Genomic DNA, 115,343 nt, shown 5'->3' with positions numbered 1-115,343 from the left:
CCGGCGAGGACGCAGGCGAGCGGCGCGTGCAGCAGCACGGCCGCCAGCACGACGACGCCCGAGGCGACGCTCCCGACGAGGCCGACGAGCAGCAGCGCGCGGGGGTCGAAGCGGCCGACGAGGGGGGCGTTCAGCGAGCCCGTGGCCACGACGCCGAGCGCGTTGAGACCGACGACGGAGGAGTACTGCTGCGCCGAGAGGCCGTAGCCGTCCTGCAGCGCGAACGCCGACCCTGCGAGGTAGGCGAAGACCGCGCAGTTGGCCAGGGAGCCGGCGGCGAGGTAGGTCATGAACCCGCGCATCCGGGCCAGCCGGCCGAACGCGCGCAGCGTCGCCTGCAGGCCCGCCTCGCGGCGGTGGGCCCGGTCGAGGGTCTCCGGCAGCCAGCGCGCCACCACCGCCAGCGACACGGCGCCGAGCACAGCCAGCCCGACGAAGATCCCGCGCCAGGGCACGCAGCGCAGCGCCTGCGCACCGAGCACCGGCGCGAGGACCGGGCCCGCGCCGGTGATCAGCGTGAGCAGCGAGAACGCCCGCGCGGCGTCGGCGTCCCGGGCACGGTCGCGCACGACCGCCGCGCCGACGCAGGTGGCGGAGCCGAGCAGGCCCTGCAGGAGGCGGAAGACGAGCAGGGAGGCGCCGGACCAGGCCAGCGCGCACAGCGCCGACGACAGCACGAAGCCGAGCAGCCCCACCAGCAGCGGCGGGCGGCGCCCGTAGCGGTCGCTCAGCGGGCCGGCCACCAGCTGGCCGACGGCCAGCCCGGCCATGCAGGAGGTCAGCGAGAGCGCCGCGCCGGCGTGGGTGGTGCCGAGGTCGGGCGCGATCGTGGGCAGCGCAGGGAGGTACGCGTCGATGGCCAGCGCCGGCAGCATCGTCATCGTGCCGATGACCACGAGCAGGCGCAGCGGCAGCGCCTGCTGCGCGGCCGCGGCCGGGACCGGGGCCGGGAGGCGGGGCTGGACAGGGGCGGTGGACTGCGGCACGACCTGTTGTCGGGCGCAGCACCCGCGCGCTGAAGCGCTGCGCGGCTACCGGGGGCGGCGGCCTACCGCAGCGCGCGCGACCAGGCTCCCGGGCCCGGGCGCAGCGGTGCACGCACCAGTGCCGAGCGGTCGGCCCAGCCCGGCGAGGTCGGCGCCGGGCGCCGCTCGCGGGCGCCCTGCCCTCGCGTCACCAGCACGGCCACGAGCGCGGCCAGCTCCTCCGGCTCCGCGTCGCCGCGCACCACCGACACCGGCTCCACGCCGCCGTCCTCGCTGCCGCTCACAGGGGGATGTTCCCGTGCTTCTTCGGCGGCATGCTCTCCCGCTTGGTGCGCAGCAGCCGCAGGGCCTTCGTGATCGCCGCGCGCGTCTCGGACGGCGCGATCACGCCGTCGATGTGGCCGCGCTCGGCCGCGACGTAGGGGTTGGCGAAGGCGTCCTCGTACTCCTCGACCAGGCGCGCGCGGTCGGCGTCGGCGTCGGCGGAGTCCTTCAGGGCGCGCCGGTGCAGGATGTTGACCGCCCCCTGCGCCCCCATGACCGCGATCTGCGCCGTCGGCCACGCCAAGTTGAGGTCGGCCTTGAGGTGCTTGGAGCCCATGACGAGGTAGGCGCCGCCGTAGGCCTTGCGCGTGATGACCGTCAGCTTCGGCACCGTCGCCTCGGCGTACGCGTAGATCAGCTTCGCGCCGCGCCGGATGATGCCGTCCCACTCCTGGGCGGTGCCGGGCAGGAAGCCGGGCACGTCGACCAGGGTGAGGATCGGGATGTTGAAGGCGTCGCAGGTGCGTACGAAGCGCGCGGCCTTCTCGGAGGCGTCGATGTCGAGCGTGCCGGCGAAGTGCGTGGGCTGGTTGGCGACGACGCCGACGGTCCGGCCCTCGACCCGGCCGAAGCCGATCTTGATGTTGGGCGCGAACCACTGCTGGATCTCGACGAAGTCGCCGTCGTCGACGATGGCCTCGATCACGGTGCCCATGTCGTAGGGCACGTTCGGCGAGTCGGGCACGAGGGCGTCGAGCTCGAGGTCGTGCTCGCCCGGCTCGAGGTCGACCGGCGTCGCGAAGTCGGGCGGGTCCTCGAGGTTGTTGCTCGGCAGGAACGAGAGCAGGGCGCGGACGTACTCGAGCGCGTCCTCCTCGCTCTCGGCGAGGTAGTGCGAGTTGCCCGAGGTGGTGTTGTGGGTGCGGGCGCCGCCGAGCTCCTCGAAGCCGACCTCCTCGCCCGTGACCGTCTTGATGACGTCGGGGCCGGTGATGAACATGTGAGAGGTGCCGTCGACCATCACGGTGAAGTCGGTCAGGGCGGGGGAGTAGACCGCGCCGCCCGCGCACGGCCCGAGGATCACCGAGATCTGCGGGATGACGCCGCTGGCGGCCACGTTGCGGGAGAAGATCTCGCCGAACATCGACAGGGCGTCGACGCCCTCCTGGATGCGGGCGCCGCCGCCGTCGTTGAGGCCGACGACCGGGGCGCCGGTCTTGAGCGCGAGGTCGAGCAGCTTGACGATCTTCTCGCCGTGGCGCTCGCCGAGGCTGCCGCCGAACGCGGTGAAGTCCTGGCTGTAGACGTAGACGAGGCGGCCGTCGACCGTGCCGTAGCCGGTCACGGCCCCGTCGCCGTAGGGGCGCTTGCGCTCGAGCCCGAAGTCGGTGGCGCGGTGGCGCGCGAACTCGTCGAGCTCGACGAAGCTGTCCTCGTCGAGCAGCAGGGCGATGCGCTCGCGGGCGCTGAGCTTGCCGCGGGCGTGCTGGGCCCGCTCGGCCAGGGCGCCGGCCTCGCGCACCGAGGCGCGCCGCGCCTCCAGGTCGGCGAGGCGTCCGCGGGTCGAGCGCGGCTCGGGCGCGTCGGAGAGGCCGGGCGCACCGGCGGGCGTCGTCATAGGTCCCTTAGCGTATCCGCGTGCCGAGCGCCTCCCGACCCCCGATCGACTCCTCCGCCGTGTCGCGCGCCCTCGAGGCGGCCGGCGCCGGGCACTGGCGGCTCGCCGTCGTCGCCGAGACCGGCTCGACCAACGACGACCTGGCAGCGGCCGCGCGGGCGGGCGAGCCGCCCGGCGCGGTGCTGGTCGCCGACCTCCAGACGGCTGGCCGCGGCCGGCTGGGCCGGCGGTGGGCAGCACCCGCCGGCTCCTCGCTGGCGGTCTCCGTGCTGGTGCGCCCGGGCGTCGCCGCCGACGCGTGGGGCTGGCTGCCGCTGCTGACCGGCCTGTCGGCGGCCGAGGCCGTCGCGAGCACCACGGGGCTCGACGCCCGGCTCAAGTGGCCCAACGACGTGCTGGTCGGCGGCCGCAAGCTGGCCGGGCTGCTCGCTGAGCGGGTGCCGTCCCCGGCCGGCGACCTCGCCGTCCTCGGCATCGGGCTCAACACCGACCTCGGCGCCGACGAGCTGCCCGTGCCGACGGCGACCTCGCTGGCGCTCGAGGGCGCCGCGGTCACCGACCGCACCCCGGTGCTCGCGGCGCTGCTGGTCGCGCTCGCGCGGCGGCTCGCCGCCTGGGAGGGTGCAGCGGGCGACGCGGTCGCGTGCGGTCTCGCCGACGCGTACGCCGCCCGTTGCGACACGCTGGGCCGCCGCGTACGCCTCGAGCTGCCCGGGGCGCCGGCGCGGGAGGGCACGGCGGAGGGCGTCGACGCCGACGGCCGGCTGGTCGTCGACGGCACGGCCTACGCTGCCGGTGACGTCACGCACCTGCGCTGAGAGGCCAGGAACCGCGGATTTCACGGGCCCACAACATCCCGGACACATCGTCGGGTCACCGTGACACCCTTCGGACGAGGGGAGCTGCCATGTCGGGCGACGTGGAGGAGCGGCCGCTGAGCGCACCGGCGCCCGGCGGGGTGTTCGCCGGCACGCGCACGATGGGCGTGGAGGAGGAGTTCCACGTCGTCGACCTCGCCACCCGCGAGCTGGTGGGGCGCGCGCCCGAGCTGCTCGAGCGGCTGCCGGAGCAGTCCTACTCGGCCGAGCTGCAGGCCAGCGTCGTCGAGACCAACAGCGGCGTCCACACCACGCTCGCCGGCCTGCGCGCCGACCTCGTCGCCCTGCGCGCCCGGCTCGCGCAGGTGGCCGAGGAGAGCGGCCTGGGCGTGGTCGCGGCCGGGACGGTGCCGCTGGTCGACGCCGAGCGCAGCGCCATCACCCGCACGGCGCGGTTCACGCGGATGCTCGAGGACTACCAGATGCTGGTCCGCGAGCAGCTGATCTGCGGGGCGCAGGTCCACGTGCAGGTCGACGACCGCGACCTGGCCGTCGCGGTCGCGCAGCGCGTCGCCCCCTCGCTGCCGGTGCTGCTCGCGCTCACGGCCAGCTCGCCCTACTGGATGGGGGCCGACAGCGGCTACGCCAGCGTGCGCAGCCTGGTCTGGCAGCGCTGGCCCACCGCGGGCTCGCCCGGGTCGCTGGCCTCGGCCGCCGACCACGACCGCCTCGTCACCGACCTCGTCGCGAGCGGGACGATCAGCGACCCCAAGATGATCTACTTCGACGTCCGGCCCTCGCCCCACCTGCCGACGCTCGAGCTGCGGGTGTGCGACGCGTGCCCCGACGTCGACGACGTCGTGATGCTGGCCGGGCTGTTCCGCGCGCTCGTACGCCGCGAGTGCGACGCCCTCGCGGCCGGGCAGCCCGCCGTCGTGCCCGAGCCGCCCCTGCTGAGGGCGGCCAGCTGGCGGGCCGCGCGCTCCGGTCTCGAGGGCCAGCTCGTCGACCTGACGGGCACCCCGCGCCCGGTGCCCGCCGAGCTCGCGGTGACCGGTCTGCTCGAGCGCCTCGCGCCCTACCTCGAGGCCGACGGCGACGAGGCGCTGGTGAGCTCGCTGGTCGAGCGCGCGCTCGCGCGGGGCAGCAGTGCCGCGCAGCAGCGCCGCGCCTACGAGCGGCGCGGCCGCCTCACCGACGTCGTCGACCTGCTGCTGGAGCAGACCCGCGGCGAGGCCTCGCCGGAGGCCGAGCGCCCGGCGCACGGGGGAGGTGCGCTCCACGCCGCGTACGCAGCGGCCGGCGACGAGGTGTTCGAGCCCTCCGGCACCGTCCGGGCGCCCTACCGCGCGGTGGTCGACGCGCTCACGGCCCTCGGACCGGCCGGGATGCGCCAGCGCGAGGCCGCCCGGGACGAGGAGCAGCGGACGCACGGCGTCACGTTCACGCTCTCGGGAGAGGCCGGCACCCGGCTGTTCCCGGTCGACCTCGTGCCCCGGGTCGTGCCGGCCGACGACTGGGCGATGCTCCAGCGCGGGCTGACCCAGCGCGCCCGCGCCCTCGACGCCTTCCTGCACGACGTGTACGCCGGGCGCGAGATCGTGCGCGACGGCACCGTGCCGGCCTGGGTCGTCGACAGCGCTCCGGGGCTGCGCCCGACCGGCGCGCTCGCGCACCACCAGCGGGTGCGGGCGCACGTCTGCGGCATGGACCTCGTGCGCGACGAGCGCGGGTGGTACGTGCTGGAGGACAACCTGCGCGTGCCCTCCGGGCTCGGCTACGCCGTCCAGAACCGCCGGCTCACCCGCGCCGTGGTGCCCGAGCTGGCCGTACCCGCCGAGGTCCTCGACACCGAGCCGGCGCCCAGGCTGCTGCTGAGAGCGCTGCAGGACGCGGTGCTCCCGGGTGCGGGCGACGATCCCGGCATCGTGCTGCTCAGCGAGGGCCCGGCGGGCTCCGCGTGGTTCGAGCACTCGCTGCTCGCCCGCGAGATGGGCGTCCCCGTCGTCGTCACGACCGACCTGGTCGTCGAGGAGGGCCGGGTGCTGCTGCAGCAGCACGGCGTGCGCACGCCGGTCGACGTGATCTACCTGCGCGTCGGCGAGGAGACGCTGCTCCACTCGCCGGGCGGCGACGGCCGGCCCCTCGGGCCGCCGCTCTGGGCTGCGCTCGACGCCGGTGCCGTCGCGCTGTGCAACGCGCCGGGCAACGGCGTCGGCGACGACAAGGCGGTCTACAAGTACGTCCCCGAGATGGTCCGCTACTACCTCGGCGAGCAGCCGGTCCTGCAGAGCGTGCCGACGTTCCTCTGCGGGGTCGAGGCCGACCGCGCGGAGGTGCTCGCCCGGCTGCCCGAGCTGGTGCTCAAGCCGGTCGACGGCTACGGCGGCGAGGGCGTGCTGATCGGCCCGACGGCGAGCGGGGAGGAGATCGACACCGCGCGGCGCCAGATGCTCGCCGCCCCGCACCGCTGGATCGCCCAGGAGACCGTGCAGCTCTCGACGCACCCGGCCTTCGACGGCGAGCGGCTGGACCCGCGCCACGTCGACCTGCGCGCGTTCGTGCTGCTGGGCGAGGAGAGCGTGGTGGCCCCCGCGGCGCTCAGCCGCGTCGCGCCCGCCGGGAGCATGGTCGTCAACTCCTCGCGCGGCGGCGGCTCGAAGGACACCTGGGTCGTGGGCGCCGCGGGCGCTGCAGGAGCATCGTCGGCGTGAAGGTGCCTGCGTGAAGGTCGTCGTCCCCCACCCCTCCGAGCACCTGCCGGAGGACGTCTACGGCAGCTGGTCGCCCGCCGCCGACCCCTCGGGCGGGCGCGTCGCCTTCGTCTCCGACCGCGGCGGCACGCCGCAGGTGTGGCTGCGCGAGCTCGTCGACGCGGGCTGGCGACGGGTGCCCACCGGGCTCGAGCGGGTGTCGACCGTCTCGTGGTCGCCCGACGGTGCCTGGCTCGCGTGCACCGTGGCGGCGCACGGGTCGTCGCGCACCGAGGTGTGGGTCGTGGCCGCCTCGGGCGGCACGGCCCGCCAGGTGGCCGGCCACGCCACGACGACGGCGGGGCTGGGCCCCGGCTCTCGGCACGGGTGGAGCGCCGACGGCCGGCTGCTGCTCACCGAGACGACCGGTTCGGACGCGGTGTGCTCGCTGCTCGACCCGCAGACGGGTACGCGGGAGCCCGTCGCCCGCGGCACCCTGCTCACGCTGCTCGACGTCAGCGCCGACGGCTCGCGGGCGCTGCTGCGCTGCGGCCCCCGCGGCCGCCGGGAGCTCGAGGTCCTCGACCGCGCCTCGGGGGAGCGGCGTGCAGTGCTGCCGGCCGACGAGGGCGGCTCCACCGACAGCGGCGTCCTGTCGCCGGACGGGCGCACCGCGTACGCCGTCACGACGGTCGGGCGCGAGCTCGCCGCGCTCGTCGCCGTGACCGACGGCGAGCCGCCGCGCACCCTGGCGCAGCGCGAGGACGCCGAGCTCGAGCAGGTCGCGCTCTCGGCCTCCGGGGCGCGCGCGGTGCTCGTGTGGAACGTGCTCGGCGGGCGCAGCGCCCTCACCGTCGCCGAGCTGCCCGGCGGCGAGCAGACCGAGCTGGCGCTGCCCCGCGACGTCGTGCGCGAGGCGTGGTTCGCCGGCGACGGCTCGCGCATCGCGGTCACCGCCGAGAGCTGGTCGGACCCGCGCGGCGTCTGGCTGCTCGACCTCGAGGGCGGTGCCACGCCCGTCAGCAGCGACGGCGGCCACGTGCTGGTCGCGTCGCCCGCGGCCACCACCCGGCGGGTCGACCCCGACGTGCTCGTGCCGCCCGAGCTGCACGGCTTCGTCTCGCCGGACGGCACGGCGGTGTCCGGCTGGCTCTACCGGCCGGCCGGCGAGGGACCGTGGCCCGCGGTGGTGTGGCTGCACGGCGGGCCGGAGTCGCAGGAGCGCCCGGTCTACAACTCGCTGTTCCAGTCGCTGGTCGCGGCCGGCATCGTGGTCTACGCGCTCAACGTGCGCGGCTCGTCGGGCTTCGGGCGCTCGTTCGTGCACGCCGACGACCTCGCGGGGCGCTACGGCGCCATCGACGACGTGGCGGCGGCCGCTGCGTACCTCGTCTCGAGCGGCACCGGTGCGCCAGGGCGCCTCGGAGTGATGGGGCGGTCCTACGGCGGCTACCTGACGCTCGCCGCGCTGGCCTGGCACCCCGACCTGTTCGGCGCCGGGGTCGACGTCTGCGGCATGAGCAGCTTCGCGACGTTCTACGCCCACACCGAGCCCTACATCGCGGCGACGGCGGTGAGCAAGTACGGCGACCCTGTGCGCGACGCCGAGCTGCTGCACGACCTCTCGCCCATGACGAGGGTCGACGCGATCCGTGCGCCGCTGATGGTCGTCCACGGCGGCGACGACACCAACGTGCCGCTGGTCGAGGCGACCCAGCTCGTCGAGGCGCTGGCCGAGCGCGGGGTCGAGCACCGGTTCGTGCTGTTCGAGGGCGAGGGCCACGAGCTGCTCGCGACGCCCAACCGCGTGCGGTTCGTCAACGAGACGGTCAGCTGGCTGACTCGGCACCTGGCCGGCTGACCAGCTCGCGCTCGGCCTCCTCGATCACCGGGAACACGAAGCGGCGGTAGGCCCAGAAGCGGAAGACGGTGGAGATGCCGAGGCCCACCACGTTGCCCGATACGTTGAACGCCAGCCGGGAGTCCATGTCGAGCACGTAGCGGGTGAAGGCGACGCAGGCCAGGGTGATCAGCAGGCCCACCAGGCTGATGGCGAAGAAGCCGACGAACTCGCGGTGGATCTGGCTGCGCGTGCGGTGCCGGAACGTCCACTGGCGGTTGCCGACGTAGTTGAAGACGATGGCGGCGACGACGGCGATGCCCTTCGCCGTCAGCGGCTTGTGCGGCATCCAGCTGAGCAGCAGGTTCGAGAGCCCGACGTCGATCACGACGCCGCCGGCACCCACGACGCCGAACTTCAGCAGCTCCCTGACGACGTGCCCGAACGAGTAGTAGAGCCGGAGGACCGGGCTTCGTTCGGGCAGCGAGGGCACGCTGGGAGGGTACCCACTCCCTCTGGGAGCCGCCTGTGCCACGGCTACGCTTCCCGGCGTGCCGAACGCCTCCTCCCTGCCGCCCGGCTTCCCGACGGTCGGCATCGTGGGTGCCGGGCAGCTCGCCCGGATGACCGCACCGGCGGCCGCCGCCCTCGGCGTGCGCCTGCGGGTGCTCGCCGGCAGCCGCGACGAGAGCGCCGCCCAGGTGGTGCCCGACGCCGTGATCGGCGCGGCCGACGACCTCGACGCCTTGCGCCGGCTGGCCGAGGGCTGCGACGTCGTGACCTTCGAGCACGAGCACGTGCGCCCCGAGCACCTCGAGGCGCTGCTCGCGGAAGGCGTCGTCGTGCGCCCCGGGCCGCAGGCGCTGCTGCACGCCCAGGACAAGGCGGTGATGCGCGCCCGGCTCACCGAGGCGGGGCTCCCGTGCCCGCGGTGGGCGGTCGTGTCCAGCGCCGACGAGGTGGCCGGCTTCGCCGACGGCACGTGGCCGGTGGTGCTCAAGGCGGCCCGCGGCGGCTACGACGGCCGCGGCGTGTGGGTCGTCGGCTCGGCCGCCGAGGCCGAGCCGGTGCTGGCCGAGCTCGCGTCCCGCGGTGTCGCCTGCCTCGCCGAGGAGAAGGTCGAGTTCGTCCGCGAGCTCTCGGCCCAGGTGGCGCGCTCGCCCCACGGCCAGGCCGTCGCCTACCCCGTCGTCCAGACCCTCCAGCTCGGCGGCATCTGCCGCGAGGTCGTGGCGCCGGCGCCCGGACTGGTCGACGACGAGGCCGTGGCCGCGCAGGACGTCGCCCTGCGCATCGCCGGGCTCCTCGACGTCGTCGGCATGATGGCGGTCGAGCTGTTCGAGACCGCCGACGGCCGGGTGCTGGTCAACGAGCTCGCCATGCGCCCGCACAACTCCGGCCACTGGACGATCGAGGGCGCGGTCACCTCGCAGTTCGAGCAGCACCTGCGTGCGGTGCTCGACCTGCCGCTCGGCTCGCCCGCGGCGCTCGCGCCGCTCGCCGTGATGGCCAACGTGCTCGGCGGCGACCACCCCGACATGTACGCGCCCTACCGCCACGTCTTCGCCCGCGACCCGGGACTCCGGGCGCACATGTACGGCAAGCAGGTGCGGCCCGGCCGCAAGATCGGCCACGTCACGGTGGTCGGCGACGGTCCGCTCGAGCCGCTGCTCGACCGGGCGCGCCACGCGGCCGGCTACTTCATGGGGGAGATCCTCGAATGAGCCCGTCAGCCAACCCCGTCGTCGGCGTCGTGATGGGCTCCGACTCCGACTGGCCGGTGATGCAGGCCGCCGCGGAGGCGCTCGAGGAGTTCGGCGTCGCCTACGAGGCCGACGTCGTCTCCGCCCACCGGATGCCTCGGGCGATGGTGGAGTACGGCGCGTCGGCCGCCTCCCGCGGCCTGCAGGTCGTGATCGCGGGGGCCGGGGGAGCGGCGCACCTGCCGGGGATGCTGGCCGCCGTGACCCCGCTGCCGGTCATCGGCGTCCCCGTGCCGCTCAAGCATCTCGACGGCATGGACTCGCTGCTCTCGATCGTCCAGATGCCCTCGGGGGTGCCGGTCGCCACGGTGTCGATCGGCGGGGCGCGCAACGCCGGCCTGCTCGCGGTGCGGATCCTCGGCGCGTCCGACCCCGCCCTGCGCGACCGGATGGCCGAGTTCCAGGGCTCGCTCGAAGCGCTCGCCCGAGCCAAGGGCCAGGCGCTGCGCGACTCGCTCTCGAGCTAGGCGGGTCAGGCGAGGCTGCTGGGGCCCAGCGTCGGCCAGTCGATCTTGGGGCAACGGTCCATGACCATGGTGACGCCGACGGCCCGCGTGCGGTCGTAGGCCGCCTCGTCGACGACGCCGAGCTGGAACCACACGGCCTTCGCGCCGATCCGCACCGCGTCGTCGGCGACCGCGCCCGCCGCCGAGCTGCGGACGAACACGTCGACCACGTCGACCTCGAACGGGATCTCGGCCAGCGTGCGGTAGCCCTGCTCGCCGTGCACCGTCTCGGCGCGCGGGTGCACGGGCACGATCCGCTTGCCCTGCTGCTGCAGGAACTTCGCCACGCCCCAGGCGGCGCGGGAGGTGTCGTTCGAGAGGCCCACCACCGCCCACGTACGCGTCTGCTCGCCGAGGACCTGCGCGACCGTCTCGTCGTCGCCCCACTGCTGCGCCATGCCCCCATGGTGCGGGTGCCGCGACACGCCGACGCGCGCGGGGTCGTCTCCGCGGGAGGTTGGTCCCGCGGCCGGGCGGGGTAGCAGTTCGATCAGGTTGAGAAGGCAGCCGTGTCCGTCGCCCCTGCGGCGGGCCGGGGACGCCCACTCGACCGACTCGGAGGTTGCACGTGTGACCACCACGGGAGCCGAGTCCGGTGCCGCGCCGGCCCATGGCACGTCGCTGTGCCTTCTGGGCGAGTTTCACATGGAGCACGAGGGCAAGCCCGTCCAGGTGAGCGTCGCGGGCCAGCGGCTGATCGCCCTGCTGGCGGTGCACGGCCGGCCGGTGCGTCGCGCGAGCGTCTCGGCGGTGCTCTGGCCCGACTCGGACGGCACCCGAGCCACGGCCAACCTGCGCTCGGTGCTCCACCGGCTGCCGAGCGGGGGCGGCAAGCCCCTGGTGAGCGCCTGCCGGGAGAGCCTGGAGCTCGCCGACGACGTGTCGGTCGACCTGCACGCCTGCACCTCCCTGGTGCTCGCGCTGTGCGAGGACGAGTCGAGCTACGCCCTGCCAGAGCCGGTCGATGACGGCGACGCCGTCAGCGGCGGGCTCGTGCGTACGCTGCTGCGCGACCTGCTGCCCGACTGGTCCGACGAGTGGCTGCTGGTGGAGCGGGAGCGCCACCGTCAGATGCGCATGCACGCGCTGGAGCTGCTGGCGACGCGGCTGCGGGCGGCGGGCCGCTACACCGCGGCGCTCCACGCGGCCCTGTCGGCGGTGGCCGTCGAGCCGCTGCGCGAGAGCGCCCACCGCGTGGTCGCGCAGGTGCACATCGACGAGGGCAACGTCGGCGAGGCGCTTCGGCAGTACGACATGTGCCGCCGCCTGCTCGACGAAGGGCTCGGCATCCGGCCCTCGGCCTCCTTCCAGCAGTTGGTCTTCCCGCGCGTCCACTGAGGCTCCTCGGGCGGTGTCGCCCGGTGCGACGCGGCTGTCACGCCGCTGTCACGGGCGGTCGGTAGGACACCTGCATGTGCTGCTCGGAACGTCCGGTCGACCAGGTCGGGGTGCTGCTCGTCCGGGTCTGGCTCGCGACGGACGCCGGGCTCTGCGCCCGGGTCATGACGGCCGAGGGCCCGCTCGCCGGTGAGGCGACGTGGGCGACCTGCACCGGCACGGACGCGACGGTGCGTGCGGTCCGGTCGTGGCTCGAGCAGTGGTACGACGACGCCCGCCCTCGCGCACGGGACGGGCCGGCGTCCCCGCAGCCGCCGCAGATCAGTTAGATGCCTCAACGCGCCACATCAGTCCACCCCATGCCACCTAGGGCATGTACACCCGAGGAGCCCGCATGTTCAAGCACGTCCACGAGCTGCAGTACGAAGCCAAGCCCGACGCGCCGGACCCCGCGTTCGCCCGTCGCTTCCAGGAGGTCCTGGGCGGCAAGTGGGGCGAGATGACCGTCGCGATGCAGTACCTCTACCAGGGGTGGAACTGCCGGCTCCCCGGCAAGTACAAGGACATGCTGCTCGACATCGGCACCGAGGAGCTCGCCCACGTCGAGATGATCACCACGATGATCGACCGCCTGCTCGACGCGGCGCCGTTGTCCGAGAGCGAGGCGAAGGGCCCGATGGAGAAGCACTTCGACCACTCGAACCCGCAGCACACCATCGTCAACGGCGGCGGCGGCTACCCGGCTGACAGCACGGCGTCCCGTGGTCCGGTGCGTTCGTCACCGCGAGCGGCAACCTCTACGCCGACTTCATGCTCAACGCCACCGCCGAGATGCAGGGCCGGCTCCAGGTCGCGCGCCTGTTCCACATGACCGACGACAAGGGCGTGCAGCAGCTCATCCGCTTCCTCGTCACCCGCGACCACATGCACCAGATGCAGTGGCTACGCGCGGTGGAGGAGCTCAAGGCCGACGGCCTGGACAAGGTGCCGGTGCCCGACGCCTTCGACCGCGACGAGGAGCTCGACGAGTACGCGCGCCTCTACGTCCACGCCTCCGACGGTCCCAACGCCACCGAGGGCGGCTGGGCGCAGGGCGAGGCCTACGACGGCAGCGGCCAGATCACGGTGCAGCCGGAGATTCTCGCGACCGGTGCGCGCCCGACGCTGCCTCCGGGTGACCCCCGCCTCTACGGCACGCCGCCCACCAGCCCCACCGGGCTCGTCCAGAAGGTCAAGGACCTGCTCTAGGCCGGTCCGGGTCGCCCGGGCCGTGCGCCCGGGCGACCTGACCTCCCTGCCTCGAGAACCGTGCGAACCGTCCTGCCCGATCGAGCAAAGACCACGCCTGTCCAGTCCCCGAGTGCGGAGCCCTCGCCATGTCGACGTCTGCAACGAAGTCTGCGCTGCCCTGCTGCTACGCGGCCGCCACGTCGGTCGCGGTGTTCTCCGGCTCCGCCTCCGCGTCGCTCGCGGGGACGGGGCTGCTCGCCTACGTCGTCGGGCGCGCCGCCTACCGGGCGCGCCGGCACCCGGGCCAACGGTCGTGACGGTCGTCGACGCGGGCCTCGAGCTGCCCCTGCCTCGTACGCGGCGGCCGCGGTCCGCCCGCGCCGCCGTCGGGTCGCTCGGGCCGGCGTTCGTCGCGGCCGTCGCCTACGTCGACCCCGGCAACGTCGCCACGAACGTCACGGCCGGGGCGCGCTACGGCTACCTGCTCTGCTGGGTCGTCGTGGCGGCCAGCGCCACCGCCATGCTCGTGCAGTACCTCTCGGCGAAGCTCGGCATCGCCACCGGCGCCTCGCTGCCGGTCCTCTGCCGGCGCCGGTGGTCGCGCCGCACCAGCACCGCGCTGTGGGTGCAGGCCGAGTGCGTGTCGATCGCCACCGAGCTGGCCGAGGTCATCGGCGGTGCCGTGGCGCTGTGGCTGCTGTTCGGGATGCCGCTGCTCGCCGGCGCCGTCACCACGACCGTGGCCTCCATGGCGGTGCTGGCCCTGCAGAAGCGCTCGCGGCAGCACCGCTTCGAGATCGTCGTCACCGCCATGCTGGCCGTCTGCGCCGTCGGCTTCGTCTTCACGGCCTGGCGCGCCGGCCCGAGCCCCAGCGCTCTCGCGGCGGGCGTCCTGCCTCGCCTGCAGGGCGCCGACAGCCCTGTTGCTTGCCGCCGGAATCCTCGGCGCGACGGTCATGCCGCACGCGATCTACCTGCACTCCGCGCTCGTGTGCGACCGGTTCAACCTCACCGGCCCGGCGTCCGGGCCGGTTGAGCGCTCGTGGCGCCGGGGCCTGCTGCGCTCGACGCGGCTCGACATCACCGTCGCGCTCTCGGTCGCGGCCGTGGTCAACCTCTCGCTGGTGGTCGTCGCCGCGGCCGGCTTCCCGGGGCAGGGCATCGACTCGATCGAGGGCGCCTACACCGGCATCGCCAGCGCGCTCGGCACCGCGTCAGCCGTGATGTTCGCCTTGGCCCTGCTGGCCTCCGGCCTCGCCTCGTCGTCCGTCGGCGCCTACTCCGGCGCCGTCGTGGTCGAGGGCTTCGCCGGCCGGTGCATCGCGCCGGCGCTGCGCCGCCTGATGACCGTGGTCCCCGCCCTCGCCGTGGTGGCGACAGGGGTCGACCCCACCACGGCGCTGGTGCTGAGCCAGGTGGTGCTGTCGTTCGGGGTGCCGTTCGCGCTCTGGCCGCTGGTCGTGCTCACGCGGGACCGGGCGGTGATGGGCGAGCTGGTCAACCGCCGCACCACCCACGTGCTGGCCGTGTTCGCCGCGACCGCGATCAGCGCGCTGAACCTGGGACTGCTCGCCCTGCTCGTGCTCTGAGCGGTGTGCCCCGAGCCGCCGAGAGCCGGCTCCCGCTGGTGCGGAGGGCCGGCTCTCGGGCTGTGCGGGACGGGGTCAGGGGCGGCCGAGCGAGCGGTAGTGCCAGCCGGCACCGCGCCAGGCGTCGACGTCGAGCGCGTTGCGGCCGTCGACGATGTTGCGCTGCTCGACCATGGTCGCGACCTGCACCGGGTCGAGCTCGCGGAACTCCTTCCACTCGGTCAGGTGGAGGATCACGTCGGCGCCGGTGATCGCCTCGGTGGCCGAGTCGACGCAGCGCAGCGTGGGGAAGACCCGCTTGGCGTTGGCGTTGGCCTCCGGGTCGTAGACGACGACCTGGGCGCCCTGCAGCTGCAGGGAGGCCGCGACCGCGAGCGCCGGGGAGTCGCGCACGTCGTCGCTGTCGGGCTTGAACGCGGCGCCGAGCACGGCGACACGGGCGCCCAGGACGGTGCCGCCGAGCAGCTCCTTGGCCAGGTCGACCGTGCGGGTGCGGCGGCGCATGTTGATCGCGTCGACCTCCTGCAGGAAGGTCAGGGCCTCGCCCGCGCCGAGCTCGCCGGCGCGCGCCATGAACGCGCGGATGTCCTTGGGCAGGCAGCCGCCGCCGAAGCCGAGGCCGGCGTTGAGGAAGCGGCGCCCGATGCGGGCGTCGTAGCCGATCGCGTCGGCGAGCGTGACGACGTTGCCGCCGGCCGCCTCGCACACCTCGGCCATGGCGTTGATGAACGAGATCTTGGTCGCCAGGAAGGAGTTCGCAGCGACCTTGACCAGCTGGGCGGTCGCGAAGTCGGTGACGACGACCGGGGTGCCCTCGCCGATCGGGGTCGCGTAGACCTCCCGCAGCGTCTGCTCGGCCTTCTCGGAGCGGACGCCGAAGACCAGGCGGTCGGGGTGCAGCGTGTCCTCGACGGCGAAGCCCTCGCGCAGGAACTCGGGGTTCCAGCACAGCTCGGCGTCGGCGCCGGCCGGGGCCAGCTCGGCCACGCGGTCGGCCAGGCGCTCGGCGGTGCCCACGGGCACCGTCGACTTGCCGGCGATCAGGCAGGGCCGGGTCAGGTGGGGTGCGAGGCCGTCCACGACGGCGTCGACGTAGCGCATGTCAGCGGCGTTCTCGCCCGGCTTCTGCGGGGTGCCGACCCCGATGAAGTGGACGTCGCCGAACTCGGCGACCTCGGCGTACGAGGTCGTGAAGCGCAGCCGCCCCGTCGCGAGCTGCTCGACCAGGAGGGTGTCCAGTCCTGGCTCGTAGAAAGGAAGTTGGCCGGCGGCCAGAGCTTCGACCTTGGCTTTGTCGACGTCCATGCCGAGGACCTCAAAACCGAGTGCCGCCATGCACACAGCGTGGGTCGCGCCGAGATAGCCCGTGCCTAGCACGGTGATACGGGGTGCGCTCATGGGGGCGAGACTATCGGCCCCGGCACCGCCCCGGCGACCCTCGAACGGGGGTCGACTGCGTCACTGCGCGCCTGGCGGTCAGGTGCAGGCGGTGTCGGCGGCCGTGCGGGTCTGCACCGCGGGCGTGCCCGACGCGGTGGCGCTGGTGCGCCTCGGCGTGACGAGCTTCACGCTCTGCGCACCGCTCCACGACGACCCGGCGACGACCTGGAAGGTGCCGCCGAGCCCCTTGACGGGCGTGAGCGTCGCCGCGGGCAGCGCCGCCTGGAGCGTCTTGAGCGAGGTCGACCAGCGCGGGTCGTAGCGGATGACCGTCTGGGCGCCGGTGGCCGTGGCGGCGTTCCCGGTGCCGGCAACGGCGAACCCGGCCTTGCCCAGGTCGCCCGCCGCCCGGGCCGCGAGGCCCTTGACCCCGGCGCCGTTGAGCACCCGCACGCGGACCTGCGAGGGCGGGGTGGTGGCGCTCACCGAGGACGACGACGACGGCGCGGGCGTCGCCGCCGGGCCGACGGGCTCGTCCTTGCTGATGGCGTTGAACAGCTGCTGCGCCTGGGCCTGCTCCCACAGCACCGCGGCGGCGACCGGGCCGGGCGGGTTGTAGTTGTCGTCGGCGACCGGGATGGAGGCGAAGGTCACCTTCGAGGGCGAGAGCCCGTTGAGCCGCTTGGCCAGGCTGATCATGTCGCCCTGCGAGAGGTCCTTGTCGACCTTGATCGACTCGAGCGCCGCACTGACCAGCCGCTTGAGCTTGAACGGGTTCGAGAGGGTGCCCGCGCTCGTGACCTTGCGCAGCAGCGACGCGAGCAGCTTCTGCTGCCGGCCGATGCGTCCGAAGTCGCTGTCGATGTGGCGGGCGCGCGCGTACTTCAGCGCCGTCTCGCCGTCGATCTTGTGGGTGCCGGCGCTGAGGTCGAGCCCCGAGTCGTGGTCCTTGAGCGTCTTCGGCGTGCAGACGGTCACGCCGCCGACGGCGTTGACCATGCGCTCGAAGCCGAGGAAGTTGATCTCGACGTAGTGGTCGATGTGGATGCCGGTCGCCTGCGCCACCGTCTCGATCGCCAGCGCGGGACCGCCCTCGGCGAACGCGTCGTTGATCTTGTTCTTGGCGGCGGGGACCGTCTGGCCGGCGGAGCCCCGGTGCGCGGGGATCGTCACGTAGGAGTCGCGGGGGAAGCTGACCATCACGGCCTTGCCGGTGCCCTTGCCGATGTGCAGCAGGATCATCGTGTCGGCGCGCTCGCCCGCCGCGCTGGCCGTGGTGCCGACGTGCAGCCGGGCGGTGTCGTTGCGGCTCATGCCCTCGCGGCTGTCGGAGCCGACCAGCAGGAAGTTCTCGGCGTCGGCCGACAGCTTGGCCGGCTGCGTGACGCCGCCGTCGGCGGCGAACGGGTCGATGCGCGTGAGCTTCGAGTTGCCCCACGCGTCGAGGCCGTAGAGCGTCGCCGCCCCCGCCACCACCAGCGCCGAGAGCGTGGCCGTGACCCGCACCACGACCCTGCGGCGCCGCCCGCCGCCACCGCGCCGGGGACCGCGCGGGTCGAGCTCGGGCGGCAGGACCGGGGTCGCTGCGTACGGCTCGGCCGGGCGTCCGGGGTCCGCGGGGTAGGTCATGGGGGCGGGTGCCTGCTCTCTCGAGAGGGAGGGTGGGTGCGACGTAGGGGCCAACGCACGGCTGCTGCGTACGGATCCCTGTCGGACGGCGACGGCGCTCACCTCAGCGTACGTCGGGCACGGATGTCCGGTCTGTCGGCACGCCGCCCCGGGGGCCAGCCGGTACGGTGGCGGGCGCCATGCAGAGCACCCCTCCTCGTCCACCCGCCTCTGCGGGCGTGCCGGCCGTGTCGGTCGTCATGCCGGTGCTGAACGAGGAGCGGCACCTGCGCACGGCCGTGCGCCACGTCCTGGAGCAGGACTACCCCGGCGAGATCGAGCTCGTCCTCGCGCTCGGGCCGTCGAAGGACCGCACCGACGCCATCGCCGCCGAGCTGGCCAGCGCCGACGCGCGCATCCGCACGGTGCGCAACCCCAGCGGGCGCACCCCGGCGGGGCTCAACGCCGGCATCGCGGCCGCCAGCCACGACGTCGTGGTCCGCGTCGACGGCCACGGCATGCTCGGCCCGGGCTACATCGCCACCGCGGTCGAGCTGCTGCAGGCCACGGGCGCCGACAACGTGGGCGGCGTCATGGCTGCCGAGGGCGAGACCGCCTTCCAGCAGGCCGTCGCGCGGGCGATGACCACCTGGCTCGGTGTGGGCGGCGCCCGCTTCCACACCGGCGGGCAGGCCGGCCCGGCCGACACGGTCTACCTCGGCGTCTTCCGCCGCGCGACCCTCGAGCGGCTGGGCGGCTACGACGAGTCGTTCCAGCGCGCCCAGGACTGGGAGCTCAACCACCGCATCCGCGAGGCGGGCGGCCTGGTCTGGTTCTCGCCCGAGCTGCGCGTCTCCTACCGGCCGCGCGCCGACGTGGAGGCGCTGGCCAGGCAGTACTTCCACTACGGGCGCTGGCGCCGGGTGGTCATGCGCCGGCACTCGGGCACCGCCTCGCCGCGCTACCTCGCCGCGCCGGCCGTGCTGGTCGCGGTCAGCGCCGGCACGGTGGTGGGCATCCTCGTCCACCCCGTGGGCTTCGCCCTCCCGCTCGGCTACGCGGCGGCCCTCGTCGGCGGTGCCGCGCTCACCGGGCGCGGGCTCCCGCCCCGCGCGCTCGCGCTGCTGCCGGTGGTCTACGCGACGATGCACCTGGCCTGGGGCGCCGGCTTCCTCACCAGCCCGCGCTCGCTCGTGCCGCCCCGCTGGGAGCCCTACCCGCGCCGCACCGGCGCAGCCGGCTCCGCTGCACCCGGCGGCGCGTAGTGCGCGTCCTCATGCTGGTCACCTCCGACGTCGCGAACGACTCGCGGGTGGTCCGCGAGGCGACGACGCTGGCGGGCGCCGGGCACTCGGTGCACGTCGTCGGCCGCGACGTGCCGGCGGGCTGGGCACCCCCCGCGGGGGTGACGGTGCACTCCGCCGGCGGCGGCACGGGGCTCCGGCGCGGGGGAGCGCAGCCGCGTACGCTGCCGCCCCACCTGCGCGCCGCCCGCTGGGCGCTGCTCCCGCGCCACAACGCCGGGGTGCTGGCGCGCTGGACCGCCGCGGCCGAGACGCTCGCGCGCGGCATCGACGCCGACGTCGTGCACGCCCACGACTTCAACACCCTCGCGCTCGGCGCCCGGCTGGCCGCCGCCAAGGGCGCCCGGCTGGTCTACGACACCCACGAGTTCTGGTCGGGGCGCCCGCGCACCGCGCGGCCCACGCCGTGGGCGACCCGGCGAGACCTGACCGCCGAGAAGGCGCTGGGCGCGCGTGCCGATGCGGTGGTCACCGTCGGGCCGGGGGTCGCCACGCTGCTGCGCCGGCGCTTCGGCTGGGAGCACGTCACGGTCGTACGCAACACGTTCCCCGCGCTCGAGAGCCCCCTCCCGCTGGCCGCGGCGCCCGTCGGCGCGGTCTACGCCGGGCGCATGGCGCCCTACCGCGAGCTCGAGACGATCGCCGCCGCGGCTCGCTCCCTGCCCGAGCTCGAGGTCACCTGCATCGGGCCCGCCGACGAGACCTGGCTGGCCTCCTTCGACGCCGGCCCGGTGCGCGTGCGGCCCAGCGTCCCGCTGCCCGAGGCCGAGGCGCTGCTCGCCTCGGCCGGGCTCGCGCTGGTCACGCACTCGGCGCGCTGGCTCAACCACCGCGTGGCGCTGCCCAACAAGCTGTTCCTGGCCGTACGCGTCGGCGTGCCGGTCGTCGCCACCGACGTCGACGAGCTGGCGGGCGTCGTGCGCGCGCACGGGCTCGGCACGCTCTACGCCCCCGGCGACTCCGCGGGCCTCGTGCGCGCGGTGCGGGAGGCGGTCGAGCGCTGGCCCGAGCTGGTGGGCAACGTCCGGGCGGCCCAGCACGCGCTCTCGTGGGAGACCGACGGCGCGGCTCTGCTCGGCGTCTACGAGCGGCTGGGCCAGTAGGATTCGTCAGTCGTCCGTCCCCAGCCGTCCGTCACCAGCAGCGCGAGGAGCGAGCCGCCGCATGGCCGAAACAGCGCTCGAGCGCCACGTCTACGAGCCGCACAAGGTCGGTCTGCCGCCGCTGGGGCGCTACTTCCGCCAGCTCTGGGCGCGTCGCGAGTTCGCGGTCGAGTTCTCCCGGGCCGAGCTGCACACTCAGAACGTCGACACGGTGTTCGGGCAGCTCTGGCTGGTGCTCAACCCGCTCCTGCTGGGCACCGTCTACTTCCTGCTCGTGCGGGTCCTCAGCCACAGCAGCGCCTCGGCGAAGCCCTACTACTTCGCGCACCTGCTCGCCGGGCTGTTCGCCTACTACTACGTCACCGGCTGCCTGAGCCAGGGCGCCCGCTCGGTCACCAAGAGCGGCAAGCTGCTCATCAACACCGCGTTCCCGCGGGCGCTGCTGCCGCTGTCGTCCACGCTGGTCGCGTTCTGGCGCTTCCTGCCGACGCTGGTCGTCTACGCCGTCGTCCACGTGATCCAGGGCTGCCCGATCGGCCCGCACCTGCTGCTCGGCGTCGTGAGCATCGCCCAGATGACCGTGATGGGCGCCGGGCTCGCGATGTTCTTCGCCACCCTGCAGGTGTTCGTGCGCGACACGTCGAGCTTCCTGCCCTACATGATCCGCATCTGGCTCTACCTCTCGCCGGTGCTGCTGACCGTCGAGCGGTTCCCGGGCTGGACCCACCCGCTCAACCCGCTCTTCTACGTCATGGCGTGCTGGAGCGAGCTGCTCGTGCAGGGCGACGTCCTGCCGCTGAGCTGGTGGCTGGCCGGCACCGCCTGGGCGCTCGCGATCTTCGTCGTCGGCGGGCTGTTCTTCGTCTCCCGGGAGCGTGAGTTTGCTTTCCGTCTCTGAGCTGCAGGCCCGGCGCACGACCCACGAGCCGGCCATCAGCATCCAGGACCTGTCGGTCACCTACCGGGTCTCGGTCGAGGCGCCGCAGCTGACGCGGGCCGAGCGCGCCCGCCTGGGCAAGCAGGACCTCCGCGCCCGGCTGGCCGCGCAGGTGCGCCGCCGCCGGCGCGAGGTCTACGAGGTCGAGGCGCTCAAGAACGTCTCCGTCGACGTCATGCCCGGGGCGGTGCTGGGCGTGGTCGGCGCCAACGGCGCGGGCAAGTCGACGCTCATGCGCGCCGTCGCCGGCATCCTCCCGCCGAGCAAGGGCCGCATCGTCGTCAACGGGCGCGTCTCGACGCTGCTGGCGCTCGGCGTCGGCTTCAACGGCAACCTCTCCGGCCGCGAGAACATCCTGCTCGGCGGGCTCGCCGCGGGGCTGTCGCGGGCGGCGATCGAGCGCCGCTTCGAGGAGATCGCCGACTTCACCGGCGTCGACATGCACATCCTCGAGCGCCCGATGCGCACCTACTCCTCCGGGCAGTACTCCCGCGTCGCCTTCGCCGTGGCCGTCCACATGGAGCCCGACGTGCTCATCGTCGACGAGGCGCTCTCGGCCGGCGACGCGAAGTTCAAGCAGCGCGCCGAGGCCAAGATGCGCGAGCTGGTCGTCGAGGACACCTCACGCACGGTGCTGCTCGTCACCCACGGGCTCGCGAGCATCCGAGCGATGTGCAACGAGGCCATCTGGCTCCACGAGGGCCGGCTGATGAAGTGGGGGCAGCCCGGTCACATCGTGCGCGCCTACGAGGAGTTCATGGGGGTGCAGAAGGGCGGCTCGGCGGTCAGCGACGAAGACCTGTGAGCCGACGACCTGGAAGCCGACGACCTGGAAGCCGTCCCGACGTCTCCCTCGTCACCTCCGGCCACGACGTGGCCGACGCGCGCCTGCACCGCCACGTCGCCGCGTTCGTGCGGGCCGGGCTCTCCGTCGAGGTGCTCGGCCTCGGCGACCCGGCGGGCGCACCCGCCGGCGCGGCCCGCGTCACCACCCACCCGCGCGGCTCGCTGGCCCGGCGCGGGCTCGACGCGCTGCTGCTGCCGTGGCGCTCCCGCGGCCGGGTGCTGATGGTCGTCGACCCCGACACCCTGCCCGCCGCGTACGCCTGCTCGCTGCTGCGCCGCCGCCCGCTCGTCGCGGACGTCCACGAGGACTACGCGCGGCTGCTCCGCGACCGCAGCTGGGCCCGCGGCGCCGTCGGGCTCGTCGCGCGCGCGGTGGTGTCGGCGGCCAACGCCGTCGCCGGGCGGGCCGACGTGACGGTGGTCGCCGACGAGCACGTGCCCCCGGCGGCGGCGCGCGACCGGCGGGTCGTGCGCAACCTGCCCGACGGCGGCTACCTGCCCGAGCCGGGCCCGCCCGAGCCCGCCCCGCGCGCTGTGTCCGTGGGCGACCTGCGCCGCTCGCGCGGGCTGTTCACGATGCTCGACGCGCTCGCCGACGCGCCCGGCTGGACGCTCGACCTGGTCGGCCCCGTCGCGCCGGCCGACGCCGCGGCCCTCGACGCCTGGCTGGCCGACTCGCCGGCTGCCGACCGTGTCCGCCTGCACGGCCGCCTGCCGCCGCGCGCGGCCTGGGCGCTCGCGGCCGGCGCGTGGGCGGGGCTCGCCGTGCTCGACGACACCCCGGCGTTCCGCGACGCGGTGCCGACCAAGCTCTACGAGTTCCTCGGTGCCGGGCTCGCGTTCGCCGTCACGCCGCTGCCCCGGATGGTGGAGCTGGCCGGGGAGTCCGGCGCCGGGGTCGTGGTCGCCGACTCGGCCGGGCTCGCCGCTGCGCTGCGCGGCTGGGCCGAGGACCCCGGCTCGCTCGAGCGCTCCCGCGCGTCGGCCCGCGAGTGGGCGGCCGCCAACCTGTACGGTCCCTCCGCCTACGACGATCTCGCCGCCGCCGTCGCGCGGCTGGCTCGGAAGGACGCCACGTGAGCGACGCGCCGCAGCTCGTCACCCCGCTGCTCGTGACCGTCTGGGACGCCCGGCTGGGCTACGACGACGACGCCGCCCTGGCCCGCTCGCTGGCGCGCGCCGCCGGCTGGCGCACCGCCTCGGTCTTCGTGACGGGGGTGGGGTCGCGCGCCACCGGCACGACCTCGCAGGGCGAGCAGTGGGTACGCCTGCCGCCCCCCGCCGCGCCGCCCCACCCCCAGGCCACCCAGCTCAAGGCGCTCGCCGACCGGCTGTTCGCGCTCGACGAGCAGCGCCGCGCGCTCGAGGCGAGCGGTGCGTCGCGGCGCAGCCCGCGCCGCGTCCAGGCGGTCGCCGAGGGCAAGGCGCTGCGCCGCGTGCGGGAGCGCGTGCGCGAGCAGCCGCTGCCGTACGCCGAGCTCGTGGCCGAGCTCGACCTGCTCACCGCCTACGCCGAGGCGCTCGACGTCGAGGTCGCCCGCCTCGACCCGGCCGTCGTGGTGGCCTGCGGCGCGGAGGCCCTCGTGCTCGCCGCCTCGCTCGGGCTGCCCACCCTCTACGTGCCCGGCCCGGCGCGCACCGGCGTCCGTGGCGAGGCGGTCGAGGTGGCCGAGCGCCGGTGGCGCCAGCGCGCGGCCGCGGTGGTCCCCGCCGGGGCCCAGGCGGCGGTCTGGGGTCCGTCGCTGCGCTCGGTCGGGATCTCCGCAGCACCCGACGCCCTGCCCGCGCCCGACCCCGAGCCGGGCGAGCCGCTGCCCGGCGTCCGCCTCGGCATCGGGCCGGCCAACTTCGCCGGCCAGGGCTGGGCGTGGGGCAGCGCGGTGCGCGACCGCCTCGACGCCGCCGTCGACGTGGTGGCCGTGCAGCGGCCGGGCTTCGACTTCCCGGCCGACGTGACGCCCACCGCCGAGGAGTGGGACTCGCTGGAGTGGCAGGTGGCCCACCTGCCGCGCGCCCTCTCGTGGACCCACGCGCTCTCGGAGTCGCTGCGCCCGCTGCTCGGCCTGCTCAACGGCTCGGTCGTCTCCGGCGACCTCGCCGCCTTCCGGCGCGCCGGCGTCTCGCTCGCCGTGCTGTGCCACGGCTCCGAGGTCCGCTCGCCGCGTGCGGCCGCCGCGCTCTACGAGCACGCCCCCTTCGGCCCGCAGTGGCCGGACAACGCTGCCCTGCAGGAGACCTCGGACCGCAACGTGCGGCTGCTGCCCGGCATCGGCGGCCCGGTCTTCGTCGCGACGCCCGACCTGCTCGACTCGGTGCCGTTCGGCGTCTGGCTGCCGATCGTCGTCGACGAGTCCGACTTCGCGCCCGCGCCGCCGGTCCTCGAGCGCGAGGTCCCGGTCGTCGTGCACGCGCCGACCAACCCGCGCTACAAGGGCACCGACGCCATCGAGCCGGTCCTGGCGGCGCTCGAGGCAGAGGGCCTGCTCGAGTACCGCCGCTACGGCTCCCTGCCCCCCCGCCGAGGTGGCCGGCGCGCTGCGCGAGGCCGACGTGCTCATCGACCACGTGGTCATCGGCAACTACGCGACGCTGTCGATCCAGGCGATGGCCGCCGGCCGCGTGGTCCTGGGCCACGTCCACGACCGCGTGCGCCGCCGCATCCCGCTCGAGGTGCCGGTCCTCGAGACGACGCCCGGCACCGTGGAGCGGGTCCTTCGAGGAGTGCTCGCCGACCGCGCCGCCGCGCGGTCGGTGGCGGCGCGCGGGCCGGCGTTCGCGCGTACGTTGCACGACGGCCGCCTCGCCGCGCAGGTGCTCCGGGGCTGGCTGGGGGGCGGAACCGGACAAAGGTGACGTAGCGCACGATGCTGTGTCACTCTGTGGGTCCTCGTCGTCGCACTGCGCGACACCAGCCGCCCCGCCCGCTCCTGGGCCGGAGCACCTCCCGGAGGTCCCTGTGGCTCGACGCTCCTCGGCTCGTCCTCTGACCGCTCTGCTGCGCCGCCTCGCGCCGGCCGCCGCCGCGGCCGCCCTGGTCGGCGCCGTCGTGGCACCGCCCGCGTCCGCCGCACCCTCGCCGGTCGGCCTCGCGCACCGGTCCCACAAGGTCTGCAGCAGCCCGGCACCCGGGTCCGCCGCCTGCCACGCCCTCCTGCGCGACGACGTCAACGGCAGCGCGCCGGCGTCCCGTGCGCCGGACGGTGCGACGGCGACCCGGCCGTCGGGCTACGGCCCGGCCGACATCCAGTCCGCCTACCGCCTGCCGGCCACCACGGCAGCGACGCCGAGCGGACCGGTCGTCGCCATCGTCGACGCCTACGACGACCCGACGGCGGAGAGCGACCTCGCGACCTACCGCTCGACCTACGGGCTGCCCGCGTGCACGACGGCGAACGGCTGCTTCCGCAAGCTCGACCAGCGCGGCGGGACGTCCTACCCGCGCAGCAACGGAGGGTGGGCGCAGGAGATCTCGCTCGACCTCGACATGGTGAGCGCCACCTGCCCGAACTGCCGGATCCTGCTGGTGGAGGCCTCGTCGGCGTCGTTCACGAACCTGGCGGCGGCGGTCAACACCGCGGCTGCCAAGGGTGCCACCGCCATCAGCAACTCCTACGGCGGCAGCGACAGCGCGTCGAGCAGCGCCTACGACCACCCGGGAATCGCCATCACCGCGTCGACCGGCGACAACGGCTACGCCATCTCCTCGCCCGCGTCCTACCGCTCGGTGGTCGCTGTGGGAGGCACCGCCCTGAGCCGCGCGTCGGGGACCTCGCGCGGGTGGACCGAGAGCGCCTGGACGGGCGCCGGCTCCGGCTGCTCCACGCTGAACGCCAAGCCGGCGTGGCAGACCGCCGCGACGCAGTGCTCGGGCAAGGCGACGGCCGACGTCGCCGCGGTGGCCGACCCCAGCACGGGGGTCGCGGTCTACGACTCGACGAGCTACCAGGGCTACAAGGGCTGGCTGGTGTTCGGCGGCACGAGCGCGTCGTCGCCGATCGTCGCCTCGGTCTACGCCCAGGCGGGCAACCTGTCTGGCTACCCCGCGTCGTGGACGTGGGCGCACGCAGGCGGGCTCTTCGACGTGACCACGGGCAGCAACGGCAGCTGCCCGACCCCGGTGTGGTGCCACGCGGGTGCGGGCTGGGACGGGCCCACCGGGCTCGGCACGCCCAACGGGCTCAGCGCGTTCTGAGGGAGCTCGAGAGCAGCCTGGGCAGCGCCGCGACGCCCGAGAGCGCGGTGAGGTCCGGGCGGCGCCGGGCCAGCAGCCAGACGGCGAGAGCGGCGTCGCGGTCGACAGCGACCGCGACGTCGCACGCGTCGCACAGGCGCCGGGCGTCGAGGTCGCCGCGCACCAGGCGGGCGTAGCCCAGCGACGGGGGTACGCGTGCCGCCGCCGCGCGGGCCAGCCGGTCCCAGCGCCGCTGCAGCCCGCGCACCATGCGCCCCTGCGGCAGGCGGGTGCGTCCCGGCGCCGCCGCCGGGGCGAGGGCGCCCGGCAGCACGACCTCGCCGCCGGTGAGGGCGACCGTCTCGCGCAGCTCGTCGTCGAGGCCCCGCCAGCAGACGACGTCGACGCGCCAGCCGGCGTTGCCGAGGCGCTCGACCGCCTCGAGCAGCGGGCCGCGCACCAGGCGGGGGCCGCCGAGCACCAGCAGCGCGCGCAGCTCGCGGCTCACGCGGACACCGCGCCGTCGGCGGGGGCGGCGCCCTGCGTCACGAGCTCGCGCAGCGCGCTCACCCGCGGCGCCAGCTGCGCCTCGCGCCGGAACTGCCGCGCGTAGGCGACGCACGCCGCACGGGTCTCCTCGCTCGCGCCCACAGCCGCCTCGGCCGCCGCGGCGAGCGCCGCGGCCACGTCGTCCGGTGCGAGCGAGGCGGCGGGGAACCAGAGGGGGTAGCCGCGTACGACCTCGCTGGCCGCGTTGGCCGGGTCGTGCACCGAGACGATCGGGAGGCCGGTGGCGAGGTACTCGTAGACCTTGCCGGAGGTGACGTAGGTGCCCGTGCCGAGCACCAGCAGCAGCGCGTCGAAGCCCTCGTAGACCGACTCGACCTGCGCCTTCGGCACCGGGCCGCGGTAGTCGACGCCGACCGACGCACCGGCCGCGACCGCCGCCTCGACCGCGGGCAGCGGCGCGTTGTGGCCGATGTAGCCGTGCAGCGCGACGGTCGAGCGGGCCAGCAGCTCCGAGCGCTCGCGGCCCACCTGCCAGCCCTCGACCAGCTCGGTGACCGGCACCTGGCGCGAGATCGTGCCGATGTAGCCGAACACGAGCCCGTCGTCGGGGGAGGGTCGACGGGCGACGCCCTCGGCGGCCAGCTCGAGGTCGTAGCCGTTGGCGACGACGTGCAGCTTGTCGGCCAGCGCCGGGTGCTCGGCGGCCTGCCGTGCGCGGATCGGCTCGTTGACGAACCACACCTCGGCGGCGCCCTCGAGCACGCGCGCCTCCCAGCGGCCCTGGCGGGAGTCCGGCGTGTGGAGCACCGCACCGGTGAAGACGTCGAACGACCAGGCGTCGCGGTAGTCGGCGACGAACGGCACGCCGTGGCGCTCGTGCAGGCGCAGGGGAGCGGTGTAGTCGACGTGGGGGTTGGCCGTGGCCACGCACAGGTCGACGGGGTGCTCGGCGTGGATCCGCTCGGCCGCGGCCTCGAGCACGGGGCGCCACGGGCCGTAGGCCGGCTCCGGGAAGCTGCGCTGGTCGAGCGAGCGCCGCAGCTTCGCCCACGCCGGCGGCGAGACCGCGCGCAGCAGCGACCACGAGCGCAGGTCGGGCTCGAGGGCCGGCCACTCGAAGGGCACCCGCTCGACCCGGATGCGCGGGTCGACCAGGGGCTCGAGGGAGGTGTCGACGCCGGTGTAGCGCTCGAAGACCTCGCGCTCGCAGGTGAGGACCGTGACGTCCCAGCCGTCGCGCGCGAAGGCGTTGGCCGTCGCCAGGGCGCGGTAGGTGCCGCCGCTCCTGCACGGCGGGTAGCCCCACGCCACGTACAGCACGTGCGGCGCGCGCGCCCCGAACCCCATGCACCCTCCTGTTAGCCTCGCTGACCGCCAGAACCTCCGGCGCCACACCCTAGGGGAGCCGCTCGCGCATGCCGCACGACGACGTACGCATCCAGCCCAGCGCTGATGTCGACGACCGCGCCTCGATCGGCGCCGGCACCTCGGTGTGGCACCTCGCGCAGGTGCGCGAGGACGCGGTCGTCGGCCGCGACTGCATCATCGGGCGCGGCGCCTACGTCGGCAGCGGCGTACGCATCGGCGACCGCTGCAAGCTGCAGAACCTCGCGCTCGTCTACGAGCCCGCCGTCCTCGAGGACGGCGTGTTCGTCGGGCCGGGCGTGGTGTTCACCAACGACCACTTCCCGCGCTCGGTCGACCCGTCGGGGGCGCTCAAGCGCGCCGACGACTGGCACCCGGTCGGCGTCACCGTGCGCGAGGGTGCGTCGGTCGGCGCGCGGGCCGTGTGCGTGGCGCCCGTGACCGTCGGTCGCTGGGCGATGGTGGCGGCCGGTGCGGTGGTGACGCGCGACGTCCCCGACTTCGCGCTCGTCGCCGGAGTGCCCGCCCGGCGCGTCAAGTGGGTGGGGAAGTCCGGCGAGCCGCTCGAGCGGGCTGTGGACGACCGCTGGCGCGACCCGGTGACGGGGGAGACTTACGTCGAGCTGGACGACCGGCTCGTCGAGGAGAAGGACGAGGAGCACGCATGATCCCCGCAGCGAGGCCGATCATCGGCGACGAGGAGCGCGCCGCCGTCGACCGCGTGCTGGCGTCGGGAGCGCTCGCGCAGGGCACCGAGGTGGCCGCGTTCGAGCAGGAGTTCGGCGAGCAGGTGGTCGGCGGCCGGCACTGCGTCGCGGTCAACAGCGGCACCAGCGGCCAGCACCTCGGGCTGCTCGCCGCGGGGGTCGGCCCCGGCGACGAGGTGATCGTCCCGTCGTTCACCTTCGCGGCGACCGCCAACAGCGTGGCGCTCACCGGCGCGACGCCCGTCTTCGCCGACATCGAGCCGCAGCACTTCTGCCTCGACCCCGCCGCCGTCGAGGCCGCCGTCACCCCGCGCACCAAGGGCGTCATGCCGGTGCACCTCTACGGCCACCCCGCCGACATGACCCGGCTGGGCGCGATCGCAGAGCAGCACGGGCTGCAGGTCTACGAGGACGCTGCCCAGGCGCACGCGGCCGCGTGGGACGGCGCGCCGGTCGGCTCGTTCGGCACCTTCGCGATGTTCAGCCTCTACCCGACCAAGAACATGACCTCCGGCGAGGGCGGCATGGTCTCGTGCGAGGGCGACGTCGAGCGCCGGGTCCGGCTGCTGCGCAACCAGGGCATGGACAAGCAGTACGAGAACGAGCTGGTCGGCCTCAACAACCGCATGACCAACATCCACGCGGCCATCGGGCGCGTGCAGCTCACCAAGCTCGCCGGCTGGACGGCCCAGCGCCAGGCCAACGCGGCGTTCTTCGACGCCCACCTCGAGGGCGTGACCACCCCGCCCGTGGCGCCGCAGGCGACGCACGTCTACCACCAGTACACGATCCGGGTCGAGGGCGACCGCGACCGGTTCGCCACCGCGCTGCGCGAGGAGCACGGCGTCGGCTGCGGGGTCTACTACCCGATCCCCAACCACCGGCTGCCCTCGTTCGCGCTCGACCTCGACCTGCCCGAGACCGAGCGGGCCGCGCGCGAGGTGCTCTCGATCCCCGTGCACCCCTCGCTGACCCAGGCCGACCTCGAGACGATCGTCACCGCGGTCAACGCCTGCGCGAAGGCCGGCGCCTGATGGCCAGGCCCGCCACCGGCACGCTGCGCGCAGGGCTCATCGGCCTCGGCATGATGGGCCGCCACCACGCTCGCGTGCTGCGCTCGTCCGAGGGCGTCGAGCTCGTGGCGGTGGCCGACCCGGGCGGCGACCCGCACGGCGTCGCGGGCGAGCTGGAGGTGCTCGCCAGCGTCGAGGCGCTGATCGAGGTCGGCATCGACATGTGCGTCGTCGCGGTCCCCACCCGCTTCCACGAGCCCGTGGCGCTGGCGCTCGCCGCCGCCGGGGTGCACACGCTGGTGGAGAAGCCGCTGGCCTCCGACATCGACGCGGCCAAGCGCATCGCGGCCGCCTTCGAGGACGCCGACCTGATCGGCGCGGTCGGCCACATCGAGCGCTACAACCCGGCCCTGCAGAGCCTGCGCGCACGGCTGCGCGAGGGCGAGCTGGGCGCGGTCTACCAGGTCGCGACCCGGCGGCAGGGCCCGTTCCCCAACCGCATCGCCGACGTCGGCGTGGTCAAGGACCTCGCCACCCACGACATCGACCTGACCGCCTGGGTGACCGGCAGCGAGTTCCGCAGCGTGTCGGCGCGCACCGCCTACAAGAGCGGCCGTGAGCACGAGGACCTCGTCACGGCGGTCGGCCAGCTCGCCGACGGCACGGTGACCAACCACCTGGTCAACTGGCTCTCGCCGATGAAGGAGCGCGTCACGATCGTGACCGGCGAGAAGGGCGCGTTCGTCGCCGACACCCTCACGGCCGACCTCACGTTCTTCGCCAACGGGACCATGCCCACGGCGTGGGACTCCATCGCGAAGTTCCGCGGCGTGAGCGAGGGCGACGTCGTGCGCTTCGCCATCGCCAAGCCCGAGCCGCTGGTGACCGAGCACCGGGCCTTCGCCGACGCCGTGCGCGCCGGCGACGCCGGGGCGGCCGACATCGTGACGATGCGCCAGGGGCTGGCCGTGGTCGCCGTCGCCGAGTCGATGCTGCGCTCGGCCGACAGCGGCGAGACCGTGGCGGTGCCGCAGGTATGACCGCCGTCCCCGCCCTGCTGTCCAGGGGCAAGCGCACCGTCATGGACGCGCTGCCGAAGCCGGCCCGCACCCGCCTGCGCCTCGTGCGCAAGGCGCTGCTCGGCCCGCTGCCCCCGCCGCCCAAGCCGGCGCCGCCGCCCCCGCCGCCCAAGCCGCCGGCCCCGCCTCGCCCGCGCGAGGTGACGATGCACGTGCCGGTGCGCCCTGGCGACGAGCAGCCGGTCGTGCTGCGCGAGCTCCGGATGACCGCGCCGGCCGAGAAGTTCGTGCCCAAGGTCCTCCAGCGCGAGGACCTCGCTGGCTACGAGGCCTCGAGCTTCCCGCACTTCCTCGCCGCGCTCTCCGAGGCGCCGGCCGGTGCGGTGCTCGACATCGGGCTCAACGTCGGCCCCTACGCGCTGCTGGCGCGATCGTGCAGCGAGCGCGAGGTCGTCGGGTTCGAGCCGACGCCCGACCTCGCCCGCATCGCCCGGGTCACCGGCGCCCGCAACGGGCTGCCCTACCTCGTCGAGGAGGTCGCGCTCGGCGACGCCGAGGGCACCGCGCAGCTCTACCTCTCCGACACCAGCGACAGCAGCAACTCGCTGAACCCCGACTTCCGTCCCAACCACACCTCGATCGAGGTGCCGCTCGAGACCCTCGACGCGTGGGTCGCGCGCACGGGCGTGGTGCCGGGGCTGCTCAAGGTCGACACCGAGACGACCGAGCCGGCCGTGCTGCGCGGCGCCGCCCGCACCGTCGCCGAGCACCGGCCGTGGGTCTTCTGCGAGGTGCTGCACGGGCGCGGCGAGGAGGAGCTGACCCGGGCGATCGCCGACTGGGGCTACACCTGGTACCACCTCACCGGCCCCGGCCCGCTCGAGCCCGCCGCCGAGATCGTGGGCGACAAGCAGATGGAGCACTTCATGTGGCTGTTCGTGCCCGAGCCCCTGTCGGCCGGGCACTGGGAGCTCGCGGACGCCTGGCGCCGGGCGCTCGACGCCACCCGCGACGCCCCCCCGCCCGTGAGCCAGCAGCCCGGAAGCCAGCAGCCGCAGCACGTCGTCATGCTCGTGAGCAACGACGTGTCGACCGACACGCGGGTCAAGAAGGTCGCGCTCGCGGTCGCCCGCATGGGCCTGCGGGTGACGGTCCTGGGCATCACCGGCGAGCCGGAGCCGGTCGTCACCGCGCTGGGCCCGGTCACCGTCGTGCGCGTGCCGGTCGACTACCGGCTGCGCGAGGCGCGCCGCACGCGCCGCGAGTCGGCCCGGCGCTGGCGCCCGCCGCTGGGCTACCCCGACCGCGAGGCCCGGCTCACCGCGTGGGCGCGCGTCCGCGTCACGGCGCGGCGCGGCCGCTCGGCCGCCGGACGGCTCAAGCAGGCCCGCGCGCAGGGCGAGCGGCCGGTCGCTCTGGCGGCGCAGTCCTACGCGCTGCGGGCGACCGTCATCGGCCGCGGCACCGCGGTGAAGGCCCGCTCAAAGGCCGGCAGCGAGCTCGACCGCGCCCTGAAGAAGGGCTGGCGGGTCTGGGACGGCGCCTGGCACCGCACCGCGGTCGGCGCGTCCTGGCGCCGGCTGCTGCCCGAGGTCGGCGACTACGAGCTGGCCATGGGTCCGGTGCTCGACCTGCTGGGCGCCGACCTCGTGCACGCCCACGACGTGCAGGTGGTCGGCATCGCCGCCGACGCGAGCTCGCGCGCACTGCTCGCCGCCCGGCCGCGGCGAGTGCCCTGGCTCTACGACGCCCACGAGTACGTCCGCGGCCTGTCCCAGTACGGCGGCCGCACCCGCCGCGTGGTCGCCGCCTGGGCCGACCTCGAGGCCGAGTTCGTGCGCAGCGCCGCGCGCGTCATCACGGTGTCGGAGCCCATCGCCGACCAGCTGGTGGCCGACTACGGCCTCGAGCAGCGGCCGGCGGTCGTGCTCAACATCCCCTCGACCGGCGCCGCCTCCCGCCGGGGCGGGGCGTCGCTGCGGGCGGCGTGCGGTCTCGGTGACGAGGTGCCGCTGCTGGTCTACAGCGGCGGCGTGACGAAGGCGCGCGGGGTCGACACCGCGATCGCCGCGCTGCGCGAGCTGCCGGGGGTGCACCTGGCGGTCAACTGCGTGCCCCACAGCCGCACCGTCTACGTCGAGCGGCTGCGCGAGCAGGCGCAGGAGCAGGGCGTGGCCGACCGCGTGCACTTCGTCGACCCGGTCGCCCCGGGCGAGGTCGTCGGCTTCCTGTCGAGCGCCGACGTCGGGCTGGTGCCGATCCTGCACTACCCGAGCCACGAGATGGCCATGACCAACAAGCTGTTCGAGTACATCCTCGCCGGGCTGCCGCTGTGCGTGAGCGACGTCCGCACGCAGGCCGAGTTCGTGACCTCCCGGGGGCTCGGCACCGTGCACCGCGCCGAGGACCCGGCCGACCTGGCGCGGGCAGCGCGCGAGGCGCTCGACCGGCGCGCCGAGCTGCGGGCCGCGGTCGCCGAGCCCGCCCTGCGGGCGGAGTTCTCGTGGGCGGGGCAGGAGGCGCACATCGCCGAGGTCTACTCGCAGGTCCTCGGCGTGCCGCTCACGCTGTCGGGCGACGACTTCGACGAGGGTGTGGCCGAGCGCCGGCTGAGCCCGAGCGAGAGCGGGCTCGCCGACGTGCTCTTCCCGACGGAGTCCTAGGCGCCGAGCCGCGCCTCGAGCGCGGCAACCACCTGGCGGGCGGCGTCGCCGGTGCCGTAGGGCGCGGCGTCGGTGTCGGCCGGTCTGGGGCGGGTGACGGCCTCGGCGACGCCGGTGAGGTCGCCGCGCAGCACGTTCCAGCCGAGCTCGACGGTCTCGACCCACTCGGTCTCGGTGCGCAGCGTGGTGCACGGCACCCGCAGGAGGAACGCCTCCTTCTGCAGCCCGCCCGAGTCGGTCACGACCCCGGCAGAGGCGGCAGCGGCGGCGACCATCGCCGGATAGGGCAGCGGCGCCGTCGGGTGCAGCGAGCCGGTGCGCAGCTCGAGCCCGAGCGTGGCCGCGCGGGCCACCAGCCGCGGGTGGGCCAGCAGCACCACGGGCATCGGCAGGCCCGAGAGCTGCTCGACGACGGCGCGCAGCCGCGTCTCGTCGTCGGTGTTCTCGGCGCGGTGGATGGTGGCGAGCAGGTAGGGCTCAGCCGGGGACACGCCCCCGGGCAGCTCGGGCGCGCGCCCGGCCACCGCGTCGCGCACGGTGAAGAGCACGTCGGTCATGACGTCGCCGACCAGCACGGTGCGCTCCGCCAGCCCTTCGGCGGCCAGGTGGTCGACCGCGACCGCGGTCGGCGCGAGCAGCAGGTCGGCCGCGTGGTCGGTGAGCACGCGGTTGTGCTCCTCGGGCATCCGCCGGTTGAACGAGCGCAGCCCCGCTTCGAGGTGGGCCACCGGCAGGTGCAGCTTGACCGCCGACAGCGTGCCCGCGAGCGTGGAGTTGGTGTCGCCGTAGACCAGCACCCAGTCGGGCCGGTGCTCGTCGAGCACGGCGTCCATCGCGGCGAGGATGGCGCCGGTCTGCACGCCGTGGGAGCCGGACCCGACGCCCAGGTGCACGTCGGGCGCGGGGATCTGCAGGTCCTCGAAGAACACGTCCGACATCACCGCGTCGTAGTGCTGCCCGGTGTGGACGATGACGTGCTGGTGGCCGGTGCCGGCGAACGCGCGGGCCACGGGGGCGAGCTTGACGAACTGCGGGCGGGCACCGACGACGCTGAGCACCTTCATGGCAGCGACCCTAGGGGACGCCCGCCCGGTAGCCTGCCGGGCGTGCCCGACCCCTCGCCCGAGAGCCCCATGCTGGCGACCGCCGAGCTGGCGCGCCGGCTGCGCGAGACCGAGGCCGAGCTGGCCCGCACCGCCGCGCGCCTGCGCCGGCTGGAGAGCTCCACCGCGGTGCAGGTCGCCCAGGTGCTCATCGCCGGCGCCAAGGACCCGCGCCGCGCGCCGCTGACCGTGCCGCGCGAGCTGGTCGGCCTCGGCCGCCGGTGGCGCGCCCGCGGCGCGCGCCGCACCGCGACGCCGCTCGACCCGCCGCCTCCGCCACCCGTGCCCGCCGCCGCGGGCGACCAGCTCGGCGCCCGCCTGCTCGAGGGGTACGCGCGGGTGGCCGTGCCGCGTACCCGCCCGGTGGTCGCCGGCATCCTGGCGCAGGAGAGCGCCGACCTGCTGCGCCCGGCGGTGCACCTCACGCGCCTGCGCCCCGACGACGCCGAGGCGGTGCTCGGCGCCGTCGCGCCCGAGGTGCTGCTCGTCGACGCCGGCGCCGCGGTGCTCGGCCCGTGGGCGCACCTCGGCACCTTCGCTGCGCCGGAGCGGGACCGTACGCTGCTCGCCCTCCTCCGCGCGGCCTCGGCAGGCGGCGCGACCACCGTGCTGTGGGCCTCGACCGGCTGGGACGAGCTCGCGCCGCTGTTCGACCGCGTCGTCGCCAGCGAGGACCCCGCGGAGCTCCTGGCCGTGCTCGAGCAGGCGGCGTCGTGAGGCGGCAGGGCCTGCGCGCGGTCGTCCGCGACGCGCCGCAGCAGCTGACGGCAGCGCTGCAGGCGTGCGGCGTCGAGCTGGTGGAGCAGGTGGCGGACGCCGACCTCGTCCTGAGCCCCCGCGCGCTCGAGGGCAGCGAGGGCAGGCTGTGGCTGCTGGCGAGCGACCTGCCCGGTCCGCTCGAGCTGCTCGCTGCCCCGCCAGGGCACGTCGCGGCCGCGGCGGCCCATGCCCGCTGGGTCGTCTCGCCCGACGAGCGCACCCGCGGCCTGCTCGACGCGGGTGTCCCGGACGCGGCCAAGCGCGGCGTCGTCCTGCCGTGGGACGCGCCCGCCGAGGTGCTGCAGACCGCCGTCGAGGCGCTGCTCGCGCGCAGCTTCCCCGCCCACCAGGGCGCGGGAGGGCGCCGCAAGCTGGTCGTCGCCGGCCACGCGCTGCACTTCCTCGACGCCCTGCTGGAGGACTGGCGCTCGGACCCGGCGCTCGAGGTGCGGGTCGACTCCGTCCCGTCGTTCGCCCGCCACGACCAGGAGGTCAGCCGCGCGCTGGCCGAGTGGGCCGACGTGGTGGTGTGCGAGTGGGCGAGCCCGGTGGCCGCGTTCTACAGCACCCACAAGCGGTCCGGCAGCCGGCTGGTCGTGCGGCTGCACCGCGCCGAGCTCTACTCCGAGTGGTGGAAGGCGATCGACATCGACGCCGTCGACGCCGTGGTCTGCGTGAGCGGGCACTACGCCCGGCTCACCCGCGAGACCACCGGCTGGCCGGCCGAGAAGGTCACGGTCGTGCCCAACTACGTCGACGCGACGGTGCTCGCCCGGCACAAGCTGCCCGGCGCCGAGTTCGCGCTCGGGCTCATGGGCGCGGTGCCCCGCCGCAAGCGGCTCGACCTCGCGCTCGACGTCGTCGAGCGCCTGCGGAGCCGGGACCCCCGCTTCACCCTGTTCGTGAAGTCGCGGCCGGTGTGGGACGTGCCCTACGCCTGGCGCGACGAGCAGGAGCGGGCGGCGTTCGACGCGGCGCTCCACCGCGTACGCCGCAGCCCGCTGCTCGCTGACGGCGTCGTCTTCGACGCCTACGGCAGCGACGTGGGCGCGTGGCTGCGCAAGATCGGCTGGATGCTCTCGACCAGCGACGACGAGAGCTTCCACCTGGCGCCGGCCGAGACGATGGCCAGCGGCGGGGTGCCGGTGCTGCGCGACTGGGCGGGCGTCGAGACGATCTACGACCCGCGCTGGGTGCAGGGCGACCCCGACGCGATGGCGCGCACCATCGCCGACGCCGTCGAGGCCGGCACCTGGCCCCAGCTGGCCGCCGAGGCGCAGGGCCAGGCGCTCGCCCGCTTCGACGTGCGGGTGGTCGCGGCCGAGTTCGCGCGGCTCATCAGCGGCTGAGCTGCCCCGTCGCCGAGAGGTGGGCGACGGTGGCCTCGCCGCCGACGCTCACCGCGACGTCCCAGCCGCCGGCCGGGCTCGCAACCGCCGAGGTCTCGACGGCAGCACCCGCAGCCGCCGGCACCACGGCGGTGAGGATCGTCGCCCGCGCGCCGGTGGCCGCGACGTCGACCGTGCTCACCTTCTCGTGGACGTAGAACTCCGGCGAGATCCAGCCCTGCAGCGGCTTGGTCGAGCCGCGGGTGATCGTGACGCGGGGGGCCGCGGCGCCCGGCAGCACGATCGGCACGACCGAGACCTGCGTGTCGCCGCTCACCGCGCTGGCCCGCCCGCCGGCCACCGTCGCCGCGAACTGCGGGCCCAGGTGCCAGAGCTGGTCGTACCGGTGGCGGGTCGCCGAGGTCAGCGTGTCAGCGACGAGCATCACGTCCTGCTGCGGCGGGAGGACCGCGAGCACGCTGCGCTGGCGGGTCACGCCCGCGTAGGCGGTGTCGGAGACGGTGTAGGCGTCGCCCGCGTCGGACTGCACGCTCGAGGTGAGCTTCGTCGCGGCGAGCCGGTCGAACGGCGCGGTCGCGGTGACGACGTTGTGGGCCTGCGGCGAGAGGATGTAGTCGCGGTAGGCGCCCTTGGCGTAGCCCGGGTGCCCGCCGTCGGCGAGCACCTGCTTCCCGCGCGCCCAGTAGGTCACCGAGGTGTGGTCGTCGTGGCCGTGGAAGATGCGGCCCTTGCCGAAGCGCAGCGAGTAGAACGACTCCTGCGCGAACGGCCGGTCGACGCCCCAGCCGCTGCGCCCGAAGACGTAGCCGCCGATGCTGCCGTTGTAGACCCCGACGCGCTGCGTGGGCACCGGCCCCGAGGCGCCCTGCGTCGCCGCGTACTCCGCGACCGTGCCGTAGATCGGGCGGCTGACGGCCTCGGTGTCGCCGAGCTGCTCCTGCCTGCCGTCGGGCCGGTGAGAGGCGGCGATGAACTCGACGGCCTTCTGGAGGCGGGTCGAGACGCCGGTCTGCGAGAGCCCGCCGCAGCTGTTGAGGCGGTCGAGCGTCTTGGTCCAGAGCCCGAAGTTGTAGGCGCTGTAGCCGGGGGCCTGCTCGTTGTCGACGCCCTGGGCGTCGTAGACCAGCGCGGCGTGCTTGTCGATGCGCCGGACCGCGACGGAGTACCAGTCGCGCCGCCCGAGGGCGCAGGCCGCACCGAGCACGCCCAGGCTCTGGTCGAGCCCGATGTTGTTGGCGCCCTTCCAACGCGGCCAGCGGGCCGGCGGCTTCCAGGTCTTGTAGACGAAGGTCTCGCGGTCCGAGACCGGCGAGGTGGTGCGGCCGACGAAGAACTTCACGTGCCGGGCGATGGCGGTGTCGAGCCACGGCTGGCCGCCGACCTTCTCGCGCAGGCAGAGCAGGAACTGCAGGCGGTGCGCTGCACCGGAGACCGGGGCCTGGGCGGCGCTGCGCGGGTCGGTCTGCTCCCAGCGCGGGTTGTCGCGGATCCAGTCCTGGGTCACGAGGGCGGCGCGGGCGTACTGCGCCTGCTTCTGCTCGGCGGTGTACGCGTGACCGTGCGGCCCGACGCCGGGCGCGTTGTCGTGCGTGGCGGAGAGCAGCGGGCCGAGCCACTTGAGCGAGGCGAGCCAGGTCTGGCCGGAGACGCCCAGCGCCGGCTGGCGCCAGGTGATGTCGCCGTGGCCGTTGCCGACCTTGCGCGCGGGCAGGCCCGGCGCCTTGAAGCGGTCGGCCATGACGAAGGAGACGATGTCGGCCTTGGCGCTGCCGAGGATCTTGGGGTTGTCGAGCCCGGAGAAGCCGGTGCACGCGAAGGTGCCCAGCGCGGAGCTCGCGACGGCGGCGGAGGCGGGGGAGGAGGTCGCGGGGACGACCAGGGAGGCGACCCCGAGCAGGGGCGCGAGAGCGGCGACGGCACGGCGGAGGGGGCGTCTCACCCGTCCATCTTCGGTGCTCCGGCGGGGTCGGTTGAGCCGGAAGGGTGACGGCTGCGTCACACGGCTCGGATAGCCTGTCGCGTCCGCCCGTGTCGCCTGGTCTGGAGCGCTCTGAAGTGAAGGTCTGCGTCGTCGCACTCGGCAAGATCGGCCTGCCCCTCGCCGTGCAGTTCGCGTCCAAGGGCCACACCGTGGTCGGGGCCGACGTCAGCACCCGCGCGGTCGAGCTGGTCAACGCCGGCCAGGAGCCGTTCCCCGGCGAGGCGTTCCTCGCCGAGAAGCTGAAGGCCGCGGTCGACGCGGGCCTCCTGCGCGCGACCACCGACACGGCCGCCGCCGTTGCGGAGAGCGAGGCGGTCGTCGTCGTCGTGCCGCTGTTCGTCGACGCCGAGGGCGTCCCCGACTTCGGCTGGATGGACGACGCGACCCAGTCCATCGCCCGCGGGCTCAAGCCCGGGACCCTGGTGTCCTACGAGACGACGCTGCCGGTCGGCACCACCCGCACCCGGTTCGCCCCGATGCTCGAGGAGGGCTCGGGCCTGGTGGCCGACGGCTCGGCCGCGGGCTTCTCGCTCGTCTTCAGCCCCGAGCGGGTGCTCACCGGGCGGGTCTTCCAGGACCTGCGCCGCTACCCCAAGCTGGTCGGCGGCATCGACGAGGCGAGCGCCGCGCGGGGGGTGGCGTTCTACGAGGCCGTGCTCGACTTCGACGAGCGGCCCGACCTCGCCACGCCGAACGGCGTCTGGGACCTCGGCTCGTCCGAGGCCTCCGAGCTCGCCAAGCTGGCCGAGACCACCTACCGCGACGTCAACATCGGGCTGGCCAACCAGTTCGCGCGCTTCGCCGGCGACAACGGCATCGACGTCATGAAGGTCATCGAGGCCTCGAACTCCCAGCCCTACAGCCACATCCACTCGCCGGGCATCGCCGTCGGCGGGCACTGCATCCCGATCTACCCGCGCATGTACCTCTGGAACGACCCGGCCGCCACGGTCGTGCGCGCGGCCCGCGAGGCCAACGCCGGCATGCCCGACTACGCGGTCGCGCTGCTCGAGGGCGCCTACGGCGAGCTGACCGGCGCCCGCGTCGCGGTGCTGGGGGCTGCGTACCGCGGCGGGGTCAAGGAGACCGCCTTCAGCGGCGTCTTCCCGACCGTCGCCGCGCTCGAGGCGCGCGGGGCGCAGGTCTCGGTGCAGGACCCGATGTACACCGACGAGGAGCTCGAGGGGCTCGGCTTCACCGCCTACCACTTCGGCGAGCCGGTCGACGCGGCGGTCGTGCAGGCCGACCACGCCGACTACCGCACGATCGGCTCGGACGACCTGCCCGGCGTCACGGTGCTGGTCGACGGGCGCCGGGTCACCGACGCCGCACGCTTCCCCGGCGTCGCACGGCGGGTCATCGGCGCCAGCTAGCGACCGGCGCCGGCTGGAAGAGGGGTGCTGGCCACACCCCCGACGGCAAGCCAGCACCGTGGGCGCGGGCCGCGTCCCTCGGCAGAGTTCGAGCACCGACCTCGAACCTCACCGAAGGACACTCCCGATGGACCTCCGCCTCGCCCTCGGCGCGACCGTGGGCACGCTGACGCTGCTCACGGCGGCGCCCGCGTACGCCGCCACGCCCTCCGCGCCGACACCTTCCTCGACGACCCCGGCCACCTGCCAGGGCAAGACCGTCACCATCCTCGGCACCGCCGCGGGCGAGACGATCACCGGCACCGCCGGGAACGACGTCATCGACGCCGGCGCCGGCGACGACGTGATCGACGCGCTCGGCGGCAACGACACGATCTGCGGGGGTGACGGCAAGGACACCGTCTCCTACAGCGGCGCGCCCGGAGCGGTGACCGCGAACCTCGCCACCGGCACGGCCACCGGCTACGGCACCGACACGCTCTCGACGGTCGAGAACCTCACCGGCAGCACCTACGCCGACACGCTGACCGGGGACGGCTACAGCAACGTGCTCAAGGGCGGCTCCGGCAACGACAGGATCGACGGCGCCGGCGGCTACGACACCTGCGACGCCTACACCGGCACCGACTCGATGAACGCCTGCGAGGACGTGAAGGCCGGCACCGAGGCCTCCGGCGCGCTCGACACCGCGACGTTCTCGATGGGCTCGGGCACCGCGTTCTTCATGGACAACCTCAACACCTCGACGACCACGACCCAGAAGCTCACGTGGACGATGAAGAACGGCACCGCGGTGCAGATCCCGGCCGGCACGCCCGTCGGAGCGAACAACGCCGGGCCGTTCACGGGCATCGGCGGCACCTACACCGTGACGATGAGCGGCTCGGTCGCCGGCACCCACCACTTCCGCGTCGTGCAGCCCAAGACCCAGACCTTCACCTACGCGGTCGGCACCACGGTCTCGGCCGACAAGCCCACGACGGGCCAGGGCCGCATCGAGGGCCCCCAGGACACCGACGTCTACACCTTCACCGGCAAGGCCGGCGAGAAGACCTTCTTCGACGTCGTCTCCGACACCACCGGCGGCTGGGCCCAGGCCACGCTCACCTCGCCCACGGGCACCCAGCTCTTCAGCCGCTACCTCTCCGACTACGGCGCTGTCGTGCTGCCGACAGCGGGCACCTACACCCTCAAGGTGCACTCGCCGGCGGGCGACGACCACACCGGCACCTACGGCTTCCGGATCGTCGACGTCCCGGCGGCGCAGAAGTTCGCCTACTCGCTCGGCTCGACGATCTCCAACGGCGTGCCGGGCGCCGGTGCCGGCAACCTCGAGGCCATCGGCTCGGAGGACGACTACACCTTCACCGGCACGGCCGGCCAGCAGGTCTACCTCGACGCGCTGACCGACGGGACCGCCGGCTACGCCCGCGCCGTCCTCGCCGCCCCCTCCGGCGCGACGGTGTTCGACCGCTACATCGGCAGCGACAGCCCGGTCGTCACGCTGCCGGCAGCGGGCACGTACACGCTCAAGGTCCTGACGAGCGCGAGCGACAGCCACACGGGCACCTACAGCCTGGCGCTGCGCCCGGCCGTCTCGGCGCCGCAGGTCTTCGCCTACACCCTCGGGCGCACCGTCTCGAAGGACGAGCCGGCCACCGGCGCGGGCAACCTCGAGGGCGTCGGCTCCGAGGACGACTACACCTTCTCGGGCACCGCGGGCGACGTGCTCTTCTACGACGTGCTCGCCGACGCCACGCAGGGGTACGCGACGGTCACCCTCGTCGACCCCAAGGGCACGACGGTCTACACCGGCTGGAGCTACACCGACCGCGGCGGCATCACGCTGCCCACGACCGGCGGCTACACGCTGAAGGTCAAGACGAGCGACACGGTGCACCTGGGCACCTACAGCTTCCGGCTGCTCAAGGTCGCCGCGCCGCAGAAGTTCTCGATCTCCGTCGGCCAGTCGGTCTCCAACGGCGTGCCGGCCGCCGGTGCAGGCAACCTCGAGGGCGTGGGCTCCGCCGACGTCTACACCTTCACGGGCACGGCCGGGACGGCGCTGAAGTACCACATGACCAGCGACGCGACCTCCGACTACGGCTACGCGACGCTCAGGGCGCCCGACGGCAGCACCGTGCTCGGCACCTACATCGGCACCGACAGCAGCGTGAAGCCCCTGCCGGTCACCGGCACCTACACGCTGACCGTCGCGGCCGGCACCAACGACACCCACACCGGCACCTACGGGTTCGTCCTGCAGAAGAGCTAGCACGGCAGGATGGCCGTCATGGACCTCCAGCTGCGCGGCAGACGGGCGATCGTGACGGGCGGCAGCAGGGGGATCGGGCTCGCAGTGGCCAGGTCCCTCGCTGCCGAGGGTGCCGACGTCGCCCTGGTGGCGCGCGACCCCCACCGGCTGGAGCAGGCGGCCGAGGCGGTGGGCGCCAGCGGCGTACGCGTGCTGGCGCTCTCCGCCGACACCACCGACCCCGCGGCCGTGGAGCGCATGGTCGCGACGGTCGTCGAGCGGTGGGGCGGCGTCGACGTCCTGGTCAACGCGGCGGCCCGCCCGGCCTCCGCCGGCGCACCGACCACCCTCGCGGCGACGACCGACGAGGCGCTGCTCACCGAGCTCGACACCAAGGTCCTCGGCTACCTGCGGTGCGCGCGGGCGGTCGCGCCCCACATGGTCGCCGCCGGCTGGGGGCGGATCGTCAACGTCAGCGGGCTCAACGCCCGCTCCACGGGCTCGATCGCCGGCTCGATCCGCAACGTCGCGGTCGCCGCCATGACCAAGAACCTGGCCGACGAGCTCGGCCCCTCGGGCGTCAACGTCACCGTCGTGCACCCAGGCCGCACGGTCACCGAGCGGACGCCCGTGCCGCCGCCGCCGGTCAGCACGAGCATCGGGCGCATGGTCACCGCCGACGAGGTCGCCGCCGTCGTGACCTTCCTCGCCTCGCCGCTCAGCGTCGCGGTCACCGGCGACGCGGTCGCCGTCGGGGGCGGCACCCCGGGCGCGATCTACTACTGACGTGCTCCACCTGCGCATCGTCAGCCCGGCCGACCGCACGGACGCCGTGGTGGCGGCCCTGCGCGCCGCGACCGGCGCGACCAACGTGACGCTGACCCGCGGTGCCGCCCTCGAGCCGCCCGGCGACCTCGTGCAGGCCGACGTCGCGAGGGAGGCCGCCGACGCGGTGCTCGACGCGCTGTGCACGCCCGCGCTGCTCCGGGCCGGCTCGATCACCCTCGGCTCGGTCGACACCGCCCTCGGCGCCGGTGTCGAGCGCGCGCGGGACGAGGCGCCGGGCGAGGAGAGCGACGCGCTGGTCTGGGAGCAGCTCTCCGCCACGACCGGCGAGGAGTCGACCCTCTCGGTGACGTTCCTGGTCTTCCTCGTCGTCGCCACCCTGATCGCGGCCGTCGGGCTCCTGACCGACAGCCAGGTGCTCATCGTGGGCGCCATGGTGCTGGGGCCGGAGTTCGGGCCGCTGGCCGGGGTCGCGGTCGCTGCGGTGCGCCGCGAGTGGCGCAGTGCGTGGCTCTCGATGCGTGCCCTGCTCGTCGGGTTCCCCGTCGCGGTGGCCGTGACGGCGCTGGGCGTGGCGCTGCTCGACGCCGCCGGGCAGGTGCCGGACGCCTACGTGCAGGGCCACCGCCCGCTGACCTCGTTCGTGTCCGACCCCGACGTCTTCAGCGTCGTCGTGGCCCTGCTGGCGGGCGTGGCAGGCACGATCTCGCTCACCGCGGCGAAGGCGAGCACGCTGGTCGGCGTCTTCATCAGCGTCACGACCGTGCCGGCCGCGGCCGAGGTCGCTGCGGCCCTGGTCACCGGCCAGGGCGCGCAGGCCCGCGGTGCGTGCGTGCAGCTCGCGGTCAACCTCGCCTGCATCGTGCTCGCCGCGGTGGTGACGCTGCTCGTGCAGGAGGCGGCCTGGGGCTGGGTCAGCCGCGCAGGGAGAAGCGAGCCAGCAGGTCGCGCGCCTGCTCCGCGGTCCGCGAGTCGCAGAGCACCTCGTAGCTCTTCGCGACCACCTGGGAGTTCGAGGTGAAGTCGCGGCGCCCGCCGGTCGCCGCGTAGCCCGACGCACCGAAGACCGCGCCGAACACCACGCCGTAGAGCACGCCGCCCAGCAGGGCGGCCAGGACGTTGGTGCCGCTGTCGAACGAGCCGAGCAGCAGGCCGACCAGGGCGCCGAACCACGCGCCGGTCGCGGCGCCCGCCATCGCGGCCCGCCCGAGGGTGAGCCGGCCGGTGACGCGCTCGACCATCTGCAGGTCGCTGCCCACGATCGTCACGCCCTCGACGGCGAACTTCTCGTCGGCGAGGTGGTCGACGGCCCGCTGCGCCTCGGCGTAGGTGGCGAAGGTCGCGACGTGCAGGCCGCTCGGGGGAGTGGGGACGGTGTACGGAGTGCGAGCCATGCACCGACTGTACGGACCGGCGGGCGCGGCGACGAGGCTACGAGGCCTTGCAGCCGTCGGAGAGCGCGGTGCGCAGCACCAGCGGGCTGCTGCTGGGCTTCGGCGTGCTGGTCGCCCGCGCCACCCTGACCTCGGTGGTGCCGGCGTAGTCGCTGCCGACGACCAGCTCGAGGGTCCGGCTGAGCTCGGGAGCCTTCTCCTGGACCGAGCCGGGCACGCTCGAGCTCAGCGTCCTGGCCGACTGGTCGTAGGCCGGGTCGTAGCGCACCGTCGTCTGCGTCACGCTGCTGTCGTCGCCCACGGTGGTGGCGACGACCTGGAACCCCTGCAGCCGCAGGTCGGCCGCCACCTGCTCGGCGTGCGCCTGCGACCCGGTGCCGTCGACGACCCGCACCCGCACCGCCGACGGGGCCGTCCTGACCACGGGCAGCGGAGTGCTGGAGGGGGTCGGCGTCGGCGTGGCCGTGGCGCTGCGGTGGCGCTTGACGCCCGGCAGGTCGCGGTCGTCGGCGATGGCTCCCCAGACGGTGTCGGCCTGCGAGGTCCAGACCAGCCGGTTCTTGTCCTGCGGCCAGGGCATCGTCGGGATGGTGGTGAAGACGATGTTGCTGAGCCCGATGCCGGCGACGTCCTGGCCGAGGCTGCGCAGCGTGCCGATCTTCATGTCGGACTGCAGCGACGAGGTCGCGGCGTCGAGGAAGCGCAGCAGCCGGTCGGGTCGGGTCAGGCCCTGCTTGAGCGCCTTGCGGATCATCGCGGCGATGAAGTACTGCTGGCGCTCGGTGCGCCCGACGTCGGTGCCGTCGCCGAGCCGGTAGCGCGCCCGCACGTAGTCGAGCGCCTCCTTGCCCTTGATCGTGTTGCGCCCGGCGCGCAGGTGGATGTTGTGCGTGTCGTCGTCGAGGGACTGCGGCACGCACACCTCGACCCCGTGCAGCGCGCTGACCATGGCGTTGAAGCCGTGGAAGTCGACGACGACGTAGTGCTCGATGCGGATGCCGGTGGCCTTCTCGAAGGTCTTCACGGTGCAGGCGGCGCCGCCGATCGTGTAGGCCTCGTTGAACATGTGCAGGTTGGTGCCGGTGTGGTAGTTCTTCCCGGTCGTCGTCGAGATGCAGTCGGGGATCTGCACCATCGAGTCGCGCGGCACGCTGATGCCGTAGGCCGCCTGCCGGTCGGCCGAGATGTGCAGCAGGATCGTGGTGTCGGAGCGGCCGTCCTGCTCGTCGCCGCCGACGAAGCCGTTGTCGCCGGCCCGGGTGTCCGAGCCCATCACCAAGATGTCGATGGGCGCGCCGGTGTGGCTCTTGCCGCTCTCGGCCGCGGTCACCGAGGGCTTGTTCTGCGGACGCTCGCTCTCGGGGCCCAGCTTGTCGGCGATCTGCACCTGGTGGATGTTGTCGCCGAGACGCTTGTAGTAGATCGCCGCAGCGCCCCCGGCGCTCACCGCGAGCAGGGCGAGGGCGCTGGTGAGGGCCACGAGCGCCCGCTTCCACGCCGCCTTCGCCCGCGCGTGCCGCGCGTAGGGGCGGCGGAACTCCGAACGGCGCACGTGGGTCCTTCTCCTCGGGGGGGTCCAGGGTATCGACGTGCGGCGCGTGCGCCCCGTTCCCGCCCCCGACCCTCCCGGACTGAACCGATCCGCCCGTTCTGGGGCTCCTGTTACTAGAGTGACTCGGCGAGTGTGCCCGCCCGCTGCCCCGACGCAAGGACAACCGTGCGCCCCACCACAGCCCTGCTGGCCGTCGGCATCCTGCCGGCGGCCCTCGCCCTGCCGGTCGTGACGCGCGCGGCCCCGTCGCCGCACGCGGTCGCCCCGCGCGTGAGCTCGGTCGCCCTGTCGGGCGTCGAGGCGCGCGGGCTCGCGTCGGTCTCGGGCGCCCACCGGCCGGTGCTGCTCTCGGCGCAGACGCCCACGACGCGCTTCGACCTGGTGGCCGTCACCTGGGCCGCCGGCTCGCAGGCGCGCGACACCGCGGTGCAGGTGCGCGTGCGCCAGCACGGCGCGTGGACCGCGTGGGAGGCGCTGGGCCAGGACGACGACGGTCCCGACGCCTCGAGCGCCGACGCCCGGGCGCAGGCGAGCGGCGAGCGGGCCGGCTCCGAGTCGCTGCTCGTCGACGGCGCCGACGCGCTGCAGGTGCGCGTCGACGGCGCCCACGCGCCGCGCGCGGTGCGCGCCGAGCTGGTCGACGGCGGCCGCTCGAAGGCCGACGCGGCCCTGCCCGAGCTCGGCGCGTCGCGCGCCGCCTCGTCGGCCTCGGCCGACATGGCGCAGCCGACGATCGTCACCCGCGCGCAGTGGGGCGCCGACGAGTCGCTGCGCCACGGAGGCCCCTACTACACCGGCACCCCGAAGGTCGGCTTCATCCACCACACCGCCTCGACCAACGCCTACGGCCCTGGGGACGCGGCGGCCCAGGTGCGGGCGATGTACGCGTACCACACCAAGGTCCACAAGTGGTCCGACATCGGCTACAACTACCTCGTCGACCAGTACGGCACGATCTACGAGGGCCGCGCCGGCGGCATCGACAAGAACGTCCTCGGTGCCCACACCGGCGGCTTCAACAGCGACACCTTCGCGATCTCGGAGCTGGGGAACTTCCAGACCGCCCAGGCGCCCGACGCCATGGTCGAGTCGGTGTCCCAGCTCATGGCGTGGCGGCTGACCCTGGCCCACCGCGACCCCAACTCCATCGCCCACCTGGTCAGCGCGGGCGGCGGCACCTCGAAGTACAAGGCGGGCGTCGGCGTCGACGTGCCGGTCGTCTCGGGCCACCGCGACGTCGGGGCGACCGCGTGCCCCGGGGCGAACCTCTACGCCAAGCTGCCCGCCATCCGTGCGCGGGTCAGCCAGCTCATGGGCCCGATGATCTTCGACCCGGTGGTCAGCCCGGGCAAGGTCGGGGTGGGAGCCGACGGCCGAGCGGTCCCTGGTCAGGTCGCCGTCTCGGCCCGCACCTCCGACCCGCAGAGCTGGACGCTGCAGGTCCGCGACCCCTCCGGCGCGGTCGTCGCGAGCTCGAGCGGCGCGACGACCCCGGACTCGCTGGCGCTGACGGCCACGTGGGACCTGCGGGTCGGCGGCCAGCAGGCGCCGCCGGCGACCTACGCCCTCACCCTCGCCAGCACCAGCCCGGCCGGGGCGGTGCGCTCCTACGACACCACGGTCACCGTCGGGTCGGCGGCGCTGACGCCCACGGGCGCGGTGACCCCCGCGCCGCCGAGCGTGCCCGCGGTGCCGGAGCCGCCGCAGCTCTCGGTCGTCTACACCTCGCCCGGCAAGCGGACGCAGAGCGGCCGCGCCTGGAGCACGACCTGCGTCGACTACCACTCGACGCACCGGTGCGCGGCGTCCTCGATGTCGAGCGCCTACGTGCGGGACGCGAAGACCCACAAGGTGCGCCACGTCACGGCGATGATGTTCACGGGCTACGGCTACAGCCAGCCGTGGACGAGCGCCTGGGACGCCAACCCCTACGCGACCACCGGCATGAAGACGATCGACGGCCGGCTCTGGCTGGTCGCCTGCAACGTGCCGAGCGGGCCCCGGATCTGCACCGTGCAGGTGCGCACCACCGTGTGGGAGCGCGTGGTGGTGCACCATGCAGGGGCGAAGGACACCGTCCGCTTCCGCCAGCACGAGCGCTGGAAGCCCAACCGCGTCTACCGGCTCTTCGTCAACAAGTAGCACCCCTCCACCGTCGGAAGGTCCCCTCGTGCGACTGCGCAGACCAGCCCTGAGCCTCCTCTCGGCCACCCTGGTGGCCCTGCCCGTGACGGCGGCGGTCTCCGCCGGCCCCGCCGACGCCAAGGCCACCGCCCCGGTCGCCACGACCGCCACCCTGACCGGCGCGGGCTTCGGCCACGGTGTCGGCATGAGCCAGTACGGCGCCCGCGGGCAGGCGCTCGAGGGCCGCACCGGCGAGCAGATCGCCGCCTACTACTACACCGGCGCCACGGTGGCGCCGGTCAACGACAGCGGCGACGTGCGCGTCAACACCTCGCACTCGGTGCCGAGCGTGGAGCTGAGCGCCCACAGCGCCGGCGTCCCCGGCGGCTACTGGCGGCTCACCGTCGACGACAAGGACCCGATCTACCTCGGGCTGTCCGACAAGGCCACCGTCAAGGGCGTCGAGGGCCACCTCACGCTGCACGTCACGCGGCAGAAGGGCGACGCCACCGACGTCACGGGCGGCTCGGTCCACGTCGAGTGGGCGGGCTCGCGGGGCATGGCCGACAAGCCGGCGACCGTGCTGGTCAGCAACGGCGACCAGCTGCGCCACGGCGACGTGCGCATCACCCCGAGCAAGGACTGGGGCGGCTCGTCCGGCCGCCTCGAGGTCGTCAACACCCTCGTGCTGCACGACGAGTACCTCTTCGGCCTGGCCGAGGTGCCGTCGTCCTGGCCGCTGCAGGCGCTGCGCGCCCAGGTCATCGCCGCCCGCTCCTACGCGGTGCACGCCGTGCAGGCCCACCCCCAGGGGATCCGGTCGTGCGGCGGGTGCCAGCTCTACGACACCGACGACAGCCAGGTCTTCCGCGGCTGGAAGAAGGAGGCCGAGGTCATCGGCGGCGTCGACTACGGCGCCCTGTGGCGCCAGGCCGTGCAGTCGACCGACACCGACGCCAGCAACGGGCTCGTCGCCACGGTCGGCGGGGCGCCCATCAACGCGTACTTCTTCTCCTCGAGCGGCGGACGCACCCGCAACTCCGAGGACGTGTGGAGCTCGGTCGTGAGCTACGCGCGCTCGGTCGACGACCACTGGTCGCTCGACGCGAACAACAACCCCTACGCCAGCTGGACGGTGCAGGTGCCGGCCTCGCAGGTGGCGGGCGCGTTCGGCCTCGGGTCGCTGGCCTCGCTGGCGGTCACCGTGCGCGACGTGTCGGGGGCCGCGACGCAGGTGCAGGCGGTCGACGGCGACGGCAACGTACGCACCATCACCGGCGAGGACTTCCGCCGCAAGCTCGGCCTGCGCTCCTCGTGGGTGCGCACGACCACGCTCGACGTGACCCCGCCCGTGGCCGACCCGCCCACCCTCTCGATCGTCTACCGCGAGGCGGGCCCGCACACGCTGCGCGGGCGCAACTGGACCACGAGCTGCACCACCCACCAGGGCACCCTGCGCTGCGTGGCGCAGCCGTTCGGCACCTACTACGTCGCGAACCCCAAGGTCCGCGGCGGCGTCATCCGCAAGTCCGGCTTCCAGGCGGCGGCCACGGCCTACACCGCCAAGGCGACGCCGATGTGGGACACCAACGCCTACGCGCACCCCGGCACGTTCACCGACTCCGCCGGCCGCGCCTGGACGGTCACCTGCACCGCGCCCGTCGGCGGCCCGCGGCTGTGCGTCTCGACCGTCCACGCCAAGGTGCTGGCGGCCGTCAAGAGCCGCGGCAGGTACCACCTCGTGCGCAAGGACATGGACCTCGTCCGGCGCTACGTGCGGCTGACGAACTAGCGCCCCGCGGCGAGGGTGTGCATTATGTGACTGGTGTGGTTAAAGATGCGGGAGCGACACGCCGAAATCTTCGGTGTGTCGCACTCCTCACTCCGGTCCGTGCTCGCCCTCGCCGTGCTGGCGGGTGCGTTGCTCGCGCCCTCAGCGGCCCGGGCCGAGGCCGCGCCGACGCCCACCCCGACGTCTGCACCCACCCCGACGCCTGCACCCACCCCGACCGAGGTGCTGCCGCCGCGGCCCACGCCGGCCACGCCGCAGTTCCCGGAGTGGATCGACGACCTCGCGAGCTACGACGAGCAGCGCACCTGCCTGTCGGAGGCGCAGCCGGGGACGCTCGGGCTCGCTGAGCTGATCAAGGCGACCTACCCCTCGATCCGCACCATCGGCACCACCCGCGGCTGCAAGGTCGGCGGCGTCTCCGAGCACAAGGAGGGCCGCGCCCTCGACGTGATGATCGACGGCACGACCCTCGACGGGCGCGCCACCGCCGCGGCGTTCCTCGGCTGGCTCACCGCCGACGACGCCTACGGCAACACCGCGGCGATGGCCCGGCGCCTGGGCGTGATGTACGTCATCTGGAACCGGCAGATCTGGCGCGCCTACCGGCCCGAGGCCGGCTGGCTGCCCTACAGCGGTGCCGAGTCGCACACCGACCACATCCACATCAGCCTCTCCTGGGCCGGTGCGGAGAAGCGGACGACGTGGTGGTCGCTCGACCCGATGACGACGCCGGGCATCCACCTGCTCGACGGCACCTGGTGGAACGTCGACTGCACCTACGGCGCGCCGCCGAAGGCGCGCTGCACCGCTGACGTGAAGACCCAGCGGGCGACCTACGACAAGGCCACCCGGCGCTACAGCATGCAGACGGTCTGGAGCCGGAACCGTACGACGGTGCTCGACGCCGTCTCGCCGGCCTGGGACGCGAGCCCGCTGACGCACTCGGGCGAGTTCACCGCCGCCAACGGGCGGCGCTGGAAGGTCACCTGCTCGGCGGAGGCGCCGGCACCGCGTACGTGCCAGACGTTCGTCTGGTCCTCGCTGGTCGTGCCGGTGAAGTCCGTCACGACGGCCGGCGCGACCGCCAAGAAGACGCGCTCGCAGTCGCTGACGCGCTACGTGCGCCAGTCGCAGTACGTGCTGAACAGCGAGCTGCGGCTCAGCGGAGCGGCCGCGACGCGTTGAACTCGCGCAGCGTCCAGCGGTCGAGGCGGGCGACGGCGGTGCGGACCAGCGAGCGCAGCTCGCGGGCGTCGGCGGGGGGCAGGGGAAGCATGGGCTCTCCTCGGTGGTGGACGTCGTAGCGGGGCGTCGTTGACCGCGGGTGCCCTTCCACGTTAGCCGATCTCCAGCAGGGGCAGACCGGAGTGGTTGCCGGGGGAACGTTCTGCTCCCGGCCGGTCTGGAGGTCGACATGAAGGCACTGGTCTACAAGGGTGCGCGCAGCGTGGCGGTCGAGGAGGTCCCCGACGCCCGCGTCCAGGAGCCCACCGACGCGGTCGTGCGGCTGACGACGTCGAACATCTGCGGCTCCGACCTGCACATGTACGAAGGTCGCACCTCCGTCGAGGAGGGCAAGGTCCTCGGCCACGAGAACATGGGCATCGTCGAGGAGGTCGGCCCGGGCGTCACCTTCGTCAAGGTCGGCGACCGCGTCTCGGTGCCGTTCAACATCGCGTGCGGCTCGTGCCGCAACTGCACCACGGGCTGGAGCTCGTTCTGCACGAGGACGAACCCGACCGAGGGCATGGACGGCGCGGCCTACGGCTACGCCAACATGGGCCCCTACGACGGCGGCCAGGCCGAGCTGCTGCGCGTCCCGCACGCCGACTTCAACCTGCTCCAGCTGCCCAAGGGCACCGAGCACGAGAACGACTTCACCATGCTCTCGGACATCTTCCCGACCGGGTGGCACGGCGTGGTCCTCTCCGGCATGCAGCCGGGCGACCGCGTCGCGGTGTTCGGCGGCGGCCCCGTCGGCCTGATGGCGGCGCACAGCGCCTTCCTGCAGGGCGCGTCGGAGGTCTACGTCGTCGACAAGGCGCCCGACCGGCTGCGGCTGGCCGAGTCCATCGGCGCCGTGGGCGTCGACTTCTCGGCGGGCGACCCGGTCGAGCAGATCCTCGAGCGCACCGGCGGCCACGGCGTGGACCGCGGCGTGGAGGCTGTCGGCTTCCAGGCCCACGACGCCTACGGCGAGGAGCACCCCGAGCTGACGCTCGACAACCTGGTCAACGTCGTGCGCACCACGGGCGGCATCGGCGTGGTCGGCGTCTACGTGCCGCAGGACCCGGGGCTCGACGAGCCGGCCAAGGCCGACCGCGTGGGCTGGCAGTACGGCACGTTCTTCACCAAGGGCCAGTCGATGGGCACCGGCCAGGCGCCGGTCAAGCGCTACAACCGCCAGCTGCGCGACCTCATCATCACGGGCCGGGCGACGCCGTCGTTCATCGTGTCGCACGAGGTGCCGCTCGAGCAGGCGCCCGACGCCTACGAGAAGTTCGACGAGCGGGTCGAGGGCTGGACCAAGGTGCTGCTCAAGCCCGCGTCCTAGCTCCTCCTCAGCCGGTGACCCGCTCGGTCTCCCGGCGCCGCTCGAGCAGGGCGGGGTCGGCGTTGCGCACGAGCACCGTCGACCCGCCGCTCGCGAGCGGCACGAGCAGCGCGCTGGACACCGTGTCGACGGTGTCCAGCGCCTCGCTCACGAGCACCCGTGCGCCACTGCCCCGCGCGGCCAGGGCTCCGAGCTCCGCCAGCGACCACGTACGCCCCCCGACCGTCAGCGCCGCGGCGTCCGCAGCGGGCGGTGCGTAGGGCACGAACCGGTCGCCGTGGGCCAGGACCTCGGTGTCGCCGTCGAGCACTCCCGCGGGCAGCGGTGGCGCAGGGGTGGTCGCGGCGACCAGGGCCGGGCGCAGGGACAGCGACACGACGTCGCCGGAGAGCCCCTCCAGCCGGTCCGGCGTCGTGACCACGACGTCGCCGGACAGACCCGGCACGACCTCCATGCCGAGGGCCCACGCGGCCTGCATCCAGACCGCGGCCTGCCAGTGCACCGGCAGGGCGAGCGCGAGCCTCGAGCCGGCCGTCGCGGCGAGCTCGTCCTGCAGCAGGTTGGCCGTCTTCGCCACCCAGTTCTCGAACGTGCGGACGGAGAGCTCGGTGCGCTCGCCGGTCGCGTCGTCGTAGAACGTGAGCAGCGGGCGAGCCGGGTCAGCGGTCAGCGCGGCGCGGAGCAGATCGTTCGGAGTGGCCACGGGCAGCACGGTACGGTGCGGGCCGTGCCGTCCCGTCGTCCCGTGGCCCTGCTGGCCGTGCTCGTCGGGCTCTTCCAGCTGCTGATCGGGCTGGTGGCGTGGCGCTCCTACCGCATCGGGTCCTGGGACCTGACGCTGTTCGACACCATCGTCCGGGCCTACGCGCACTTCCGTGCGCCGATCGAGCCGGCCCTCGGCACGCACCTCGGCGTCGGGCCGGACCTCAACGCCTTCGGCGACCACTTCTCGCCGATCCTCGCGCTGCTGGCGCCGCTCTACTGGGTCTACGCCGACCCGCGCATGCTGATCCTCGCGCAGGCGCTCCTGGTCGCCGTCTCGACCGCGGTCACCTGGCGCATCGCCGAGCGGGCGATGGGGCCCGCCGTCGCGTACGCCGTGGCGCTGGGCTTCGGGCTCGCGTGGCCGCTGCAGGAGGCCTCGCTCACCGGCTTCCACGAGTCGCTGTTCGTGGCGCCGCTGCTGCTGCTCGCGTTCGAGCGGCTGCAGGCGGGCCGGCCGGGGCAGGCGGCGCTGTGGGCGGCGGCGCTGGTGACGGTCAAGGAGGACATGGGCCTGCTGACCGCGTTCTTCGGGCTGCTGCTCGTCGTGCGGCGCGAGCGACGGCTGGGTGCGGCCCTCGCGGTCTTCGGCCTCGCCATGTTCTGGTTCACCTCCTCGGTCGTGGTGCCGCACTACTGGGGGCACGGGTCGCCCGACGGCGACTACTACCGGGCCCTCAAGGACGCGCTGCCCAACCCTGCCGACACCTTCGACGTCGTCCTCCGCCCGGTGCAGAAGGAGCAGACGCTGGGGTGGCTGCTGCTGCCGTGGGCGTTCCTGCCGCTGCTCTCGAGCGCGGTGCTCGTCGTGCTGCCGCAGGTGGGGGAGCGCTTCGCCTCGTCGAACCCCAACCACTGGGGGCTGATGCAGCACTACAACGCCGTGCTGCTGCCCGCGATCGTGGTGGCCGGCGTCGAGACCGCCCGCCGGATGCCGCGGGCCATGCAGGCGGTGTGGGCCGTCTGGGTCGTCGTCGCCGCGGTGTGGCTCACCGGGCGCCACCCGGGGTCGCTGCTCTGGGACGGCGACTCGTGGAAGGTCGACGCGCGCGAGCGGGCGGCCGCCTCCGCGGTGGCCGCCGTGCCGCACGGCGTGACCGTCGAGGCCGACAACGAGATCGGCCCGCACCTCGCGCGCCACGACACCGTGCTCCTGCTCGACCGCACGCCGCGCGACGCCCCCTGGGTCGTCGTCGACACCGGCGTGCCCTCCTTCCCCGTCGACTCGCTCGCGGCGCAGCGCCAGCGCGTGGTCGACCTGGTCGCCCGCGGCTACGCCCTGGTGCTGGACAACGGCCAGTACGCCGTGCTCCACCGCCCGTGAGCGCCGGCGCAGAGCGCGCGGGCCGCCTCCTCGCGGTCGCCTCCACCGCCCCGGCGGCCGCGCTCATGGCGTTCGTCGGGAGCTGCTGGCCGCTGCTCGCCCTCGACGTCTTCCGCCCCTGGAGCGCCGCACTGGTCGGCGGCCCGTGCGCCGTGGTCGCCGCCGTCGTGGTGGGGCGGGCGAGCTCCCGCCGCGCCGTCCCCGCCCACGTCCTCGCCGTCACGCTGGTCCTGGTCGTCAGCGCCGCCTTCGGCGTGCTGGCCGCCGTCTGGTCGTCGGACAACGTGGTGCTGCGTCGCGACCCCGGCTCCTACGCCCTCACCTCGCGCTGGATCGCCGACCACGGCAGCCGTTCGGTGCCGGTCGACTGGGACCGCTTCGGCGGCCGCGACCCCGCGCTCTCGGCGCCCTCGCCCGCCTACTACGGCGGTGGGGACGAGCTCGTGCCGCAGTTCCTCTCCGGCGCGCCGATGACCTTCGCGGTCGGCGACTGGGTGGCCGGCATGCGCGGCCTGCTCGTCGTGCCGGCCGTCCTCGGCGCGCTGGGGATCCTCGCCATGGGCGGGCTGGCCGTCCGGCTGCTCGGCGGGGCGCCCGCCGTGCTCGCCGCGGGCGCGCTGGCCGCTGCCTATCCCGTCCTCCACGCGGCGCGCTCGACCTACAGCGAGCCGCTGGCGATGCTCGCCCTGCTCGGCGGTCTGGCGCTGCTCGTCGACGCGGTGGGCGGCGCACGCTCGGCGGCGTCGGCCCGCACCGCCGCCGTGGCCGGGCTGGTGCTGGGGCTGGCCACGGTCGTACGCCTCGAGGCGCTGCGCGAGGTGGCCCTCGTAGTGCCGGTCGCTGCCGTCCTCGCCGCCCAGCGCCGCCGAGAGGGGGCGGCGCTGGGGCTCGGCCTGCTCGTCGGCACCGCCGTCGGCGTCGCCGACGGGACGCTGCTCGCCGCGCCGTACCTCGAGGAGGTCCGCGACTCCCTCGTCCCGCTCGCCGCCCTGACGGCGCTGCTCGCGGTCCTCGGGGTGGTGGGGGCGCGCTACGCCGTACGTCGCGGTGGCCTCGCCCTCACCCCGCCCGCCGCCGCGGTCGTGCGCTGGGGCTCGACCGCGCTCGTCCTGCTCGTCGCCCTCGGGCTGGCCGTGCGCCCGGCGGTCTCGCGCGGTGCGCAGGACCCCGACGGCCCGGGCGGGCGCACGGTGCGCGCCATGCAGGCGGCGGAGCACCTGGCGCTCGACGGCAGCCGCACCTACGCCGAGCAGACGCCGCACTGGGTCGCCTGGTGGATGGGCTGGCCGGCACTCGCGCTGGCGGTGCTCGGCATCGCGTGGGTCGTGTGGCGACAGCGCCTGCGCGAGACCGCCGTCGTCACGGTGCTGGGCGCGTCGGCGGTGCTCGTCCTGCTCCGCCCCGGCATCACGCCCGACCACCCCTGGGCCGACCGGCGGCTGGTGCCCGCGGTGCTGCCGGTCGTCGCGCTCGGGGCAGCGGCCGGTACGCAGGCGCTGGCCCGCCTCGCGGGCCGGCTCGGTGGTCGGGTGGCTCGCGCGGGGGTGGCCCTGGTGGTCGCGGCGGCGGTGCTGGTCCCCGGGGTGGAGGCGACCCGCCCCCTGTGGCGAGCGGACACCGAGCAGGGCGAGCTGGGGGCGGTGGAGCAGGTGTGCGCGCAGCTGCGCCCGACCGACGTCGCACTGCTGCTCGACCTGCGGGCGCGACGCGAGTGGTCGCAGCCGCTGCGCGGGATCTGCGGAGTGCCAGCCGTGGGCGTGCTCGACCGCTCCGCCCTGCCGCGGCTGGTCGCCCGGGCCCGTGCTGCCGGCTCGACGCCCGTGCTCGTCGCGGCCGGATACCCCGGCCGCATCTCCGCCGCGGGGCTGACGCCGGTGCACGCGGTGCACCTGCTGACCTCCGAGGACGCCCGGCTGCTGGCCACCCGGCCGAAGGCGCTGGTGCGGCTGCCGATCGACCTCTGGCTGGCGCGCGCCTGATTCTGTCCGACGCGTGGTCGACCGGTAGCCTCCACGGCGAGATGAGCACGCACGCCACCGAGACGCCCGCGCCCTACATCACCGTCGTCCTGCCCTGCTACAACGAGCAGGACCACGTGATGCAGGAGATCGAGCGCATCACCTCGGCCCTCGACGCCAGCGGCTACACCTACGAGCTGCTGTGCGTCGACGACGCCTCGACCGACGGTACGCTGCGGGTGCTGCAGGAGGCGCTGCTGCGCTTCCCGCATGTCCGGCTGCTGCCGTTCCGCCGCAACGGCGGCTCGGGCACCGTGCGCCGCATCGGCACGCAGCAGGCTCGCGGCGAGATCGTGGTGTGGACCGACGCCGACCTGACCTACCCCAACGAGCGGATCCCCGAGCTCGTGCGCATGCTCGACGAGGACCCGACGATCGACCAGGTCGTCGGCGCGCGCACCTCGGAGGAGGGCTCGCACAAGGTCCTGCGCGTGCCGGCCAAGCTGCTGATCCGCAAGATCGCCGAGATCCTGTCGAACTCGCGCATCCCCGACCTCAACTCCGGCCTGCGCGCGTTCCGGCGCTCGGTGGCGCTGCCCTACCTGCGGCTGCTGCCTCCCGGCTTCTCGTGCGTCACGACCATCACGCTGGCGTTCCTCTCGAACCAGCACGACATCCAGTACGTCCCGATCGACTACGCGAAGCGGGCCGGCAAGTCGAAGTTCCGGTTCGTGCGCGACGCCTACCGCTACCTGCTCCAGGTGCTGCGCATGGTGATGTACTTCAACCCGCTCAAGGTGCTCATGCCCGTGGCGCTCGCGCTGCTCGCGCTGGCCGTCGTCAAGGGCGGGTTCGACCTCGTGGTGCACCCCGTGCGGCTGGCGAGCAACACCGTGCTGCTGTTCGTCACCGGGCTGATCATCGCCGTGATGGGCCTGCTCGCCGACCTGATCGTGCGCAGCCGCGACGAGTACTGACAACGACTGCGCTCAGCGCAGGGCTGTGGGCTGCGGCGGGATGGGGACGCGGTAGGTCCGGCCGAGCGGTGTGCGGTGGACCAGCGTGCCGTCCGGATCGATGCTGGTCCGCCAGCCGTGCCACGTCTTGCAGTTGTGGTGCCTCCGGCACCCCGCTCGCAGGTCGCGCCGGGTGGTGGTGCCCCCGCGGTCGGGCCGCTCGTGGTCGAACTCGGGGGTGTGGTCGAGGTCGCAGCGAGACGCAGGAGTCGGACAGCTCGGGAACCGGCAGGTGATGTCGCGGGCCACCACGTGGGAGCGGAGCCGGCTGCCCGGCCGGTAGCGGTGAGGCGTCGAGTCCAGCAGCTGCCCGGTGAGGGAGTCGACGAGCAAGCGGGCCCAGACGCCGTCGGCAGCGAGCTCACGGGCGAGGTCGGCGGGGATGGGGCCGTAGCCGGCCAGCTCTCCGGACTCGTCGCTCAGGCCCAGCAGGGCGGACACGCTGATGGTGACGCCGATCGCCGGTGCCTGCGGCTCGACCGCCGCCAGCCCCGGCACGACCGAGGGGTCTGCGGCCACCGAGGAGCAGAGGAAGGTCAGCGCGTCGGCGCGCATCGCCGCCAGCGTGCGGCCCTCGCGCCCGCGGACCGAGTCGGCGGCGAGGTCGTCGGCCAGCTCGCCGGCGTCGGGGTGCGCGCCGAGGACCGCGTCGAGCCCGGCCATCACCATGACGGCGGCCGGGGCCGGCAGGATCGCGGTGACCATGGCGAGCGCGTCGGGGAGGTTGACCTTCGTGACGGCCACCTGGTGGGTGCGCGCGCTCTCGGCGCGAGCGCGCTCGCCGTCGGGGTCGACCCGCGCGACCGCGCGCCGCACCGCCCGGCGCAGCTCGGCGGGGGACTGCTTCGGCGCGTCGCGCAGCACCAGCGACTCGACGGCCGAGACGTCGACCGGGTCGGCGAGCACCGAGCACTCGTCGAGCACGGCGCGGGCGTGCGCCGGGGTCACGAGACCGTCCTCGAGCAGCCAGCGCGTGCCGCGGTGGAGCTCCTGCAGCCGGCGGGCGCGGTCGATCGCCGCGTCGACCGAGCGCGGGGAGATGCGCAGCGCCGCCGAGAGCTCGGCTGCAGCCGCTTCCGAGCCTGACCTGCGCGGAGAGCCGGGGCCGGTGGGCAGTGCGGCGACAGCCGTCGCCGCGGCGTGCAGCGCCGCCTCGCGCTGCGCGGTGGCCCAGGAGACGACGGAGTCCCAGGCCTGCACGATGCCCAGCAGCAGCTCTGCCTCGTCGGCCTCTGGAGAGGCCTGGCGAGGCACGCCCGCGTCGGGGCGCGAGCCGTCGACCACGGCCGCCCGCCGCCGCGGGTCGGCGAGCCGGAGCAGCAGCTGCACCGTGCGCAGCGACGGCGGGAGAGACGCCAGCTGCAGTCCCGGCGGGTCCTGCACCGCGGCCGCCGCACCCGCGGCTGCGGCCTCGTCCGCGGCAAGGACGTCGAGCGGGATGCGCCTGGCCTCAGCGGCCGCGGCAGAGGTGATCTCGGCGCGCAGGGCGTCGGGCGCGGGCAGCGCGGGGTCGTAGCGACCCGGCTCCCCGCCGTCGCCCTGCCGCCGCTCAGCCACTTGTCCAACCCTCCGTTCGAACACCTGTTCGAATCCTACCGCGAGGAGGGCTTCGCCGCAAGAGCCGCTGGCAGCCGACCCGGGGGTGCAGAATGACCCGGTGACCGAGGACACGAACGACGCCACCCTGCTCGAGCGCCACCGCGCCGTGATGCCCTCGTGGCTCTCGCTCTACTACGACGAGCCGCTCGAGCTGGTCTCCGGCACGGGGAACCGTGTGACCGACGCGCAGGGCCGCACCTACCTCGACTTCTTCGCCGGCATCCTCACGAACATGGTCGGCTACGACCTGCCCGAGCTGCGCGAGGCCGTCACCGAGCAGATCTCCAAGGGCGTCGTGCACACCTCGACGCTCTACCTGCTGCGCCAGCAGGTCGTGCTCGCCGAGAAGATCGCGAAGCTCTCGCGCATCCCCGACGCCAAGGTCTTCTTCACCAACTCGGGCACCGAGGCCAACGAGGCGGCGCTGCTGCTCGCCACAGCGGCGCGCCGGAGCAACCAGGTGCTGGCACTGCGCAACAGCTACCACGGGCGCGGCTTCGCGACGACCGGCGTCACCGGGAACCGCGGCTGGTCGCCCTCGAGCCTGTCGCCGCTGCAGGTGACCTACCTGCAGAGCGGCTACCGCTTCCGCAGCTCGTTCCGCGGCCTCGACGACGAGGCGTTCGTGGCGGCTGCGGTCGCCGACCTGCGCGAGCTGCTCGCCGTCGCCACGGCCGGCGACGTCGCCTGCCTGATCGCCGAGCCGATCCAGGGCGTGGGCGGCTTCGCCGTGCCGCCGGACGCGCTGCTCGCCGCCTACAAGGAGGTGCTCGACGAGACCGGCACGCTGTTCGTCTCCGACGAGGTGCAGACCGGCTGGGGCCGCACCGGCGAGCACTTCTGGGGCATCGAGGCCTCGGGCGTGGTGCCCGACGCCATGACCTTCGCCAAGGGCCTCGCCGGCGGCTACGCCATCGGCGGCGTCGTCGCCCGCGGCGACCTCATGGACGTGGTGAGCGTCAACAGCATCTCCACCTTCGGCGGCAACCCGGTGGCCACCGCCGCCGCGAACGCGGTGCTCGACCACCTGCTCGACCACGACCTCCAGGCCAACGCAGCCAAGCTCGGGACCCGGCTCATCGACGGGCTCCGCGAGGTCGCCGAGCGGGTGCCCGCCGTCGCCGAGGTGCGCGGTCGAGGTCTGATGATCGGCATCGAGATCGTCGGTGCCGACGGGTTCACCCCCGACCCGCCCGCGGCGGCCCGCGTGCTCGAGGAGGCCCGCAGGGGCGGGCTCCTGGTCGGCAAGGGCGGCCTGCACGGCAACGTCATCCGGCTCGCGCCGCCGATGACCCTGACCGCGGCCGAGGCCGAGGAGGGCCTCGGCGTCCTCACCGTCGCGCTGGAGTCGCTGCGCGGCTAGGGATCCAGCCGCGCCCGGACGACGAGCCCCGGCCCCGAGCCGGGGAAGGCGCGCTGCAGCCGGCGGAAGGGCACCGTGCCGACGCGGATCAGCGTGCTCTGCCAGGTCTCCGACGGCTGGAGGTAGCGCCCGCTGTGGCCCGAGCGCTCGGCCATGGACCCGGCCTGCGCCAGCTTGCGCGCGCTGATGGCGTTGCGCGCAGCCTCGAGCGCGTAGCCGGCCGGCGCGCCGTAGAGCCGCAGGTCGACATCGTCGAGGCCGGCGCGGCGCAGCAGCAGCCGCATCGCCGGCGGGTCGTAGCGCCGGTAGTGCCCGACCAGCTCGTCGGCGGCGGCGAAGCGCGACGCGTGCGCGGGCACGCTGAGCAGCAGGTGGCCGCCGGGCCGGAGCCGCGCGACCCACTCGGCGAGGGCGGCGGCGTCGTCCTCGATGTGCTCGAGCACCTCGAACGCGCAGACCAGGTCGAACCTCTCGTCGTCGGCGAGGGTCTCGAGCGAGCCGTGCCGCACCTCGCCGCCGGCCGCGCCGACGCGCTCGACCGCCACCGCGTACGAGCTGTCGTCGGGCTCGAGGCCGACGTAGCGGCCCAGCGCTGCCAGCCGCGCACCGGCGGCGCCCTGCCCGCAGCCGACCTCGAGCACGTCGAGGGGCGCGTCGGGCGAGCTCGGCGGCAGCAGCCGCGAGACGACGTCCCAGCGGAGCCAGGCGTTCGCCGTCAGGGGCGGCAGGGGAGCGCTCATCGGGGAGATCCTCTCAGCAGCCGCACCAGCGGTGCGACGACCTGCTCGGGGCGGAACGCCCGCTCGGCGAGCTCGCGGGCGGCGCGGCGGCGGGCGGCCAGCAGCGTACGGTCCTCGGCCAGCGCGCGCAGGGCACCCGCGAGCGCGGCGGGGTCGCCGGGAGGGACGAGCGTCGCAGCCGGGCCCAGCGCGCGTCGCTGCGGGGGAGTGTCGGAGGTGACGACGGCGCAGCCCGCAGCCGCGCCCTGGAACACCTTGTTGGGGACCACCCGCAGAGCCTTCGGCCCCCTCCCGAAGATCCCGAGGCACACGTCGTGGTCGGCCACCAGCGCGGGCAGCCGGTCGGACTCGACCCAGTCGAGCCACGTGACCTGCGGCAGGTCACCGGCGGCGGCGCGGGCGGCGGCGAGGTCCTGGCCCGACCCCACCATCGTCGCAACCACGTCGTCGGCGCCCAGCAGCGCCAGCGCCTCGCCCACGACGGTCGCGCCCTGCAGCGGCGTGAAGAGACCGAAGAAGACCACCCGCAGCGGACCGTCTTCGCGCGAGGCAGGCTGCACGAACCACGGGTCGGGCGCGCCCACCGCGACGACGACGCCTCGCTCCCGGTGACCGTCAGGCAGGGCGTCCAGGTGCTCGTCGGTGTCGAGCACGACCACGTCGGCGCTGGAGAGCGCGGCGTGGTCGAGCCGGCGCAGCAGTCGCTGCTTGAGCCCCCCGGCCTCGCCGCGGTCGAGCGCGGTGTCGCTGGCACCGACCAGGTGGTCGAGCACGACCGTGGCGCGCGGGAACAGCCGCCGGGCGAGCAGCACGTCGAAGTGGCCGAGGTAGCCGACCACGACCACGTCGGGCGTGCCGGGTCCCCGCAGCCGCCACGCCCGCACGCACAGCGACCCCCAGCGCGAGAGCAGCGTGGCCGCGAATCCCGGCAGCCGCCAGGGCTGGCGCAGCACCGCGACGCGCCCCGCCGTGCCGATCCCGAGCGGCGCGTTGAGCTGCCGGACGTCGAAGCCGTGCCGCACCAGCCCCTGCGCCAGCACCCCGACGCGCGGGTGCGACCGCGCGTCGTAGGTGCCGAAGAGCAGGACCCGCATCAGCGCGCGGGCGGCACGAAGACGGTCGAGCCGCCGCGTACGGTCGCCGTGGCCTTCAACCGCGGCGCAAGGTGCCGGACGACGACCGCCCAGGTGCCTGCACGGGTGGCCTTCGCGGTGAACGCGCGGGCGACGTGCCCGCGCTGCACCACGCGCAGGCGCACGGTACTGCCGGGGAAGGCGGCACCGCGTACGACTGCGGTGCCCGCCGCCGTCATCCGCGCCGGGCGCAGGGTGCGCGGCGGGCAGATGACATCGGTGCTGGTGCTCGCGCCGGCCGGCGCGATGGACTGCCCCATGACGATCGGGCCGCCGGTGGGCGACGGGACGACGCAGACGTTGCGCGCCTGTCGCACGCTGCCGTCACGCCCGCCGACCGCCCACACGGGCAGCGCGCCCAGGTCGGCGGCCGCACGGACCTCGGCCGGTGTGCCCGCCACGACCTCGCGCCAGATCGCCGAGGTGGTGTAGATGCCGACCGAGCTCGTCACGCCGCTCGCGACCAGCGCGTCGCGCACCCCGCGGAGAACCTCGGCGTTGAGCGTGCGCTGCGTGGGGTTCCAGGTGACGTCGCGCTGGCCCTCGACGTCGATCCACCACTGGTGGCGGTGGTTGACGGTCGCCGGTGCGGTCGTGCGCAGGGTGGCGAGCAGGCTCTCGACGCCGCGCTGGCCGTAGTCGTAGGCACAGCCGGCCGTGTCGACCTGGCCCGCGCACGCCTTGCGGCCACCCTTGCCCCAGAACACCCCGCCCGGCCCGGGGTTCGCCGGCGTCAGCGACAGCTGAGGCGCTCCGGCGAGGCGGGACGCTGCAGCGAACTGCGTCGCCACCTGCGGGTTGACCCGGTCGAAGCGGCCGGTCGTGGCGACGACGGCGAAGGCCGCGGAGCTCGGGACCGGCGTCGGTGTCGCCGTGTTGACGTCGACGCCCACCGCCACGCTCACGGCGGCGGCGAGGAGGACGTGCGCGGCGGCGCGGGCCGTCATTCGGGGTTGGCCGGGGTGCCGCCGTCAGCGGCCGCACGCCCGCCGATGCTGACAGGAGCCCCGTCGACCGAGTTGCCGTACTCCGGCGTGTACTTCTTGCTCACGCGGAAGGTGTCGATGTACTTCTGCAGCCGCGGGTCCGAGGCCTTGTCGACGTAGAGCTGGTGGCCCCACGAGCTGATGACGATCGGCGCGGGGAGCTTGTCGTCGGTCCAGGGGCTCAGGTCGACGAAGCGGTTCTCCTGCGAGCCGACGCTGCTGGCGGGCTCGGGGAGCTTCTTCTGCTTGGTGACGAGCGCCTTCAGCGCCTCGACCTCGGAGGAGGCCAGGCCCGGGCGGTAGGTGATCCACACCGCGCCGTGCTCGAGGTTGTGGACGGCGCGCTCGGCCGGGATCGGCTTGGTGTAGACGCCGGCGTTCATCCAGGTGCCGTTGTGCGAGCCGCCGACCGGCGGGGTGACGGAGTACTTCACAGGGCCGTCGACGTGGTTGTGCCCGAGCACACCCTCCTTGTCGGCGCCGTTGCCCGGGTAGTCGCCGGTGTTGTAGGCGATGACGCCCTCGATGCCCGAGTCGTCGGTGACGCGCTTGACCGCGGGTTCGGTGGTCGTCGCACCGGTCGGCGTGGTGGGGAGGACCTCGGCGCCGCCCGCGTTGTCGGAGTCCTTCTTCTGCGAGATGACCGCGACGGCGATGACCACGATCAGGACCAGCACCAGCAGGACCGCTGCCAGCAGGCCGAGCCGCTTGCGGCGGGCCTCCTGCCTGAGCTGGGCCTGACGGGCCGCGGCGGCCGCCTTGCGTCGTTCCTCGGCTGTCCGCTTGCGGCTCTGGCCTGCGGGGTTCTGTGTCGTCACGGCTCTAGGCTATGACGTGGGGGAGGATGCTCCCGTGCGCATCACTGCCAAAGCCGACTACGCCGTGCGAGCCGCGGCCCACCTGGCCGCTGCCGAGCCGGGCGTCTGGGTGAAGGCCGACGCCATCGCGGCGGCGCAGCGCGTCCCCAACGCCTTCCTCTTGACCATCCTCGCCGTGCTGCGCGACGGCGGCATCGTCGAGAGCCGGCGCGGGCTCGAGGGCGGCTACCGGCTCGCGCACGCGCCCAAGGACCTCGTCGTCGCCGACATCATCCGCGCCATCGACGGCCCGCTCGCCAGCATCAGCGGCAAGTTCGTCGAGGAGATGGAGTACGACGGCGCTGCGACCCACCTGCGCGAGACGTGGGTCGCCCTGAGGGCCGCCATCCGCGGCGTGCTGGAGCAGGTCACCCTCGAGGCGCTGGTGAGCGGTGACATGCCCGAGCACGTGCAGGACCTGCTCGCTGACAAGGAGAACTGGACGACCCGGCCGCCGGGCCTGCGCGCCTGAGAGCGGCGCGCAGGCCCGGGCGGCGGGCTCAGCCCTGAGACTCCACCGTCGTGAAGCCGCCGGGTGCCACGGTCACGGACCCGCCGGCCGCCACGCCCGTGCGCGACACCAGGGCGCCGCGGGAGTCGTACGCGGTGGCGACCGCCGCGACCGCCAGCCCGCTCGGCACGGTGCGGGGAGCGCTCGCCGAGCTGCGCAGGAGGCGCAGCACAGGCGTACCTGCCGCCCCGAGGGTCAGCGACGAGACCACGGGGCTCACGACCAGCGCGTCGAGGGACGACGTGCCGGTCGTCGCGGTGACCGACAGCGTGGTCGCCCCCGCGCCCACCGTCCGCGGCAGCGGCACCGGCAGCAGCGCACCCGGTGCCGCGGTGATGCCCTGGGCGCCGACGCCGCGGGTGGACGTGCGTCCCAGCCAGTCGCCGTCGGCACGCCAGCGCAGGGTCTGCCGCCCGCTCACCGGCAGGTCCAGGACCGGCTCGACCGTCCGCTCGCCCGACCCGGCAGGCAGGGCCCACTGCACCGTGCCCCCGACCGGGAGAGTGGCGTAGGCGCCGCCGCTGACCTGCGACTCGCCGGTCCACGGGCTGGCGACCGTCGTCGCGGTCGCGCCGCCGCCGAGCACGCCCGACTCGCCCTCGAACTGGAAGCCGCCGTCGCGGGCGAGGACCTGCGTGAGCCGCAGCGCCCGCGCCTTGACCGCCGGCGCGCCGTCGAGCGCGACCATGGCCAGCACGCCGTGGATCGTGGACTCGGCGCCGGAGTTGCGGTTGATGCCGCCGTCGGGCGCGAGACCGTCGAAGGTGACGCCGGTGGCCGGGTCGTACATCGCCTGACCGGCCCGGTTGGCGCCGAAGAACCACGCGGCGTCCACGGCCGCGAGATCGCGAAGGCCTGGTGCGCCCGCCGCCGCACCGACCGAGAGCAGGGACTCCAGCCGCGAGTCGACGCCGTAGGCGATCTGCGAGGTGTCGATGCGCGTCGGGAGCAGCGCGTTGTCGGCGCCGTCGTCGATGAGCTGCTTGGGCGTGAAGCCCGCCATGTCGCCCACGGCGGCCGGGAGCAGCGACGGGTCGTGCAGCGCCGTCGCTGCGGCCGCCAGCGCCGCCGGCTGCTGCGACGCCCAGGCGTGCCAGTCCGACCGCGACTGCGCCCACGGCAGGATCGCGCCGTAGGGCCACTGCCGCGTGCTGCCGGCAGCCATGGCGGCGACGCCTTCGGCCAGTTGCCGGGTCGCCGTGGCCGCCCGCCGGTGCACCGCGTCGTCGCGCCGGTCGGCCGCCACGAAGGCAGCGAGTCCGAGCACCGCCTCCGCGCTCGCGTCGCTGCCGTCGACGACGAGCCAGGCGGGCACGCGTACGCCGTCGGCCACCTGCCACTGGCCGTAGCGGGTGAGCACCTGGCGCTCCAGCGCGCCGAGCGCGAGGTCGAGCCGCCCGCGCAGGAAGCCGGCGAACGCCGGGTCGGTGGTGCGGAAGGCCGCGTAGCCCTCGCCCAGCGCCCACGCCGAGCGCGCCAGCCAGTAGGACGCGCCGGAGTCCGAGGGGTCGGGCAGCTCGACCGGCGTCGGGCTGGGGTTCAACGTCCCGTCGGGCTGCATCCACAGCACGACGTTGCCGCGGTTCGGGCCGGTCGTGGTCTGCATGAATGTCAGACCGCGCAGCAGCTCGCGGGCAGCCTGGCCGCTGTGCGCGTCGTGGTGCTGGCGCCAGTAGCGCAGGTAGGCCACCGACGCGCGTGCGATGTCGTCGGAGTTGTAGGCACCCTGGCTCCACGTGCCGGTCGCCGGGTCGTACGGTCCACCGCCTACCAGTCGCCAGCCACCGCCGGCCGCGGGTTCCGCGTAGGTCCACAGCACGCCGATCGACGGCTCCTGCGCCAGCCGGTAGGTCGTGTGACCCGCCGCCGCCGGCGGCACGAGCGAGGTGGCGAGCTCGTCGAGGTGCGCCAGGTTCGCCAGCTGGGGCGGCGGCGCCGCCTGTGCCGGCTCGACCGACGTCGTGGCCACGGCTCCGGCCACGAGGACCGGAGCGAGCAGCAGTGCGAGGGCCTTCATCGCCGGTCCAGCCGCGCGACACCGATCTTGCTGTCGGCCATGCCGTAGAACACGTAGCGCTGGCCGTCCACCTCCTCGACCGCAGTCGGGAACACCACGTTGGGCACGGTTCCGCTCCGTTCGTCGTCGGTCTCTGGTGCGAGGATGGGCTCGGTGGTGCGCGTGAGGACGCGTGAGGGGTCCGCCGGGTCGAGCAGCATCGCGCCGGCGGCGTACTCGACCTTCTGCAGCGTGGGGTCGAAGCCCGGCGGGACGTAGCCCGTGACCCCGTGGTGGATCAGCAGCCAGCCCTCGTCGACGCGGAAGGGCGCCGGGCCGGCGCCGATCTTGAGCTCCTCGAAGGGGTGCTCCGCCAGCGCGACCAGCCGGTGCTGGCGCAGGTGCACCAGCGCGGTGACGTCCCGCTCGACCTCGTCGGCAGGCACGTAGGAGATCCAGATGCCCGGCCGCTCGTCGGTGACCCCGGCGGGCAGGTGGACGGTCTCCCCGGGCCGGAACCAGCCGAGGTCCCACATCGGCCGGTGGATCATGGCGTAGCTGCGCGTGCCGTCGGGCGCCGGCACGGGCTCGGGGAAGAACACCGCGTCCTTGTTGGGGAACAGGTTGAGGTCGGTGTCGAGGTCGGGCTGGTAGCCGAAGTGTGCCGGGCCGAGGCGCCGCCACGTACGCAGGTCGCTGGACACGGCCATCGCGAGGCGCGGACCCAGGGGCCCGTAGGCGACGTAGGTCATCAGGTGCTGCCCGAGGGCCGGCACCCACGTCGTGCGCGGGTCCTCGACGCCGGCGTTGTTGGCGCCGCGCTCCCAGCCCTCGTCGGGCGCGAGGACGACGCCCTCGCGCTCGACGCCGACCGGTACGCCGGAGTCGAGGACCACGCGCGCGAGCCCCACGCGCGAGACGTTGCCCTTGGCGACGAGGCGGGGGAGCAGGTAGAGCGTGCCGTCCGGGGTGCGGCCGCTGGCGGGGTTGAGGACTCCCTCGGCCTCGATGTCGGAGCCCGGCTCGGGCGACATGACGACGCCGAGCCGGGTCAGCGTGTAGTCCAGCGTGTCGGTGGAGGTCATGAGTCAGCCCTTCACGCCCGAGCCGAGCTCGGTCGAGACGAAGTGGCGCTGGAACAGGACGAAGAGCACCACCGCGGGAGCCGCCAGCACCACGGCCCCCGCGAGGATCGCGCCGAACGGGTTGTCGGCCGAGGCAGCGACGCTGCTGATGTAGTTGGCGAGCGAGACCGCGAGCGGCTGCATCTCGGCCTTCTTCGTCACGAGGAACGGCCACAGGAACTCGTTCCACGGGCCGATGAAGGTGAGCAGCGCTGCGGTCAGCAGCGCCGGGCGCACGAGCGGCACAGCGACCGTACGCAGCACCCGCCACTCGCCGGCACCGTCGATCCGTGCAGCGTCGAAGAGCTCGCGCGGCAGCTGCAGGAAGTACTGCCTGAAGACGAACACCGCCGTGGAGTTGATCGTGTAGGGCAGGATGATGCCCAGGTAGTTGTCGGCGAGGCCGTAGCCGCGCACGATCATCACGTAGAGCGGGATCATCAGCAGCTGGAAGGGCACGACCTGCACCAGCAGGACCAGGCCGAAGGCGAGCCCCCTGCCGGGGAACTTCAGCTGTGCCAGTGCATAGCCGGCCAGGACGCCGAAGACCATCGTGCACACCAGCACCGCACCGGTGAAGACCACCGAGTTGAGCAGGCTGCGCACGAGGTGGATGCGCCCGTTGACGACCGAGAAGTTGTGCAGGGTCAGGTTGCCTGGGTGGGGCAGTGCCCCGAGCAGCGAGCTGTCCCGCTTCTCCTGCAGGGCACCGACGATCATGTAGTAGAAGGGGAAGAGGAAGACGATCGCCCCGATGACGAGCGGGACGAGCCGCCAGGTGAGGGCAGAGCGGGAGGTCTTCACCGTGCTCACTTCCGTTCGAGGACGAGTCGCTGGACGCCGGCGATGAGCATCACCAGCAGGACGAGCAGCACGCCGATGGCTGCCGCCACGTCGGGCTTGGACTGCTCGATGCCGCGCTGGTACATCAGCAGCACCGGGGAGGTCGACGAGCCGTTGGGCCCGCCGCCGCCGGTCAGCAGGTAGGGCTCGGTGAAGAGGTTCCCGCCGGTGATGGTGGAGAGCACGACCACGAGCGTGGTGGCGGGACGCACGCTGGGGATCGTGATGGAACGGAACATCCGCAGCTTCGACGCCCCGTCGACCGCAGCAGCCTCGTAGAGGTCCTTGGGCACGTTCTGCAGAGCCGCCAGGTAGAGCAGGATGAAGAAGCCGAGCTGCTTCCACGTCACGAACAGCGCGATGGACGGCATGGCCAGGTGCGAGTTCGTGAGCCACGACGGGTCGGGAGCGAGCGGCCCAAGCACCTTGTTGACGATCCCGTCCTCGGAGAAGAGGAAGAGCCACACGCCGACGATGGCGATGCTCGCCGTGACGTAGGGCAGGTAGAAGCTGGTGCGGAAGGCGGTGCGGAACGGGATCGCCGCGTTCAGCGATGCGGCCAGCACGAGCGACAGCACGACTGTGAGCGGCACGTTAATGACCAGGAACACCAGCACGTGCCCGAAGGCGCTGCGCACGGCCGGGTCCTGCAGCGCCGTCTTGTAGTTGTCCAGGCCGACCCACGGTCGGTCGACAGAAGCGCCCGGGGCGGCGAAGAAGTAGTCGTGCAGCGAGATCCAGACGGCGAAGCCGAGCGGGAAGGCGAAGACGACCGCGACGAAGGCGAGGTAGGGCAGGGCGAACAGCGTACCGATCGGCTGGTTCTCGGCGCTCGAGCGCCAGGGGACATAGCGGTGCGTCCGGCCGGCCGCGGGCGAGGCGCCGACCGGCGCCTCGGCCGCGGGCGGCTCGGTGGGCAGGAGCTGCGACATGGCCGGCTCCTACGACTGCTTGGCGATGTCGTCGATCTTGGCCGCCACGTCGGAGAACGCCTTGTCGATCGGCGTCTTGCCGAAGATGACCGACTGGGACCACGCGTCACGGAAGTCCTGCCACGCCGTGGTCGAGTCGACGAGGTTGGGCACCTCGACCGTGCGCGCCGCCTGCGAGGCGAAGGAGGTGTAGTCGGGGTTGGCCTTGAAGTAGTCGGCGTAGGTGGTGGTCAGGTCCTTGCGCAGCGGCATCTGCCCCGTCATCTCGAGCAGCTTGCCGTCCTGCTCCTGGCTCGTCGCGAACTTCGCGAACTCCCACGCGGTCTGCCGGTTCTTGCAGGCGGTGTAGATGGCGATGTTCTTCGCGTCGGAGAAGGTGTGGACCTGGTCGGCCGGCATCGTGGTCGGGGTGGGCACCGTGACGGCTCCCCACTTCACCTTGTCCTTGTAGGCCGCGATCGCCCAGGGCCCGGCGATCGCCATGGCGGCCTTGCCCTCGGCGAAGCTGTCGCCGTTGTACTTCTCCCTCGGCGAGAGGCCCTCGTCGTACATCGTCTTCCAGAACTGGGCGACGCCCTTGCCCTCGGGCGAGTTGAACGTCGACTTCCCGTCCTCGACGAGCTGCTTGCCGCCCGTCGCGGCGGCGTACAGCGGGTAGAAGTCGAACCAGGGCTGGAAGAACTCGCTCGACGGTGCCGGCCAGATGGCCGCCTGCACGCCGCCCTTCGACTTCAGCGTGCGCGAGGTGGCGAGGAAGTCGTCGTAGGTGCTGAGCGCCGGCTTCTCCGGGTCGAGGCCCGCCTTGGCGAAGATGGTCTTGTTGTAGAAGATCAGCACGGGGTTGGACTTCCACGGCAGCTGGTAGAGCTTGCCGTCGGCGCTCTTGTACTGGTCGACCAGGTCGCCGGAGCGGGCCGTCGCGTAGGAGACCCCGTCGGAGAAGTCGTCGAGCGGGACGAGGCCGCCCTGCTTCTGGAACTGCGCCACCGCGGCGGGCGCGGTGTTGAGCACGAGGCACGGGGCGTTGCCGGCCGTGATGGCGGCCCCGATGACCTCCTCGGAGCTCTTGCCGGCGGGGATCTCCTGGCCCGTGACCTTCTGGTCGGCGTGCGCGGTGTTCCACGCGTCGACCGCGGCCTTGCCCCAGGCGACCTCCTGCTCGTTGTTGCTGTACCAGATGGTGATCGGGCCGGTCTTGGCGCTGGCTCCGCCGCTTCCGCCGCTGTCCCCGCTGCCGCCGCCGCAGGCTGCGACGACGGGCAGGAGGGCCAGGCAGGCCAGGGCTGATCGGACGGATCGCTTCATTGCGGCTCCTCGGGGTGGGGGAAGGTGCAGGGTCGTCGTCAGCGGGTCGGTGCGGGTCCCGTCGAGCCACGGACGACGAGGGTCGCCGGTGGCAGCAGCACGTCGTCTGCGGCGTGGTGCTCGAGGTAGGTGAGCAGGGTCTGCGCCGCCTGCGCGCCCCAGGCGAGCGCGTCGACGGAGACAGTGGTCAGGGGTGGGTGGACGTGGGCGGCCAGCAGCGTGTCGTCGTAGCCGACGACCGAGAGCTCGTCGGGCACCTTGACGCCCAGCTCGGCAGCGACGGCGAGGCCGGCGATCGCCATGACGTCGTTGGCGTAGACGACGGCGGTGGGCGGGTCCGCGAGCGCCAGCAGCTCGCGGGTCGCGCGGGCGCCGCCCTCGGCGGAGAAGTCGCAGACCACGACCGGGCCGGGGGGTACGCAGGCCTCGGCCAGCGCGCTCTCCCACCCCGCGCGCCGGCGGGCGGCGTGCGCGAACTCGTCGGGCCCGGCGACGTGCGCGACCCGGCGGTGGCCGAGGGCGAGCAGGTGCTCCACCGCCCGCCGGATGCCGCTCTCGCTGTCGGAGCAGACGGCGGGGAAGGAGCTGGGGGAGTCGGGCTTGTTGAGGGTGACGGCCGGCAGGCCGAGCGACTCGAGCAGCTGCACGCGGGGCTCGTGGACCCGCAGGTCGAGCAGGAAGACGCCGTCGACCCGGCCGTCGGACACGAGGCGGCGGTAGCCCTCGGCCTCCGCCTCGAGGTCGGGCACGACCTGGAGCACCAGGGCCTGGCCGCGCTGCGAGAGGACGGTCTCGACACCCGCGATGAACGCGGGGAAGAACGGGTCGGCGCCGAGCAGCTCGGGCGGCCGGGCCAGCACGAGGCCGAGGGCGAGGGCGCGCGAGGTCGACAGGGCGCGGGCTCGTGAGCTCGGCCGCCAGCCGAGCTCGTCGGCGACCTCGAGGATGCGGGCACGGGTGTCGTCGGCGAGGCCGGGCCGGTCGTTGAGGGCGAACGACACCGCGCCCTTGCTGACTCCCGCCTGGGCGGCGACGTCGGCGATGGTGACCCGCTTGCCCACGGCTCGCACCTCCTCGTGCCGAACCCGGCCCGCTGCAGGACCGATGTCGGTAATAAAGCGGTTTAGTGGACACCTGTCAAGCGTGCGGCGGGCCCGGGGCGGGCGCTGGCCTAGGCTGCCGCGAGTGCCCCGCCCCCGGTCCGTGCTCACCGCGGGCCGAGCCCTGCTCGGCTCCCGCGCCCTGCGCTGGGCGTTCGTGGCGGCGGTGCTGCTCAGCGCGGCCTGGTGGGTCGTCGCCCACCGCGGCGAGCTCGGCGACGCGCTCTCCCGGCTCTCGGTGGCCGGCACGGCGGGAGCCTTCGCCGCCGTGCTCGTGGGCCTGGTCGGCAGCATGCTGGCCTACCGCGCGCTGCTCGCCGACCTCGGCTCGCCCCTGCCCGCGACCGTCGCCGCGCGCATCTTCTTCCTGGGGCAGCTCGGCAAGTACCTGCCCGGGTCGCTCTGGCCGGTCGTCGCCCAGATGGAGATGGGCAAGGAGGCCGGCGTGCCGCGCCAGCGCTCGGTCGCGGCGATCACGCTGACGATCCTCATCTACCTCGGCGCGGGCATCCTGGTCGGCGGAGTCGCGCTGCCCTTCTCCTCCGACGCCGCCGGCGGCTGGCGCTGGCTGGTGCTGCTCGCCCCGGCGCTGCTCGGGGCGCTGCACCCCCGGATCCTCAACCCGGTCTTCGTCCGCCTGAGCACCCTGGCGCGCCGACCGCTCCCGGAGCGGGCGTTCTCCGCCCGCGGCGTGCTGACCGCCTTCGGCTGGTCGCTGCTCTCGTGGGCGGCCTTCGGGGTGCAGGTGGCACTGGTGGCGCACGACATCGGCGCGTCGGGCGCCCGTACGCTGCCGCTCGCCGTCGGCGGCTTCGCCCTGGCCTGGTCGGCCGGCTTCCTGGTGGTCTTCCTGCCGGCCGGCGGCGGGGTGCGCGAGGTGGTCCTCGCCGCGCTGCTGTCCCCGGTGCTGGCCAAGGGCGGGCCGGCCGCGGTGTCGGTGGTGGCACGGCTGCTGATGACCGCCGGCGACGTGCTCACCGCCGGCGTCGCGGCACTCGCGTGGCGCCGCAGCGCCGCGCGCACGGGGCGCGACCTCCCGGAGTGATGGGCACGGCGGCGCCCGAGCCGGTACCGTGGGGCTGCGTACCAGCGACGACGCCGGCGCATCCGACCCGATGCCCACCACGATGACCGTCGCCGCGCGTCCCTACGCGGCAGGACCCCCGGGAGCCCCGACCGTGCTCGAAGCGATCCTCCTCGTCGGCGGCAAGGGCACGCGCCTGCGCCCGCTCACGCTCAGCTGCGCGAAGCCCATGGTGCCGACCGCCGGCGTGCCGTTCCTCACCCACCAGCTCGCGCGTGCGGCGGCGGCCGGCGTCACCCACGTGGTGCTCGCCACCTCATACCGCGCCGAGACGTTCTCCGCCCACTTCGGCGACGGCTCCCAGCTCGGGCTGCGCATCGACTACGTCACCGAGACCGAGCCGCTGGGCACCGGCGGCGGCATCCGCAACGTCGCCGACCAGCTCGAGAGCGGCCCGGACGCCCCGGTGGTCATCCTCAACGGCGACGTCCTCAGCGGCCACGACCTCGCCGACCAGGTGCGCGTGCACGTGGAGAGCGGCGCCGACGTCACCCTGCACCTGACCGAGGTCGAGGACCCGCGGGCCTTCGGCTGCGTACCCGTCGACGAGAGCTCGCGCGTGCTCGAGTTCCTCGAGAAGACGCCCGACCCGCCGACCAACCGCATCAACGCCGGCTGCTACGTCTTCCGCCGCTCGCTGATCGACGCGATCCCCGCCGGCCGCCCGGTGTCGGTGGAGCGCGAGACCTTCCCCGGCCTGCTCGCCGACGGCGCGCACGTGCTCGGCTACGTCGACTCGGCCTACTGGCTCGACCTCGGCACGCCGGCCGCCTTCGTGCAGGGCTCGGCCGACCTGGTGCTCGGCCGCATCTCCTCGACCGCGCTGCCCGGCCCCACGGGCGAGTCGCTCGTGCTCGAGGGCGCCGACGTGGCCCCCGACGCGAAGCTCTCCGGCGGCACCGTCGTCGGGCGCGGGGCCGTGGTCGCCAGCGGCGCGCAGGTCGAGGCCAGCGTCCTGCTCGACGGCGCGGTCGTCGAGGCGGGCGCGGTCGTGCGCTCCTCGGTGGTCGGCGCCGGTGCGCGGATCGGGCACGACGCGGTGCTCGACGGCGTCGTCGTCGGCGACGGCGCCTCGGTCGGCCCCCGCAACGAGCTGCTCCACGGGCTGCGGGTGTGGGCCGGCACCGAGCTCGCCGAGGGCTCCGTGCGCTTCAGCAGCGACGCCGGCTGAGCACGCCAGGCCCTCTCGCCGCGCCGGGGCGCCGCGTCGCGCACCATGGAGGCATGAGCCCCGCCGTCGACGCCGTGCGCGGGCAGGCGCGCACCCGCGTGTGGGTGCCGGGCCGGCCGGTCTCGCTCGAGCACACCCTGGGCCCGATGCGCCGGGGGACCGGGGACCCCGCCCACGTCGTCGACGCGACCGGCGCCGCCTGGATCGCCCACCGCCAGCGCACCGGCCCCGCCACGCTGCGCCTCGAGCGCTGCGGCGGCGAGGTGCTCGCCACGGCGTGGGGGCCGGGCGCCGACGAGGCCCTCGACGGCGTGCCCGACCTGCTGGGCGGCACCGACCCGCACGACGGCTTCGCGCCCCGGCACCCCGTGCTCGTCGAGGCGCTGCGCCGGTTCCCCGGCTGGCGCGTACCCCGCTCCCGGCGGGTGCTCGAGGCGCTGGTCCCGGCGATCCTCGAGCAGAAGGTGACCTCGACCGAGGCGCGCCGCGCCTGGCGGGTGCTCCTGCACGGCTACGGCGAGCCGGCGCCCGGGCCCACGCCCGTGCCGATGCGGGTGCCGCCGACCGCGGAGCAGTGGCTGCGGGTGCCGTCGTGGGACTGGCACAAGGCCGGCGTCGACTCCAAGCGCTCGACCGCGGTGCTCGCCGCGGTGCGGGTCGCCGCCCGGCTCGAGGCCACGCTCGACGTGCCGCACGACGAGGCCGAGCGCGTGCTGCGCCTGGTGCCCGGCACCGGGCGCTGGACCGCGGCCGAGACGCTGCAGCGCTCGCACGGCGCCGCCGACTTCGTCTCGGTCGGCGACATCCACCTGTGCGGCATGGTCGGCTGGGCGCTGGCGGGCGAGCCCTGGGCCGACGACGAGCGCATGCTCGAGCTGGTCGCCGCCTACCCCGGGCACCGCTTCCGCGCCGTACGCCTGGTCGAGCTCTCGATCGGCGCCGGCCTCGTGCCGCCGCGCCCGCGCCGCGCGCCGAGGTACGCCGTGCGCGACTTCCGCGCCATGTGAGCTCACCGCTGGGCGGGCGGTGGCAGCGACGAGCTGAGCGGTAGCAACGGCCTCCCGACGGTAGCCAGGGAGCTACCGCTGGCGTGCTTCTGCTTCCGCTCGCTGGCAGGCGCTGCGCGGTGGCGGCGGGTGCGTCCGTGGTCGGCGGTACCTGGTACGGACCGGCGGCAGCAACGGGGCCCGGCGGTAACGAGGTCGAGCTGAGCGGTAGCAGAGACGGGCCGGCGGTAGCAACCAGGGTCCGGCGGCAGCAACGAGGGTCCGGCGGTAGCGACATCGAGCTGAGCGGTAGCAAAGACAGGCCGACGGCAGCCGGCGAGCCACCGCTGGGCTGCGGTTGCTACCGCTCACCGGTTCTGACCCTACGGCTGCGTACGCGTCGAAGCAGTTGCAGCCGCACGCGTGCCGTTATCGAACCGTTGCTTGACGAGAGAGCGCTCTCCCGGCATTGTCAGAGAGCGCTCTCTCGGGCGCTTCCCTGCGGCTCTCGACCCCCGCGCTGGCGGTCGCCGCTCCCTGGTTCTAGGAGGACTCGATGCAGGTTCCCACGCTCGCGGCCCGATGGCCCTCGAGGGTCGTGCTGACCGTCGCCGCCGCGTCGCTGCTGGCCGCGTGCGGCGGCAGCAGCGGCGGCGGCTCCGACACGGCCGCCGCCGGCAGCACCGCGGCGGCGGGCAGCAGCGCTGCAGCAGGCGGCAGCGCGGCTCCGGCCGCCGCTTCCGGCGAGAAGGTCACGCTGACCGTGCAGACCTTCGGCGGGTTCGACTTCGACACGACCGGCCTCTACGACGAGTACCAGAAGCTCCACCCCAACGTCACCATCAAGGCCAGCTCGATCCAGCAGGAGCAGAACTACTGGCCCGCGCTGCAGACCCACCTGCGCTCGGGCTCCGGTCTCGCCGACGTCCAGGGCATCGAGGTCGGCCGCATCGCCGACGTGACGCAGAACCAGGCCGACAAGTGGACCGACCTCAACACCCTCGGCGGCAAGGAGGCGGCCGCGAACTTCTTCGACTGGAAGGTCAAGCAGGCCAGCACTTCTGACGGCAAGCTGCTCGGCCTCGGCACCGACATCGGCCCGCAGGCCATCTGCTACCGCAAGGACCTCTTCGAGGCCGCCGGCCTCCCGAGCGACCGCGCTGCGGTCGCCGCGAAGATGAAGACCTGGGACGACTTCATCGCCCTCGGCAAGCAGTACACCGCCTCGAAGCCGAAGGCGCCCTTCGTCGACAGCGCCTCGAGCCTCTTCAACGCCATCACGAACCAGGGCGACACGAAGTTCTACGACGCGAGCGGCCAGCCGGTGTTCGACACCAACCCCGCGGTCAAGAAGGCCTGGGACTACGCGATCCAGGCCCACGACGCCAAGATGTCGGCCAAGCTGGCCCAGTTCAGTCCTCCGTGGACCACTGCGATCGGCAACGGCGGCTTCGCGACCGTCGCCTGCCCCGCCTGGATGATCAGCTTCATCGAGGGCCAGGGCAAGGACAAGGCCAAGGGCAAGTGGGACGTCGCTCCCGAGCCCAGCGGCAGCGGCAACTGGGGCGGCTCGTTCCTCGGCATCCCGGCTGCCAGCAAGCACAAGGAGGCCGCGATGGACTTCATCAAGTGGGTCACCGACGCCCAGCAGCAGGTCAAGCTCTTCACCGGCCCCGGCCACCACTTCCCCTCCAACAAGGTGGCTGCTGCTGACCCGGCCGTGAAGGGCGCGACCGACGCCTACTTCGGCGACGCCCCCATCGGCCAGATCTTCTCCGACGCCGCAGCCTCCATCCCGGTGCAGCCGAACGGCCCGAAGGACGGCGTGATCCAGGTCAACATCAACAACGGGATCCAGTCCATCGAGCAGCAGGGCAAGAACCCGGGGAAGGCGTGGGACGAGGCCGTCAAGACGACGAAGGACGCCCTCACCAAGTGACCTAGCGGCCGGCGACCACCCGCCGGCCGGACGGCCGCGCCGAGCAGAGAAGCCTGCGGCGTGCCAGAACCCTCTGGCACGCCGCAGGTTCTCGGCGCTTCGGGAAGGAACGCACCACCATGGCAGCCTCGACCTCCGTCGAGCCGCCGACCGCGGCAGGCCTGCGCCCGCGCCAGGCCCTGACCCTGCGGCAGCGGCTCTCGCGCGCCGACCGGACCATCACCGCGTACGGCTTCATCGCTCCGTTCTTCGTCGTGTTCATCGCCTTCGGGCTCTACCCGCTGCTCGACACCGCCTGGGTGTCGCTGCGCCACGAGGAGCTCACGTCCTCGGGCTCGAGCTGGGCCGGGTTCGACAACTTCTCCTACCTGTTCGGCAACGAGTACTTCCGCAAGGCCCTGTGGCACACCGTCACGATCGGCCTGCTCTCGACGGTCCCGCAGCTGCTCATGGCGCTCGGGCTCGCGCACCTGCTCAACCAGCGCATGCGCGGCCGCACGTTCTTCCGCGTCTTGATGCTCATGCCCTACGCCACCTCGGTCGCCGCGGCGGCCCTGGTGTTCGCGCAGCTGTTCGGCACCGACCACGGCCTCATCAACTGGGTCATCGGCCTGGTGGGCATCGACCCGATCGCGTGGGAGCCCGGCAGCTGGACCTCGCAGGTCGCGGTGTCCTCGATCGTCGTGTGGCGGTGGACCGGCTACAACGCACTCATCTACCTCGCGGCGATGCAGGCGGTGCCCGGTGAGCTGTTCGAGGCCGCCGCCATGGACGGCGCCAGCAAGTGGCAGCAGTTCCGCAACGTCACGCTGCCCAGCCTGCGCCCCACCATCGTCTTCACGGTGGTGGTGTCGTCGATCGGAGCCACGCAGCTCTTCGGCGAGCCGCTGCTCTTCTCCGCCGGCGCCGGCAACGCCAACGCGTTCGGCGGCAGCAGCCACCAGTACCAGACGCTCGGCCTGCTGATGTACCAGCAGGCCTTCACCGACGGCTCGCTCGGCCGCGCGGCCGCGACGGCCTGGACCATGTTCGTGATCATCGTCATCGTCACCGTCGTCAACTCGCTGCTCGTGAGCGGCAAGCTGCGCCTGCCCGGGCGCTCGCGGAAGGGAGCCCGCGCATGAGCGCCGTCCTCGACACCGTCCGTGAGGCGCCGGGGGCGCCGGCGCCGCGCCGGCGCACGAAGGGCCGCAGCGGCGCAGGTGACGTGCAGCGGGCCGGGTGGCCGACGTGCGTCGTGCTCACGGTCGTCGCCCTGGTCTCGGTCTACCCGCTCTACTGGGCGCTCGTCGGCGCATCGCGCAGCTCGGACCAGATCGCGCAGTCGCCGCCGCCGATGACCCCCGGCGGGCACCTGTGGGACAACCTCAAGACCGCGTGGGACCAGGGCAACCTCGGCAAGGCGCTGACGAACTCGCTCGTCGTCTCGAGCTGCATCGCGATCGGCACGGTGCTCTTCTGCACCATGGCCGGCTTCGCCTTCGCCAAGCTGCGCTTCCGGGGGAACTCGGCGCTGTTCGCCTTCACGATCGGCACGATGATGGTGCCGCCGCAGCTCGGCATCATCCCGCTGTACCTGCTGATGTCGAAGCTCGGCTTCACCAACCACATCATCTCGGTGATCCTGCCGACGCTCGTCACGGCGTTCGGGGTGTTCTTCATGCGGCAGTACGTCCTGCAGGCCGTGCCGACCGAGCTGCTCGAGGCCGGGTGGGTCGACGGCGCCAGCACGGCGCGGATCTTCTTCTCGATCGTGCTGCCGATCCTGCGCCCGGCGATGACCGTGCTCGGCATGCTGACCTTCCTCGCGGCGTGGAACGACTTCTTCTGGCCGGTGGTCACGCTCGGCTCCGACAACCCGACGGTGCAGGTCGCGCTCGCCAACATCGGCGTCTCCTACTTCACCGACTACTCGCTCGTCTTCGCGGGTGTCGTCGCCGGCACGCTTCCCGTTATCGTCGTGTTCGCTGTCCTGGGCCGCCAGATCGTGGGCGGCATCATGCAAGGCTCTCTCAAAGGATGATCCCCATGAGCACTCCCGCCGGTCCCGGCGCGCTCCAGTTCCCGCCCGGCTTCCTCTGGGGGACGGCGACCGCCTCCTACCAGATCGAGGGCGCCTTCGACGAGGACGGCCGCGGCCCCTCGATCTGGGACACCTTCAGCCACACCCCGGGCAAGGTGCAGGACGGCGACACCGGCGACGTGGCGGTCGACCACTACCACCGCTACCGCGACGACGTGGCGCTCATGGGCGAGCTGGGCGTGCACGCCTACCGCTTCTCGGTGGCCTGGCCGCGCATCGTCCCGGCCGCCTCGGGCGCGGTCGAGCAGCGCGGGCTCGACTTCTACAGCCGGCTGGTCGACGAGCTGCTCGGCAAGGGCATCGCCCCGGTCGCGACGCTCTACCACTGGGACCTGCCGCAGTGGCTCGAGGACGCCGACGGGTGGGGCAACCGGGACACGGCCTACCGCTTCGCCGAGTACGCGGCCGAGGTGGCCCGGGTGCTCGGCGACCGCGTGCACACCTGGACCACGCTCAACGAGCCGTGGTGCTCGGCGTTCCTCGGCTACGGCTCCGGCGTGCACGCCCCGGGGCGCACCGAGACCGAGACCTCGCTGCGCGCAGCCCACCACCTGAACCTGGCCCACGGACTCGCTCTCTCCGCGATCGCGCCGCACGTGAGCGCCGACTCGCAGAAGAGCGTGACGCTCAACCTGCACCACGTGCGCCCGGCCACCGACAGCCCGGCCGACATCGACGCCGCCCGCCGGGTCGACGCGGTCGCCAACCGGGTGTTCCTCGGCCCGATGCTCTCGGGGGAGTACCCCGCCGACCTGTTCGCCGACACCGAGGCGATCACCGACTGGGGCTTCGTGCAGGAGGGCGACCTTGCCGCCATCAGCGCGACGCCGGTGACCCTGCTGGGCATCAACTACTACAACCCGACGCTGGTGCGCGCCGCCGAGGGCGAGCGGGCTGCCGACGCCTTCGACGGCCACGGCAACGGCGCGGGCACCCCGTGGCCCGGCTGCGAGGGCGTCGAGTTCGTGCAGCAGCCCGGGCCCTACACCGCGATGGGCTGGCCGGTCGACGAGTCGGGCCTCTACGACCTGCTGCAGCGGGTGTCCAAGGACTACCCGTCGCTGCCGCTCGCGATCACCGAGAACGGCTCGGCCTGGGAGGACGAGGTCTCCGCCGACGGCGAGGTGCACGACCCGCAGCGGGTCGACTACCTCAGCCGCCACCTGAGCGCCGCCCACCGGGCGATCGCCGACGGCGTCGACCTGCGCGGCTACTTCGTCTGGTCGCTGCTCGACAACTTCGAGTGGGCCTACGGCTACTCGAAGCGGTTCGGCATCGTGCGCGTCGACTACGACACCCAGCAGCGCACGCCGAAGGACAGCTTCAAGCTCTACCAGCAGGTCGTGGCCCAGAACGCGCTGCCGCAGGCCTGACGGCGGCAGCCCCGGGGCCGCGGAGCCGGAAGGGGACGTCCGGCGCCGCCCGCGGCTCCTACGATGCGCGTGCCGCACCTGTGCGCAGGTGCGGCACGCGCATCGTCGTCCCCGTCGGAGGTGCCCCGTGAGCAGAGCAGCCGCGTACGCCTGTGGCGCGGTCCTCGGCGCCGTGCTGGCCGGGTGCGGCGGCAGCGACCCGGCCGCGCCCGCCGCGCCGGCGCCCAGCTCGCCGCCCGCCTCCGTGCCCGCGTCCCCGGCGCCACCCCCCTCCTCCTCCGCTCCGCGCGCGGCACCCTCCTCGACCCCGCCGGCAGCCCACTCGGCGACGCCCTCGCGCACCCAGCCGCCGCGTGCAGCCTCGCCCACCGCTCGCCCCAGCACAGCCCCCTCGGCGCCCACCGCCCTGTCGGGCACCGCGGCGTTCGTGGCCGTCGTGCGCGCCAAGGCCCCCGAGGTCGCCGCCGGGCGGCTCGACCGCGAGATCGCAGCGGTGGCCACCGACGCCTGCGACCTGCTCGCGTCGGGCAGCAGCGGCGACGAGGTCGTGGCGCGCACGCAGACGCTCGGCACCCTCGACGCGGAGGCCACCGACCAGGCGACGGCCCGCGAGCTGGTCAAGCTCGCCATCGACACCGTCTGCCTCGACCAGGCCCGCCGGGTCGACGAGTTCTGAGCCGGGCTGCTCGAGCGGGCCCGCTCAGGCCGACTCGCGCACCACCAGCCGGGTGGGCAGCAGCACCTGGCGCTCGCTCGCCTCGCCGCGGATCAGCTCGTCGAGGACGGTGACCATGCGGGCCACCCACTCCTCGATGTCCTGGTGGATCGTGGTGAGCGACGGCTCGGTCCAGCGGGCGATCTCGTCGTGGTCGTCGAAGCCGACGACGGCGACGTCGCGCGGCACCTGCTTGCCGGCCCGGCGCAGCACGCGCAGCGCCCCCGCGGCCATCAGGTCGCTGGCGGCGAAGATCGCGTCGAGGTCGGGGACGCGCTCGAGCAGCCGCTCGGTGGCGATCTCGCCGCTCTCCTGGGTGAAGGCGCCGTGCGCCACCAGGTCGGGGTCGACCGCGTCGTGGCCGCCCATCGCCTCGACGAAGCCCTCGAGCCGGTCGATGCCGGCGGTCATGTCGAGCGGGCCCGTGATGGTCGCGATGCGCCGGCGGCCCAGGCCGAGCAGGTGCTCGGTGGCCAGGCGCGCGCCGGCGCGGTTGTCCATGTCGACGAACCAGCTGCCGGCGTCGGTGTTCCAGGGCCGGCCGCCGACGACGACGGGGAGCCCGATGCGGGCGGCGAGCGCCGGCAGGTCGTCGACCCGGTGGAGCGAGAAGAGCAGCGCGCCGTCGACGTGGCCGGCCTCGAGGTAGCTCTCGACCCGCGTGTAGTCGGCCGGGTCGTGCGCCATGAGCAGCACCATCTGCAGCCCGCGCCGGGCGATCTCCCGCGACGCGGTGCGCACGATGCCGCCGAAGAACGGGTCGCTGAAGACGAAGGACGCGGACTCGCCGACGACCAGCGCGATCGCGTTGGAGCGGCGGGTGGCCAGGCTGCGCGCGGCCATGTTGGGCACGTAGCCGAGCTGGCGGATCGCCGCCTCGACCTTCTCGCGCAGGTCGGGCGCCACCCGCGGGGAGTCGTTGACGACGCGGGAGACGGTCGCGCGCGAGACCCCGGCCAGGCTCGCCACCTGCTCGAGGGTCGGGCGCGCGCCGTCCGGGGTCACCGGAGCACCACCAGCTCGTCGAGCGGGCGCTCGGGCCGGGCGGGGGGCGCGGCGGCGGGCACGCCCACGGCGACGGTCCCCATGGGCTCCCAGGAGGCGTCGAGGTCGAGCGCCGCACGGGCGGCGTCGGGGCAGAACAGCGCCGACGACACCCAGGCCGAGCCGAGCCCCTCGGCCGCGAGCGCCACGAGCAGCGCCTCGATGCCCGCCCCGGCGGCGAGCACGAACATCGAGCGCTCCGCGGCGCTGCGGCGCGCGTCGGGGTAGTCGTGCGCGCCGTCGGAGACCAGGCAGGGCACCACGAGCAGGGGAGCGCCGCGCAGGACGGCACCACGGCGTACGCGGCGGGCCACCTGCTCCCCGGAGAACCCGTCGACGCGCAGGTCGGCCTCCCAGGCCGCCTGCATCGCGTCGAGCAGCCGCGTGCGCGCGGCCGCGGTCTCGACGACCGCGAAGCGCCAGGGGACGGTGTGGTGCGGAGCGGGCGCGGTGACCGCCGCGGCGAGCGCGCGGCGCACCGCCTCGGGGTCGGGGGCCCCGGGCGCGAAGGACCGGACCGTACGCCGTGCACCGACCGCCGCGCGGGCACCCTGGGCGCGCGCCTCGGCGGTGCCCCAGCGGAAGAGGTCCTCGTCGGCCGGGCGGACCAGGGCCGCGGCGCCCGGGCCGTCGTCGTCGAGCAGCGCGTCGGCGCCCAGCCCGCGCACGACCGCGGCCGGCACGCCGGTGGCCTTGCCCTTGACCAGGTCGGCCGCGCCGGCGAGCTCGTCGCCGAGCGCCGGCAGGGTCACGTCGAGCACGCGCCCGGAGGAGTCGGTCGATCCGCGCAGGTCGTGCAGCGCCCGCACGCCGGCGGCGCCGACGGCGATGTCGGTCTGGCCCTGGCGCCAGGCGCGCCCGGCGGTGTCGGTGACGACGACGCCGAGGCGGTCGAGCCCCCGGCTTGCGCGCAGGGCGGCGCGCAGCGCACGGGCGGAGGCGTCGGGGTCGCTCGGCAGCAGCAGCACGGTGCCCGGCTCGACGTTGCTCTCGTCGACGCCCGCGGCGGCGAGCACCAGCCCGTGGCGGGTCTCGACGATGCGGGTGGGCCCGCGGCGGGCGACGACCCGCACGGTCTCGGCCGTCACCGCCTCGTCGCGGGTCACGCCGCGCAGGGCCCGGCCCTCGGCCTTGGCGACCACCTTGCTCGAGACGACCACCACGTCGCCCTCGGCGAGCTGCGGCAGCGCGGCGTCGAGCAGGGCGCCGAGGTCGTCGCCGGCGGCCACCTCGGGCAGGCCGGTCACCGGCAGCACGGTGACGGGCCCGGGCGGGGGCGTCACGCGCGCACGGCCTCGGCGAGCCGCAGCGCCTCGGCGGCGATGCGGGCGGTGGCCGGCACGTCGGTCATGAGCAGGGGGACCGCGCGGCAGGCGATGCCGGCCTGCTCGACGGGTGCGACGGCGTGGACGTCCGAGGTGTCGACGAGCCAGCCGTCGAGCAGCGACGCGCCGTAGTGGAGCGCGACCGCGCCGGCGTCGACCTCGACGCCCAGGGCAGGGAGCAGGCGGTCGGCCATGCCCCGCACGACGGCGCCCCCCACCAGCGGCGCGACGCCCACGACCGGCGCAGCGCTCGCCTCGAGGGCCGCGCGGACGCCGGGCACCGCCAGCACCGTGCCGATGGAGACGACGGGGTTGCTGGGCGGCAGCAGCACGACGTCGGCGGCGGCGACGGCCTCCAGCACGCCCGGCGCCGGCCGGGCCTGCTCGGCGCCGACCGCGACCACGTCGAGGGCGCGCGGCGCGGCGCGCAGCCCCACCCAGTACTCCTGGAAGTGCACCAGGCGCGGCGGTGCGCCGGCGGGGTCGTCGGGGTGCTGGACGAGCACGTGGGTCTCGACGGGGGAGTCGCTCATCGGGAGCAGGGTCACGCCGAGGCCGGGCAGGCCCCAGCGCGCGGCGATCGTCGCGGTCGCCTCCGACAGCGTCGCGCCGGAGGCGAGCAGCGAGGTGCGCGTGAGGTGCGTCGCGAGGTCGCGGTCGCCCAGGCCGAACCACGTCGGCAGCACGCCGTAGCCCGCGAGCTCGTCGCGCACGGTGAAGGTCTCGTCGGGCCGGCCCCAGCCCTTGGCCTCGTCGATGGCGCCCGCGAGGGTGTAGGTCACGGTGTCGAGGTCGGGGCAGACGCGCAGGCCCCACAGCGTGATGTCGTCGCCGGTGTTGCCGACGACGGTCACGTCGGCGGGCTCGCCGGCCTCGGCGAGCGCTGCCAGCAGGCCGCGGACGAACCGGGCACCGCCGGTGCCGCCGGCGGGGACGACGATGCGCACGGGCCCATCCTCTACGACGGCGGGCGCCGCCGGGCGCACGGGTGCCTCGCGGCGCGGTGCGCCGCGGCCCCCGCCGCTACGCCGTGGCCACCAGCCCGGCACCGCGGGAGCGGCGGGCGGCCTTCACCGCGTACATCTGCGCGTCGGCGGCGGAGAGCACCTGCTCGGGGACGTCGCCAGGGGTGCCGACCGCGGTGCCGACGCTCACGCCGACGCGCAGCTGGCGGCCGGCCACGACGAACGGGCGGCGCACGGCCGCCTCGACGCGGGTGGCGAGCGCCTTGACCTCCGGACGCCCCGCGCCCAGGCAGAGCACGACGAACTCGTCGCCGCCGAGCCGCGCGACGACGTCGTGGGAGCGCACCAGCCCGCGGACCCGTTCGGCGACCTCGACGAGCAGCGCGTCGCCGGCGGCGTGGCCGTAGGTGTCGTTGACGGCCTTGAAGCCGTCGAGGTCGCAGAAGAGCAGCCCGGCCCCCATGCCCCCGGACGCGTCGAGCGCGTCGAGCAGCGCCGCCTCGAACGAGGGCCGGTTCAGCAGGCCGGTGAGCGCGTCGGTCTCGGCGAGCCGGCGCAGCCGGGCCTCGGCCTGGCGCGCGTCGGTGACGTCGATGCCGACGCAGACCAGGTGGCGCAGCTCGCCGTCGGGCCCGCGCAGCGGTGAGTCGCTCCAGGCGACGCGCCGGCGGTGGCCGTCGGGGGCGAGGAAGGCGGTCTCGCGGGCGCCCGGCGTGCCGTTGGCCAGCGTCTGCTCGATGACCCGGGCGGCCTCGTGGCGGTCGTCCTCGGAGTCGAGCAGCTCCCAGGCGGGCCGCCCGAGGGCGTCGGACTCGGCGCAGCCGAGCGAGGCGAGGAACGCGCGGTTGGCGCGCACGACGAGGCCGGCGGCGTCGAGGACGAGGATGAGCGCGCCTGCGCCCTGGAGCGCGGCCGCGTCGAGGCAGTCCTCCGCGTGCGCGCTGCGCTGGTGCGGCAGCTGCGCCGTGGCGTCTCCCACCCGTTCCCCACCTCCTCGTGCGACGTCTGCGCAGCCCTATCGGCGGGCGAGGGCCGGGGGAGAGGGGTTCCGGCGGCCGAGTCCGGGCGACTCCCTAGCACCCCCCACCTTGACGGGAGGGGACCGACGCGCGTGTAATTCCAGGCATGTCATTCCGGCAGGCTGGGAACGACCGGCCGACCACCGAAGTTCCACTCAGCGTTGCCGGATGGACACAGCACGTGCCGGTCGAGGAGGCAACCATGCTGGAGGTACTCATGCACACGGACAACGACACCGACGTCGAGGTCGCCGTGCCCTTCCCGGGCGTGGGCGCCGACGTCATCGAGCTGCTCCCCGACGCCGTCGAGGAGGAGCTGCGCTGGCAGGAGCGCGCGCTGTGCGCCCAGACCGACCCCGAGGCGTTCTTCCCGGAGAAGGGCGGGAGCACCCGGGAGGCCAAGCGCGTGTGCCTCGGCTGCGACGTGCGCGCCGAGTGCCTCGAGTACGCCCTCGCCCAGGACGAGCGCTTCGGCATCTGGGGCGGGCTGTCCGAGCGGGAGCGCCGGCGGCTGCGCAAGCGCGCGGTCTGAGCGCCCCCGCGCCCCGGATGACACTCGCCCCCGACACCGGAGAGCTGGGCCTGGTCGCCTCGCGCCGGCCCGTCGAGGCCGGTTCCGACGGCGCCTGCGGCGCCGGAGACGGCGTCCAGGTGACCGCCGTGCTCGTCTGCCACGACGGCGAGCAGTGGCTGGCCCGGGCCCTGCGCGGGCTCGCGCTCCAGCACCGGGCGCCCGACCGCGTCGTCGCGGTCGACGTCGGCAGCCGCGACGGCACCCGGGCGCTGCTCGACGCCGCACGGACGCGCGGCGAGGTCTCCGAGGTCGTCGAGGTCGACCGGCGCAGCGGCTTCGGCGCGTCGGTCGCCGCCGCCCTCGCGCACGCCGGGCCGCCGGTCGCCGGGTTCGACCGCGACCGGTTCCACTGGCTCCTCCACGACGACTGCGCCCCCGAGCCCGGCGCCCTCGCGGCCCTGCTCGCCACAGCCGCGGCCGACCCGAGCGCGGGGGTGCTCGGGCCCAAGCTGGTCGGCGGGCGCGGCGGGCGCAGCCTGCTCGAGGTGGGCGTCAGCATCTCGGCCGGCGCCCGGCGCGAGACCGGGCTCGAGCCCGACGAGCTCGACCAGGGCCAGCGCGACGGCGTCCACGACGTCCTCGCCGTCAGCACCGCCGGCATGCTCGTGCGCGCCGACGTGTGGCAGCGGCTCGGCGGCCTCGACCCGGCCCTGCCGCTGTTCCGCGACGACCTCGACCTGGGCTGGCGAGCGCGCTCGGCGGGCTACCGCGTCGTCTGCACCACCGACGCCGTCGTCCGCCACGCCGAGGCCGCCCGACGCGGCCTGCGCCCGCTCGCGGCCGTCCGCGGCCGGGCCCTGCGCGCCGACCGCCAGGCCGGCCTGCGCGCCCTGCTGCTCAACAGCGCGCCCTGGCTGCTGCCCGTGCTGCTCGTGCGCCTGGTCGCCGCCTCCTGCGCCCGGGCGCTCGCGCTGGTCCTCGCCGGAGCGCCCCGCGCCGCCGCGACCCAGCTGGTCGCCCTCGCCGGCGCCCTGGGCCGCCCCGACCTGCTCGTGGCCGGCCGCTGGCGCCGCTGGCGCCTGCGCAGCGACCCGCACGCGGCGGTCCGCCCCTACCTCGCCCGGCCGGGCACCACCGTGCGGCTCGTGCGCGACGCGGCCGGCGCCGTCTTCGCGCCCGGCGCGCAGCGCGAGCGCCGGGCCACCCCGTGGCAGGTCGTGCGCCCGCCGCTGCTGCTCGTCGCGGCGCTCGGTGCGACGGCGCTGTGGTCGGGCCGCGACCTGCTCGGCCGCGGGCGCGTCGTCGGCGGCGCCGCCGGGGTGGCGCCCGGCTCGCTCGGCGACCTGCTCCACGCGCTGACCGGCTCCTGGCAGCCCGTCGGGCTCGGGCGCGCCGGTGCCGGGCCCGACTGGCTGGCGCCCTTCGCGCTGCTGTCCGCGGCGCTCGGCGGTCGTCCGGCCGTGGCGCTCGACGTCGTGCTGCTCGGCGCGGTCCCGCTCGCCGGCCTGGCCGCCTACGTCGCGCTGGCGCCGCTCGTGGCCGGCCGCGGCCTGCGGGCCTGGGCAGCCGGCGCCTACGCGCTGCTCCCGGCCGTCGTCGGCGCGGGCGCCGCCGGCCGGGTCGGCACCGCCGTCGCGGCGGTCCTCCTCCCGCCCACCGCCCGCCTGGCGGCCTGCGCCTGCTCGGGGCGCTCGCTGCGCTGGCAGTCGGCCGCCGGCGCCGGGCTGCTGCTCGCGGTCGTGTCGGCGGGCGCTCCGGTGGTGTGGGCGCTGGCCGCGGCCGGCGCGCTCGTCGTGCTCGCCGCCTCGCTGGCACGGCCGCGCCGGCTGGGCGGCCTGGCCGCGCGGCTCGCCCTCGCGCTGGCCGTGCCCGTCGGGCTGCTGCTGCCCCAGGCCCGGGCGCTCGCCTCCGACCCGACCGCGTGGACGCGCTGGGTCGGCGAGGCCGGCTGGGCGCTGCCCGGCCTCGCCGACGCCCGGCTCGACCCCTGGGACGTCCTGCTGCTCCACCCCGGCGGTCCCGGCGCCTACCCGCTCGTGCTCTGCGCGCCGCTGCTCGCCGCGGCGCTCGCGGCGCTGCTGCTGCCCGGCCGACGGGCCGGCGCCGTACGCGTGTGCTGGGCGCTCGCGCTCCCCGCGCTCGCCGTCGCCTGGCTCACCACCACCGTGCGGCTCCCCGGCCCGGTGGCCGGCAGCCCGGTTCCGGCGTGGCCCGGGGCGTCGCTCCTGGTCGCCGGCGCGGCCCTCGTCGTCGCCGCGGCGCTGGGCGCCGAGGGCGCCCGGGAGCGGCTGCGGGGCACCAGCTTCGGCTGGCGCCAGCTGGGGTGCGCGGCCCTGGCGCTCGCCGCCGGCCTCGCCCCCGTCGGCGTCGCCGCTGCGGTGCTCGACCCCGGCGTGCCCGGCCTGTCCGCGCGCGGCAGCGCCCTGCACCGGACCGGCGCGCCGCTGCCCTCCTTCGTCAGCGCTGACCTGGCCGGGCCGGAGCACCCGCGCGCGCTGGTGCTCTCCGGCACCGCGTCAGCCGTGCGCTGGTCCCTCGACCGCGGGCAGGGCGCCGCGCTCGGCTCCGAGGCCGGCGCCGGCAGCAGCGCCGCCGAGCGGGCTCTCGGCGCCGCGGTCGCCGACCTGGTCTCCGGCCGCGGCGGCAGCTCCGCCGCGCACCTGCCCGGGTTCGCCGTCCGCTACGTCGTGCTGCGCGCACCGCTCGACCCCGCCCTGCTCCGCGCCCTCGACGGAACCCCCGGCCTGGCCCGCACCGGGCGCCAGGACCCCGACGCGCTCTGGGAGGTCGCCGCCGACCGCACGGCCGGCGTGGCCGCCCGGCTGCGCCTGACCGACGCGTCCGGCGCCACGACCGCGGCGCTGGAGTCCCGGCGCGTCGGCGCCACCGACGAGCTGGCGCCCGGCCCCGCCGGCCGGCTGCTCGTGCTCGCGGAGCCGGCCGACGGCGGGTGGCGGGCCAGCGTCGACGGCACCGCCCTGGAGCCGGTGCCCGCTCCGGCGAGCACGCCGTGGGCGCAGGCCTTCGCCGTGCCCGCGGGCGGCGGCACCCTGCACCTGCACCACTCCGACGCCGCGCAGCGCACGGAGCGGTCGGCACGGCTGGTGCTCCTCGGCGTCGTGCTGCTGCTGTGCCTGCCGCTGCGCTCCCGTCGAGGCCGGGAGGCCGCTGCATGAGTCGCCCGGTCCTCTCGCTCGCCGCCGTCGGGCTGCTGCTCGCCGGCGGCGTGGTCGGTGCGCAGGCCGCCCGCGGCGAGGCCGGCCCCGCCGCAGCCCGCGCCCCGCGCGCCACGACGACCCCGGTGGCCGCCGCGGCGCTGGCCTGCCCCGACCCGGTCACCAGCGCAGGGTCATCGGGCAGCGCAGCGTCATCGGGCAGCGCGGCGTCCTCCGGTGCGGCGTCCTCGGTCGTGGCCGCGGTGTCGCCGTCGGCACGCACCGCGCCGGCCCGCGGCCAGCTGTTCGCCCGCCAGCTGCTCGGCCGCAACCGGCTGCAGGGCGACGCGCTGCCCGGCGGCGGGCGGGCCGGTGTCGTCACCACGCGCGGCGAGCTGCTGCACGCGGTCGTGCCACCGCGTACCGGTCCGGTCGTGGTGCGGGCCACCGGCGCGCTCGCCCCGGGCGCGGCCGCGGCCCAGTTCACCCGCGTCCCGGCCGGTGACACCACCAGCGCCGCGGGCAGCGCCACCGCCCGCGGCACCGGCCTGGTGGACTGCGCGGCGCCCAGCACCGACGCCTGGTTCGTCGGGGGAGCGGGCGGTGTCGGCCGCACCACCACCCTGTACCTCTCCGACCCCGACCCGGCGCCCGCGCTCGTCGACGTCGTCGCCTGGGGGCCTGACGGGCCGATCGGGTCGCGCGCGCTGCGCGACCTCGTGGTCGGCGCCACCGGTCAGCGCGTCGTCCGGCTCGACGCCGAGCTGCCCGCCGACGTCTACGCCCTGCACGTCGTCGCCCGGCAGGGCCGCGTGGCCTCCGCCCTGCGGGTCAGCGAGACACAGGGCCTGCAGCAGCTGGGCTGGGACTGGGTGGCGCCGTCGCAGGCGCCCGCCACCCGCCAGGTCGTGCCCGGGGTGCTCGGCGGCTCCGGCACCCGCACGCTGCGCATCGTCGCCCCCGGCTCGAGCGGCGCGGTCGTGCGCGTCTCGGTGCTGGGCGTCGACGCGACCCTGCACCCCGACGCCGTCAGCGCGGTGGCCGTCGACGCCGGCACCGTCGCCAGCGTCGACGTCTCCGAGCTCGCCGGGCGCACGCCCGCCGGACTTCTGCTCGAGTCCGACGTCCCCGTCACCGCTTCCGTGCTCGAGCGGCAGGGGGCCGCCGTCGGCTCGGGCACCGCACCGGCCGACACCGCGTCGCTGCCGGCCGCGGAGCCCACGCGGGCGGGGGAGCGCGCGGTGCTGCCCTACGTCGCGACCGGCACCGGGCGCTTCGCGGAGCTCTCGCTCAGCGCCCCGGAGGCGGGCGCGACGGTGCGCGTGTCGCCGTTGGCCCGACCCGGCCGGGCCGTGGCCGGCGGCTCGAGGACCGTGCGCGTCGAGGCCGGGCGCACCGTGCAGCTCGAGCTCGACACGGCCGTCGGCGTCTACGCGCACGGCGTGCTCGTGCAGGTGCTCGAGGGCTCCGGCCCGGTCTGGAGCGCCGGCACCCTGCGCGAGGCCGGCAGCGACGGGCCGCTGATCACCGCGCTCGCGCTCCACCCGCAGCCGCAGGTGGTGCGGGTGCCCGCCGCGGTCGAGGACCTGCGGCTGGGCTCCGGCTCCTGAGGAGCCCGGCGAGCTAGTCCTCGCCCGCCAGCCCGTAGCCCGGGTCGACGGCCTCGGGCGAGAGCCCGAGCAGCTCGGCCACCTGCTCGGTGACGACGTCCTGCACCAGGTCGGCGAGGTCGCGCCGGTCGAGCGCCCGCGTCTCGAGCGGGCGGCGGTAGACCACGATGCGGGCGGCCAGCGCCCCGGTGGAAGGGAACGCGCGGCCCAGCGGCACCGGGTCGGGGCTCTGCGGCGGCGCGTCGGTGGGCGGCACGTCCTCGACCGCGACCTCGAGCCCGCGCAGCTGGTCCTCCCAGCGGCGCTCGAGGTGCTCGACGGCGTCGAGCACCATCTCGTCGAACACCTGCGCGCGCGAGCGGGTCAGCGGCAGCCCCGGCGGGCTGAGCGGCCCGCGCAGACCGCGCCCGTGCCGGTCGCGCCGGCGGCGTCGCGCGGCAGCATCCACGAGCGGCAGCGTACTGGCGCCGGTGCCGATGCGTCGGCAGCGCCCGCGCTGGGCAGGCAACACCCGTGACAGAGACGCGTCCCTCAGAGCCCACCGTGTTCGTCCTCTACGGCGCCACCGGCGACCTCGCCGCCCGGCTGGTGCTGCCGGCGTTCTTCCGCCTGGCCCAGGAGGACCTGCTGCCCGAGCAGTGGGTCCTGGTCGGCAACGGACGCGGCGACGTGTCGCACCTCGACTTCGCCGAGCACGTGGGCGAGGTGCTCGAGGAGTTCGGGCCGAAGCCGGGCGAGGGGCCGTGGGAGGAGTTCCGCACCCGCCTGCGCTTCGCGGGCGGCGGCTTCAGCTCCGACGACCCGGGCAGCCTGCTCGACGTGCTGGAGGAGGCCGAGCGCGAGCTCGGCGGGTCGCCCCAGCGCATCCACTACCTCGCCGTCCCGCCGAGCGCGTTCGAGGGGCTGACCGAGGCCCTGGGCAAGCACGGCCTCGCCGAGGGCGCCCGGGTCGTCTACGAGAAGCCCTACGGCACCTCGATGGAGAGCTTCGAGCGCCTCGACGCCGCTGTCCACGAGGTGTGGCAGGAGGACCAGGTCTTCCGCATCGACCACTTCCTCGGCAAGGAGGCCACGCAGGACCTCCACGTCGCCCGCTTCGCCAACCGGCTGCTCAGCGAGGTCTGGAGCGCCGAGCACGTCGCCCAGGTGCAGATCGACGTGCCGGAGACGCTCGACGTCGCCGACCGCGTCGAGTTCTACGACGAGACCGGCGCGACCCTCGACATGCTGGTGACACACCTGTTCCAGCTGGCGGCCGAGGTGGCGATGGAGCCGCCGGTGTCGATGGGCGCCGACGACCTGCAGGAGGCGCGCGAGACGGTCATCGACGCCTTCCGGCCGCTCGACCCCTCGGAGGTGGTGCTCGGCCAGTTCGAGGGCTACCAGGACATCGAGGGCGTCGAAGAGGGCTCGCGCACCGACACCTACGTCGCGGCGCGGCTCTGGGTCGACACCGGCCGCTGGCACGGGGTGCCGTTCCTGCTGCGCACCGGCAAGCAGCTGGCGCAGAGCGCCCAGCGCGTGAGCCTGGTGCTCAAGGACTCCGACGAGCTGGTGAGCGGCGTCCCCGCGCAGGGCAACGTGCTCACCTTCGACCTGTCCGGCGACGGTGCGATCGAGGTCTCGATGGTCCTCAAGCGTCCCGGCGCCGACGACGTGGTCGAGACCGCCACCTCGACCCTGCCGCTGTGCTCGGTGCCCGCGGCCGACCCGCTGCCCGCCTACGTACGCCTGATCCTCGACGTCCTGCGCGGCGACCGCTCGCTGTTCACCCGTCCCGACGGCCTGCGCCACGTGTGGGAGGTGGCCGCCCCGCTGCTCGACGCGCGACCGGACCCCCTGCCCTACGCGCGCGGGTCCTGGGGACCCGCCGAGGCCGACGCGCTGGCCGCACCCGGCTCCTGGCTGCTGGGCGCATGAGCACCACACCGGACCTCAGCGGCAACAGCGGCTACGTCATCCCGGGCGGCGAGTTCACCCGTGACCAGCGCTACATCGCCACCCGCATCACCGCCGACGGCCGCGACGGCTACCCCGTCGAGGCGGGGCGCTACCGGCTCGTCGTCAGCCGCGCGTGCCCCTGGGCCAGCCGTGCCGTGGTCGTGCGCCGCCTGCTCGGGCTCGAGGACGCGCTCTCGATGGCCATCGCCGGCCCGACGCACGACTCGCGCAGCTGGACCTTCGACCTCGACCCCGGCGGCCGCGACCCCGTGCTGGGCATCGAGCGGCTGCAGGAGGCGTTCTTCGCCCGCTTCCCGGGCTACGAGCGCGGCATCACGGTGCCGGCGATCGTCGACGTGCCCACCGGCCAGGTGGTCACCAACGACTACGCGCAGATGACGCTCGACCTCGAGACCGAGTGGACCGCCTTCCAGCGCGAGGGCGCGCCCGACCTCTACCCCGAGGCGCTGCGCGACGAGATCCACGCGGTCGACGAGGTGGTGTTCGCCGACGTCAACAACGGGGTCTACCGCGCGGGGTTCGCCGGCTCGCAGCGCGCCTACGAGCGGGCCTACGCCCGGCTGTTCGACCGGCTCGACTGGCTCTCCGAGCGGCTCTCGACCCAGCGCTACCTGGTCGGCGACACGATCACGGAGGCCGACGTACGCCTGTTCACGACGCTCGTGCGCTTCGACCCCGTCTACCACGGCCACTTCAAGTGCAACCGGCACAAGCTCGAGCAGATGCCGGTGCTGTGGGCCTACGCCCGCGACCTGTTCCAGACCCCGGGCTTCGGCGACACGGTCGACTTCGTGCACATCAAGCGGCACTACTACGAGGTGCACCGCGACATCAACCCGACCGGCATCGTGCCGGCGGGCCCGCTGCTCGACGGCTGGCTCACGCCGCACGGGCGCGAGGAGCTCGGCGGGCGGCCCTTCGGCGACGGGACGCCGCCCGGACCGGTGCGGGAGCACGAGCGCGTGCCGGCCGGCCACACCCCGCTGGACACGGGCACCCCCGGCTGAGGGCGGGCACGCGGCGGCCCTCCGCCGGTGGGTGGCAGAGTGTGCGCGCGGACTCCGCTGGTCGAGACGAGGCCGGCACCGACGCAGCGGGTTGGGGACAGGTCGCACGGCAGGGCCGTGCGACGCGACGTCGGAGCAGTGGAGAGGGGTGGGACGTGAGCGCGCCAGCGCTGGAGATGGACACGCTGTTCGACCAGCTGCCCACCGCCTACCTCGTGCTCTCGCGCGACCTGGTCGTCCTGACCGCCAACGCCGCCCTGCTCCGCCTGACCGGCCGCAGCCTCGGCGAGCTCGTGGGACGGCCGCTGTTCGAGCTGTTCCCCCCTGCGCCCGACCGGCTCGAGGCCGACGGCACCAACCCGCTGCAGACCTCCTTCGAGCGCGTGCGCGACACCGGCCGCGCCGAGCGCCTCTCGGTGGTCCACTACGACCTGCCCGACGCGTCGGGCGCCCTGCGCCGGCGCTACTGGTCGCTGGTCAACGCCCCCGTGCTCGACCCGGGAGGCCGCTGCGTGCTGCTGGCCCAGTGCGTCGAGGACGTCACCGACTACGTGCTCGACCGCGCCGCGCGCGAGGGCGTCGAGCCGCCCGCGACGGGTCCGGCGGAGGTCACCACCTCGCGCCGCAGCGTCGAGGCGGTCGAGGCCGACCTCGTACGCCGTGCCGAGGAGCTGCGCGGCGCCCTCGAGGCCGAGCGCACCGCCTCGCGCCGGCTCGCCGGCTTCGCCGGCGCCGTCCTGCAGCTGGCGCTCGCCGACACCGTCGACGACCTCGTCGACAAGGTGCTCGCCAGCGGACTGGCGGCGCTCGCGGCCGAGGGCGGGGCTCTCGCCCTGCGCGACGACGCCCGCGGCGTCGTCCGGCTGACCACGAGCGGCTACCCGGGCGCGGCGCAGCGCACTGTCGAGCTGCCGCTCGACGCCGACGTCCCCGCTGCCAGGGCCGCGCGCACCGGCGAGCTCGTGGTGCTGGGCGACCGGGCCGCCGGGCTGGCCTGGTCGCCGCACATGGCCGAGCTCTACGCCACGAGCGGGCAGGAGGCGTGGATCGCCCTGCCCCTGCGCGTCGGCGACCGGGTGTTGGGCTCGATCGCGGCCTCCTGGGCGCAGCCGCGCACCTTCGGCCCCGAGGAGACCGGCCTGCTGGTCGCCTTCGCCGCCCAGTGCGCCCAGGCGCTCGAGCGTCTCGAGGTGCGGCTGGCCGAGCAGCAGGTCGCGACGCTGGTGCGCCAGATGTCCGAGACGCTGCAGCGCAGCCTGCTCACCGAGCCCCAGCAGCCCGAGGACCTGCGCATCGTGGTGCGCTACCGGCCCGCGGCCGAGCAGGTGCAGGTCGGGGGCGACTGGTACGACGCCTTCCGCACGCGCGACGGCTCGACCAGCCTGGTGGTCGGCGACGTGGCCGGGCACGACCGCGACGCCGCCGCCCTGATGGGCCAGGTGCGCAACCTGCTGCGGGGTGTCGCCTACACGCTGCCCGGTCCGCCGTCGTCGGTGCTCGGCGTCGTCGACGCCGCCATGCGCGACCTCGAGGTCGGGGCGCTGGCGACTGCGCTGCTGGCCAAGCTGGAGCCGGTGGAGGAGGCCGGCGACGACGCCGCGGGCGGCGTGTCGGTGCTGCGCTGGGCCAACGCCGGCCACCTGCCGCCGCTCGTGCTGGGCGCCGACGGCGCCGTGCGCCTGCTCGACGACGACCCCGACCTGCTGCTCGGCCTCGACCCCGACTCGCCCCGCACCGACCGCCGCCACGTGCTGCACCCCGGCTCGACGGTGCTGCTCTACACCGACGGGCTGGTCGAGCGCCGCGGGCGCAGCCTCGACGACGGGCTGGCCTGGCTCGCCGCGGCCGCCGCGCGCCTGGCCGACCTCGACCCCGAGGACCTGTGCGACGCGCTGCTGGCCGAGGTCGCCGGCACGGCCGAGGACGACATCGCGCTGCTCGCGCTGAGCGCGCGCCCGGCCGGCCCGGCGCGCGCCGACGCCACCTCGGCGCCCGGCCGCTCCTCGGTCGTGGTGGCGTTCTCCGAGCGGTTCGCGCCCGACGCGGCGGTGCTGCGCACGGTGCGCCGCCTGGTCACCCACCACCTCGAGCTGCGGGGGATGGGCGAGCGCGCCCTGGAGGGTGCGATCGCCGTCAGCGAGCTGGCTGCCAACGCGGTCCTGCACGCCCGCACCGAGTTCGAGGTGCGCGTGCTCGACCTGCCCGACGGCGTGCGCGTCGAGGTCCACGACGGCTCTTCGACCATGCCGCTGCCGGGGCCGCTGGGGGCCGAGGCGATGAGCGGGCGCGGGCTCCAGCTGCTCGAGCAGGCCACCGACCGCTGGGGCGTCGACCCGCGACCGGGCGACGGCAAGACGGTGTGGTTCGAGATGAGGGCGCAGGAGAGCGCGCTCCCCGACGACGACGAGGCCTCGCCGACCGCCGACCAGCTGGTCGAGATGTGGGCGCGCCACGACGACCCCGCCTCCGAGCGGCCCGGGGCGCCGCACCGGGTGCTGCTGCGCGACGTGCCGGTGCGCGAGCTGCTGGCCGCCAAGCTGCACATGGAGGACCTCGTCCGCGAGCTCAAGCTCGTGCTGATCGACGAGCGCCGGATGGTGAGGGCCGAGCACGTCGACCCGCACGTCGTGCACCTGGCCCGGCGCCTCGACGCCGCGGTCGACGAGTTCAGCGACGGGCGCCTGCAGCTGCGCAGCCAGGCGATGCTCGCCTCGGCCGCGGGCTACGAGCGCGCCACGCTCGAGCTGAGCCTGCTGCCCGAGGCGGCGAGCGCCGCCGAGCGCTACCGAGACGCGGTCGAGGAGGCCGAGGCCCTGGGCGACACCGGCGAGCTGCTGGCCGGCGGGCACGAGCTCAAGCGCTACTCCGCGCTGCGCCGGTGGTACCTCGGCGAGGTCATCAGCCAGCTGCGCGGGGGGGTGCCGTCGCCCGGTCCGGGCCGCTCCCGGTGACGCGCGCCGCGCGACGCCGAGCGCCCGCGCGTGCGTGGCGTGCGGCCGCTGAGGCTCCGCGCGGCCTATGGTTCTCGCCGTGAGCCTGGTACGCCGTTGCAGCCGCACCGCCTGCGGGCGCCCGGCCGTCGCGACCCTCACCTACGTCTACGCCGACTCGACCGCGGTGCTGGGCCCGCTCGCGACCTACGCCGAGCCGCACTGCTACGACCTGTGCGCCGAGCACGCCGAGCGGCTGACCGCGCCGCGCGGCTGGGAGGTCGTCCGCCTCGCGCTGGGCAGCGCCGCACCGCCCCTGCCGGTCGACGACCTCGAGGCGCTGGCCGACGCCGTGCGCGAGGCGGCCCGGCCGGCCGAGGGCGGCTGGGCAGAGCCGGCCGGCAGCGGCGGGCGGCGGGGCCACCTGCGGGTGCTGCGCGGCACCGACGGCTGACGCGCCGCCGGTAGGCTCTGGCGCGTGGCCGACCTCTCCAAGATCATCAAAGCCTACGACGTCCGCGGGCTCGTGGGCTCCGAGCTGACCGAGGACCTCGCCCGCGCCGTCGGCGCCGCGTTCGTCCAGGTCCTCGGCGTCACCAGCGTCGTGGTCGGCAAGGACATGCGCCCGTCCTCGCCCGCGCTCTCGCGGGCCTTCGAGGAGGGCGCGACGAGCCAGGGCGCCGACGTGCTCGACATCGGGCTCGCCTCGACCGACCAGCTCTACTTCGCCTCCGGCTCCCTCGACCGGGCCGGCGCGATGTTCACCGCCTCGCACAACCCCGCCGCCTACAACGGCATCAAGCTGTGCCGGCCCGGCGCCTCGCCGGTGGGCCAGGAGACCGGGCTCGCCGAGATCTCCGCGCTGGTCAGCCGCTACCTCGACGACGGGCTGCCCCCTGCCGTCGCGACGCCCGGCACGGTGACCGAGCGCGACCTGCTCGCCGACTACGCGGCCTACATGCACCAGCTGGTGCCGCTGGCCGCCGCACGGCCGCTCAAGGTCGTCGTCGATGCCGGCAACGGCATGGGCGGGCACACCGTGCCGACCGTCTTCGCCGACCTGCCCTTCGAGGTGGTGCCGCTCTACTTCGAGCTCGACGGCGACTTCCCCAACCACGAGGCCAACCCGCTCGAGCCGGCCAACATGGCCGACCTCCAGCGCGCGGTCGTCGAGCAGTCCGCCGACATCGGGCTGGCCTTCGACGGCGACGCCGACCGCTGCTTCGTCGTCGACGAGCGCGGCGAGATCGTCTCCCCCTCGACGATCACGGCGCTGGTGGCGGTGCGCGAGCTGCGCCGCGAGCCGGGCGCGACCGTCATCCACAACCTCATCAGCAGCCGGGCGGTGCCGGAGATCGTCCGCGAGCACGGCGGCACGCCGTTCCGCTCGCGCGTCGGGCACTCCTACATCAAGGCCGACATGGCGCGCACGGGCGCGGTCTTCGGCGGCGAGCACTCGGGCCACTTCTACTTCCGCGACTTCTGGAAGGCCGACTCGGGCATGCTGGCCGCCCTCCACACGCTGGCGGCTCTGGCCGAGGCGCCTGCCGGCACCACGCTGAGCAGCCTGCTGGCCGACTACACCCGCTACTCCGCCTCCGGCGAGATCAACTCCGAGGTCTCCGACGTCGCCGAGCGCACCGCGGCCGTCGAGGCCGCGTTCGCCGGGCGCGAGGGCGTCACGACCGACCGGCTCGACGGCCTGACCGTGAGCTCGCCCGACTGGTGGTTCAACCTGCGCCCCTCCAACACCGAGCCGCTGCTCCGGCTCAACGTCGAGGCGGCCGACGCGGAGGCGGTGGCCGCCCTCCGAGACGAGGTGTTGGCTATCGTCCGGGCATGAGCGAACCCAGCCCGGCAAGCCTCGCGGAGCAGCTCGGCCTCGACCCCTGGCTGCTCGAGGTCCTGGCCTGCCCCGACGACCACGCGCCCCTGCGCGTCGACGTCGCCGCCTCAGAGCTGGTCTGCACCCGCGACGGGCTGGCCTTCCCCGTGCGCGACGGCATCCCGGTCCTGCTGCTCGACGAGGCGCGACGCCCGTGAGCCGGCGCGGCGCCACGCCCGCAGGGGCGGCGCGGTGACCGGCTCGCTGCAGCCCGACGACGCGCTGCTCGACAGCCCGAGCGGCATCGAGGCGGCCGACCCCGGCGAGGTGCTGCGCGCGTGCGCCACCGCGGGCGCCCAGGTGCGCAGCGCGGCCCGCGCCACCGCCGAGGCCGGTGCCGGGCGAGTCGCCGCCGACGGCCGCCCGCGCGCGGTCGTCGTCGCGGGGGCGGGCGCCGCCGGCCTGGCCGGCACGGTGCTCGAGGCGGTCGCCGGGCCCGTCGGCGCCGTACCCGTCGTCTGCGTGCACCACCTGACCCTGCCCGGCTGGGTCGGCCCGCTCGACCTGGTCCTCGCGGTCTCGGCGAGCGGGCGCACCGAGGAGACGCTGGCGGTGGCCGAGGAGGCCGCGCGCCGCGGCGTACGCCTGGTGACCGTCACCGCGAGCGGCTCGCCGCTGCACGCGCTCGGGGAGCAGGCGCGCGCGCTGCACGTGCCCGTGCAGCGCGCCGGGCGCTCGGCGCGGGCCAGCCTGTGGTCGCTCGCCGTGCCGCTGCTCGTCGTCGCCGACGCGCTGGGCCTGGCGGCCGTGCCGGCGAGCGACCTCTCGGGCACCGCCGACGTGCTCGACCGGCTCGCCGCCGACTGCGCGCCCTCGGTCGAGGTCGGGCTGAACCCCGCCAAGGACCTCGCCCTCGCGCTCGCCGGCACCTTGCCGGTCGTGTGGGGCACCTCGCCCGTGGCCAGCGCGGCCGGCGCCCGGCTGGTGGCCCAGCTCGCCGCCGCCGCCAAGCTGCCCGCGCTGCTCGGGGAGCTGCCCGACGTCGTCCACTCCGGGGCGGCCGTGCTCGACGGCCCGCTGACCAGCGACGACGGCGACGACATCTTCCGCGACCCGTTCGACTCCCCGCCGGGGCTGCGGCTGCGCGTCGTGCTCGTGCGCGACGCGGTCGAGCACCCGCGGGTGGCGGCCCGCGCAGTCGCGCTCGGCACGGTCGCCGAGCGGCGCGGCGTGCCGCTCACCGTGCTGCGCGGCGAGGGCGAGAGCGCCCTCCAGCGGCTCGCGGCGCTGGTCGGGCTCGCGGACTTCGCCACCACGTACCTCGCGCTGGCCACCGGCGTGAACCCTGCGGCCGACCTCGCGCTCGACGAGGTCGCCGGACGCACCCGAGAGGCCGGATCGTGAGCTCGCACGGCGGCAGCCGCGCCATCCTGGCGGCGCTCGGCGCCAACCTCGGCATCGCAGCGACCAAGTTCGTCGCCTTCGCCCTCACCTCGTCGTCCTCGATGCTCGCCGAGGGCATCCACTCGGTCGCCGACTCGGGCAACCAGCTGCTGCTGCTGGTCGGCGGCAAGCGGGCGCGCAAGGACGCCGACGAGTCGCACCCGTTCGGCTACGGCCGCGAGCGCTACGTCTTCGCCTTCATCGTCTCGGTGGTGCTGTTCAGCGTCGGCGGGCTCTTCGCGCTCTACGAGGCCTTCCACAAGTGGCAGCACCCCGAGCCCATCGAGGGCCGCTGGTGGTGGGTGCCGCTGGTGGTGCTGGTCATCGCGATCGGCCTCGAGGGGTTCTCCTTCCGCACCGCCGTCCACGAGTCCAACCCGGCCCGGGGCTCGCGCTCCTGGGTCGAGTTCGTGCGCACCGCCAAGGCGCCCGAGCTGCCGATCGTGCTGCTGGAGGACGCCGGCGCGCTCGTCGGCCTGGTCTTCGCACTCTTCGGCGTGGGGCTCACCCTGCTCACCGACGAGGGGCGCTGGGACGCGGTCGGCACGGCGATGATCGGCCTGCTGCTGGTCTGCATCGCCACGATCCTGGCGGTCGAGACCAAGTCGCTGCTGCTCGGCGAGGCCGCCAGCGCCGAGTCGGTCGCCCGTATCCGGGCGGCCATCGAGGGCAACCCACGGGTCGAGCGGCTCATCCACATGCGCACGATGCACCTCGGGCCCGAGGAGCTGCTGGTGGCGGCGAAGATCGCCGTGCGCCACGACGACACCGCTGCCGCCGTGGCCACCGCCATCGACGAGACCGAGGTGGCGATCCGGGCGGCCGAGCCGATCGCCCGGGTGATCTACCTCGAGCCGGACATCTGGCGCCGGCCCTAGGGCCGGGCGGCGTCGCGGAGCACGTCGTGCACGTCCACCTGCACCGCGCGCACCTGCGCGGCGCACGCTTCTAGGACGTCGCGACGGGGGTCGGGCACGGCCAGCACGCGGGCCGAGACGAGCGGGCGCAGCGGCGCGACCCGCCGGTCGGCCAGCACCTCGGCGAGCATGTCGCGGTCGCCGCCGGTCACGAGCTCCTCCAGGCCCCCGGCCTCCGGCAGCAGCACCCGCACGGCGGCCTCGACCGCCGCCTGCGCCGCCTCGTGCGCCTGGCCCTCTCGGCGCCGGGCGAAGCGCTGCTGCGACCAGCCGCCCGCGGCGCTGCGGCCCTGGACGTGGCGCCGGCCGACCTTGCTCGCGACCACCCGTGGGCCGACGACCACGCCGGCCGCGTAGCCGCCGCGGCGCACGAGCAGCAGCCCGAGCCGCCGCTCGCGCGAGGCGTGGCGCACCAGCCGGTCGACCGGGTCGGCGTCCGCCGCGCCGGCGAGCGGCGGTGACGGCACCTCGACCCGGGCCACCGACCCGTCGCCCGCGAGCACGGTCACGAGCCCGGGGGAGGGCTCGACGCGTACGCCGCCGTGCCGCTCCGCGAACGTCGCCAGCCAGCGCGCGAGCCGCTCGGGCGCCACCTCGACGCGGCGGAACGGCTGGGAGGTGGTCAAGAGCGCCTCTCGCTGGGTACGGGCGGGACCATGAAGGCACTCACCTGGCACGGCAAGCGCGACGTCCGGGTCGAGGAGGTCCCCGACCCCACGATCCAGGCTTCGACCGATGCGATCGTACGCATCACCTCCACCGCGATCTGCGGCTCGGACCTCCACCTGTACGAGGTGCTCGGCCCCTACCTGCACGCGGGCGACATCCTCGGCCACGAGCCGATGGGCATCGTCGAGGCGGTGGGCTCGGAGGTCACGCACATCAAGCCCGGCGACCGCGTCGTCGTCCCCTTCAACATCTCGTGCGGCCACTGCTGGATGTGCTCGCGGGGGCTGTTCGCCCAGTGCGAGACCACGCAGGTGCGCGAGTTCGGCAAGGGCGCGTCGCTGTTCGGCTACACCGAGCTCTACGGCCAGGTGCCGGGCGGGCAGGCCGAGCTGCTGCGCGTGCCGCAGGCGCAGTTCGGCCCGATCAAGGTGCCCGAGGGCCCGAGCGACCAGCGCTTCCTCTACCTCTCCGACGTGCTCCCCACCGCGTGGCAGGCGGTGCAGTACGCCGACGTCGGTCCCGGCAGCTCGCTGGCCGTCCTCGGCCTCGGGCCGATCGGGCAGATGGCCGTGCGCATCGCCAAGCACCTGGGCGTCGAGCGGGTCATCGGCGTCGACGACGTGCCTGCGCGCATCGCCATGGCGCAGAAGCACGGCGCCGAGATCGTCGACCTGTCCCAGGTCGACGACGTGGCCGAGGCGCTGATCGAGACCGTCGACGGCCGCGGGCCGGACGCCGTGATCGAGGCCGTCGGGATGGAGGCGCACGGCGGCCCGGGGGCCTCGCTGGCCAAGGCCGCGCAGACCGCGGCCGGCCTGCTGCCGGACGCGCTGTCCAAGCCGTTCATCGACAAGGCGGCGGTCGACCGCGTCGACGCCCTCGTCGCCGCCTTCAAGGGCGTCCGGCGCGGCGGCACGGTCTCGATCTCCGGCGTCTACGGCGGCGAGGTCGAGCCCCTGCCGATGATGGAGATGTTCGACCGCGGCATCCAGGTGCGCATGGGCCAGGCCCACGTCAAGCGCTGGATCGACGACATCCTGCCCCTCGTGGTCGACGACGCCGACCCGCTGGGCACCGAGGACTTCGCCACGCACCTGCTGCCGCTGGCCGAGGCCCCCCGGGGCTACGAGATGTTCCAGAAGAAGGAGGACAACTGCGTGAAGGTCATCCTCCAGCCCTAGCCCCGCCCCTCGTTTGGCACGATGGGCCGTCGTGACGGTCCTGTCGGCACGACGGCCCGTCGTGCCAACCGTGGGAGGCGGGCGAGCAGTGCCGGGCAGTGCGCCAGACGTCGTCGACCGGGAGAGGAACGCAGCATGAGCTCGATGTCCAAGGGGAAGCGCAGCTCCGGCGGGCGCTCGCTCGGCCCGGTCACGACCGAGCCGGCTCCCGACGTGCCGACCGCCTGCCCCCAGTGCCACAGCACCAAGGTCACCCGCATGGCCGTGAAGCTGACCGACGGCACACCGGTGACGCTGATGAGCTGCGGCGAGTGCGACACCCGCACGTGGTGGGACGGCCCGCAGCGCATCGAGCTCCAGGACGTGGTCGACAAGTCCACCAAGCCGGGCGCGACCGGCCTCGACCTGCGCGACCGCAAGCGCACCGACCCGGTCCCACCGGCCAACGCGTCGAGGCGGACCTCGAGCTGAGCGCGCGCCGACCGTGGCCGACCGCTGGTACCGCAACGCCGTCATGTACAGCCTCGACGTCCACACCTTCCAGGACTCCGACGGCGACGGCACGGGCAACTTCGCCGGGCTGACCGCCCGACTCGACCACCTCGCCCGCCTGGGCGTGACCACCCTGTGGTTCAACCCGATCCACCCCTCGCCGGGGCGCGACGGCGGCTACGACGTCACCGACTTCTACGGCGTCGACCCGGCGCTGGGGACGCTGGGCGACTTCGCCGAGCTGCTCGACGAGGCCGGCGAGCGGGGCCTCCGGGTGATGCTCGACCTGGTCGTCAACCACACGAGCAGCGCCCACCCGTGGTTCCGGTCGGCCTCGACGGACCCCGGGTCGCCGTGGCGCGACTTCTACGTGTGGTCCGACCACGAGCCGGCGGCGCGCACCGAGGGCATGGTGTTCCCCGGCGTGCAGCAGGAGACGTGGACCTACGCGCCGGTGGTCGACCGGTGGTACCACCACCGCTTCTTCGACTTCGAGCCCGACCTCAACATCGAGAACCCCGCGGTGCGCGAGGAGATTCACCGCATCGTCGGGTTCTGGTCGCGCCTCGGGGTGAGCGGGTTCCGCATCGACGCCGCGCCGTTCGTCATCGAGCTCTCGCGCCCCGACGAGGGCCAGGGCGAGCACGACTACGGCTTCTTCACCGAGCTGCGCCAGCGCCTCTCGTGGCGCCAGGGCGACGCCCTGCTGCTCGCCGAGGCCAACGTGCCGCAGCAGGAGCAGCAGCGGTTCTTCAGCACCGGGTCCGGCGTCGCCGACCGGCTGCAGATGCTGTTCGCCTTCGAGCTCAACGCCGCGACCATGCTGGCGCTGGCGCGGGAGGACGCCACACCCGTACGCGCGTCGCTCGCGACCGTGCCCCGCCTGCCCGAGCACGGGCAGTGGGCGACGTTCCTGCGCAACCACGACGAGGTCGACCTCTCGACGCTGCAGCCCTCGGAGCGTGCCGACGTCTTCGCCGCCTTCGGGCCGCGGCCGGAGCACCAGCTCTACGGCCGGGGGATCCGGCGCCGCCTGGCGCCGATGCTCGGCGGCGACGTCCGCCGGCTGCAGATGGCCTACAGCCTGCAGTTCACGATGCCCGGCACTCCGGTGCTGCGCTACGGCGACGAGATCGGCATGGGGGAGGACCTCGACCTGCCCCAGCGGGAGGCGATCCGCACGCCGATGCAGTGGGCGCCGGGACCCGGGGCCGGCTTCTCCACCGCCCCCGAGGACCGGCTCGTGCGCCCGCTCGTGCAGGACGAGGCCTTCGGTCCTGACAACGTCAACGTGGCGGTGCAGCGGCAGGACCCGCACTCGCTGCTGTCGTGGTTCGAGCGCATGATCCACACGCTGCGCGAGTGCGAGGAGATCGGCACGGGCGACCACGCCGTCGTCGACGTGGGCGACGACGCGCCCGCCGGTGTGCTCGCGCACCGCGCCGACGCCGCCGGCGGCTCGTTGGTGTTCCTGCACAACCTGGCCGACCGCCCGGCGGTCCTCGACCTCGGTGCTCTGGGCGCCCGCGCCACGCAGGTGTTCAGCGACGGGGGCTACGACGACACCGACGCCGTGGGAGGGCTCGGGCTCGAGCGCGTCGACCTGCACGGCTACGGCTTCCGCTGGCTGCGGCTCGCGGGCAGCGGCTGAGCGTCGGCCGCCGGAGTCCCGACACGGCCGGGCCCTGCGGTGCCGGGCAGACCCGATGGGGTAAGCATGAGCCATGACGCAGGAGTCGAGCGAGGCCACGAGCACCCGGACCACCGGCCTGGCGCGTCCGCGCGAGGGCACCGGCTTCGGTGTCGACATCGGCGGCAGCGGCATCAAGGGCGCGCCCGTCGACCTGGCGACCGGCGAGTTCCTCGAGGAGCGCGTCCGCATCCCCACGCCGCAGCCCGCGACCCCGGAGGCGGTCGCCGCCACGGTCGCGGAGGTCACCGCGACGTTCGGGTGGACCGGACCCATCGGGTGCACGGTGCCGGCGGTGGTACGCGGTGGTGTCGCTCGCAGCGCCGCCAACATCGACCCCAGCTGGATCGGCACCGACGTCGCCACGCTCGTGCGCGAGGCGACCGGGGTCTCGTCGGTGACGGCGGTCAACGACGCCGACGCGGCCGGCTTCGCCGAGGTGGCCTACGGCGCGGCGAAGGGCCGCGACGGCGTGGTGCTGGTCATCACCCTGGGCACCGGCATCGGCTCGGCGCTCATCTCCGACGGGCTGCTGGTGCCCAACACCGAGCTCGGCCACCTGGAGGTCAACGGCCACGACGCCGAGACCAAGGCCTCCGACGCGGCCCGCGAGCGCGACGACCTGTCGTGGCAGGACTGGGCCAAGCGGCTGCAGCGCTACTTCTCCCACGTCGAGGCGCTCTTCTCCCCGTCGCTGTTCGTCGTGGGCGGCGGGGTGAGCAAGAAGAGCGAGAAGTTCCTGCCGCACCTCTCGCTCGAGACCGAGATCATCCCCGCGGCCCTCCTCAACAACGCCGGCATCGCCGGCGCCGCGCTGCTCGCCGCTGCGCACGGCTGACCCGCGCGGTGGCGGGCAGGCACCGCGGCGGCGCCGCTGATGCGCCCGCCCACCGGCGGGCGGGGCTGGGCGGCCGGCACCGCGCGCACGCGAGGGCGCACGCGCGCCGCCGCAACCGGCTCGCGTCGCTGGCCGAGCTGCTGGCGCTCGCGGTCGTGGGCATCGGGGGAGCGCTGCTGCTGCGCTCGTTCGTGGTGCAGGCGTTCTACATCCCGTCGGGCAGCATGGAGCACACGCTGCACGGCTGCGAGGGCTGCTCCGACAACGACCGGGTGCTGGTCGACCGGACGCGCTACCACTGGCACGACCTCTCCCGCGGCGACATCGTCGTCTTCTCGACCGACGGCACGCCCTACGCCCGGGAGTCCGACGAGAAGGACGTGATCAAGCGCGTCATCGGGCTGCCCGGCGAGACCGTCGCGTGCTGCGACGCGACGGGCAGGGTGACGGTCGACGGCCGCGGCATCGACGAGCCCTACGTCTGGGAGGGCACGTCACCCTTCTCCGCGGTGGAGGTGCCCAAGGGCACCGTCTGGCTCATGGGCGACCACCGCAGCGCCTCGGAGGACTCCCGGTTCGTGGGCCCCATCCCGATCGGCAACATCGTCGGCAAGGCGGTCGCGAGGTTCTGGCCGCCGAGCCGGGTGGGGCTGCTGCACTAGCGCGTGCGGCGGTTCTGCCCCGCCGGGCGAGCCGCGTGTCCTACGGTCTGCTCGTGCCTGTCGCTGCTGCAGCGGTGCCCGGACCCGGCTCCGGGCTCGCGGTCTCCGTGCTCGGCGGCCTGTCGGCCCGCCGCGACGGCGTGGAGCTCGAGCTGGGTGGCCGTCGTCAGCGCGGCGTGCTGGCGCTGCTGCTCCTCGCCCGGGGTGCCGCGCTGCCGCCGGAGCGCGTCATCGACCTGCTGTGGGGGGAGTCGGCGCCCGCGGGAGCGGCGGGGGCGCTGCAGTCGTACGTCTCGCACCTGCGCCGCGCCCTCGAGCCCGGGCGCGACGCGCGCGAGCGGACCTCGGTCATCGTGCGCGAGCGCGGCGGCTACGCCTGCCGGCTGCCCGAGGAGGCGGTCGACGCCTGGGCCTTCGAGCGGCTGGTCTCGGCCGGCACGGCGGCGGGCGAGCCGGCGGTGGCGCGCGACCTGCTGGAGCGCGCCTTGTCGCTGTGGCGCGGCCCGGGCTACACCGAGTGGGCGGGCGAGCGCTGGGCCGACTCGGAGACCGCGCGCCTCGACGAGCTGCGCGCGGTGGCGCTCGAGCGGCTGCTCGCGGCACGGCTCGCGACCGGCGAGGCGGCGGTCCTGGTGCCCGAGCTGGAGGCGATGACCGCCGAGGAGCCGCTGCGCGAGGAGCGCTGGCGGCTGCTCGCGCTCGCGCTCTACCGCTCGCACCGGCAGTCCGACGCCCTCGCGGCGCTGCGCTCGGCGCGCTCGGTGCTGCTCGACGAGCTCGGCGTCGACCCGAGCCCGGCACTGCGCGAGGTCGAGGCGCAGATCCTCGCCCAGGACCCCGCGCTGGCGCCCGAGCCGGTGCCCGCGCAGCCCGTCCAGCCCCTCCAGCCGCCGGGGGCTGCGCAGCCGCCGCCCCGCGAGCGGCGCGCCCAGGAGGCGGGCCCTGACGACATGGTCGACCGCGACGCCGAGCTCGAGCGCCTGGCGGCCTGCCTCGACGACGCGCTCGACGGTGCGGGCGTCGTCGCCGTCATCGAGGGTCCGGCCGGCATCGGCAAGAGCCGTCTGCTCGCCGAGGCCCGCCGCTCGGCGCAGGAGCGCGGCGCGCTGGTGCTGGGCGCGCGCGGCAGCGTGCTCGAGCGGGAGTTCGCCTTCGGCGCGGTGCGCCAGCTGTTCGAGCCGCTGCTGCTCGACCCGGCCGGGCGCGAGCGGCTGCTCGCCGGCCCTGCCGCTGCCGCTGCCGGCGTCTTCGACGACACCGGGTCGGCAGAGCGCTCCAGCGACAGCTCGTTCGCGGTGCTCCACGGGCTCTACTGGCTGGTCGAGAACCTCGCCGCCGAGCGCCGCGTGCTGCTGGCCGTCGACGACCTGCAGTGGTGCGACGCCTCCTCCTTGCGCTTCCTCGCCTACCTCGCCCGCCGGCTCGACGGCCTGCCGCTGCTGGTCGCGGTCACGCTGCGCACGGGCGAGCAGCCGGCCGAGCCGGCGCTCGTGGCCGAGGTCGCGCACGACGCATCCTCGGTCACCGTCGCGCCCGGCCCGCTGAGCGTCGACGGCGTGGCCGGGCTCGTACGCCGTCGGCTGGGCGCCGAGCCGGACGCTGCGTTCGTGGCGGCCTGCCACCGCACGACCGGCGGCAACCCGCTGCTGCTCCGGCAGCTGCTGCGCGCGCTCGAGAGCGACGGCGTGCGCCCCGACGCCTCGCACGCCGGCACGGTGACGGCGATCGGGTCGCGGGCGGTCTCGAGCATGGTGCTCATGCGCCTGCGTCGCCTGCCCGACGCGGCCGGCGCCGTCGCGCGCGCCGTGGCCGTGCTGGGCGACGGCGCCGCGCTGCCCGAGGTCGCGGCGCTCGCCGGCCTCAGCGACCCGGACGCCGCGGCCGCCGTCGGCAGCCTCGCGGGCGCCGAGATCCTGCACGACGGCCACCCGCTCGGCTTCGTGCACCCGCTGGTGCGCGAGGCGGTCTACCGCAGCATCCCGCCGGGCGAGCGCGAGCTCGCCCACGAGCGCGCGTCCCGCATCCTCGCCGAGGGCACCGCGACGGCCGAGCAGGTCGCCGCGCACCTGATGCACGTGCCGGCCCGCGGCGGCCCCGAGGTGGTCGCGGCGCTGCGCCGGGCGGCAGCGATCGCGAGCGACCGGGGCGCGCCCGACAGCAGCACCACGTACCTCGCCCGCGCGCTGCGCGAGCCGCCCGAGCCCGCCCTGCGCGCCCGCGTGCTGCTCGAGCTGGGCAGCGTCGAGACGCTCTCGGACGGCATCGCGGCGATCGAGCACCTGCGCGAGGCCTACGCGCTCGCCGACGAGGTCGAGGTCAAGGCGCAGGCGGCGCTGCTGCTGTGCCACACGCTGGTGTTCGCCGCCGCCCCGGGCGAGGCCGCCGCCTTCGCCCGCGAGGCCAGCGCCGCGCTGCCCGAGGCCCTGGTCGACGTCCGGCAGGCGCTGCTGGCCCTCGAGGTGGTCAGCGCCCACATGCACGCCGTGCCGACGCGGGGGTGGGGCGACGGGCCGCTGCCCGAGCTGGTCGGGGCTGGACCGGGTGCGCGGATGCTCGCGGTGTCCATGGCCTGGGACATGGTGATCCACAACCGGGACCTGCCGCGCTGCCAGGAGCTGGCGCGCTGGGGCCTTGCCGACGGCGTCCTCCTGAGCGCCGACCCCGGGCTGTTCTGGGTGGTCGCTGCGTTCCTGCTCGACATGGCCGACGAGGACCTCGACGCGTTCTGGGACGACGTGCTGCTGCGCGCCCACGCGCAGGGCTCGCTGTTCTCCGCCCTGGCCACGCACCTGTGGCGCGGGCACGCCCAGTGGTGGGCGGGCGACCTGCGCGAGGCCGAGCGCTCGCTGCGCCTGGCCAACTGGCAGAGCGAGAAGTGGGCCGGGCCGGCGATCGGCGTGTCCTACGGCGAGGCGTTCCTGACCGGCGTCCTGGTCGACCGCGGCCAGGTCGAGCAGGCGCGCGCCTTCTTCGACTCCAAGCGCTGGCGCGCGCGCATCGGCGACGGCGCCCGGCTCAACACCGAGGCCGAGGTCGCGCTGCTGCTCGCCGAGCGGCGGCCGGTCGAGGCGCTCGCCCTGCTCGACTCCGAGCCGGGGCTCGGGCGCTCGATCCGCAACCCGGTCTGGGCGCCGTGGCGCTCGCTGCGCGCGGCGGCGCTCGGCGCCCTCGGCTCCCAGCGCGAAGCGGTCGCCCTGCTGGAGGAGGAGCTCGAGCTCGTCCGCGAGTGGGGCTCGCCGCGGTTCCTCGGGCGGGGGCTCCGACTGCTCGGCGAGCAGCAGGGGGCCGCGGGCGAGCCTGCGCTGCGCCAGGCCGTCGACGTGCTGGCCGCCACCCGAGCCCGGCTCGAGCTGGCCCGCGCCACGATGGCGCTGGCCCGGGTGGTGCCCGACCCGGCCGAGGCCGAGGCCCTGCTGCACCGCTGCCTCGACCTGGCCGAGCGCTGCGGCGCCGACGCCCTGCGCACCGAGGCGGCCACCGCCCTGCGCGCCGCGGGCGCCGAGGTGCGCGAGGCGCAGGAGGCAGCCGTACGCCTGACGACCACCGAGCGGCGCATCGCGACGATGGCCGCGCGCGGCGACGACCCTCGGCGCATCGCCGAGATGCTGTTCCTCACCCCGCGCTCCGTGGAGGTCACCCTCGACTCGGTGCGGCGGAGCCTCGGCATCGACGACGACGGCCAGCTCGCGCTCGCGCTCGCCCGCTAGCTGCCCGATCGGGCAGTCCTCGCGACCAGCCAGGCACAAGTCGTACGCAAGAGTTCCTCAAGCCCTCAGGTGGAAGGTCGCCCTGACCGCAACCCATTGAGGAGCCAGAGATGTCCACCCCCGTCCAGTCCGCCGACGTCCTCCCGACCACCCACTTCCCGACCCAGTCGCGCCACGGCGCCCCGTCGCTGCGCGAGCTGTGCGGCGGCGCGGTGCACCTTCCCGGCGACCCGGGCTACGACGACGCCCGCCAGCCCTGGAACGTCGCCGTCGACCAGCGGCCGGCCGCCGTCGCCTACCCCGCGTCGGCCGCCGAGGTCTCCGAGGTCGTGCGTGCCGCCGCGGCCGCCGGCCTGCGCGTCGCGGTGCAGGGCACCGGCCACAACGCCGGCCCGCTCGGCGACCTGCGCGACGCGGTGCTGCTCCGCACGTCGGCGATGATCGGCGTACGCGTCGACGCCGCCCGCCGCCGGGTGACCGTCGGTGCCGGCACCCTGTGGCTCGAGGCCGTCGAAGCGGCTGCGCAGCACGGCCTCGCCGTCCTGCACGGCTCGTCGCCCGACGTCGGCGTGGTCGGCTACTGCCTCGGTGGTGGCATGGGGTGGTACGCGCGCAAGCTCGGCTTCGCCGCCCACTCGATCACCGGCGCCGAGCTGGTCCTGGCAGACGGCTCCGTCGTGCGCGTCTCGCCCGAGGAGAACCCCGACCTGCTGTGGGGCCTGCGCGGCGGCGGCGGCAACATCGGCATCGTCACCGAGCTCGAGATCGAGGCCTTCGACTTCACCACCGCCTACGCCGGGATGCTGGTGTGGGACTGGGAGCGCGCCGCCGAGGTGCTGCCCGTGTGGGCAGCCTGGGCCAGGGAGGTCGACGAGTCGGTCACCACGTCGTTCCGGCTGCTGCAGCTGCCGCCGCTGCCGGTCATCCCGGAGCCGTTCCGCGGCCGCAACCTCGTGGTGATCGACGGCGCCGTCATGGGCGACACCCCGGCCGTGTCGGCGCTGCTGGCCCCGCTGCGCGCCCTGCACCCGGAGCTCGACACCTTCGCCCACGTGCCGGTCGAGACGCTCACCCGTCTGCACATGGACCCGGAGGGCCCGACCCCCGGCGTCTCGAACACCGTGCTGCTCTCCGAGCTGACCCCTGAGGGCATCGAGACCTTCCTGCGCGTCGCGGGACCCGGCTCGGGCTCGCCGCTGCTGGCGGCCGAGATCCGCCAGCTGGGCGGCGCCGTGAGCCGGCCGGCGCCCTACAAGGCGGCTCTCTCGCACCTCGAGGGCGACTTCCTCGTCTTCGGCGTGGGCATCGCGGCGACCCCGGAGATGGGCGCCGCCGTCGCGGCAGGTGCGGCTGCGCTCGTGGAGGCGCTGTCGCCGTGGGCGTCGCGCCAGTGCTACCTCAACTTCGTCGAGCACGCCACGGACACCTCCACCGGCTACGCGGCCGGCTCCTGGCACCGGCTGCAGCGGCTGCGCCGCGAGGTCGACCCCCAGGGCCTGCTGCGGGCGAACCACGGCGTGCCAGTGGCGGAGTGAACCGGGCTCAGGGCTGCAGCGCGCGCAGCACCTCGTCGTGCAGCAGGCCGTTGGTGGCCAGCGCGCTGCCGCCGCCGGGGCCCGGGCGGCCCGCGAGGTCGGTGAAGGTGCCGCCGGCCTCGCGGACCAGCAGGTCGAGGGCCGCGAGGTCGTAGAGCTCGACCACCGGCTCGGCGGCCACGTCGACGACACCCTCGGCGAGCAGTGCGTAGGACCAGAAGTCGCCGTAGCCGCGGCTGCGCCAGGCGCTGTCGAGCACCCCGAGCCAGGCGTCGCGCCGCGGCCCCCACTCGGCCAGGTCGGACCACGACACCGACGCGTCGGCCAGGCGGGCCACCCGCGAGACGGCCAGCCGGCGCGGCCCGTCGGCGGTCGCGGTCCACGCGCCGCCGCCCTCGCTCGCCCACCAGCGGCGGCCGAGGGCCGGCGCCGAGACCGCGCTCACGACGATGCGGCCCTCGTGCTCGAGCGCGACGAGCGTCGCCCACACCGGCACCCCGCGCACGTAGTTCTTCGTGCCGTCGACCGGGTCGACGATCCAGCGGCGCGGGCCGGTGCCGGTGTCCGCGAACTCCTCGCCGTGGAAGGCGTCGGCAGGCCGCTCGCGGGCCAGCAGCGTACGCAGCTCCCGCTCGGTCGCCGTGTCGGCGTCGCTCACGGGCGAGGAGTCCGGCTTGGCCTCGACCTGCAGGTCGAGCGCGCCGAAGCGGCGCACCGTGATGGTGTCGGCCGCGTCGGCGAGCCGGAGGGCGAGGGCGAGGTCGTCGTCCCAGGGGGTCTGCACGGCACGCGACGCTACCGGCCGGGTGGCGCAGCGGCCCGCCGCGGCACCCGGCGCACGCCTGCGCGCCCGCAAGGGCAGAATGGGCGGCTCCCCAGCACGTGCAGGAGGTGACCCCGACGGTGCCAGGCACCTCCGCGGGTGAGCCGTCCGGTCGTCGGCAAGGGCCGGGGGGCGACCGGGTCGACGCGCTCGGCCGCTGTGCCCGGCTCGCCGCTGCGGCCGCGTCCGCGGCCGAGGTGCTCGAGGCAGCCTGGTCGGCCCTCGGCCCGCACGACCTGGTGCTGCTGGCGCCGGGCCTGGGGGCTCCGCTGCGCCGGACTGCCGACGGCCTGGAGCCCGCCGTGCTCGAGGTCGCGGAGGCCCTGGGCCCCGAGCCGCAGCAGCTCGACGGGCTGTGGTGGGTGGCCGAGCGGTGGCCCTCGGGCGGGCTGCTCGCCGCTGGCAGCACGCAGCGGCCGGGGCCCGACGACCTCGCGATGCTCTCAGCCGTCGGCCAGGTCTGCGGGCTCGCGCTCGCCGGCCTGCGGCTGCGGCGCACGGTGGAGGCGGCCGCTGCGTTCGGCGCCGCCCGTGACCGGGCCGCCGTGCTGGCGGCGCTGACCGGCCTGCTCGTGCCGGCCTGCGGCCAGTGGTGCGCCGTCCACCTGCTCGACGCGTCGCGCGCCCGGCTCGAGCTCGCGGCCGTCGCGCACGCCGACCCCGCCGAGCAGCAGGCGCTCGAGGCCTTCCTCGACGGGTTCCCCGTCTCGCTCGCCGCGGCCGGTACGCCCGTGGTGCCCGCCCCTGACGCCCTCACGGTGCCGCTCGGCGCCCTCGGCAGCTCGTTCGGCTCGGTGACGGTGTGCGACCCGGGCCGGCCGCTCCCGCCCGCCGTGGTGGAGCTGGTCGAGGAGGTCGCCCGGCACGCCGCCGTCGCGCTCCACCACGCCGCCGGCATCGCGGCCTCGCGCTCGGTCGCCGAGTCGCTGCAGCGCGCGCTGCTGCCCGGCTCGCTGCCCGAGCTGCCGGGCGTCGAGGTGGCGGCCCACTACGCGCCGGGCGGGTCCGGTGCGCGCGGCGACTGGTACGACGCCTTCGAGCTGCCCGGCGGCCGGCTGGGCTTCGCGGTGGGCGACACGATGGGCCGGGGCGTGGCCGCTGCAGCGGCCATGGGCCAGGCGCGGGCGGCGCTGCGGGGCTTCGCGCTCGAGGGGCACGGCCCCGCCGAGCTGCTGCGCCGGCTCGACGGCGTGGTCAGCGCCTTCGACGAGCCCTCGCTCACCACCTGCGTCTACGCGGTCTACGACCCGGTCGCCCGGCGGATGACCGCCGCGTGCGCCGGGCACCTGCCGCCCCTGCTCGTCGACGGCGACGGCGGCGGCTACCTCGACGTGGAGGTCGGCGTGCCGCTCGGCGCCGGCGGCATGCGCCCGGGCGCCTACGCCGACACGGTCGTGACCGTGCACCCGGGCACGACGGTGCTGCTGTTCACCGACGGGCTGCTGCGCCACTTCGGCGGTGCGGCAGGTGCCGACGGGCGCACCGGCGGGCAGGCCGACGGGCTGGTCGAGGGCGCCGAGGGCGCGCGGGCCGCGGTGCTGCGCGCCGCCGGCGGCGCGGTCGACCGGCCCGTCGCCGAGCTGGTCGAGCGGGTGCTGCGCGAGGTGCCCGGAGGGGCCGACGCCCCCGACGACGTCGCCCTGGTGGCCCTGCGCGCGGCGGTCGCCGAGCCGGTCGACCCGGCCGGGGCCCGCTCGCTCGAGATCGAGCTGCCCGCGAGCCTCCAGGCGGCACGCATCGCCCGCGCCCGGGTCCTCGCCGCCCTCACCGGGTGGGGCCACGGCGGCTCCGACGACGCGGGCGGCCCCGGAGGGTTCGAGGCTGTCGACGCCGTCGTGCTGCTCACCGACGAGCTGGTGACCAACGCGGTCGTGCACGCCCAGTCGCCGCTGCGCCTGCAGGTGCGGGCCACCGGAACCTACCTGCGGGTGTCGGTCACCGACGAGAGCCCGCGGCTCCCGAGCCCGCGGGGCAACGGCGTCGAGGAGGGCTCGCAGCCGCTCGACGCGGTGCCCGAGGGCGGCCGCGGTCTGCGTCTGGTCGACCTGCTGGCCAGCCGGTGGGGCGTCGAGCCGCTGCCGGTGGGCAAGCGGATCTGGTTCGAGGTCGAGCTGCACGAGCCGGACCCGCGCTAGCGGCTCAGTACGCGTCGGCCGCCGTCCGCGCCGCCAGCAGGCGGCGCAGGCTCTCGAGCCGCTCGGGCGTCGCGTGTCCCTCGGCCACCCACTGGTCGAGGGCGCACTCCGGCTCGTCGTGCGTGCACCCGCGCGGGCACTGCTCGATCCCGCCCGCGAGGTCGGGGAAGGCGGTCACCACCCGCGAGGGGTCGACGTGCGCGAGGCCGAAGCTGCGTACGCCCGGGGTGTCGACCACCCAGCCGGCGCCGTCGGGCAGCGGCAGCGCCACCGCCGAGCTGGAGGTGTGCCGGCCGCGCCCCGTGACCGCGTTGACCACGCCGGTCGCCCGGCCGGTGCCCGGCACCAGGGCGTTGACCAGCGTCGACTTGCCCACGCCGGAGTGCCCGACGAGGACCGAGACCCGGTCGACCAGGTGCTCGGCGACGGTGCCGACGCCCTCCCCGCGCGAGACGGCGACCCAGCGCACGCCGAGCGCGCCGTAGGCGGCGAGCAGCTCGTCAGGCGGCTTGAGGTCGGTCTTGGTGATGCAGAGCAGCGGCTCGAGCCCGGCGTCGTAGGCCGCGACGAGGCAGCGGTCGATCAGGCCCGCACGCGGCTCGGGGTCGACCGTCGCCGTGACGACCACGAGCTGGTCGGCGTTGGCCACCAGCACGCGCTCGACCGGGTCGTCGTCGTCGGCGGTGCGCCGCAGCACCGTCGA

The 115,343-nt window shown here is 74.9% G+C and carries 94 protein-coding genes and 2 pseudogenes (2 of these 96 running past the window's edge); 63 read left to right on the top strand and 33 right to left on the bottom strand.

Annotated features, from left to right (window positions below):
* From CLV35_RS16320 to CLV35_RS16310, 3 genes are all read right to left on the bottom strand, one after another.
* On the bottom strand, positions 1 to 986 hold the 5' portion of the coding sequence (locus tag CLV35_RS16320) for a Bcr/CflA family efflux MFS transporter (protein ID WP_121194552.1). The gene continues 256 nt to the left of window position 1, outside the view; 986 of the gene's 1,242 nt are visible here — the first part of the coding sequence; it begins with the start codon at positions 984 to 986; its stop codon lies off the left edge, out of view.
* A 62-nt stretch (positions 987 to 1,048) separates the two neighbouring features.
* Entirely contained in the window at positions 1,049 to 1,270 is a 222-nt protein-coding gene (locus CLV35_RS16315; RefSeq protein WP_121194551.1) for an acyl-CoA carboxylase subunit epsilon, read from the bottom strand.
* Positions 1,267 to 2,868, bottom strand: coding sequence for an acyl-CoA carboxylase subunit beta (locus CLV35_RS16310; protein ID WP_121194550.1), 1,602 nt, complete (start codon positions 2,866 to 2,868; stop codon positions 1,267 to 1,269). Before CLV35_RS16310 ends, CLV35_RS16315 begins: the two co-directional genes overlap by 4 nt.
* Before the next feature lie 20 nt (positions 2,869 to 2,888).
* On the opposite strand from CLV35_RS16310, the gene CLV35_RS16305 reads away from it, so the two are divergent.
* From CLV35_RS16305 to CLV35_RS16295, 3 genes are all read left to right on the top strand, one after another.
* Positions 2,889 to 3,686 carry a biotin--[acetyl-CoA-carboxylase] ligase gene (locus CLV35_RS16305; protein ID WP_231121945.1) on the top strand — a complete coding sequence of 266 codons (798 nt, stop codon included), beginning with the start codon at positions 2,889 to 2,891 and terminating at the stop codon, positions 3,684 to 3,686.
* 161 nt (positions 3,687 to 3,847) lie between these two features.
* Positions 3,848 to 6,400: a glutamate--cysteine ligase gene (locus tag CLV35_RS16300; protein ID WP_121194610.1), complete on the top strand. Its 2,553-nt coding sequence runs from the start codon at positions 3,848 to 3,850 to the stop codon at positions 6,398 to 6,400.
* A 10-nt stretch (positions 6,401 to 6,410) separates the two neighbouring features.
* Positions 6,411 to 8,240, top strand: a complete 1,830-nt coding sequence (locus CLV35_RS16295) for a S9 family peptidase (protein WP_183062038.1) — start codon at positions 6,411 to 6,413, stop codon at positions 8,238 to 8,240.
* Here CLV35_RS16295 and CLV35_RS16290 read toward each other — a convergent pair.
* A complete protein-coding gene (locus tag CLV35_RS16290; protein WP_231121944.1) occupies positions 8,209 to 8,712 on the bottom strand; it encodes a GtrA family protein in 504 nt (167 codons plus the stop codon). The two genes, CLV35_RS16295 and CLV35_RS16290, sit on opposite strands and share 32 nt — an antisense overlap.
* A gap of 58 nt (positions 8,713 to 8,770) precedes the next feature.
* Between CLV35_RS16290 and CLV35_RS16285 the strand changes: the two genes are divergently transcribed.
* Together CLV35_RS16285 and purE are read left to right on the top strand one after the other, a co-directional pair.
* Complete coding sequence (locus CLV35_RS16285; RefSeq protein ID WP_231121943.1) at positions 8,771 to 9,943, top strand: 5-(carboxyamino)imidazole ribonucleotide synthase; 1,173 nt, start codon at positions 8,771 to 8,773, stop codon at positions 9,941 to 9,943.
* Positions 9,940 to 10,449 carry a 5-(carboxyamino)imidazole ribonucleotide mutase gene (purE, locus tag CLV35_RS16280; RefSeq protein WP_121194548.1) on the top strand — a complete coding sequence of 170 codons (510 nt, stop codon included), beginning with the start codon at positions 9,940 to 9,942 and terminating at the stop codon, positions 10,447 to 10,449. The genes CLV35_RS16285 and purE overlap by 4 nt, the downstream gene beginning before the upstream one ends.
* 5 nt (positions 10,450 to 10,454) lie before the next feature.
* Here purE and CLV35_RS16275 read toward each other — a convergent pair whose 3' ends face one another.
* Positions 10,455 to 10,886, bottom strand: a complete 432-nt coding sequence (locus CLV35_RS16275) for a CoA-binding protein (RefSeq protein ID WP_121194547.1) — start codon at positions 10,884 to 10,886, stop codon at positions 10,455 to 10,457.
* Positions 10,887 to 11,058: 172 nt separating this feature from the next.
* Between CLV35_RS16275 and CLV35_RS16270 the strand changes: the two genes are divergently transcribed.
* From CLV35_RS16270 to CLV35_RS21020, 5 genes and pseudogenes are all read left to right on the top strand, one after another.
* Positions 11,059 to 11,826 (top strand): AfsR/SARP family transcriptional regulator, encoded by a 768-nt coding sequence (locus CLV35_RS16270; RefSeq protein WP_147431997.1) that lies wholly within the window; start codon positions 11,059 to 11,061, stop codon positions 11,824 to 11,826.
* A gap of 74 nt (positions 11,827 to 11,900) precedes the next feature.
* Positions 11,901 to 12,155 carry a hypothetical protein gene (locus CLV35_RS16265; protein ID WP_121194545.1) on the top strand — a complete coding sequence of 85 codons (255 nt, stop codon included), beginning with the start codon at positions 11,901 to 11,903 and terminating at the stop codon, positions 12,153 to 12,155.
* 65 nt (positions 12,156 to 12,220) lie between these two features.
* Positions 12,221 to 13,074 (top strand): annotated as a pseudogene (locus tag CLV35_RS21025) (manganese catalase family protein).
* Positions 13,075 to 13,202: 128 nt separating this feature from the next.
* Positions 13,203 to 13,373, top strand: coding sequence for a hypothetical protein (locus CLV35_RS20210; protein ID WP_183062036.1), 171 nt, complete (start codon positions 13,203 to 13,205; stop codon positions 13,371 to 13,373).
* A 23-nt stretch (positions 13,374 to 13,396) separates the two neighbouring features.
* Positions 13,397 to 14,645, top strand: a pseudogene (locus CLV35_RS21020) (Nramp family divalent metal transporter).
* Positions 14,646 to 14,720: 75 nt separating this feature from the next.
* Here CLV35_RS21020 and CLV35_RS16250 read toward each other — a convergent pair.
* Both CLV35_RS16250 and CLV35_RS16245 read right to left on the bottom strand, forming a co-directional pair.
* Complete coding sequence (locus tag CLV35_RS16250; RefSeq protein WP_121194544.1) at positions 14,721 to 16,043, bottom strand: UDP-glucose dehydrogenase family protein; 1,323 nt, start codon at positions 16,041 to 16,043, stop codon at positions 14,721 to 14,723.
* A gap of 78 nt (positions 16,044 to 16,121) precedes the next feature.
* Positions 16,122 to 17,654: an LCP family protein gene (locus CLV35_RS16245; protein WP_121194543.1), complete on the bottom strand. Its 1,533-nt coding sequence runs from the start codon at positions 17,652 to 17,654 to the stop codon at positions 16,122 to 16,124.
* A gap of 179 nt (positions 17,655 to 17,833) precedes the next feature.
* On the opposite strand from CLV35_RS16245, the gene CLV35_RS16240 reads away from it, so the two are divergent.
* The 7 genes from CLV35_RS16240 (at position 17,834) to CLV35_RS16210 (ending at position 26,015) form a co-directional block, all read left to right on the top strand.
* Positions 17,834 to 18,898: a glycosyltransferase family 2 protein gene (locus tag CLV35_RS16240; RefSeq protein WP_121194542.1), complete on the top strand. Its 1,065-nt coding sequence runs from the start codon at positions 17,834 to 17,836 to the stop codon at positions 18,896 to 18,898.
* 11 nt (positions 18,899 to 18,909) lie between these two features.
* Positions 18,910 to 20,040, top strand: a complete 1,131-nt coding sequence (locus CLV35_RS16235) for a glycosyltransferase family 4 protein (RefSeq protein ID WP_231121942.1) — start codon at positions 18,910 to 18,912, stop codon at positions 20,038 to 20,040.
* Between the two features lie 61 nt (positions 20,041 to 20,101).
* Positions 20,102 to 20,938 carry an ABC transporter permease gene (locus tag CLV35_RS16230; protein WP_121194540.1) on the top strand — a complete coding sequence of 279 codons (837 nt, stop codon included), beginning with the start codon at positions 20,102 to 20,104 and terminating at the stop codon, positions 20,936 to 20,938.
* Complete coding sequence (locus CLV35_RS16225; RefSeq protein WP_231121941.1) at positions 20,922 to 21,782, top strand: ABC transporter ATP-binding protein; 861 nt, start codon at positions 20,922 to 20,924, stop codon at positions 21,780 to 21,782. Before CLV35_RS16230 ends, CLV35_RS16225 begins: the two co-directional genes overlap by 17 nt.
* Positions 21,779 to 22,903 (top strand): glycosyltransferase family protein, encoded by a 1,125-nt coding sequence (locus CLV35_RS16220; RefSeq protein ID WP_121194539.1) that lies wholly within the window; start codon positions 21,779 to 21,781, stop codon positions 22,901 to 22,903. Before CLV35_RS16225 ends, CLV35_RS16220 begins: the two co-directional genes overlap by 4 nt.
* On the top strand, positions 22,900 to 24,681 hold the full coding sequence (locus CLV35_RS16215) for a hypothetical protein (RefSeq protein WP_121194538.1): 1,782 nt from the start codon (positions 22,900 to 22,902) through the stop codon (positions 24,679 to 24,681). Before CLV35_RS16220 ends, CLV35_RS16215 begins: the two co-directional genes overlap by 4 nt.
* A gap of 98 nt (positions 24,682 to 24,779) precedes the next feature.
* Entirely contained in the window at positions 24,780 to 26,015 is a 1,236-nt protein-coding gene (locus tag CLV35_RS16210) for a S53 family peptidase (RefSeq protein ID WP_231121940.1), read from the top strand.
* Here CLV35_RS16210 and CLV35_RS16205 read toward each other — a convergent pair.
* Complete coding sequence (locus CLV35_RS16205) at positions 26,002 to 26,502, bottom strand: hypothetical protein (protein WP_121194537.1); 501 nt, start codon at positions 26,500 to 26,502, stop codon at positions 26,002 to 26,004. The two genes, CLV35_RS16210 and CLV35_RS16205, sit on opposite strands and share 14 nt — an antisense overlap.
* Positions 26,499 to 27,851: a glycosyltransferase family protein gene (locus CLV35_RS16200; protein WP_121194536.1), complete on the bottom strand. Its 1,353-nt coding sequence runs from the start codon at positions 27,849 to 27,851 to the stop codon at positions 26,499 to 26,501. Before CLV35_RS16200 ends, CLV35_RS16205 begins: the two co-directional genes overlap by 4 nt.
* 68 nt (positions 27,852 to 27,919) lie before the next feature.
* Here CLV35_RS16200 and CLV35_RS16195 point away from each other — a divergent pair, with 68 nt between their 5' ends.
* The 4 genes from CLV35_RS16195 to CLV35_RS16180 are packed head-to-tail and all read left to right on the top strand — an operon-like array spanning position 27,920 to position 33,271.
* A complete protein-coding gene (locus tag CLV35_RS16195) occupies positions 27,920 to 28,537 on the top strand; it encodes an acyltransferase (protein ID WP_121194535.1) in 618 nt (205 codons plus the stop codon).
* A complete protein-coding gene (locus tag CLV35_RS16190; protein ID WP_121194534.1) occupies positions 28,534 to 29,610 on the top strand; it encodes a DegT/DnrJ/EryC1/StrS family aminotransferase in 1,077 nt (358 codons plus the stop codon). The genes CLV35_RS16195 and CLV35_RS16190 overlap by 4 nt, the downstream gene beginning before the upstream one ends.
* Complete coding sequence (locus tag CLV35_RS16185; protein WP_121194533.1) at positions 29,610 to 30,629, top strand: Gfo/Idh/MocA family protein; 1,020 nt, start codon at positions 29,610 to 29,612, stop codon at positions 30,627 to 30,629. The genes CLV35_RS16190 and CLV35_RS16185 overlap by 1 nt, the downstream gene beginning before the upstream one ends.
* A complete protein-coding gene (locus tag CLV35_RS16180) occupies positions 30,626 to 33,271 on the top strand; it encodes an FkbM family methyltransferase (RefSeq protein ID WP_121194532.1) in 2,646 nt (881 codons plus the stop codon). The genes CLV35_RS16185 and CLV35_RS16180 overlap by 4 nt, the downstream gene beginning before the upstream one ends.
* Here the strand turns inward: CLV35_RS16180 and wecB are convergent.
* A complete protein-coding gene (wecB, locus tag CLV35_RS16175; protein WP_121194531.1) occupies positions 33,268 to 34,335 on the bottom strand; it encodes a non-hydrolyzing UDP-N-acetylglucosamine 2-epimerase in 1,068 nt (355 codons plus the stop codon). The genes CLV35_RS16180 and wecB overlap by 4 nt on opposite strands.
* A 42-nt stretch (positions 34,336 to 34,377) precedes the next feature.
* Here wecB and CLV35_RS16170 point away from each other — a divergent pair, with 42 nt between their 5' ends.
* Both CLV35_RS16170 and CLV35_RS16165 read left to right on the top strand, forming a co-directional pair.
* Entirely contained in the window at positions 34,378 to 35,091 is a 714-nt protein-coding gene (locus tag CLV35_RS16170; protein ID WP_147431996.1) for a hypothetical protein, read from the top strand.
* A complete protein-coding gene (locus CLV35_RS16165) occupies positions 35,088 to 36,482 on the top strand; it encodes a glycosyltransferase family 4 protein (RefSeq protein WP_121194529.1) in 1,395 nt (464 codons plus the stop codon). The genes CLV35_RS16170 and CLV35_RS16165 overlap by 4 nt, the downstream gene beginning before the upstream one ends.
* Here the strand turns inward: CLV35_RS16165 and CLV35_RS16160 are convergent.
* Positions 36,472 to 38,421 (bottom strand): heparinase II/III domain-containing protein, encoded by a 1,950-nt coding sequence (locus CLV35_RS16160; protein ID WP_121194528.1) that lies wholly within the window; start codon positions 38,419 to 38,421, stop codon positions 36,472 to 36,474. The genes CLV35_RS16165 and CLV35_RS16160 overlap by 11 nt on opposite strands.
* Positions 38,422 to 38,537: 116 nt before the next feature.
* Between CLV35_RS16160 and CLV35_RS16155 the strand changes: the two genes are divergently transcribed.
* The 4 genes from CLV35_RS16155 to CLV35_RS16140 all read left to right on the top strand — a co-directional run bounded on the left by CLV35_RS16155 (position 38,538) and on the right by CLV35_RS16140 (position 43,897).
* Positions 38,538 to 39,836: a nucleotide sugar dehydrogenase gene (locus CLV35_RS16155; RefSeq protein ID WP_121194527.1), complete on the top strand. Its 1,299-nt coding sequence runs from the start codon at positions 38,538 to 38,540 to the stop codon at positions 39,834 to 39,836.
* A 127-nt stretch (positions 39,837 to 39,963) separates the two neighbouring features.
* Positions 39,964 to 42,111: a calcium-binding protein gene (locus CLV35_RS16150; protein ID WP_121194526.1), complete on the top strand. Its 2,148-nt coding sequence runs from the start codon at positions 39,964 to 39,966 to the stop codon at positions 42,109 to 42,111.
* 18 nt (positions 42,112 to 42,129) lie between these two features.
* Positions 42,130 to 42,876, top strand: coding sequence for an SDR family NAD(P)-dependent oxidoreductase (locus CLV35_RS16145; protein WP_121194525.1), 747 nt, complete (start codon positions 42,130 to 42,132; stop codon positions 42,874 to 42,876).
* Position 42,877: 1 nt separating this feature from the next.
* Positions 42,878 to 43,897 (top strand): DUF389 domain-containing protein, encoded by a 1,020-nt coding sequence (locus CLV35_RS16140; protein WP_121194524.1) that lies wholly within the window; start codon positions 42,878 to 42,880, stop codon positions 43,895 to 43,897.
* Here CLV35_RS16140 and CLV35_RS16135 read toward each other — a convergent pair.
* A complete protein-coding gene (locus CLV35_RS16135) occupies positions 43,791 to 44,270 on the bottom strand; it encodes a general stress protein (RefSeq protein ID WP_121194523.1) in 480 nt (159 codons plus the stop codon). The genes CLV35_RS16140 and CLV35_RS16135 overlap by 107 nt on opposite strands.
* A 37-nt stretch (positions 44,271 to 44,307) precedes the next feature.
* Positions 44,308 to 45,822 carry an LCP family protein gene (locus CLV35_RS16130; RefSeq protein WP_121194522.1) on the bottom strand — a complete coding sequence of 505 codons (1,515 nt, stop codon included), beginning with the start codon at positions 45,820 to 45,822 and terminating at the stop codon, positions 44,308 to 44,310.
* Between the two features lie 165 nt (positions 45,823 to 45,987).
* Here CLV35_RS16130 and CLV35_RS16125 point away from each other — a divergent pair, with 165 nt between their 5' ends.
* The 4 genes from CLV35_RS16125 (at position 45,988) to CLV35_RS16105 (ending at position 52,292) form a co-directional block, all read left to right on the top strand.
* Positions 45,988 to 47,964, top strand: coding sequence for a peptidoglycan recognition protein family protein (locus tag CLV35_RS16125; protein ID WP_121194521.1), 1,977 nt, complete (start codon positions 45,988 to 45,990; stop codon positions 47,962 to 47,964).
* 28 nt (positions 47,965 to 47,992) lie between these two features.
* A complete protein-coding gene (locus CLV35_RS16120; RefSeq protein ID WP_183062035.1) occupies positions 47,993 to 49,738 on the top strand; it encodes a SpoIID/LytB domain-containing protein in 1,746 nt (581 codons plus the stop codon).
* A gap of 99 nt (positions 49,739 to 49,837) precedes the next feature.
* Complete coding sequence (locus CLV35_RS20605; protein WP_231121938.1) at positions 49,838 to 50,923, top strand: hypothetical protein; 1,086 nt, start codon at positions 49,838 to 49,840, stop codon at positions 50,921 to 50,923.
* Positions 50,924 to 51,152: 229 nt separating this feature from the next.
* A complete protein-coding gene (locus CLV35_RS16105; protein ID WP_121194519.1) occupies positions 51,153 to 52,292 on the top strand; it encodes a glutathione-independent formaldehyde dehydrogenase in 1,140 nt (379 codons plus the stop codon).
* A gap of 7 nt (positions 52,293 to 52,299) precedes the next feature.
* Here the strand turns inward: CLV35_RS16105 and CLV35_RS16100 are convergent, their stop codons facing one another.
* Positions 52,300 to 52,995, bottom strand: a complete 696-nt coding sequence (locus CLV35_RS16100) for a TIGR03089 family protein (RefSeq protein WP_231121937.1) — start codon at positions 52,993 to 52,995, stop codon at positions 52,300 to 52,302.
* 24 nt (positions 52,996 to 53,019) lie between these two features.
* On the opposite strand from CLV35_RS16100, the gene CLV35_RS16095 reads away from it, so the two are divergent.
* From CLV35_RS16095 to CLV35_RS16085, 3 genes are read left to right on the top strand one after another with little or no spacing between them, the layout of a single operon-like run.
* Entirely contained in the window at positions 53,020 to 54,378 is a 1,359-nt protein-coding gene (locus CLV35_RS16095; RefSeq protein ID WP_183062034.1) for a DUF2079 domain-containing protein, read from the top strand.
* The gene (locus CLV35_RS16090) at positions 54,375 to 56,357 is read left to right on the top strand and encodes a hypothetical protein (protein WP_121194517.1); all 1,983 of its coding nucleotides are present in this window, start codon (positions 54,375 to 54,377) and stop codon (positions 56,355 to 56,357) included. The genes CLV35_RS16095 and CLV35_RS16090 overlap by 4 nt, the downstream gene beginning before the upstream one ends.
* A gap of 41 nt (positions 56,358 to 56,398) precedes the next feature.
* Positions 56,399 to 57,313 carry a glycosyltransferase family 2 protein gene (locus CLV35_RS16085; RefSeq protein ID WP_121194605.1) on the top strand — a complete coding sequence of 305 codons (915 nt, stop codon included), beginning with the start codon at positions 56,399 to 56,401 and terminating at the stop codon, positions 57,311 to 57,313.
* 12 nt (positions 57,314 to 57,325) lie between these two features.
* On the opposite strand, the gene CLV35_RS16080 is transcribed toward CLV35_RS16085, so the two are convergent.
* Positions 57,326 to 58,909 carry an HNH endonuclease signature motif containing protein gene (locus CLV35_RS16080; protein ID WP_183062033.1) on the bottom strand — a complete coding sequence of 528 codons (1,584 nt, stop codon included), beginning with the start codon at positions 58,907 to 58,909 and terminating at the stop codon, positions 57,326 to 57,328.
* Positions 58,910 to 59,060: 151 nt separating this feature from the next.
* Here CLV35_RS16080 and CLV35_RS16075 point away from each other — a divergent pair, with 151 nt between their 5' ends.
* Positions 59,061 to 60,314 carry an aspartate aminotransferase family protein gene (locus CLV35_RS16075; protein ID WP_121194515.1) on the top strand — a complete coding sequence of 418 codons (1,254 nt, stop codon included), beginning with the start codon at positions 59,061 to 59,063 and terminating at the stop codon, positions 60,312 to 60,314.
* Here CLV35_RS16075 and CLV35_RS16070 read toward each other — a convergent pair.
* Genes CLV35_RS16070 through CLV35_RS16055 form a run of 4 tightly spaced genes read right to left on the bottom strand, consistent with a single transcriptional unit; the run spans position 60,311 to position 63,991 of the window.
* Complete coding sequence (locus tag CLV35_RS16070; protein WP_121194514.1) at positions 60,311 to 61,054, bottom strand: class I SAM-dependent methyltransferase; 744 nt, start codon at positions 61,052 to 61,054, stop codon at positions 60,311 to 60,313. The genes CLV35_RS16075 and CLV35_RS16070 overlap by 4 nt on opposite strands.
* Complete coding sequence (locus CLV35_RS16065; protein ID WP_121194513.1) at positions 61,051 to 62,148, bottom strand: glycosyltransferase; 1,098 nt, start codon at positions 62,146 to 62,148, stop codon at positions 61,051 to 61,053. The genes CLV35_RS16070 and CLV35_RS16065 overlap by 4 nt, the downstream gene beginning before the upstream one ends.
* Entirely contained in the window at positions 62,148 to 63,134 is a 987-nt protein-coding gene (locus CLV35_RS20205; protein WP_183062032.1) for a hypothetical protein, read from the bottom strand. The genes CLV35_RS16065 and CLV35_RS20205 overlap by 1 nt, the downstream gene beginning before the upstream one ends.
* Complete coding sequence (locus CLV35_RS16055; RefSeq protein WP_121194512.1) at positions 63,131 to 63,991, bottom strand: DUF3105 domain-containing protein; 861 nt, start codon at positions 63,989 to 63,991, stop codon at positions 63,131 to 63,133. Before CLV35_RS16055 ends, CLV35_RS20205 begins: the two co-directional genes overlap by 4 nt.
* A 34-nt stretch (positions 63,992 to 64,025) precedes the next feature.
* On the opposite strand from CLV35_RS16055, the gene CLV35_RS16050 reads away from it, so the two are divergent.
* Positions 64,026 to 64,502: an RrF2 family transcriptional regulator gene (locus CLV35_RS16050; protein ID WP_121194511.1), complete on the top strand. Its 477-nt coding sequence runs from the start codon at positions 64,026 to 64,028 to the stop codon at positions 64,500 to 64,502.
* A gap of 28 nt (positions 64,503 to 64,530) precedes the next feature.
* Here CLV35_RS16050 and CLV35_RS16045 read toward each other — a convergent pair whose 3' ends face one another.
* The 6 genes from CLV35_RS16045 to CLV35_RS16020 all read right to left on the bottom strand — a co-directional run bounded on the left by CLV35_RS16045 (position 64,531) and on the right by CLV35_RS16020 (position 71,802).
* Complete coding sequence (locus CLV35_RS16045) at positions 64,531 to 66,558, bottom strand: hypothetical protein (RefSeq protein ID WP_121194510.1); 2,028 nt, start codon at positions 66,556 to 66,558, stop codon at positions 64,531 to 64,533.
* Positions 66,555 to 67,622: a glycoside hydrolase family 130 protein gene (locus CLV35_RS16040; RefSeq protein WP_121194509.1), complete on the bottom strand. Its 1,068-nt coding sequence runs from the start codon at positions 67,620 to 67,622 to the stop codon at positions 66,555 to 66,557. Before CLV35_RS16040 ends, CLV35_RS16045 begins: the two co-directional genes overlap by 4 nt.
* A gap of 3 nt (positions 67,623 to 67,625) precedes the next feature.
* Positions 67,626 to 68,381, bottom strand: a complete 756-nt coding sequence (locus CLV35_RS16035) for a carbohydrate ABC transporter permease (RefSeq protein WP_121194604.1) — start codon at positions 68,379 to 68,381, stop codon at positions 67,626 to 67,628.
* An 89-nt stretch (positions 68,382 to 68,470) separates the two neighbouring features.
* Complete coding sequence (locus CLV35_RS16030; RefSeq protein WP_121194508.1) at positions 68,471 to 69,436, bottom strand: carbohydrate ABC transporter permease; 966 nt, start codon at positions 69,434 to 69,436, stop codon at positions 68,471 to 68,473.
* A 9-nt stretch (positions 69,437 to 69,445) separates the two neighbouring features.
* Complete coding sequence (locus CLV35_RS16025) at positions 69,446 to 70,741, bottom strand: extracellular solute-binding protein (RefSeq protein WP_121194507.1); 1,296 nt, start codon at positions 70,739 to 70,741, stop codon at positions 69,446 to 69,448.
* 38 nt (positions 70,742 to 70,779) lie between these two features.
* The gene (locus CLV35_RS16020; RefSeq protein WP_121194506.1) at positions 70,780 to 71,802 is read right to left on the bottom strand and encodes a LacI family DNA-binding transcriptional regulator; all 1,023 of its coding nucleotides are present in this window, start codon (positions 71,800 to 71,802) and stop codon (positions 70,780 to 70,782) included.
* Between the two features lie 124 nt (positions 71,803 to 71,926).
* Between CLV35_RS16020 and CLV35_RS16015 the strand changes: the two genes are divergently transcribed.
* From CLV35_RS16015 to CLV35_RS15980, 8 genes are all read left to right on the top strand, one after another.
* Positions 71,927 to 72,886 (top strand): lysylphosphatidylglycerol synthase domain-containing protein, encoded by a 960-nt coding sequence (locus CLV35_RS16015; RefSeq protein ID WP_183062031.1) that lies wholly within the window; start codon positions 71,927 to 71,929, stop codon positions 72,884 to 72,886.
* Between the two features lie 82 nt (positions 72,887 to 72,968).
* A complete protein-coding gene (manB, locus tag CLV35_RS16010; protein WP_121194603.1) occupies positions 72,969 to 74,096 on the top strand; it encodes a mannose-1-phosphate guanylyltransferase in 1,128 nt (375 codons plus the stop codon).
* Positions 74,097 to 74,149: 53 nt separating this feature from the next.
* Positions 74,150 to 75,103, top strand: a complete 954-nt coding sequence (locus tag CLV35_RS16005) for a DNA-3-methyladenine glycosylase family protein (RefSeq protein WP_121194504.1) — start codon at positions 74,150 to 74,152, stop codon at positions 75,101 to 75,103.
* Between the two features lie 535 nt (positions 75,104 to 75,638).
* The gene (locus CLV35_RS16000; protein WP_121194503.1) at positions 75,639 to 77,021 is read left to right on the top strand and encodes an ABC transporter substrate-binding protein; all 1,383 of its coding nucleotides are present in this window, start codon (positions 75,639 to 75,641) and stop codon (positions 77,019 to 77,021) included.
* Between the two features lie 119 nt (positions 77,022 to 77,140).
* Positions 77,141 to 78,145, top strand: coding sequence for a carbohydrate ABC transporter permease (locus tag CLV35_RS15995; RefSeq protein ID WP_121194502.1), 1,005 nt, complete (start codon positions 77,141 to 77,143; stop codon positions 78,143 to 78,145).
* A complete protein-coding gene (locus CLV35_RS15990) occupies positions 78,142 to 79,044 on the top strand; it encodes a carbohydrate ABC transporter permease (protein WP_121194501.1) in 903 nt (300 codons plus the stop codon). The genes CLV35_RS15995 and CLV35_RS15990 overlap by 4 nt, the downstream gene beginning before the upstream one ends.
* Entirely contained in the window at positions 79,041 to 80,477 is a 1,437-nt protein-coding gene (locus CLV35_RS15985; RefSeq protein WP_121194500.1) for a GH1 family beta-glucosidase, read from the top strand. Before CLV35_RS15990 ends, CLV35_RS15985 begins: the two co-directional genes overlap by 4 nt.
* 127 nt (positions 80,478 to 80,604) lie before the next feature.
* The gene (locus tag CLV35_RS15980) at positions 80,605 to 81,153 is read left to right on the top strand and encodes a DUF732 domain-containing protein (protein ID WP_121194499.1); all 549 of its coding nucleotides are present in this window, start codon (positions 80,605 to 80,607) and stop codon (positions 81,151 to 81,153) included.
* 24 nt (positions 81,154 to 81,177) lie between these two features.
* On the opposite strand, the gene CLV35_RS15975 is transcribed toward CLV35_RS15980, so the two are convergent.
* The 4 genes from CLV35_RS15975 to CLV35_RS15960 all read right to left on the bottom strand — a co-directional run bounded on the left by CLV35_RS15975 (position 81,178) and on the right by CLV35_RS15960 (position 85,505).
* Positions 81,178 to 82,197: a LacI family DNA-binding transcriptional regulator gene (locus tag CLV35_RS15975; RefSeq protein WP_121194498.1), complete on the bottom strand. Its 1,020-nt coding sequence runs from the start codon at positions 82,195 to 82,197 to the stop codon at positions 81,178 to 81,180.
* The gene (locus CLV35_RS15970) at positions 82,194 to 83,519 is read right to left on the bottom strand and encodes a coenzyme F420-0:L-glutamate ligase (RefSeq protein ID WP_121194497.1); all 1,326 of its coding nucleotides are present in this window, start codon (positions 83,517 to 83,519) and stop codon (positions 82,194 to 82,196) included. The genes CLV35_RS15975 and CLV35_RS15970 overlap by 4 nt, the downstream gene beginning before the upstream one ends.
* Positions 83,516 to 84,508 (bottom strand): 2-phospho-L-lactate transferase, encoded by a 993-nt coding sequence (cofD, locus tag CLV35_RS15965; RefSeq protein WP_121194496.1) that lies wholly within the window; start codon positions 84,506 to 84,508, stop codon positions 83,516 to 83,518. The genes CLV35_RS15970 and cofD overlap by 4 nt, the downstream gene beginning before the upstream one ends.
* Positions 84,509 to 84,584: 76 nt before the next feature.
* Positions 84,585 to 85,505 carry a sensor domain-containing diguanylate cyclase gene (locus tag CLV35_RS15960; RefSeq protein WP_121194495.1) on the bottom strand — a complete coding sequence of 307 codons (921 nt, stop codon included), beginning with the start codon at positions 85,503 to 85,505 and terminating at the stop codon, positions 84,585 to 84,587.
* A gap of 308 nt (positions 85,506 to 85,813) precedes the next feature.
* Here CLV35_RS15960 and CLV35_RS15955 point away from each other — a divergent pair, with 308 nt between their 5' ends.
* From CLV35_RS15955 to CLV35_RS15945, 3 genes are read left to right on the top strand one after another with little or no spacing between them, the layout of a single operon-like run.
* The gene (locus CLV35_RS15955) at positions 85,814 to 86,077 is read left to right on the top strand and encodes a WhiB family transcriptional regulator (protein WP_407938220.1); all 264 of its coding nucleotides are present in this window, start codon (positions 85,814 to 85,816) and stop codon (positions 86,075 to 86,077) included.
* Between the two features lie 17 nt (positions 86,078 to 86,094).
* Positions 86,095 to 89,235 carry a glycosyltransferase family 2 protein gene (locus tag CLV35_RS15950; RefSeq protein ID WP_121194493.1) on the top strand — a complete coding sequence of 1,047 codons (3,141 nt, stop codon included), beginning with the start codon at positions 86,095 to 86,097 and terminating at the stop codon, positions 89,233 to 89,235.
* Positions 89,232 to 90,824: a DUF5719 family protein gene (locus CLV35_RS15945; protein ID WP_121194492.1), complete on the top strand. Its 1,593-nt coding sequence runs from the start codon at positions 89,232 to 89,234 to the stop codon at positions 90,822 to 90,824. The genes CLV35_RS15950 and CLV35_RS15945 overlap by 4 nt, the downstream gene beginning before the upstream one ends.
* A 13-nt stretch (positions 90,825 to 90,837) precedes the next feature.
* Here CLV35_RS15945 and CLV35_RS15940 read toward each other — a convergent pair whose 3' ends face one another.
* Positions 90,838 to 91,272 carry a metallopeptidase family protein gene (locus CLV35_RS15940; RefSeq protein ID WP_231121931.1) on the bottom strand — a complete coding sequence of 145 codons (435 nt, stop codon included), beginning with the start codon at positions 91,270 to 91,272 and terminating at the stop codon, positions 90,838 to 90,840.
* A 65-nt stretch (positions 91,273 to 91,337) separates the two neighbouring features.
* On the opposite strand from CLV35_RS15940, the gene CLV35_RS15935 reads away from it, so the two are divergent.
* From CLV35_RS15935 to CLV35_RS15900, 8 genes are all read left to right on the top strand, one after another.
* Positions 91,338 to 92,744, top strand: a complete 1,407-nt coding sequence (locus CLV35_RS15935) for a glucose-6-phosphate dehydrogenase (protein ID WP_231121929.1) — start codon at positions 91,338 to 91,340, stop codon at positions 92,742 to 92,744.
* The gene (locus CLV35_RS15930) at positions 92,741 to 93,793 is read left to right on the top strand and encodes a glutathione S-transferase family protein (RefSeq protein ID WP_121194490.1); all 1,053 of its coding nucleotides are present in this window, start codon (positions 92,741 to 92,743) and stop codon (positions 93,791 to 93,793) included. The genes CLV35_RS15935 and CLV35_RS15930 overlap by 4 nt, the downstream gene beginning before the upstream one ends.
* Positions 93,794 to 93,948: 155 nt before the next feature.
* Complete coding sequence (locus CLV35_RS15925) at positions 93,949 to 96,744, top strand: ATP-binding SpoIIE family protein phosphatase (protein WP_147431994.1); 2,796 nt, start codon at positions 93,949 to 93,951, stop codon at positions 96,742 to 96,744.
* A gap of 79 nt (positions 96,745 to 96,823) precedes the next feature.
* Entirely contained in the window at positions 96,824 to 97,177 is a 354-nt protein-coding gene (locus tag CLV35_RS15920) for a DUF3499 domain-containing protein (RefSeq protein WP_183062030.1), read from the top strand.
* A 24-nt stretch (positions 97,178 to 97,201) separates the two neighbouring features.
* Entirely contained in the window at positions 97,202 to 98,566 is a 1,365-nt protein-coding gene (locus CLV35_RS15915; protein WP_121194487.1) for a phosphomannomutase/phosphoglucomutase, read from the top strand.
* Positions 98,563 to 98,766, top strand: coding sequence for a Trm112 family protein (locus CLV35_RS15910; protein ID WP_121194486.1), 204 nt, complete (start codon positions 98,563 to 98,565; stop codon positions 98,764 to 98,766). The genes CLV35_RS15915 and CLV35_RS15910 overlap by 4 nt, the downstream gene beginning before the upstream one ends.
* A gap of 34 nt (positions 98,767 to 98,800) precedes the next feature.
* The gene (locus tag CLV35_RS15905) at positions 98,801 to 99,952 is read left to right on the top strand and encodes an SIS domain-containing protein (protein WP_231121927.1); all 1,152 of its coding nucleotides are present in this window, start codon (positions 98,801 to 98,803) and stop codon (positions 99,950 to 99,952) included.
* A complete protein-coding gene (locus tag CLV35_RS15900) occupies positions 99,949 to 100,869 on the top strand; it encodes a cation diffusion facilitator family transporter (protein ID WP_121194485.1) in 921 nt (306 codons plus the stop codon). The genes CLV35_RS15905 and CLV35_RS15900 overlap by 4 nt, the downstream gene beginning before the upstream one ends.
* On the opposite strand, the gene CLV35_RS15895 is transcribed toward CLV35_RS15900, so the two are convergent.
* A complete protein-coding gene (locus CLV35_RS15895) occupies positions 100,866 to 101,534 on the bottom strand; it encodes an acVLRF1 family peptidyl-tRNA hydrolase (RefSeq protein ID WP_121194484.1) in 669 nt (222 codons plus the stop codon). The genes CLV35_RS15900 and CLV35_RS15895 overlap by 4 nt on opposite strands.
* Before the next feature lie 30 nt (positions 101,535 to 101,564).
* Here CLV35_RS15895 and CLV35_RS15890 point away from each other — a divergent pair, with 30 nt between their 5' ends.
* The 7 genes from CLV35_RS15890 (at position 101,565) to CLV35_RS15860 (ending at position 111,682) form a co-directional block, all read left to right on the top strand.
* Entirely contained in the window at positions 101,565 to 102,758 is a 1,194-nt protein-coding gene (locus tag CLV35_RS15890; protein WP_121194483.1) for a zinc-dependent alcohol dehydrogenase, read from the top strand.
* Between the two features lie 135 nt (positions 102,759 to 102,893).
* Positions 102,894 to 103,229: a hypothetical protein gene (locus CLV35_RS15885; protein ID WP_121194482.1), complete on the top strand. Its 336-nt coding sequence runs from the start codon at positions 102,894 to 102,896 to the stop codon at positions 103,227 to 103,229.
* Between the two features lie 13 nt (positions 103,230 to 103,242).
* A complete protein-coding gene (locus CLV35_RS15880; protein WP_121194481.1) occupies positions 103,243 to 104,901 on the top strand; it encodes an alpha-amylase family protein in 1,659 nt (552 codons plus the stop codon).
* Positions 104,902 to 104,974: 73 nt separating this feature from the next.
* Positions 104,975 to 105,778 (top strand): polyphosphate--glucose phosphotransferase, encoded by an 804-nt coding sequence (ppgK, locus tag CLV35_RS15875; RefSeq protein ID WP_121194480.1) that lies wholly within the window; start codon positions 104,975 to 104,977, stop codon positions 105,776 to 105,778.
* Between the two features lie 8 nt (positions 105,779 to 105,786).
* Positions 105,787 to 106,440, top strand: coding sequence for a signal peptidase I (lepB, locus tag CLV35_RS15870; protein ID WP_183062029.1), 654 nt, complete (start codon positions 105,787 to 105,789; stop codon positions 106,438 to 106,440).
* Positions 106,441 to 106,493: 53 nt separating this feature from the next.
* Positions 106,494 to 110,147 carry a BTAD domain-containing putative transcriptional regulator gene (locus CLV35_RS15865; protein WP_231121925.1) on the top strand — a complete coding sequence of 1,218 codons (3,654 nt, stop codon included), beginning with the start codon at positions 106,494 to 106,496 and terminating at the stop codon, positions 110,145 to 110,147.
* Between the two features lie 110 nt (positions 110,148 to 110,257).
* A complete protein-coding gene (locus tag CLV35_RS15860) occupies positions 110,258 to 111,682 on the top strand; it encodes an FAD-binding oxidoreductase (protein ID WP_121194478.1) in 1,425 nt (474 codons plus the stop codon).
* A gap of 7 nt (positions 111,683 to 111,689) precedes the next feature.
* Here CLV35_RS15860 and CLV35_RS15855 read toward each other — a convergent pair whose 3' ends face one another.
* Entirely contained in the window at positions 111,690 to 112,466 is a 777-nt protein-coding gene (locus CLV35_RS15855; RefSeq protein WP_121194477.1) for an inositol monophosphatase family protein, read from the bottom strand.
* A 119-nt stretch (positions 112,467 to 112,585) separates the two neighbouring features.
* Here CLV35_RS15855 and CLV35_RS15850 point away from each other — a divergent pair, with 119 nt between their 5' ends.
* Positions 112,586 to 114,640, top strand: coding sequence for an ATP-binding SpoIIE family protein phosphatase (locus CLV35_RS15850; RefSeq protein WP_147431993.1), 2,055 nt, complete (start codon positions 112,586 to 112,588; stop codon positions 114,638 to 114,640).
* 4 nt (positions 114,641 to 114,644) lie between these two features.
* Here CLV35_RS15850 and rsgA read toward each other — a convergent pair whose 3' ends face one another.
* Positions 114,645 to 115,343, bottom strand: the 3' portion of a protein-coding gene (rsgA, locus tag CLV35_RS15845) for a ribosome small subunit-dependent GTPase A (protein WP_121194475.1). Its footprint extends 294 nt past the window's final position; 699 of the gene's 993 nt are visible here — the last part of the coding sequence; its start codon lies beyond the right edge, outside the window; the stop codon is at positions 114,645 to 114,647.

It is taken from the genome of Motilibacter peucedani (genome assembly GCF_003634695.1).
Classification (GTDB): domain Bacteria; phylum Actinomycetota; class Actinomycetes; order Motilibacterales; family Motilibacteraceae; genus Motilibacter; species Motilibacter peucedani.
The sequence above is the reverse complement of the archived record's forward strand: the minus strand, read 5'-3'. Positions and strand labels throughout refer to the sequence as shown.

Excerpts from the sequence above, each read along its gene's own strand:
- CLV35_RS16310 (WP_121194550.1), bottom strand. The coding sequence starts at position 2,868 with ATGACGACGCCCGCCGGTGCGCCCGGCCTCTCCGACGCGCCCGAGCCG.
- CLV35_RS16300 (WP_121194610.1), top strand. The coding sequence starts at position 3,848 with ATGGGCGTGGAGGAGGAGTTCCACGTCGTCGACCTCGCCACCCGCGAG.
- purE (WP_121194548.1), top strand. The coding sequence starts at position 9,940 with ATGAGCCCGTCAGCCAACCCCGTCGTCGGCGTCGTGATGGGCTCCGAC.
- CLV35_RS16275 (WP_121194547.1), bottom strand. The coding sequence starts at position 10,886 with ATGGCGCAGCAGTGGGGCGACGACGAGACGGTCGCGCAGGTCCTCGGC.
- CLV35_RS16265 (WP_121194545.1), top strand. The coding sequence starts at position 11,901 with ATGTGCTGCTCGGAACGTCCGGTCGACCAGGTCGGGGTGCTGCTCGTC.
- CLV35_RS20210 (WP_183062036.1), top strand. The coding sequence starts at position 13,203 with ATGTCGACGTCTGCAACGAAGTCTGCGCTGCCCTGCTGCTACGCGGCC.
- CLV35_RS16250 (WP_121194544.1), bottom strand. The coding sequence starts at position 16,043 with ATGAGCGCACCCCGTATCACCGTGCTAGGCACGGGCTATCTCGGCGCG.
- CLV35_RS16245 (WP_121194543.1), bottom strand. The coding sequence starts at position 17,654 with ATGACCTACCCCGCGGACCCCGGACGCCCGGCCGAGCCGTACGCAGCG.
- CLV35_RS16240 (WP_121194542.1), top strand. The coding sequence starts at position 17,834 with ATGCAGAGCACCCCTCCTCGTCCACCCGCCTCTGCGGGCGTGCCGGCC.
- CLV35_RS16235 (WP_231121942.1), top strand. The coding sequence starts at position 18,910 with ATGCTGGTCACCTCCGACGTCGCGAACGACTCGCGGGTGGTCCGCGAG.
- CLV35_RS16230 (WP_121194540.1), top strand. The coding sequence starts at position 20,102 with ATGGCCGAAACAGCGCTCGAGCGCCACGTCTACGAGCCGCACAAGGTC.
- CLV35_RS16200 (WP_121194536.1), bottom strand. The coding sequence starts at position 27,851 with ATGGGGTTCGGGGCGCGCGCGCCGCACGTGCTGTACGTGGCGTGGGGC.
- CLV35_RS16195 (WP_121194535.1), top strand. The coding sequence starts at position 27,920 with ATGCCGCACGACGACGTACGCATCCAGCCCAGCGCTGATGTCGACGAC.
- CLV35_RS16190 (WP_121194534.1), top strand. The coding sequence starts at position 28,534 with ATGATCCCCGCAGCGAGGCCGATCATCGGCGACGAGGAGCGCGCCGCC.
- CLV35_RS16185 (WP_121194533.1), top strand. The coding sequence starts at position 29,610 with ATGGCCAGGCCCGCCACCGGCACGCTGCGCGCAGGGCTCATCGGCCTC.
- CLV35_RS16180 (WP_121194532.1), top strand. The coding sequence starts at position 30,626 with ATGACCGCCGTCCCCGCCCTGCTGTCCAGGGGCAAGCGCACCGTCATG.
- wecB (WP_121194531.1), bottom strand. The coding sequence starts at position 34,335 with ATGAAGGTGCTCAGCGTCGTCGGTGCCCGCCCGCAGTTCGTCAAGCTC.
- CLV35_RS16150 (WP_121194526.1), top strand. The coding sequence starts at position 39,964 with ATGGACCTCCGCCTCGCCCTCGGCGCGACCGTGGGCACGCTGACGCTG.
- CLV35_RS16145 (WP_121194525.1), top strand. The coding sequence starts at position 42,130 with ATGGACCTCCAGCTGCGCGGCAGACGGGCGATCGTGACGGGCGGCAGC.
- CLV35_RS16135 (WP_121194523.1), bottom strand. The coding sequence starts at position 44,270 with ATGGCTCGCACTCCGTACACCGTCCCCACTCCCCCGAGCGGCCTGCAC.
- CLV35_RS16105 (WP_121194519.1), top strand. The coding sequence starts at position 51,153 with ATGAAGGCACTGGTCTACAAGGGTGCGCGCAGCGTGGCGGTCGAGGAG.
- CLV35_RS16085 (WP_121194605.1), top strand. The coding sequence starts at position 56,399 with ATGAGCACGCACGCCACCGAGACGCCCGCGCCCTACATCACCGTCGTC.
- CLV35_RS16075 (WP_121194515.1), top strand. The coding sequence starts at position 59,061 with ATGCCCTCGTGGCTCTCGCTCTACTACGACGAGCCGCTCGAGCTGGTC.
- CLV35_RS16070 (WP_121194514.1), bottom strand. The coding sequence starts at position 61,054 with ATGAGCGCTCCCCTGCCGCCCCTGACGGCGAACGCCTGGCTCCGCTGG.
- CLV35_RS16065 (WP_121194513.1), bottom strand. The coding sequence starts at position 62,148 with ATGCGGGTCCTGCTCTTCGGCACCTACGACGCGCGGTCGCACCCGCGC.
- CLV35_RS20205 (WP_183062032.1), bottom strand. The coding sequence starts at position 63,134 with ATGACGGCCCGCGCCGCCGCGCACGTCCTCCTCGCCGCCGCCGTGAGC.
- CLV35_RS16045 (WP_121194510.1), bottom strand. The coding sequence starts at position 66,558 with ATGAAGGCCCTCGCACTGCTGCTCGCTCCGGTCCTCGTGGCCGGAGCC.
- CLV35_RS16040 (WP_121194509.1), bottom strand. The coding sequence starts at position 67,622 with ATGACCTCCACCGACACGCTGGACTACACGCTGACCCGGCTCGGCGTC.
- CLV35_RS16035 (WP_121194604.1), bottom strand. The coding sequence starts at position 68,381 with ATGATCGTCGGTGCCCTGCAGGAGAAGCGGGACAGCTCGCTGCTCGGG.
- CLV35_RS16030 (WP_121194508.1), bottom strand. The coding sequence starts at position 69,436 with ATGTCGCAGCTCCTGCCCACCGAGCCGCCCGCGGCCGAGGCGCCGGTC.
- CLV35_RS16025 (WP_121194507.1), bottom strand. The coding sequence starts at position 70,741 with ATGAAGCGATCCGTCCGATCAGCCCTGGCCTGCCTGGCCCTCCTGCCC.
- manB (WP_121194603.1), top strand. The coding sequence starts at position 72,969 with ATGACCGTCGCCGCGCGTCCCTACGCGGCAGGACCCCCGGGAGCCCCG.
- CLV35_RS16005 (WP_121194504.1), top strand. The coding sequence starts at position 74,150 with ATGAGCCCCGCCGTCGACGCCGTGCGCGGGCAGGCGCGCACCCGCGTG.
- CLV35_RS16000 (WP_121194503.1), top strand. The coding sequence starts at position 75,639 with ATGCAGGTTCCCACGCTCGCGGCCCGATGGCCCTCGAGGGTCGTGCTG.
- CLV35_RS15995 (WP_121194502.1), top strand. The coding sequence starts at position 77,141 with ATGGCAGCCTCGACCTCCGTCGAGCCGCCGACCGCGGCAGGCCTGCGC.
- CLV35_RS15990 (WP_121194501.1), top strand. The coding sequence starts at position 78,142 with ATGAGCGCCGTCCTCGACACCGTCCGTGAGGCGCCGGGGGCGCCGGCG.
- CLV35_RS15985 (WP_121194500.1), top strand. The coding sequence starts at position 79,041 with ATGATCCCCATGAGCACTCCCGCCGGTCCCGGCGCGCTCCAGTTCCCG.
- CLV35_RS15950 (WP_121194493.1), top strand. The coding sequence starts at position 86,095 with ATGACACTCGCCCCCGACACCGGAGAGCTGGGCCTGGTCGCCTCGCGC.
- CLV35_RS15945 (WP_121194492.1), top strand. The coding sequence starts at position 89,232 with ATGAGTCGCCCGGTCCTCTCGCTCGCCGCCGTCGGGCTGCTGCTCGCC.
- CLV35_RS15930 (WP_121194490.1), top strand. The coding sequence starts at position 92,741 with ATGAGCACCACACCGGACCTCAGCGGCAACAGCGGCTACGTCATCCCG.
- CLV35_RS15910 (WP_121194486.1), top strand. The coding sequence starts at position 98,563 with ATGAGCGAACCCAGCCCGGCAAGCCTCGCGGAGCAGCTCGGCCTCGAC.
- CLV35_RS15890 (WP_121194483.1), top strand. The coding sequence starts at position 101,565 with ATGAAGGCACTCACCTGGCACGGCAAGCGCGACGTCCGGGTCGAGGAG.
- CLV35_RS15885 (WP_121194482.1), top strand. The coding sequence starts at position 102,894 with ATGAGCTCGATGTCCAAGGGGAAGCGCAGCTCCGGCGGGCGCTCGCTC.
- ppgK (WP_121194480.1), top strand. The coding sequence starts at position 104,975 with ATGACGCAGGAGTCGAGCGAGGCCACGAGCACCCGGACCACCGGCCTG.
- CLV35_RS15860 (WP_121194478.1), top strand. The coding sequence starts at position 110,258 with ATGTCCACCCCCGTCCAGTCCGCCGACGTCCTCCCGACCACCCACTTC.